Source organism: Mesorhizobium sp. FG116 (assembly GCF_057809835.1).
In genome coordinates, this window is sequence record NZ_JBMDKS010000023.1 from 1 (window position 1) to 84,414 (window position 84,414).

The 84,414-nt window shown below is 61.4% G+C and carries 91 protein-coding genes; 68 read left to right on the forward strand and 23 right to left on the reverse strand.

The annotated features are described in order from the left end of the window. Positions 1-120: 120 nt before the first annotated feature. From rpsJ to ACODTY_RS17385, 32 genes are all read left to right on the forward strand, one after another. Positions 121-429 (forward strand): 30S ribosomal protein S10, encoded by a 309-nt coding sequence (gene rpsJ, locus ACODTY_RS17230; protein WP_006205468.1) that lies wholly within the window; start codon positions 121-123, stop codon positions 427-429. A gap of 60 nt (positions 430-489) precedes the next feature. Next, entirely contained in the window at positions 490-1,215 is a 726-nt protein-coding gene (rplC, locus tag ACODTY_RS17235; RefSeq protein WP_488995447.1) for a 50S ribosomal protein L3, read from the forward strand. Then, complete coding sequence (gene rplD / locus ACODTY_RS17240; RefSeq protein ID WP_488995448.1) at positions 1,215-1,835, forward strand: 50S ribosomal protein L4; 621 nt, start codon at positions 1,215-1,217, stop codon at positions 1,833-1,835. The genes rplC and rplD overlap by 1 nt, the downstream gene beginning before the upstream one ends. Next, on the forward strand, positions 1,832-2,125 hold the full coding sequence (locus tag ACODTY_RS17245; protein WP_488995449.1) for a 50S ribosomal protein L23: 294 nt from the start codon (positions 1,832-1,834) through the stop codon (positions 2,123-2,125). Before rplD ends, ACODTY_RS17245 begins: the two co-directional genes overlap by 4 nt. A 22-nt stretch (positions 2,126-2,147) precedes the next feature. Next, on the forward strand, positions 2,148-2,981 hold the full coding sequence (rplB, locus tag ACODTY_RS17250) for a 50S ribosomal protein L2 (protein WP_488995450.1): 834 nt from the start codon (positions 2,148-2,150) through the stop codon (positions 2,979-2,981). 16 nt (positions 2,982-2,997) lie between these two features. Continuing rightward, positions 2,998-3,276, forward strand: a complete 279-nt coding sequence (gene rpsS, locus ACODTY_RS17255) for a 30S ribosomal protein S19 (protein ID WP_056101454.1) — start codon at positions 2,998-3,000, stop codon at positions 3,274-3,276. A gap of 3 nt (positions 3,277-3,279) precedes the next feature. Continuing rightward, the gene (gene rplV / locus ACODTY_RS17260; RefSeq protein ID WP_056244701.1) at positions 3,280-3,669 is read left to right on the forward strand and encodes a 50S ribosomal protein L22; all 390 of its coding nucleotides are present in this window, start codon (positions 3,280-3,282) and stop codon (positions 3,667-3,669) included. Beyond that, positions 3,669-4,385 carry a 30S ribosomal protein S3 gene (gene rpsC, locus ACODTY_RS17265; RefSeq protein ID WP_056244697.1) on the forward strand — a complete coding sequence of 239 codons (717 nt, stop codon included), beginning with the start codon at positions 3,669-3,671 and terminating at the stop codon, positions 4,383-4,385. Before rplV ends, rpsC begins: the two co-directional genes overlap by 1 nt. A 27-nt stretch (positions 4,386-4,412) precedes the next feature. Next, entirely contained in the window at positions 4,413-4,826 is a 414-nt protein-coding gene (rplP, locus tag ACODTY_RS17270; RefSeq protein WP_056244694.1) for a 50S ribosomal protein L16, read from the forward strand. A 12-nt stretch (positions 4,827-4,838) separates the two neighbouring features. Then, complete coding sequence (gene rpmC, locus ACODTY_RS17275) at positions 4,839-5,039, forward strand: 50S ribosomal protein L29 (protein WP_056244691.1); 201 nt, start codon at positions 4,839-4,841, stop codon at positions 5,037-5,039. A gap of 11 nt (positions 5,040-5,050) precedes the next feature. After that, positions 5,051-5,290: a 30S ribosomal protein S17 gene (gene rpsQ, locus ACODTY_RS17280; protein ID WP_056244688.1), complete on the forward strand. Its 240-nt coding sequence runs from the start codon at positions 5,051-5,053 to the stop codon at positions 5,288-5,290. 80 nt (positions 5,291-5,370) lie between these two features. After that, on the forward strand, positions 5,371-5,739 hold the full coding sequence (gene rplN, locus ACODTY_RS17285; protein WP_024924768.1) for a 50S ribosomal protein L14: 369 nt from the start codon (positions 5,371-5,373) through the stop codon (positions 5,737-5,739). Between the two features lie 12 nt (positions 5,740-5,751). Further along, a complete protein-coding gene (gene rplX, locus ACODTY_RS17290) occupies positions 5,752-6,066 on the forward strand; it encodes a 50S ribosomal protein L24 (protein ID WP_056244685.1) in 315 nt (104 codons plus the stop codon). Next, positions 6,059-6,631 carry a 50S ribosomal protein L5 gene (gene rplE, locus ACODTY_RS17295; protein ID WP_056244682.1) on the forward strand — a complete coding sequence of 191 codons (573 nt, stop codon included), beginning with the start codon at positions 6,059-6,061 and terminating at the stop codon, positions 6,629-6,631. The genes rplX and rplE overlap by 8 nt, the downstream gene beginning before the upstream one ends. 27 nt (positions 6,632-6,658) lie before the next feature. Next, positions 6,659-6,964 (forward strand): 30S ribosomal protein S14, encoded by a 306-nt coding sequence (rpsN, locus tag ACODTY_RS17300; protein ID WP_056244679.1) that lies wholly within the window; start codon positions 6,659-6,661, stop codon positions 6,962-6,964. 12 nt (positions 6,965-6,976) lie between these two features. After that, on the forward strand, positions 6,977-7,375 hold the full coding sequence (gene rpsH, locus ACODTY_RS17305) for a 30S ribosomal protein S8 (protein ID WP_488995451.1): 399 nt from the start codon (positions 6,977-6,979) through the stop codon (positions 7,373-7,375). A 40-nt stretch (positions 7,376-7,415) separates the two neighbouring features. Continuing rightward, positions 7,416-7,949 carry a 50S ribosomal protein L6 gene (rplF, locus tag ACODTY_RS17310; protein WP_488995452.1) on the forward strand — a complete coding sequence of 178 codons (534 nt, stop codon included), beginning with the start codon at positions 7,416-7,418 and terminating at the stop codon, positions 7,947-7,949. A 92-nt stretch (positions 7,950-8,041) separates the two neighbouring features. Next, the gene (rplR, locus tag ACODTY_RS17315; RefSeq protein WP_488995453.1) at positions 8,042-8,401 is read left to right on the forward strand and encodes a 50S ribosomal protein L18; all 360 of its coding nucleotides are present in this window, start codon (positions 8,042-8,044) and stop codon (positions 8,399-8,401) included. A gap of 80 nt (positions 8,402-8,481) precedes the next feature. After that, the gene (gene rpsE / locus ACODTY_RS17320; RefSeq protein ID WP_056244666.1) at positions 8,482-9,051 is read left to right on the forward strand and encodes a 30S ribosomal protein S5; all 570 of its coding nucleotides are present in this window, start codon (positions 8,482-8,484) and stop codon (positions 9,049-9,051) included. Between the two features lie 25 nt (positions 9,052-9,076). Beyond that, a complete protein-coding gene (gene rpmD, locus ACODTY_RS17325; protein WP_488995454.1) occupies positions 9,077-9,274 on the forward strand; it encodes a 50S ribosomal protein L30 in 198 nt (65 codons plus the stop codon). A gap of 22 nt (positions 9,275-9,296) precedes the next feature. Then, entirely contained in the window at positions 9,297-9,770 is a 474-nt protein-coding gene (gene rplO / locus ACODTY_RS17330; RefSeq protein WP_488995455.1) for a 50S ribosomal protein L15, read from the forward strand. 128 nt (positions 9,771-9,898) lie between these two features. Next, complete coding sequence (gene secY, locus ACODTY_RS17335) at positions 9,899-11,239, forward strand: preprotein translocase subunit SecY (protein ID WP_488995456.1); 1,341 nt, start codon at positions 9,899-9,901, stop codon at positions 11,237-11,239. Beyond that, positions 11,236-11,823: an adenylate kinase gene (locus ACODTY_RS17340; RefSeq protein ID WP_488995457.1), complete on the forward strand. Its 588-nt coding sequence runs from the start codon at positions 11,236-11,238 to the stop codon at positions 11,821-11,823. Before secY ends, ACODTY_RS17340 begins: the two co-directional genes overlap by 4 nt. Before the next feature lie 210 nt (positions 11,824-12,033). Then, positions 12,034-12,402 carry a 30S ribosomal protein S13 gene (gene rpsM / locus ACODTY_RS17345; protein WP_035032425.1) on the forward strand — a complete coding sequence of 123 codons (369 nt, stop codon included), beginning with the start codon at positions 12,034-12,036 and terminating at the stop codon, positions 12,400-12,402. Positions 12,403-12,561: 159 nt separating this feature from the next. Then, positions 12,562-12,951, forward strand: coding sequence for a 30S ribosomal protein S11 (gene rpsK / locus ACODTY_RS17350; RefSeq protein WP_024924781.1), 390 nt, complete (start codon positions 12,562-12,564; stop codon positions 12,949-12,951). A 100-nt stretch (positions 12,952-13,051) separates the two neighbouring features. Further along, on the forward strand, positions 13,052-14,062 hold the full coding sequence (locus ACODTY_RS17355; RefSeq protein WP_488995458.1) for a DNA-directed RNA polymerase subunit alpha: 1,011 nt from the start codon (positions 13,052-13,054) through the stop codon (positions 14,060-14,062). A gap of 104 nt (positions 14,063-14,166) precedes the next feature. Beyond that, on the forward strand, positions 14,167-14,595 hold the full coding sequence (gene rplQ, locus ACODTY_RS17360; RefSeq protein ID WP_488995459.1) for a 50S ribosomal protein L17: 429 nt from the start codon (positions 14,167-14,169) through the stop codon (positions 14,593-14,595). Positions 14,596-14,704: 109 nt separating this feature from the next. Further along, complete coding sequence (locus ACODTY_RS17365) at positions 14,705-15,379, forward strand: ankyrin repeat domain-containing protein (RefSeq protein ID WP_488995460.1); 675 nt, start codon at positions 14,705-14,707, stop codon at positions 15,377-15,379. Between the two features lie 93 nt (positions 15,380-15,472). Next, on the forward strand, positions 15,473-16,963 hold the full coding sequence (locus ACODTY_RS17370; RefSeq protein WP_488995461.1) for a DegQ family serine endoprotease: 1,491 nt from the start codon (positions 15,473-15,475) through the stop codon (positions 16,961-16,963). Between the two features lie 63 nt (positions 16,964-17,026). Further along, complete coding sequence (locus ACODTY_RS17375) at positions 17,027-18,337, forward strand: replication-associated recombination protein A (RefSeq protein ID WP_488995462.1); 1,311 nt, start codon at positions 17,027-17,029, stop codon at positions 18,335-18,337. Between the two features lie 167 nt (positions 18,338-18,504). Continuing rightward, positions 18,505-19,491, forward strand: a complete 987-nt coding sequence (locus ACODTY_RS17380; RefSeq protein ID WP_488995463.1) for an RluA family pseudouridine synthase — start codon at positions 18,505-18,507, stop codon at positions 19,489-19,491. 55 nt (positions 19,492-19,546) lie between these two features. After that, positions 19,547-20,347 (forward strand): ATP12 family chaperone protein, encoded by an 801-nt coding sequence (locus ACODTY_RS17385; RefSeq protein ID WP_488995464.1) that lies wholly within the window; start codon positions 19,547-19,549, stop codon positions 20,345-20,347. 113 nt (positions 20,348-20,460) lie between these two features. On the opposite strand, the gene ACODTY_RS17390 is transcribed toward ACODTY_RS17385, so the two are convergent. The 6 genes from ACODTY_RS17390 to ACODTY_RS17415 form a co-directional block, all read right to left on the reverse strand. Beyond that, positions 20,461-21,228 carry an ABC transporter ATP-binding protein gene (locus ACODTY_RS17390; protein WP_488995521.1) on the reverse strand — a complete coding sequence of 256 codons (768 nt, stop codon included), beginning with the start codon at positions 21,226-21,228 and terminating at the stop codon, positions 20,461-20,463. 2 nt (positions 21,229-21,230) lie between these two features. After that, positions 21,231-21,998, reverse strand: coding sequence for an ABC transporter ATP-binding protein (locus tag ACODTY_RS17395; protein ID WP_488995465.1), 768 nt, complete (start codon positions 21,996-21,998; stop codon positions 21,231-21,233). Positions 21,999-22,002: 4 nt separating this feature from the next. Then, positions 22,003-23,157 (reverse strand): branched-chain amino acid ABC transporter permease, encoded by a 1,155-nt coding sequence (locus ACODTY_RS17400; protein WP_488995466.1) that lies wholly within the window; start codon positions 23,155-23,157, stop codon positions 22,003-22,005. A 3-nt stretch (positions 23,158-23,160) separates the two neighbouring features. Further along, positions 23,161-24,186, reverse strand: a complete 1,026-nt coding sequence (locus ACODTY_RS17405; protein WP_056244636.1) for a branched-chain amino acid ABC transporter permease — start codon at positions 24,184-24,186, stop codon at positions 23,161-23,163. An 86-nt stretch (positions 24,187-24,272) separates the two neighbouring features. Further along, a complete protein-coding gene (locus ACODTY_RS17410; RefSeq protein WP_488995467.1) occupies positions 24,273-25,619 on the reverse strand; it encodes a substrate-binding protein in 1,347 nt (448 codons plus the stop codon). Between the two features lie 136 nt (positions 25,620-25,755). Next, positions 25,756-26,385: a MarC family protein gene (locus tag ACODTY_RS17415; RefSeq protein WP_488995468.1), complete on the reverse strand. Its 630-nt coding sequence runs from the start codon at positions 26,383-26,385 to the stop codon at positions 25,756-25,758. A gap of 253 nt (positions 26,386-26,638) precedes the next feature. Between ACODTY_RS17415 and gyrA the strand changes: the two genes are divergently transcribed. Further along, positions 26,639-29,434, forward strand: a complete 2,796-nt coding sequence (gene gyrA, locus ACODTY_RS17420; RefSeq protein ID WP_488995469.1) for a DNA gyrase subunit A — start codon at positions 26,639-26,641, stop codon at positions 29,432-29,434. Positions 29,435-29,491: 57 nt separating this feature from the next. Here the strand turns inward: gyrA and ACODTY_RS17425 are convergent, their stop codons facing one another. Continuing rightward, positions 29,492-29,644 (reverse strand): hypothetical protein, encoded by a 153-nt coding sequence (locus ACODTY_RS17425; RefSeq protein WP_488995470.1) that lies wholly within the window; start codon positions 29,642-29,644, stop codon positions 29,492-29,494. A gap of 190 nt (positions 29,645-29,834) precedes the next feature. Here ACODTY_RS17425 and coaD point away from each other — a divergent pair, with 190 nt between their 5' ends. Genes coaD through tgt form a run of 6 tightly spaced genes read left to right on the forward strand, consistent with a single transcriptional unit; the run spans position 29,835 to position 34,148 of the window. After that, the gene (gene coaD, locus ACODTY_RS17430; RefSeq protein WP_488995471.1) at positions 29,835-30,335 is read left to right on the forward strand and encodes a pantetheine-phosphate adenylyltransferase; all 501 of its coding nucleotides are present in this window, start codon (positions 29,835-29,837) and stop codon (positions 30,333-30,335) included. Positions 30,336-30,353: 18 nt separating this feature from the next. Continuing rightward, entirely contained in the window at positions 30,354-30,941 is a 588-nt protein-coding gene (locus ACODTY_RS17435) for a peptidylprolyl isomerase (protein ID WP_488995472.1), read from the forward strand. A 25-nt stretch (positions 30,942-30,966) separates the two neighbouring features. Further along, positions 30,967-31,482: a peptidylprolyl isomerase gene (locus ACODTY_RS17440; protein ID WP_488995473.1), complete on the forward strand. Its 516-nt coding sequence runs from the start codon at positions 30,967-30,969 to the stop codon at positions 31,480-31,482. A gap of 7 nt (positions 31,483-31,489) precedes the next feature. Beyond that, a complete protein-coding gene (locus ACODTY_RS17445) occupies positions 31,490-31,942 on the forward strand; it encodes a DMT family transporter (protein ID WP_488995474.1) in 453 nt (150 codons plus the stop codon). Between the two features lie 2 nt (positions 31,943-31,944). Then, positions 31,945-33,021 carry a tRNA preQ1(34) S-adenosylmethionine ribosyltransferase-isomerase QueA gene (queA, locus tag ACODTY_RS17450; protein WP_488995475.1) on the forward strand — a complete coding sequence of 359 codons (1,077 nt, stop codon included), beginning with the start codon at positions 31,945-31,947 and terminating at the stop codon, positions 33,019-33,021. Beyond that, positions 33,018-34,148 carry a tRNA guanosine(34) transglycosylase Tgt gene (tgt, locus tag ACODTY_RS17455; protein WP_488995476.1) on the forward strand — a complete coding sequence of 377 codons (1,131 nt, stop codon included), beginning with the start codon at positions 33,018-33,020 and terminating at the stop codon, positions 34,146-34,148. Before queA ends, tgt begins: the two co-directional genes overlap by 4 nt. Before the next feature lie 9 nt (positions 34,149-34,157). On the opposite strand, the gene ACODTY_RS17460 is transcribed toward tgt, so the two are convergent. Beyond that, positions 34,158-34,577 carry a DUF4864 domain-containing protein gene (locus ACODTY_RS17460; RefSeq protein ID WP_488995477.1) on the reverse strand — a complete coding sequence of 140 codons (420 nt, stop codon included), beginning with the start codon at positions 34,575-34,577 and terminating at the stop codon, positions 34,158-34,160. 158 nt (positions 34,578-34,735) lie between these two features. Between ACODTY_RS17460 and ACODTY_RS17465 the strand changes: the two genes are divergently transcribed. From ACODTY_RS17465 to glpK, 16 genes are all read left to right on the forward strand, one after another. Then, entirely contained in the window at positions 34,736-34,972 is a 237-nt protein-coding gene (locus ACODTY_RS17465; protein ID WP_488995478.1) for an Lrp/AsnC ligand binding domain-containing protein, read from the forward strand. Positions 34,973-35,140: 168 nt separating this feature from the next. Then, positions 35,141-36,553, forward strand: coding sequence for a circularly permuted type 2 ATP-grasp protein (locus tag ACODTY_RS17470; protein ID WP_488995479.1), 1,413 nt, complete (start codon positions 35,141-35,143; stop codon positions 36,551-36,553). A 21-nt stretch (positions 36,554-36,574) separates the two neighbouring features. Then, positions 36,575-37,516, forward strand: a complete 942-nt coding sequence (locus ACODTY_RS17475) for an alpha-E domain-containing protein (RefSeq protein WP_488995480.1) — start codon at positions 36,575-36,577, stop codon at positions 37,514-37,516. Between the two features lie 9 nt (positions 37,517-37,525). Beyond that, on the forward strand, positions 37,526-38,320 hold the full coding sequence (locus tag ACODTY_RS17480) for a transglutaminase family protein (protein ID WP_488995481.1): 795 nt from the start codon (positions 37,526-37,528) through the stop codon (positions 38,318-38,320). Positions 38,321-38,353: 33 nt separating this feature from the next. Beyond that, complete coding sequence (locus ACODTY_RS17485; RefSeq protein WP_488995482.1) at positions 38,354-39,085, forward strand: proteasome-type protease; 732 nt, start codon at positions 38,354-38,356, stop codon at positions 39,083-39,085. A gap of 36 nt (positions 39,086-39,121) precedes the next feature. Further along, positions 39,122-40,534, forward strand: a complete 1,413-nt coding sequence (locus tag ACODTY_RS17490; RefSeq protein WP_488995483.1) for a pyridoxal phosphate-dependent decarboxylase family protein — start codon at positions 39,122-39,124, stop codon at positions 40,532-40,534. Between the two features lie 116 nt (positions 40,535-40,650). Further along, positions 40,651-41,421, forward strand: a complete 771-nt coding sequence (locus ACODTY_RS17495; protein WP_488995484.1) for a DeoR/GlpR family DNA-binding transcription regulator — start codon at positions 40,651-40,653, stop codon at positions 41,419-41,421. Positions 41,422-41,540: 119 nt separating this feature from the next. After that, positions 41,541-43,061 (forward strand): glycerol-3-phosphate dehydrogenase, encoded by a 1,521-nt coding sequence (glpD, locus tag ACODTY_RS17500; protein ID WP_488995485.1) that lies wholly within the window; start codon positions 41,541-41,543, stop codon positions 43,059-43,061. 19 nt (positions 43,062-43,080) lie between these two features. Then, the gene (locus tag ACODTY_RS17505) at positions 43,081-44,160 is read left to right on the forward strand and encodes an ABC transporter ATP-binding protein (RefSeq protein WP_056244586.1); all 1,080 of its coding nucleotides are present in this window, start codon (positions 43,081-43,083) and stop codon (positions 44,158-44,160) included. 11 nt (positions 44,161-44,171) lie between these two features. Further along, a complete protein-coding gene (locus tag ACODTY_RS17510) occupies positions 44,172-45,239 on the forward strand; it encodes an ABC transporter ATP-binding protein (protein ID WP_488995486.1) in 1,068 nt (355 codons plus the stop codon). Position 45,240: 1 nt separating this feature from the next. Further along, positions 45,241-46,107: a carbohydrate ABC transporter permease gene (locus ACODTY_RS17515; protein WP_488995487.1), complete on the forward strand. Its 867-nt coding sequence runs from the start codon at positions 45,241-45,243 to the stop codon at positions 46,105-46,107. 1 nt (position 46,108) lies between these two features. Further along, positions 46,109-47,029 (forward strand): carbohydrate ABC transporter permease, encoded by a 921-nt coding sequence (locus ACODTY_RS17520; protein ID WP_488995488.1) that lies wholly within the window; start codon positions 46,109-46,111, stop codon positions 47,027-47,029. Beyond that, a complete protein-coding gene (locus tag ACODTY_RS17525) occupies positions 47,029-47,436 on the forward strand; it encodes a DUF2160 domain-containing protein (RefSeq protein WP_488995489.1) in 408 nt (135 codons plus the stop codon). Before ACODTY_RS17520 ends, ACODTY_RS17525 begins: the two co-directional genes overlap by 1 nt. Positions 47,437-47,512: 76 nt before the next feature. Continuing rightward, positions 47,513-49,237, forward strand: a complete 1,725-nt coding sequence (locus tag ACODTY_RS17530) for an ABC transporter substrate-binding protein (protein ID WP_488995490.1) — start codon at positions 47,513-47,515, stop codon at positions 49,235-49,237. A 79-nt stretch (positions 49,238-49,316) separates the two neighbouring features. Beyond that, the gene (locus tag ACODTY_RS17535) at positions 49,317-49,772 is read left to right on the forward strand and encodes a hypothetical protein (protein ID WP_488995491.1); all 456 of its coding nucleotides are present in this window, start codon (positions 49,317-49,319) and stop codon (positions 49,770-49,772) included. 27 nt (positions 49,773-49,799) lie between these two features. Further along, positions 49,800-51,290 carry a glycerol kinase GlpK gene (gene glpK, locus ACODTY_RS17540; protein ID WP_488995492.1) on the forward strand — a complete coding sequence of 497 codons (1,491 nt, stop codon included), beginning with the start codon at positions 49,800-49,802 and terminating at the stop codon, positions 51,288-51,290. Between the two features lie 3 nt (positions 51,291-51,293). Here glpK and mmsB read toward each other — a convergent pair whose 3' ends face one another. Further along, the gene (mmsB, locus tag ACODTY_RS17545) at positions 51,294-52,193 is read right to left on the reverse strand and encodes a 3-hydroxyisobutyrate dehydrogenase (protein WP_488995493.1); all 900 of its coding nucleotides are present in this window, start codon (positions 52,191-52,193) and stop codon (positions 51,294-51,296) included. A gap of 19 nt (positions 52,194-52,212) precedes the next feature. After that, positions 52,213-53,391, reverse strand: a complete 1,179-nt coding sequence (locus ACODTY_RS17550; RefSeq protein WP_488995494.1) for an isobutyryl-CoA dehydrogenase — start codon at positions 53,389-53,391, stop codon at positions 52,213-52,215. A gap of 123 nt (positions 53,392-53,514) precedes the next feature. On the opposite strand from ACODTY_RS17550, the gene ACODTY_RS17555 reads away from it, so the two are divergent. Together ACODTY_RS17555 and ACODTY_RS17560 are read left to right on the forward strand one after the other, a co-directional pair. Continuing rightward, on the forward strand, positions 53,515-54,120 hold the full coding sequence (locus ACODTY_RS17555; protein ID WP_488995495.1) for a dimethylsulfonioproprionate lyase family protein: 606 nt from the start codon (positions 53,515-53,517) through the stop codon (positions 54,118-54,120). A 2-nt stretch (positions 54,121-54,122) separates the two neighbouring features. Next, the gene (locus tag ACODTY_RS17560) at positions 54,123-55,592 is read left to right on the forward strand and encodes a cobyric acid synthase (RefSeq protein WP_488995496.1); all 1,470 of its coding nucleotides are present in this window, start codon (positions 54,123-54,125) and stop codon (positions 55,590-55,592) included. A gap of 12 nt (positions 55,593-55,604) precedes the next feature. Here the strand turns inward: ACODTY_RS17560 and ACODTY_RS17565 are convergent, their stop codons facing one another. Continuing rightward, a complete protein-coding gene (locus ACODTY_RS17565) occupies positions 55,605-56,390 on the reverse strand; it encodes a TSUP family transporter (protein WP_488995497.1) in 786 nt (261 codons plus the stop codon). A gap of 116 nt (positions 56,391-56,506) precedes the next feature. On the opposite strand from ACODTY_RS17565, the gene ACODTY_RS17570 reads away from it, so the two are divergent. Further along, entirely contained in the window at positions 56,507-56,938 is a 432-nt protein-coding gene (locus tag ACODTY_RS17570) for a tellurite resistance TerB family protein (RefSeq protein WP_488995498.1), read from the forward strand. A gap of 8 nt (positions 56,939-56,946) precedes the next feature. Here ACODTY_RS17570 and ACODTY_RS17575 read toward each other — a convergent pair whose 3' ends face one another. From ACODTY_RS17575 to ACODTY_RS17595, 5 genes are all read right to left on the reverse strand, one after another. After that, the gene (locus tag ACODTY_RS17575) at positions 56,947-58,593 is read right to left on the reverse strand and encodes an ABC transporter ATP-binding protein (protein ID WP_488995499.1); all 1,647 of its coding nucleotides are present in this window, start codon (positions 58,591-58,593) and stop codon (positions 56,947-56,949) included. Next, on the reverse strand, positions 58,590-59,459 hold the full coding sequence (locus ACODTY_RS17580) for an ABC transporter permease (RefSeq protein ID WP_488995500.1): 870 nt from the start codon (positions 59,457-59,459) through the stop codon (positions 58,590-58,592). Before ACODTY_RS17580 ends, ACODTY_RS17575 begins: the two co-directional genes overlap by 4 nt. Continuing rightward, positions 59,456-60,403, reverse strand: a complete 948-nt coding sequence (locus ACODTY_RS17585; protein WP_488995501.1) for an ABC transporter permease — start codon at positions 60,401-60,403, stop codon at positions 59,456-59,458. Before ACODTY_RS17585 ends, ACODTY_RS17580 begins: the two co-directional genes overlap by 4 nt. A gap of 34 nt (positions 60,404-60,437) precedes the next feature. Further along, positions 60,438-61,916 (reverse strand): ABC transporter substrate-binding protein, encoded by a 1,479-nt coding sequence (locus tag ACODTY_RS17590; protein WP_488995502.1) that lies wholly within the window; start codon positions 61,914-61,916, stop codon positions 60,438-60,440. Positions 61,917-62,031: 115 nt separating this feature from the next. Then, complete coding sequence (locus tag ACODTY_RS17595; RefSeq protein ID WP_488995503.1) at positions 62,032-63,309, reverse strand: acetylornithine deacetylase/succinyl-diaminopimelate desuccinylase family protein; 1,278 nt, start codon at positions 63,307-63,309, stop codon at positions 62,032-62,034. 200 nt (positions 63,310-63,509) lie between these two features. Here ACODTY_RS17595 and ACODTY_RS17600 point away from each other — a divergent pair, with 200 nt between their 5' ends. From ACODTY_RS17600 to ACODTY_RS17615, 4 genes are all read left to right on the forward strand, one after another. Next, positions 63,510-63,941 carry a L,D-transpeptidase gene (locus tag ACODTY_RS17600; protein ID WP_488995504.1) on the forward strand — a complete coding sequence of 144 codons (432 nt, stop codon included), beginning with the start codon at positions 63,510-63,512 and terminating at the stop codon, positions 63,939-63,941. A gap of 191 nt (positions 63,942-64,132) precedes the next feature. Next, complete coding sequence (locus ACODTY_RS17605; protein WP_488995505.1) at positions 64,133-66,979, forward strand: molybdopterin oxidoreductase family protein; 2,847 nt, start codon at positions 64,133-64,135, stop codon at positions 66,977-66,979. After that, positions 66,976-67,737, forward strand: coding sequence for a 4Fe-4S dicluster domain-containing protein (locus tag ACODTY_RS17610; RefSeq protein ID WP_488995506.1), 762 nt, complete (start codon positions 66,976-66,978; stop codon positions 67,735-67,737). Before ACODTY_RS17605 ends, ACODTY_RS17610 begins: the two co-directional genes overlap by 4 nt. Before the next feature lie 221 nt (positions 67,738-67,958). After that, positions 67,959-68,885 carry a dimethyl sulfoxide reductase anchor subunit family protein gene (locus ACODTY_RS17615; RefSeq protein WP_488995507.1) on the forward strand — a complete coding sequence of 309 codons (927 nt, stop codon included), beginning with the start codon at positions 67,959-67,961 and terminating at the stop codon, positions 68,883-68,885. Positions 68,886-69,233: 348 nt separating this feature from the next. Here ACODTY_RS17615 and ACODTY_RS17620 read toward each other — a convergent pair whose 3' ends face one another. From ACODTY_RS17620 to ACODTY_RS17640, 5 genes are all read right to left on the reverse strand, one after another. After that, positions 69,234-70,217, reverse strand: a complete 984-nt coding sequence (locus tag ACODTY_RS17620; RefSeq protein ID WP_488995508.1) for a lipid A biosynthesis lauroyl acyltransferase — start codon at positions 70,215-70,217, stop codon at positions 69,234-69,236. A 7-nt stretch (positions 70,218-70,224) separates the two neighbouring features. Next, a complete protein-coding gene (locus ACODTY_RS17625) occupies positions 70,225-71,253 on the reverse strand; it encodes a zinc-binding dehydrogenase (RefSeq protein WP_488995509.1) in 1,029 nt (342 codons plus the stop codon). Between the two features lie 58 nt (positions 71,254-71,311). Next, on the reverse strand, positions 71,312-72,583 hold the full coding sequence (locus tag ACODTY_RS17630; protein ID WP_488995510.1) for a beta-ketoacyl-ACP synthase: 1,272 nt from the start codon (positions 72,581-72,583) through the stop codon (positions 71,312-71,314). A gap of 31 nt (positions 72,584-72,614) precedes the next feature. Further along, positions 72,615-73,802 carry a beta-ketoacyl-ACP synthase gene (locus tag ACODTY_RS17635; RefSeq protein WP_488995511.1) on the reverse strand — a complete coding sequence of 396 codons (1,188 nt, stop codon included), beginning with the start codon at positions 73,800-73,802 and terminating at the stop codon, positions 72,615-72,617. A gap of 62 nt (positions 73,803-73,864) precedes the next feature. Beyond that, a complete protein-coding gene (locus ACODTY_RS17640; RefSeq protein ID WP_488995512.1) occupies positions 73,865-74,146 on the reverse strand; it encodes an acyl carrier protein in 282 nt (93 codons plus the stop codon). A 177-nt stretch (positions 74,147-74,323) separates the two neighbouring features. Between ACODTY_RS17640 and ACODTY_RS17645 the strand changes: the two genes are divergently transcribed. After that, complete coding sequence (locus tag ACODTY_RS17645; protein WP_488995513.1) at positions 74,324-74,758, forward strand: GFA family protein; 435 nt, start codon at positions 74,324-74,326, stop codon at positions 74,756-74,758. Positions 74,759-74,912: 154 nt separating this feature from the next. Here the strand turns inward: ACODTY_RS17645 and ACODTY_RS17650 are convergent, their stop codons facing one another. Continuing rightward, positions 74,913-75,461 carry a histidine phosphatase family protein gene (locus ACODTY_RS17650; protein WP_488995514.1) on the reverse strand — a complete coding sequence of 183 codons (549 nt, stop codon included), beginning with the start codon at positions 75,459-75,461 and terminating at the stop codon, positions 74,913-74,915. Between the two features lie 194 nt (positions 75,462-75,655). On the opposite strand from ACODTY_RS17650, the gene ACODTY_RS17655 reads away from it, so the two are divergent. The 4 genes from ACODTY_RS17655 (at position 75,656) to ACODTY_RS17670 (ending at position 80,055) form a co-directional block, all read left to right on the forward strand. Then, complete coding sequence (locus ACODTY_RS17655) at positions 75,656-76,606, forward strand: AEC family transporter (RefSeq protein ID WP_488995515.1); 951 nt, start codon at positions 75,656-75,658, stop codon at positions 76,604-76,606. 153 nt (positions 76,607-76,759) lie between these two features. Then, positions 76,760-78,217, forward strand: coding sequence for an NAD-dependent succinate-semialdehyde dehydrogenase (locus tag ACODTY_RS17660; protein ID WP_488995516.1), 1,458 nt, complete (start codon positions 76,760-76,762; stop codon positions 78,215-78,217). 190 nt (positions 78,218-78,407) lie between these two features. Beyond that, positions 78,408-78,845 carry a FixH family protein gene (locus ACODTY_RS17665; RefSeq protein WP_488995517.1) on the forward strand — a complete coding sequence of 146 codons (438 nt, stop codon included), beginning with the start codon at positions 78,408-78,410 and terminating at the stop codon, positions 78,843-78,845. Positions 78,846-78,852: 7 nt separating this feature from the next. Further along, on the forward strand, positions 78,853-80,055 hold the full coding sequence (locus ACODTY_RS17670; protein WP_488995518.1) for a cytochrome-c peroxidase: 1,203 nt from the start codon (positions 78,853-78,855) through the stop codon (positions 80,053-80,055). 2 nt (positions 80,056-80,057) lie between these two features. Here the strand turns inward: ACODTY_RS17670 and ACODTY_RS17675 are convergent, their stop codons facing one another. Continuing rightward, complete coding sequence (locus ACODTY_RS17675) at positions 80,058-80,537, reverse strand: Lrp/AsnC ligand binding domain-containing protein (RefSeq protein ID WP_488995519.1); 480 nt, start codon at positions 80,535-80,537, stop codon at positions 80,058-80,060. A 113-nt stretch (positions 80,538-80,650) separates the two neighbouring features. Here ACODTY_RS17675 and putA point away from each other — a divergent pair, with 113 nt between their 5' ends. Continuing rightward, positions 80,651-84,262: a bifunctional proline dehydrogenase/L-glutamate gamma-semialdehyde dehydrogenase PutA gene (putA, locus tag ACODTY_RS17680; protein WP_488995520.1), complete on the forward strand. Its 3,612-nt coding sequence runs from the start codon at positions 80,651-80,653 to the stop codon at positions 84,260-84,262. The last annotated feature ends 152 nt before the right edge of the window (positions 84,263-84,414 follow it).

Genomic DNA, 84,414 nt, shown 5'->3' on the forward strand with positions numbered 1-84,414 from the left:
CCGCGAAGGCGGCCGCACCGTCGGCGCCGGCATCGTTGCTTCGATCGTTGAGTAAGAAGAACAACAGATCTGTCGCGGGCGGGGTATCGCCCGCGCCGCGCCAGAACAAGGAATGACGAGATGAACGGTCAGAATATCCGCATCCGCCTGAAAGCGTTCGATCACCGCGTGCTCGATGCTTCGACGCGGGAAATCGTGTCGACGGCCAAGCGCACCGGCGCCAATGTCCGCGGCCCAATTCCGCTGCCGACCCGGATCGAAAAGTTCACGGTCAACCGCTCGCCCCACGTCGACAAGAAGAGCCGCGAGCAGTTCGAGATGCGCACCCACAAGCGCCTCCTCGACATTGTTGATCCGACTCCCCAGACGGTTGACGCGTTGATGAAGCTCGACCTGGCCGCCGGCGTGGATGTCGAAATCAAGCTCTAAGAGCTTAAACAAGAACTCGCAGGGGGAAACCCCGGAGCTCCTCTGAAGGAAAACGAACCGATGCGTTCAGGTGTAATTGCACAGAAGGTGGGAATGACCCGCATCTATAACGATGCAGGCGAGCATGTCCCCGTCACCGTTCTTCGCATGGAGAACTGCCAGGTCGTTGCGCAGCGCACGCAGGAAAAGAACGGCTACACCGCCGTTCAGCTCGGCGTTGGTCTTGCCAAGGTCAAGAATACGTCGAAGGCGATGCGCGGCCATTTCGCTGCCGCCTCCGTCGAGCCGAAGGCGAAGGTTGCCGAGTTCCGCGTCTCTGCCGACAATCTCATTGATGTCGGTGCCGAGTTGACGGTCGAGCATTTTGTGCCTGGCCAGAAGGTTGACGTGACCGGCACCACCACCGGTAAGGGTTTCCAGGGCGTCATCAAGCGCCACCACATGGGTGGCGGCCGTGCGACCCACGGTAACTCGCTGTCGCACCGCGTACACGGTTCGACCGGCCAGCGCCAGGACCCCGGCAAGGTGTTCAAGGGCAAGAAGATGGCTGGCCATCTGGGTGATGTTCGCGTCACCACGCAGAATGTCGAGGTCGTTTCGACCGATGCCGATCGCGGCCTCATCCTGATCCGTGGCGCCGTTCCCGGCACCAAGGGCGCATGGATCCTGGTTCGCGACGCCGCCAAGGTGGCGCTGCCGGCAAACGCACCGAAGCCTGCTGCGATCCGCGCCGCTGGCAAGGCTGCCGCGAAGAACGATGCTCCGGCCAATGAGGGAGCGGAATAATGGACATCAAGATCACAACGCTCGGCGGCAAAGACGCCGGCAAGGTCAAGCTCTCCGAGGAGATTTTCGGCCTTGATCCGCGCGAAGACATTCTGCAGCGCGTCGTGCGCTGGCAGCTTGCCAAGAAGCAGCAGGGTACGCATCAGGCCAAGGGCCGCGCCGATATCGCGCGCACCGGTGCCAAGATGTACAAGCAGAAGGGTACCGGCCGCGCCCGTCACCACTCGGCTCGTGCTCCGCAGTTCCGCGGCGGCGGCAAGGCACACGGTCCCGTCGCACGCAGCCACGAGCATGATCTGCCGAAGAAGATCCGCGCTCTGGGCCTGAAGCATGCGCTGTCGGCCAAGGCCAAGGCCTCGTCGATCATCATTATCGACGATCTGAAGCTCGCCGAAGCGAAGACCAAGGCGCTGGTGGCGAATTTCGCGACGCTCGGCCTGACCAACGCTTTGGTGATCGGCGGTGCCGAGCTCGACGCCAACTTCAAGCTGGCGGCGACCAACATTCCAAACATCGACGTGCTGCCGATCCAGGGCATCAACGTCTATGACATTCTGCGCCGCGGCACGCTGGTCCTTTCCAAGGCAGCGGTCGAGGCTCTCGAGGAGCGCTTTAAATGACCGACCTTCGTCACTACGACGTGATCGTCTCGCCCGCGATCACTGAAAAGTCGACCATGGCTTCCGAGCAGAACCAGGTGGTCTTCAACGTCGCCAAGAAGGCGTCGAAGCCTGAGATCAAGGCCGCTGTCGAGGCGCTGTTCGGCGTCAAGGTGCTGGCCGTCAACACGCTTGTCCGCAAGGGCAAGGTCAAGCGCTTCCGCGGCACAATCGGCCGTCAGGGCGATGTCAAGAAGGCAGTCGTGACTTTGGTCGACGGCCATTCGATCGACGTCGCGACGGGCCTCTGAGTAAGGCGGCGAGGACAAGAACATGGCTTTGAAACACTATAACCCGATTACGCCGAGCACCCGCCAGCTGGTCATCGTCGACCGCTCGGGCCTGCACAAAGGCAAGCCGGTCAAGGGCCTGACCGAAGGCTTGACTAAGTCCGGCGGCCGCAACAACTACGGACGCATCACCGCCCGTTTCATCGGTGGCGGCCACAAGCGCACCTACCGCATAATCGACTTCAAGCGCCGCAAGCTGGATGTCGTCGGTACGGTCGAGCGCCTGGAGTATGATCCGAACCGCACCGCCTTCATCGCGCTGATCAAGTACGAGGACGGCGAGCTCAACTACATCATCGCCCCGCAGCGCCTCGCGGCCGGCGACAAGGTCGTGGCTGGTGAATCGGTCGACGTGAAGCCGGGCAACGCGATGCCGTTGTCGTCGATGCCGGTCGGCACCATCGTCCACAACATCGAACTGAAGCCGGGCAAGGGCGGTCAGGTCGCGCGTTCGGCTGGCGCATACGCCCAGCTCGTCGGTCGTGACCAGGGCATGGCGATCCTGCGCCTTAACTCTGGCGAACAGCGCGTTGTCCACGGCTCGTGCTTTGCCACCGTGGGCGCAGTGTCCAACCCGGATCATGGCAACATCAACGACGGTAAGGCTGGCCGCAGCGTTTGGCGTGGCAAGCGCCCGCACAATCGCGGCGTTACCATGAACCCGGTCGACCACCCGCACGGCGGTGGTGAAGGCCGCACCTCCGGTGGCCGTCATCCGGTTACCCCGTGGGGCAAGCCGACCAAGGGCAAGAAGACGCGGTCCAATAAGGCGACCGACAAGTTCATCGTGCGTTCGCGTCACGAGCGCAAGAGCTAAGAAGAGGTAACGCCAAGTGACTCGTTCTATTTGGAAAGGCCCCTTCATCGACGGCTACCTTCTGAAGAAGGCAGACAAGGTTCGTGAAGGTGGTCGCAGTGAGGTGATCAAGATGTGGAGCCGCCGTTCCACGATCTTGCCGCAGTTCGTCGGTCTCACCTTCGGTGTTTACAACGGCCAGAAGCACGTCCCCGTTTCGGTGAACGAGGACATGGTTGGTCACAAGTTCGGTGAGTTCGCTCCGACCCGTACCTACTACGGTCACGGCGCGGACAAGAAGGCAAAGAGGAAGTAACAGATGGGCAAGGCCAAAGCTCCGCGCAGGCTTGCTGACAACGAGGCGCGTGCCGTTCTGCGCACGATCCGTGTCAGCCCGCAGAAGCTCAATCTGGTTGCCGCGCTTATCCGCGGCAAGAAGGTTGCCACAGCGCTGAACGATCTTGAATTTTCGCGCAAGCGTATTTCCGAGACCGTCAAGAAGACGTTGGAATCGGCGATCGCCAATGCGGAAAACAACCATGATCTGGATGTTGATGCGCTGATCGTGGCCGAAGCCTATGTCGGTAAGTCGATCGTCATGAAGCGTTTCCACGCTCGTGGCCGTGGTCGCGCCAGCCGTATCGAGAAGCCGTTTTCGCACCTCACGATCGTTGTTCGTGAAGTCGAGGAAAAAGGGGAGGCCGCTTAATGGGCCAGAAAATCAATCCTATCGGTCTCCGTCTCGGCATCAACCGCACCTGGGATTCCCGCTGGTACGCAAACACCGGCGAGTACGGCAAGCTGCTGCATGAAGACATCAAGATCCGCGAGTATCTTGAGAAGGAACTGAAGCAGGCCGCGATTTCCAAGGTCGTGATCGAGCGCCCCCACAAGAAGTGCCGCGTCACCATCCACGCAGCGCGTCCGGGCCTCATCATCGGCAAGAAGGGCGCCGACATCGAGAAGCTTCGCAAGAAGCTGACAGAGATGACGAATTCCGAAACGCACCTCAATATCGTTGAAGTGCGCAAGCCGGAAATCGACGCAACGCTGGTTGCCCAGTCGATCGCCCAGCAGCTCGAGCGTCGTATTGCCTTCCGCCGCGCCATGAAGCGCGCCGTGCAGTCGGCTATGCGTCTCGGCGCCGAAGGCATCCGCATCAACTGCGGTGGTCGTCTTGGCGGTGCTGAAATCGCGCGTATGGAATGGTATCGTGAAGGCCGCGTGCCTCTGCATACCCTTCGCGCCGACGTCGACTACGGCACGGCCGAAGCCCAGACCGCCTACGGCATCTGCGGCGTCAAGGTGTGGGTGTTCAAGGGTGAAATCCTCGAGCACGATCCGATGGCATCCGAGCGTCGCGCCACCGAAGGCGAAGCGCATCCTGGCGAACGTAGCGGCGCTCGCCGTCGCGAGAACGCCTGAGATAATTGAGAATTTGGAGCAAGTAAGATGCTGCAGCCAAAGCGCACTAAGTTCCGCAAGCAGTTCAAGGGCCGCATCCACGGCGCCGCCAAGGGCGGTACCAACCTGGATTTCGGTGGCTTCGGGCTGAAGGCGCTGGAACCCAACCGCGTCACAGCACGTGAGATCGAGGCGGCTCGCCGTGCGATCACACGCGAAATGAAGCGCGCCGGTCGCGTCTGGATCCGGATTTTCCCAGATCTGCCGGTCACCTCGAAGCCTACCGAAGTCCGCATGGGCAAGGGCAAGGGCGCGGTTGACTATTGGGCAGCACGCGTGAAGCCTGGCCGCATCATGTTCGAGATCGACGGTGTGTCGGAAGAAACGGCGCGCGAGGCCCTGCGTCTCGGCGCAGCCAAGCTTTCGGTCCGCACGCGCTTCGTGCAGCGCATCGCAGAATAAGGAAGAGCTGAGATGAAAGCCGAAGTAATTCGCTCGAAGACGCAGGACCAGCTCTCTGACGAGCTCGCCAGCTTGAAGAAGGAGCAGTTCAACCTGCGCTTCCAGAAGGCTACCGGCCAGCTTGAGAAGACCGCGCGCGTCAAGCAGGTCCGCAAGGACATCGCACGCATCAAGACCATCGCCGCTGAAAAAGCCGCGGCCAAGAAGGCATAAGGACGAAAACCATGCCAAAGCGCATTCTGCAGGGCACCGTCGTCAGCGACAAGAACGAGAAGACGGTTGTCGTGAAGGTCGAACGGCGCTTCACGCATCCCGTGATGAAGAAGACCGTGCGTATGTCGAAGAAGTACAAGGCGCACGACGAAAACAACGCCCACAAGGTTGGCGACACCGTGTTCATCCAGGAATCGGCCCCGATTTCGAAGGATAAGCGTTGGGTCGTCGTGTCTTCGGACCAGGCCTGAGCGATTGGCGTAGCAAGAACTTTGGACAGACCGGGGAGAGGTGACTCCTTTCCCAACAGAGAAGAAAAAGGCGGCCAGTCATGATTCAGATGCAAACAAACCTCGACGTCGCGGATAATTCCGGCGCTCGTCGTGTCATGTGCATCAAGGTGCTGGGCGGCTCGAAGCGGAAGTACGCATCCGTCGGCGACATCATCGTGGTGTCGATCAAGGAAGCCATTCCGCGCGGCCGCGTTAAGAAGGGCGATGTGATGAAGGCGGTCGTGGTTCGCACGGCCAAGGACATCCGCCGCCCGGACGGCAGCGTGATCCGTTTCGACAAGAACGCGGCCGTTCTCGTCGATAACAAGAAAGAGCCAGTCGGCACGCGTATCTTCGGGCCGGTTCCGCGCGAGCTTCGCGCCAAGAACCACATGAAGATCATCTCGCTTGCGCCTGAAGTGCTGTAAGGAGCCGCAACAATGCAAAAGATCCGTAAAGGCGACAAGGTTGTCGTTCTGGCCGGCAAGGACAAGGGTCGCTCCGGCGAGGTCCTCTCGGTTCAGCCGAAGGAAGACACCGCTGTCGTGCGTGGCGTGAACCTCATTCGCCGCCACCAGAAGCAGAGCCAGTCCCAGGAAGGCGGCATCATCACCAAGGAAGCGCCGCTCCATCTGTCGAACATTGCGCTGGCCGACCCCAAGGACGGCAAGCCGACCCGCGTCGGCTTCAAGTTCGAGAAGGACGGCAAGAAGGTGCGCTTTGCGAAGCGCTCGGGAGAAACGATCAATGGCTAAGGCTCAGCAAGCTACGGCTCAGAATACGCCGCGCCTGAAGAAGGTTTACAACGAAACCATTCGCAAGGCGCTTCAGGAGCAGTTCAAATACGACAACGAGATGCAGGTTCCGCGTCTCGACAAGATCGTGCTGAACATGGGTGTTGGCGAAGCGACGGCCGACTCCAAGAAGCCTTCTGTTGCCGCCGAGCATCTGGCGCTTATCGCTGGCCAGAAGCCCGTCATCACGCGTGCCCGCAAGTCGATCGCCGGCTTCAAGGTTCGCGAGAACATGCCGATCGGCACCAAGGTCACTCTGCGTCAGGAACGCATGTATGAGTTCCTTGACCGGCTGGTGAATATCGCACTGCCACGCGTCCGCGACTTTCGCGGGCTGAATCCGAAGAGCTTTGATGGTCGTGGCAACTATGCCATGGGCATCAAGGAACACATCGTGTTCCCGGAAATCAACTACGACAAGGTTGATCAGGTCTGGGGCATGGACATCATCGTTTGTACGACTGCGAAGACGGACGACGAAGCCAGGGCGCTGCTCAAGGCTTTCAACTTCCCCTTCCGCCAGTAACGGCAGCGAGCAAAGGAAAAATCTGAAATGGCAAAGACCAGCTCAGTTGAAAAGAACAATCGGCGCCGCAAGCTTGTGGACCAGTACGCTGCCAAGCGTAAGGCGCTGAAGGCCATCATCATGGATCAGTCCAAGCCGATGGAAGAGCGCTTCCGCGCCCAGCTCAAGCTGGCCGCGCTGCCGCGTAATTCGGCGCGTATCCGTATCCGCAACCGTTGCGAAATCACCGGTCGTCCGCGGGCTTTCTATCGTAAACTCAAGGTTTCCCGTATCGCCCTGCGCGATCTCGGCAACAACGGCCAGATTCCCGGCCTGGTCAAGTCGAGTTGGTAAGGAGGACATCACATGTCATTGAGCGATCCTCTCGGCGATATGCTGACCCGCATCCGCAACGCCTATGGCCGTAAGAAGTCGACCGTGTCGACCCCGGCCTCGCGTCTGCGTGCCCGCGTCCTGGATGTTCTGAAGGCCGAAGGCTACATCCGCGACTATAGCCAGACCGATTTCGACAACGGCAAGTCCGAGATCAACATCGAGCTGAAGTATTTCGACGGTTCGCCTGTGGTGCGCGAGATCTCGCGCGTTTCGAAGCCCGGCCGCCGCGTATACGTCTCGGCCAAGTCGATCCCGCAGGTTGCCAATGGTCTCGGCATTGCCATCTTGTCGACGCCGAAGGGCGTTATGGCTGACCACGATGCTCGCGAACAGAATGTCGGTGGCGAAGTTCTCTGCCAGATATTCTGATCCGGCTGACTTGAAACACGAAGAGTGACGAGGACAACAAATGTCTCGTATTGGAAAGAAGCCCGTATCCGTGCCGCAGGGCGTGACCGCGTCGGTCGACGGTCAGACCGTCACGGCCAAGGGTCCGAAAGGTGAGCTGAAGTTCGTCGTCAACGACGAGGTTCTGGTCAAGCTGGAGGACGGCGAAATCGCCGTGCAGCCGCGCGACACCTCGAAGGCGGCTCGCTCGAAGTGGGGCATGTCCCGCACGCAGATCGTCAACATCCTGACCGGCGTGAAGGATGGCTTTGAAAAGAAGCTTGAAATCACCGGCGTTGGCTATCGTGCCGCGATGCAGGGCAAGAACCTGCAGCTTGCACTTGGCTTTAGCCACGATGTCGTCTACCAGACGCCGGAAGGCATTACGATTGCTGTTCCGAAGCCCACCGAAATCAGCGTGACGGGCATCGACAAGCAGCAGGTCGGCCAGGTTGCGGCGGAAATCCGTGAGTATCGCGGTCCTGAGCCTTACAAGGGCAAGGGCGTGCGCTACGCCGGCGAGAAGATCCTCCGCAAGGAAGGCAAGAAGAAGTAAGTTCGTAACTACAACGCCACGGGGCGTTGCCGCGGGAGCATTCGTCTACCGCATGTGGCAACCCCCGTTTTACAAGGCAGGAACTAAAAGCCATGGCTTTGAAAGAATCTATCCAGCGCCGCTCTGCGCGTATCCGTCGTCACTTGAAGGCGGTTTCCAACGGCAGGCCGCGTCTTTCGGTGCATCGCACCTCGAAGAACATCTACGTCCAGATCATCGACGATGCTAAGGGTCACACCATTGCGGCAGCTTCGACGCTGGAGAAGGACTTCCGCGCGACCAAGAAGACCGGCGCAGACACCGCTGCTGCGGCTGCGGTTGGCAAGCTGATCGCGGAACGCGCAGGCAAGGCCGGCGTCAAGCAGGTCGTTTTCGATCGTGGCTCGTACATCTACCACGGCCGTATCAAGGCTTTGGCCGAGGCGGCGCGTGAGGGTGGCCTCGACTTCTGATTTTTCGCCGCCGGCGACCTGAAACGTGGCGCCGGCATTTCAGCAACCCGTGCTTCCGGAAAAGAACAAGGAACTAGGATATGGCACAGGAACGTAGGGAAGGCGGCCGCGAGCGTGGCCGTGACCGCGAAGAGCGCGACGACGGCATCGTCGACAAGCTCGTACACATCAACCGCGTAGCCAAGGTCGTCAAGGGCGGCCGGCGTTTCGGCTTTGCAGCACTCGTCGTCGTCGGCGACCAGAAGGGCCGCGTTGGCTTTGGCCACGGCAAGGCCCGTGAAGTGCCGGAAGCCATCCGCAAGGCGACTGAATCCGCCAAGCGTGACATGATCTTCGTGCCGCTGCGCTCGGGCCGTACGCTTCACCACGATGTTGAAGGCCGTTGGGGCGCTGGCCGCGTTCTTCTGCGTGCCGCCAAGCAGGGTACCGGCATCATCGCCGGCGGTCCGATGCGCGCCGTTTTCGAGACGCTCGGCATGCACGACGTCGTCGCCAAGTCGATGGGTTCGTCGAACCCTTACAACATGGTTCGCGCCACCTTTGACGCGCTGAAGAGCCAGATGCATCCGAAGGATGTGGCTGCTGCTCGCGGCATCAAGTACTCGACCCTTCAGGCCCGCCGCGGCAATGCCGTAGCGGCTGAAGAATAGTCGCGTTGACCAGGGGATTTTGACCATGGCCAAGAAAGCAACCAAGACCATCACCGTTGAGCAGATCGGTTCGCCGATCCGCCGCCCGAAGGAACAGCGCGCAACGCTGGTCGGCCTCGGCCTCAACAAGATGCATCGCAAGCGCACGCTGGAAGACACTCCTTCAGTGCGCGGCATGATCGCCGCCGTCTCGCACCTCGTCCGCGTCGTGGACGAGGCCTGAGCCAGAGCGCAGGAGAACGGAAATGAAACTCAACGATCTACGTGACAACGAAGGCGCGACCCATTCGAAGAAGCGTCTCGGTCGCGGCATCGGCTCCGGCTCCGGCAAGACCGGCGGCCGCGGCGTCAAGGGCCAGAAGTCCCGCTCGGGCGTGGCCATCAACGGCTTCGAGGGTGGCCAGATGCCGCTCTATCGTCGCTTGCCGAAGCGCGGCTTCAACAACATCTTCGCCAAGAGCTTTGCTGTTGTTTCGCTGGCCCGCATCCAGGCTGCGATCGATGCCAAGAAACTCGACGCCAAGGAAGCCGTGACCGCCGAGGCGCTCGTCAAGGCCGGCGTCATTCGCCGCGTCAAGGACGGCGTACGCGTCCTTTCCGATGGCGAACTGAAGGCAAAGCTTGCCTTTGACGTTGCCGGTGCCTCCAAGGCCGCGATCGAGAAGATCGAGAAGGCCGGCGGTTCGGTGAAGCTGCCCGAGCAGGCTGCTGCTGAATAACCACCCAATTGTGAGCGGTCGCGTCAAAGCGGCCGCTTGCATCTTGGTTGCGCCAAGCCTATTTCGGGGCTTCGGTGACACGCGCCGCCCGAAGCGGGCCTCCCGCGTCATCCTGCGGAGAAACATGCATGGCTTCGGCTGCTGAACAACTTGCTTCCAATCTGAATTTTGCGGCCTTCGCCAAGGCCGAGGACTTGAAGAAGCGCATCTGGTTTACGCTGGGTGCGCTGTTCGTCTATCGGCTCGGCACTTACATTCCGCTGCCTGGTATCAACCCCGAAGCTTTTGCGCAGGCCTTCCAGCAGCAGAGCGGCGGCGTGCTTGGCATGTTCAACATGTTTGCCGGCGGCGCGGTCGAGCGCATGGCGATCTTTGCGCTGGGCATCATGCCGTACATTTCGGCATCGATTATCATGCAGTTGATGACCTCGGTCATTCCTTCCCTTGAGGCGCTCAAGAAGGAAGGCGAACAGGGCCGCAAGATCATCAACCAGTATACCCGCTACGGAACGGTGCTTCTGGCGATCGTCCAGTCCTACGGCATCGCCGTGGGCCTATCCAGCGGCAACAATATCGTTACCAACCCCGGCCTGTTCTTCCAGATTTCGTCCGTCATCACGCTGACCGGCGGAACAATGTTCCTGATGTGGCTGGGTGAACAGATCACCGCACGCGGCATCGGCAACGGCATCTCGCTGATCATCTTCGCCGGTATCGTTGCAGGCATGCCTGCTGCAATCAGCGGCACGTTGGAATTGAGCCGTACCGGTGCCCTGTCTACGGGCCTGGTGCTGGCTATCATGGTGCTTGCTGTTATCGTTATCGCGCTGATCGTTTTCTTCGAGCGTGCCCAGCGCCGCCTGCTGATCCAGTATCCGAAGCGCCAGGTCGGCAACCGCATGTTCCAGGGCGACACGTCGCACCTGCCGCTCAAGCTCAACACCTCGGGCGTTATCCCGCCGATCTTTGCTTCGTCGTTGTTGCTGCTGCCGGCAACGCTTGCTGGTTTCTCCAACACGCAGAACATGCCGGCTTGGGCTGCGTCTGTCTTGTCCGCGCTTGGTCACGGTCAGCCGCTTTACATGCTCTTTTATGGCGGCATGATCGCGTTCTTCACCTTCTTCTATACGGCAATCGTGTTCAATCCTAAGGACACGGCCGATCAGTTGAAGAAGCATTCGGGCTTCATTCCGGGCTATCGTCCGGGCGAACGCACGGCTGAGTACATCGACTACGTCTTGACCCGCATAACGGTGGTGGGCGCGATCTACCTTGTCGCGGTCTGCCTCCTGCCTGAATACCTGATTGCCGCCACCGGCGTGCCGTTCTACCTTGGTGGTACTTCGCTTCTGATCGTTGTCAGTGTAACGCTGGATACGATCGCGCAGATCCAAGGCCACTTGATCGCGCATCAATATGAAGGGCTGATCAAGAAGTCGAAGCTGCGCGGGGGCAAGAGAGGAAAATGAGGCTGATACTGCTTGGACCGCCAGGCGCGGGCAAGGGGACGCAAGCACAGAGACTGGTAGAAAAGTACGGCATACCCCAGCTTTCCACGGGCGACATGCTGCGCGCTGCGGTGGCGGCAAAGACACCGGTCGGCCTCAAGGCCAAGGCCGTCATGGATGCCGGAGAGCTTGTCTCCGATGCCATCGTCAACGCCATCGTGGCTGAGCGTATCGACCAGCCCGATTGCGCCAAGGGCTTCATCCTGGATGGATACCCGCGCACGCTTGCGCAGGCCGACTCGGTCGAGGCCATGCTTGGCGAACGCGGTATCGCACTGGATGCGGTGATCGAACTGGTGGTTGACGACAAAGCGCTGGTGGGTCGCATCGTCAAGCGGGCGGAAGAAGCCAAAGCTGCCGGTCAGCCGGTCCGGAAAGACGACAATCCCGAGGTTTTCGAGGAACGGCTGCGCGAATATTACAAGAAGACCGCGCCGTTGATCGGCTACTACCATGCCAAGAAAATGCTCAAGGGCGTTGACGGAATGGCCAGTATCGATGCGGTCAGCGGGCAGATCGACGCGCTGCTGGGCAAGGGCCGTTAATAAATCTGACTGCTTGCCCTTGACGGGGTGGACTGGCTGGAGTATGGCGGCCCGTCTCCCTATCAGGCATGAGCTTAACCTGTCCGTGCGGACAAGTCGCTTGCTTTGTATAAGGAACACCCGCAAGGGCCGGCCTCCACCGGACGCGGGTCATTTAAACAGCGTCGGTCAGGCCGAAAGGTCGCCCGGCCCACATGGAGAAGAGAGAAGATGGCTCGTATAGCCGGCGTCAACATTCCGACCAACAAGCGCGTCGTCATCGCGCTTCAGTACATCCACGGCATTGGCAAGAAGTTTGCCCAGGAGATCGTCGACAAGGTCGGCATTCCCGCTGAGCGCCGCGTCAACCAGCTCACCGACGCCGAGGTTCTTGCGATCCGCGAAACCATCGACCGTGACTATCAGGTCGAAGGCGATCTGCGCCGCGAAGTTTCGATGAACATCAAGCGTCTGATGGACCTTGGCTGCTACCGCGGCCTGCGCCATCGCCGCAGCTTGCCGGTTCGTGGCCAGCGTACGCATACCAATGCGCGCACTCGCAAGGGTCCTGCCAAGGCAATCGCCGGCAAGAAGAAGTAATTTAGGGGAATAGGGGAGTAAGGCAGTAGGGGAATATGTGAGAGCGCTGTTGTCAGCCGCTACCGAGCATACTCCCTTACTGCCCTATTCCCTTGATCCCTTAGTTAAGGTGGAGCCGCTGGAATTACGGCGGTGTAGAGATCAACTGAAAGGAATACCATGGCCAAGGAAGCCGCTCGTGTTCGCCGTCGCGAACGCAAGAATATCTCGTCGGGCGTTGCCCACGTCAATTCGACCTTCAACAACACCATGATCACCATCTCGGACGCGCAGGGCAATGCTATTGCCTGGTCGTCGGCTGGTGCCCAGGGCTTCAAGGGTTCGCGCAAGTCGACCCCGTTCGCGGCGCAGATGGCTGCTGAAGACGTTGCCAAGAAGGCCCAGGAACACGGCATGCGCATGCTGGAAGTCGAAGTTTGCGGTCCGGGCTCCGGTCGTGAATCCGCCCTGCGCGCTCTGCAGGCTGCCGGCTTCACCATCACCTCGATCCGCGACGTGACGCCGATCCCGCACAATGGCTGCCGCCCGCGCAAGAAGCGCCGCGTCTGACCCACAAAAATTCGTTGCTTAAGCGCCGTCCGGCGCTTTTGCGATTTTCCAGATCGCCCACCACGATTGGATGGTGGTGGGGAAGCGGAAGGAAGGCAACATGATCCAGAAAAACTGGCAGGAACTGATCAAGCCGAACAAGGTCGAGTTCTCGTCGAAGAAAAAGACTTTGACCACTCTGGTCGCCGAGCCGCTCGAGCGTGGCTTTGGCCTCACCCTCGGCAATGCGCTGCGTCGCGTGCTTTTGTCGTCGCTGCGTGGCGCTGCCGTAACGGCCGTCCAGATCGACGGCGTTTTGCATGAGTTCTCCTCGATTGGCGGTGTCCGCGAGGACGTGACCGACATCGTGCTCAACATCAAGGAAATCGCCATCAAGATGGAAGGCGATGGTCCCAAGCGCATGGTTGTGCGCAAGCAGGGCCCAGGCGCCGTGCTCGCCGGCGACATCCAGACGGTTGGCGACGTCGAGATCCTCAATCCCGACCACGTCATCTGCACGCTGGACGAAGGCGCTGAAATCCGCATGGAATTCACCGTCGACACCGGCAAGGGCTACGTGCCGGCCGAGCGCAACCGCGCCGAAGACGCGCCGATCGGGCTCATCCCGGTCGACAGCCTCTACTCGCCGGTCAAGAAGGTTTCCTACAAGGTCGAGAACACCCGCGAGGGCCAGGTTCTTGACTACGACAAGCTGACCATGACCATCGAGACCGACGGTTCCGTCACCGGCGAGGACGCAGTGGCTTTCGCCGCCCGCATCCTGCAGGACCAGCTTGCGCTGTTCGTCAACTTCGACGAGCCGCAGAAGGAAGTCGCGACCGAGGCGGTCACCGAGCTTGCCTTCAACCCGGCCCTGCTCAAGAAGGTCGACGAACTGGAGCTTTCCGTCCGTTCGGCCAACTGCCTGAAGAACGACAACATCGTCTACATTGGCGACCTGATCCAGAAGACCGAAGCCGAGATGCTGCGCACCCCGAACTTCGGCCGCAAGTCGCTCAATGAGATCAAGGAAGTGCTGGCGGCCATGGGCTTGCACCTCGGCATGGAAGTGCCGGATTGGCCGCCGGAAAACATCGAAGACCTCGCGAAACGTTACGAAGACCAGTATTGAGCATGAATTCCGAGGATCGGCGGCGCGAGCCGTCCGGTTCGACGGTCATGCGGAAAACCATCAGGGGCCGTGGCCTCTTGAACAACTAAAGAAGGAAAAGAGCCATGCGCCACGGTTTTAAAGGCCGCCGCTTCGCCCGCAGCATCAGCCATCGCAAGTCGATGTTCGCCAACCTCGCCGTGTCTCTGATCGAGCACGAGCAGATCGTCACCACCTTGCCGAAGGCGAAGGACCTGCGTCCGATCGTCGAGAAGCTGGTTACGCTCGGCAAGCGCGGCGACCTGCACGCCCGCCGTCAGGTCATTGCCCAGATCGGCAATGAAGGCGTCGTCAAGCGCCTGTTCGAGACGCTTGCGCCTCGTTATGCCACCCGCAACGGCGGCTACCTGCGCATCATGAAGGCAGGCTTCCGCAAGGGCGACAACGCTGCAATGGCAGTCATCGAGTTCGTTGACCGCGACACCTCCGCCAAGGGCGCCGGCGATCGTGATCGCCTCGAGGCTGAAAGCGCCAACGAGACCGAAGCCGCATAAGCTTCGGTTTTTCTTGAAACAGTTCAAAGGGGCCTATGGGCCCCTTTTTTATTGGCCGTATGCCACTACATCGCTGGCAATGGATCGGTGACGAAAGTGGTGAACGTGGATGGTCATGCGCTCGGTGTTTTTGGTGCTTGCCGTTGTTGCTGCAACGGTTTTTCCGGGCATGGCTTCGGCGAATGCCGGAAAGGACAAGGCGATGCTGATTGAGGCCGTTGCCAATGGGGATTTGCCCAAGGTTCGCGAAATCATCTCGACCGGTGGTGATCTGGAGGCGCGCGATGCTCAAGGGCGAACCGCGCTGCTTCTTGCCACCCATGCCGATGCGGTCGAAATCGCAAAAGCGCTGATCGCCGCCGGCGCGGACGTCAACGCCAAGGATGCGATCAAGGACACGCCATTTCTTTACGCTGGTGCCGAGGGCCGTACCGAAATCCTGAAGGCAATCCTGGCGACCGGCAAGGCAAACCTCAAGGACACCAACCGCTATGGCGGCACGGCGCTGATTCCTGCATCGCATCACGGCCATCCCGATGCGGTGCGTGTCCTGCTTGGAACCGGCATCGATATCGATCACGTCAACAATCTCGGCTGGACGGCATTGATCGAAGCGGTGATCCTGGGAGACGGCGGCCCGATCTATCAGGAAATCGTCGGCCTCCTCGTGGATGCCGGCGCGCGCAATATTCCCGACAGGGAAGGGGTTTCGCCGCTAGACCATGCCCGCCGCAACGGCTTTTCCGAGATTGCTGCCCGCATCGAGGCCGGCCCAAGGCTGTAACATCAAAACAATAGCCAAAAATCGGTCCGGCAGCCTTTCATTTTGCACAATCGTCGCGACAATGGCGCGCGATTGTGCCCGGAGGATTCGCGAATGCGCGCCAAGCAGTTAACTGTTGCCATTGTCGGTTCGCTGATGCTGTTTCTGGCCGCGCCGCTTGGCTATCAGGCGGTGGCACAGGAGAAGAAGAGCGATGAGCCAGGCCTGTCTGATGTGCTCACCGATCTCCTGCATGGCGTCGAGGGCGACAAGGCGACCGCTGGCCCCGACCAGCGCGTGCCGTTCGGCCGTGAAGAGATGCAGCTTTCGTTCGCTCCGCTGGTCAAGCAAACCGCGCCGGCCGTCGTCAATGTCTACGCATCGCAGACGGCCAAGGTGAGATCGCCCTTCGATGGCGATCCTTTCTTCGAGGAATTCTTCGGCCGCTCGATACCGCGTGCCCAATCCTCTCTCGGCTCCGGCGTTCTTGTCGATCCGACCGGCATAATCGTGACCAATTTCCACGTCATCAAGGATGCGGACGAGGTCAAGGTCGCGATGTCTGACGGTCGCGAATTCAACAGCAAGGTTATGTTGAAGGACGAAACGCTCGACCTCGCAGTGCTGAAAATCGATTCCGACAAGCCGTTCCCGGTCATTGCCATCGGCGATTCCGATGCGCTTCAGGTTGGTGACCTGGTGCTGGCCATCGGCAACCCGTTCGGCGTCGGCCAGACTACGACCAGCGGCATCGTGTCAGCCTTGGCGCGAAGCCATATCGGCATTTCGGATTCGGGCTTTTTCATCCAGACGGATGCGGCCATCAACCCCGGCAATTCCGGCGGCGGCCTTATCAACATGGGCGGCCAACTGGTGGGCATCAACACCGCGATCTACAGCCGCAGCGGCGGTTCCATCGGCATCGGCTTTGCCATCCCGTCCAACATGGTGCGCGCCTTTGTCGAGGCCGCGAAGTCCGGTCAGGATTTCTTCGAGCGGCCGTACATAGGCGCTACCTTCGAGCCGGTAACGCCGCAGATCGCGGAATCGCTTGGCATGGAATCGCCCCACGGCGCGCTGGTCTCGGCGGTGGAGGCAGGCGGCCCCTCTGAAAAGGCCGGGCTGAAGCCGGGCGATGTGGTGCTCGCCTTCAATGGCGCCGTCATCGAAAACGTCGATGCGCTGGGCTACCGGTTGGCGACGCAGCCGATCGGGTCGAACGCCGAATTGGGCGTACTCTCCAAGGGCGAGGAAAAGACCTTGGAGATCGCGCTGGTCCGCGCGCCGGAGGGTGCAGCTTCCGCTGAAATCCTGCTGCGCGGCCGCAGTCCCTTTGCCGGAGCCAAGGTGGCGGAACTCTCGCCCCGTCTTGCCCAGCGGCTCGGTATGGCCTCTGACTTGAAGGGTGTGGCGGTGGTCGATATCGACCGCAACTCGCCTGCTGCCGATTTCGGCTTCCAACCGGGTGACATCGTGCGCGAGGTCAATGGCCAGACCATCGACAATGCCAGGAAGCTGGCCGACGCCGCCCAGCAGAGTACGCGTTGGTGGCGCTTTACCGTGGAACGCAATGGTCAGTTGCTTCGCCAGGTGTTGCGCTACTAGATCCCATCGCCGAAAGTGACCAAGCCGGACCGGATGGTCCGGCCTGCTTGACGGTTTGGAAAAATGGCCGATCTTTTCAGTCCTGATGAGCCGGAAAAAGCGCCGCTTGGCCGGCCGCTTGCCGATCGGCTGCGTCCACGCAATCTGAGCGAAGTCGTCGGCCAGGAACATCTGACCGGGCCGGATGGTGCGCTGACCCGCATGATCGCGTCGGGGTCGCTTGGATCGATGATCTTCTGGGGTCCTCCAGGTACCGGCAAGACGACCGTCGCGCGCTTGCTCGCCGGTGAAACCAGCCTCGGTTTCGAGCAGATCTCGGCCATCTTTTCCGGCGTAGCCGATTTGAAAAAGGTGTTCGAAGCCGCCCGTCTGCGCCGCGCCAATGGCCGCCAGACCTTGCTCTTCGTAGACGAGATCCATCGCTTCAACCGCGCCCAGCAGGATTCCTTTCTTCCGGTCATGGAAGACGGCACCGTCATTCTGGTTGGCGCGACAACGGAAAATCCCTCGTTCGAACTCAACGCCGCGCTTCTGTCGCGCTCGCGCGTTCTCGTGTTTCACTCGCTGGACGAGGACAGCATCGCCAAGCTCTTGCTACGCGCCGAGGAAACCGAGGGAAAGCCGCTGCCGCTTGATGAAGAGGCGCGGGGTGCCCTTGTGCGCATGGCGGACGGCGATGGCCGCGCCTCGCTCACGCTTTCGGAAGAGGTGTGGCGTGCCGCCAAGCCGGGAGAAGTCTTCGATACCGAAGGCCTCACGCGCATAGTCCAGCGCCGCGCGCCGATCTACGACAAGGGGCAGGACGGCCATTACAATCTGATTTCCGCCTTGCACAAATCGGTGCGCGGCTCGGATCCCGATGCGGCCCTCTACTATCTTTGCCGTATGTTCGATGCTGGTGAGGATCCGCTTTATCTCGGCCGACGGCTGGTCCGCATGGCTGTCGAAGACATTGGTCTCGCCGATCCGCAAGCGCTTGTCGTCGCCAATGCGGCGAAGGATGCCTACGACTATCTGGGTTCGCCCGAGGGTGAACTGGCGTTCGCGCAGGCCTGCGTCTATCTGGCGACCGCTCCCAAGTCGAATGCCGTCTACACCGCCTTCAAGGCCGCCACCCGCGCCGCCAAGGAGCACGGCTCGCTTCTGCCGCCGAAGCATATCCTCAATGCGCCGACCAAGCTGATGAAGGAAGAGAGCTACGGCGCCGGCTATCGTTATGACCACGATGAGCCGGACGCCTTCTCCGGCCAGGATTATTTTCCGGAGAAGATGGGCCGCCAGACCTTCTACGATCCGCCCGAACGCGGCTTCGAAAGGGAAGTGCGAAAGCGGCTGGAATACTGGGCCAAGCTGCGCAAGGAGCGCGGCGCTTAGCTGCGGCTGCAAGTCGGCTCGCAAATGCCGGCACTTGGTGCTATTGCCCGCATCCAGATGGAGCATCGGCCCGAACGCGAAGCCTTCGCATGTATCGGATGATCGAACCAAAAGACGGATCGTCATTTGTGCATCCTGAAATGCACGGCGACCAGACGGACAGGCATATGGCAGGCGTAGAACAGATCACGGTTGGGCCCGACGAGGCCGGCATGCGGCTCGACCGCTGGTTCAAAACTCATTTCCCGGGACTGGGTTTCGGTCACCTGCAAAAGCTGCTGCGCTCGGGCCAGGTCCGCATCAATGGCGGCCGCGCCAAGACGGACACTAGGGTCGAGCCGGGCCAGGTGATCCGGGTTCCACCTCTCGAAGTCGACAAGAAGGGCGATACCCAGCTCACCGGCCATTCCATCCGCAATCAGGATGACGGCGACGTTCTGGCCAAGATGCTGCTGCATGAAGACGCCAAGGTCTACGTCTTCAACAAGCCGGCGGGGCTGGCCGTGCAGGGTGGTTCAGGCGTCACGCGCAACGTTGATGACATGCTTGAAGCCTTGCGCAACAAGAAGGGCGAGAAGCCGCGCCTCGTCCACCGTCTCGACCGCGATACCTCCGGCGTGCTGGTCGTCGCCCGCACGCGTCTCGCCGCGATGAAGCTGTCGGAATCGTTTCGCGCCCGCGAGACGAAGAAGACGTATTGGGCCTTGGTGAAGGGCGTGCCGCCCAAGCGCGAGGACAAGATCTCGACCTGGCTGATCAAGGAGCCAACGCCGGACGGCGACCGCGTGCGCGTTGCCAAGCATGGCGAAAAGGGCGCGGATCATGCCGTGTCCTACTATCGCATCGTCGAACAGGCCGCGCAGACGCTAAGCTGGCTGGAAATGGAGCCCTATACCGGCCGCACCCATCAGTTGCGCGTTCACGCCGCATATCTCGGTTGCCCGATCATCGGCGATCCCAAATACTTCGAGGCAGACACCAACTGGGAATTCCCCGGCGGTGTCCAGAACCGTCTGCATCTGCATGCGCGCCGCATCGTCATCCCGCATCCCGACGGCGGCAAGATCGATGTCACCGCACCGATGCCGCACCACATGCGCCAGAGCTGGAACCTGATCGGCTTCGACATGCAAAGCGCCGAGGACGACGCTTGAACACCGCGATGCAAACCCTCGCACCCTGTGAGCCCGCACCCAGTGAGAGAGTCCGATGCGTGACGTTCTGAACGATCTCGAAGCCGGCAACCATCTGTCTGATCCGGACCCCACGCGCCGCGCGCAAATCCAGATGAAGACGCCTTTGCCCAAGCGCTTCTACAAGCACGCCTCTGTTTCCAGGGACGTGACTGGCTTTGCCGTGCTCCTCGATGGAAAATCCGTGCGCACGCCGGGAAAGGCGTTGCTGGCTCTGCCAACCGAACGGGCTGCCATGCTTGTTGCTGCGGAATTCGAGGCGCAGAAGGACGTCATAGATCCGGTATCGATGCCGGTCCTGCGGCTGGTCAATACGGCCATCGACGGTGTGGCGTCCGACCCGCAGGCGGTGCTGGAAGATATCCTGCGCTTTGCCGCCTCGGACATGCTCTGCTATCGCGCCGATGCACCGCAAGGCTTGGTGGAGCGCCAGAACAGCCATTGGGACCCGGTGCTGGATTGGGTCCAGTCCGCGTTAAGTGCCCGTTTCAATCTGGCCGAGGGCGTGGTCCATGTCGAACAGCCGCGTGAATCGATCGCCATTCTTGGTGCGCATCTTGCCAAAGATGCTGACCCGTTCCGTTTGGCATGCCTGCACGTCATGACGTCGCTGACGGGTTCGGCCTTGCTTGCCTTGGCGCTGGACGCTTCGGAACTGGACGTCGAAGGTGCCTGGCTTGCCGCGCACGTCGATGAAGACTGGCAGGTCGAACATTGGGGACAGGACGCCGAGGCGACCGCCCGCCGCACGCAACGAAAGCGAGATTTCGCGGCCGCCGCCGATCTGTTGCGGTCGATCAAGGGCGAGGGGATTTAGCCAGCAGCGTTGGTCCAAGTACGAGGCCATCGCCCCGCGGTTCCATCGATACCCCTGAAAAGCACGAAGACGCCGATGGCGGCGTCTTCGCTGGAGCGTCTTTCCTTACTGGCCTAGATCGCCAGATATTCGTGGCGAAGCTGGCTGTTTTCGAGGACTTCCTTGGCCGTGCCGCTGAACACGACGGTGCCCGTGTCCATGATGACGGCGCGGTCCGAAAGCCTAAGCGCTGCGACCGCGTTCTGCTCCACGATGATCGTGGTGATGCCGATGTCGCGGATCTGCTGAACAATCTTCTCGATCTCCTGCACGATGACCGGTGCAAGGCCTTCGTAGGGCTCGTCAAGGAAGAGGATCTTGATGTCACGGGCCAGCGCGCGCGCCACGGCAAGCATCTGCTGCTCGCCGCCGGAAAGCGTCGTCGCCTCTTGCTTGCGTCGTTCGGCCAGACGCGGAAAATGTTCGTAGATGCGCTGCAATTCCCAGCCCTTCGGCTCGGCAACCTGCGCCAGGATCAGGTTTTCTTCCACCGACAGGCCACCGATGATGCGCCGGTCCTCGGGAACCAGTTGCACGCCCGCCTTGGCCGCCTGGTGGGCCTTCAGCTTGTGGATGGGCTTGCCCTCAAGCCAGATTTCACCCGAGGCCAGTTGAGGGGACGCGACACGCGCCAAGGTGCGCAAGGTCGACGTCTTGCCTGCACCGTTGCGGCCAAGCAGCGACAGGATTTCGCCCTTGCGGATGTCGAATGATACGCCCTGGACGATATAGGATTCCCCGTAATAGGCGTGGATGTCCTTGACGCTGAAAAACGGCTCGACTTCGTTGTCCGACACTGTTGTCGCTCCCCCCGTGAAGTCTTTGTCGTGATGCGCGGCCATGTTCATGTCTGTGCCTCCCCAAGATAGGCTTCCTTGACCTTGGGGTTCGCTCGCACGGCTTCCGGCGTACCGTCTGCTATGATGCGACCTTGCGCAAGCACGCTGATCTTGTCCGCGAGTGAAAACACCACGTGCATATCGTGCTCGATGATCACCTTGGTCATGCCGCGGCTCTTGATGCGCTTGAGAAGATCGATCGTGCTGTTGGTGTCGTGGCGCGACATGCCGGCTGTCGGCTCATCGAGCAAAAGCAGGCGCGGGTTCTGCACAAGGCACATCGCCAGTTCCAGGCGGCGCTTGTCGCCGCGCGAAAGGCTTCCGGCCTCGACATTGCGCCTGTTCAAGAGACCGACATCTTCAAGTGCCGCCTCCGCCTTTTCGCGAATGTCCTTCTGTGTGCTGACGGGTGCAGAAGCGTTAAAGCGGAACGATCCGTCGCGCTTCGCAAAGGCGGGGATCATGACGTTTTCGAGCAGGGAGAGATCGGCGAAAATCTCCGGTGTCTGGAACACGCGGCTGACGCCCAACTGGTTGATCTCGTGCGGTTGGTGGTTGTTCAGCGCTTCGCCGGCAAAGACCACCTGTCCCTGGTCCGGCTTGATGCGGCCGACGCACACGTTGAGCAATGTGGACTTGCCAGCGCCGTTCGGACCGATGATTGCGTGCACGGTGCCTTCCTCGACCTGCAGGTCGACGTCGGCGAGTGCGTGAAGTCCGCCGAACCGCTTGTGAACATCGGCGACGTGCAGGACGATATTCTTCTCGCTCATCGGTCTACTCCGCCGGCTGGGGGTGAGGTGCGGCAGGGATGGCATCGCCCCCGCCGCGCTTCCGGGTGAAGATGACCCACAGGCGGCGCAGGCCTTCGATGATGCCACCCGGCATAAAGATGACGAGCAGGACGAAAATGACGCCGAGCGTCAGGTTCCAGCCTTCGCCGACGAACAGTGAGAGGAACGAAACCAGAGCATTCTCGATGGTGTCGGGCAGGAAGCTGAAGACGCTGTGAAGCGTGTCCGGGCCGAACGACGAGAAGATGTTTTCGAAGTACTTGATCACGGCAGCGCCCACGACCGGGCCCACCAGCGTGCCTACGCCACCCAGGATCGTCATCAGCACCACTTCGCCCGAAGCCGTCCATTGCATGCGCTCGGCACCTGCAAGCGGGTCGGTTGCGGCCATCAGGCTGCCGGCCAGCCCGGCATACATGCCAGAGATGACGAAGGCGGCCAGCAGATAGGGGCGGGTGTTGAAGCCCGTATAGCGCATGCGGTTCTGGTTGGACTTGATGGCGCGCAGCATCATGCCGAAAGGCGAGCGGAAGATGCGCATCGAGATGTAGAAGCAGATGATCAGGATCACCGCGCAAAGGTAGAAGCCGCCAAGTCCGCCACCGCTGGTGTCGAGGCCGAACAGCGTCGCACGGGGCAGGCCAGCGCCGGGCTCATGGAACATGGCATCGATCCAGCGCGGGTCCCTCAGGGTCAACTGCAGACCGGTCTCGCCATTGGTGAGCGGCGTCAGCACCGAGTAGGCGAGGTTGTAGCACATCTGCGCAAAGGCAAGCGTCAGGATCGAGAAGTAGATGCCGGACCGTCTCAGGCTTACATAGCCGATGACAACCGCGAAAATCGCGGCGAAGAACAGCGACAGAAAGATCGCCGGGATGATGTTCATGGTGAACAGCTTGAACGACCAGACCGCCGCATAGGAGCCGACTCCGAGGAAGGCGGCATGGCCGAACGAGAGGTAGCCGGTCAGGCCGAACAGGATGTTGAAGCCGATCGCGAAGATGCCGAAGATGCAGAACTTCTGCATCAGCGCCGGATAGGCGGCGCCGACTGGCTTCAGGATGATCGGCATCAGCAGCACGAAGGCTGTAAAGCCGATGAGCAGGATGAGGTCGTTGCGGGAGAGGCCTTTGAACATGGATCAGTCCTCCATCACGCCTTTGCGACCCATCAGGCCTCGCGGCAGCGTCAACAGGATGACGACGGCGACAAGGTAGATGATGATCTGATCGATACCGGGAATAATCGCCTTCACCTCGTTCATCGAGGCAAAGGATTGCAGGATGCCGAGCAGGAAGCCGGCTGCGACCGCACCGCCGAGCGATCCCATGCCGCCGACGACCACGACGACGAAGGACAGCACCAGGAACTCCATGCCCATGTGGTAGTCTGGAGGCAGGATCGGCGTGTACATCACGCCCGCCACGCCGGCGACGACGGCTGCCAGTCCGAACACAACGGTGAAACGCCGCTCGATGTCGATGCCAAGCAGTCCGACCGTCTCACGGTCGCGCATGCCGGCCCGAACCACCATGCCGTAGGTGGTGAATTGCAGGAAGGCGAAGACGGCGCCGATAATGCCGAGCGAGAACAGGAAGTAGATGATGCGCCACCACGGATAGGCGAGCGTCTGCCCCATGCCGAGGAATTCGCCGACATAGGCTGTGCCGCCGAAGGCCATGGGGGCCGGCTGCGGAATTGGGTTCGCGCCGAAGAAGTGCTTGATGATTTCCTGGATGACGATGGCCAGCCCGAAGGTCACCAGGATCTGGTCGGCATGCGGGCGCTTGTAGAAGTAGCGGATCAGGCCGCGTTCCATGACGATGCCGATGATCAGCATCACAGGTATGGCGAGCAGGATCGACGCGGGGACCGAATAGTCGTGCAGATATTTGCCGAAGTCGCCGAGCCACGCTTCGATGTAAGGCGTGCGGACTTCAAGCGGCGTGCCCCATGCGGTTTTCTGGGTGGGGTCGATCACCACGCTCTCGAGATTGAGCAGCTTGTTGAAGGTGACGGCACAGAATGCGCCCAGCATGAACAGCGCGCCGTGGGCGAAGTTCACGACGCCAAGCGTGCCGAAGACGAGGGTCAGGCCAAGCGCGATCAGCGCATAAGCGCCGCCCTTGTCGAGGCCGTTCAGAATTTGCAGCAGAATAGCGTCCATGCCCACCAGCCTGTGAACGAGGTTAATGTGCCCGATAGCGAACCCGGCCGCCGTGGAGCGGCCGGGTGTATTGAGGCGTTATGCGGTTAGCACTGCTTGGCGTCGGACGGGCCGAGCTCGCCGCCGAAGATCGCTGGATCGTAGGTGGTCGCCTCGCGCGGAATGACCTTGACGATCTCCATGAGGTCGTACTTGTCCTTCGGGTTTTCCTTGCCCTGCACGACCAGGCACGACTTCATGCACTGGTGGTCCTCGGCGCGGTAGAGCGTCGAACCATTGCCGAGACCGTCGAACTCGAAGCCCTCGAGCGCCTTGATCACGGCAGGAGCGAAGAAGGTGCCGGCGCGCTCGCAGGCGTCAGCGTAGAGCAGAGCCTGGACGTAGCAGGTGTGCGCGGCCTGCGAAGGCGGTGCACCATATTCCTGGCCGAACGACTTGGTGAATGCCTTGGTCGCATCGTCGTCCAGTTTCCAGTCCCAGTTGCTGGTGCCGTAGATGCCCTTGACCGCATCGCCGGCGCCCTGCGCCATCAATTCGGAGAACAGCGGCACCACGATTTCGAACTTCTTGCCGTTCACTTCCTTGTCGCGCAGGCCGAACTGAACCGCCTGCGTCAGCGAGTTCACCATGTCCTTGCCGTAGTGGTTCAGGATCAGCACGTCGGCGCCCGAATTCAGCACCGGCGTGATGTACTGCGAGAAGTCGGCCGAGCCGAGCGGCGTGCGAACGGCGGCAACCGTCTGCCAGCCGAGCGCCTCGGTGGCGGCCTTCATCGATTCTTCCTGCGTCCAGCCCCATGTGTAGTCGGCGGTCAGGTGGTAGGCCTTGCGGTCCTTGCCATAGGCTTCGCCGATGACCGGGCCGAGCGCCACGCCCGACTGGTAGGCGTTGAAGAAGTGGCGGAAGCCGTAGCGCTTCTTGTCCTTGCCGGTCGTGTCGTTGGAGTGGGTCAGGCCGGACATGTGGATGACGCCCATGTCCTGGCAAAGGCTCTGCACGGCAATGGCTTCGGCCGAGGACGATCCGCCGGAAATCATGATCGCGCCGTCGCGTTCGATCATGCGCTTGGAGTTGTCGCGTGCGGCGTCCGTCTTGGTCTGCGAATCGCCGTGGACCTGTGCGACCTTCTTGCCGAGGATGCCGTTGCCCTTCAGCGCGGCAGGCTTCATCGTCGGGATCATGCCGCCGTCGCCCTCGCCGTTGAGGTGCTTCACGGCAAGCTGGAACGCCTTCAGTTCGTCCGCGCCTTCATCTGCGTAGGGGCCGGTCAGCGGTACGCTCCAGCCGAAAGTAACGGTGTCGCCCTTGGGCATGTTGCACGAAATATCCTCGGCATATGCGCCGCGAATGAAGTGCATAGGTGCGGCGAGCGCTACGCCCGACGCCGCGCCAGCCCGCAACAGGCCACGACGCGTCATGATAAACTTGGACATCAAAATCCTCCCATAAGGTTGTGCGCCGGCGACTTCCTCCCGAGGCATCGCAGGTGGCCAGACGGTATCCGACGGCGCGGAATCCTCAATTGGGCTTTGGAATATGAGTCTTAAGTCATAATACTAAGGTATTACTTCAGCCCGCCATCAGCGCTTTTACGCCGTCGGCTACGAACTGCACGGCGAGCGCCGCCAGGATCACGCCGAGCAGGCGCGTCAGGATCGAGCGACCCGTATGACCGAGGATGCGGTCGATGCGCTCGGAAAGAACGAACACCAGGTAGGTGATTGCCAGGCAGATGAAGATGATGCCGACCAGGGCCGCCTGCGCCGCAAAGCCTTGGAACGAACCCGACAGCAGCACGGTGGCCGAGATCGCACCCGGCCCGGCAATCAGTGGGATCGCCAGCGGGAAGGCTGCGATGTTCTGGATGTGGTCGCGGGTGATCGCTACGTCGGAGATCTTCTCCTTGCGGTCCTGCCTGCGCTCGAAAACCATCTCGAAAGCGATGAAGAACAGCAAGAAGCCGCCGGCGACCCGGAAGGCGGGCAAGGTTATGCCGAACACGGACAGGATCGACGCTCCGGCAATGGCGAAAAGCGCCATGACCGCGAAGCCGATGATGCTGGCGCGGATCGACACTTGCTGGCGCTGCTGCCGGTTCATGCCGTGTGTGACTGCGAGAAAGAGCGGCGCGAGGCCCGGCGGGTCGATGGTCACGAGGATGGTAACGAAGGCGTTGAAAAGACTATCGAAACTCGGCATCGGTTGCTCCCCCTGCAACCTAAATTAGCGTGGTCTGCGGCTGGACGCCAGCGGGCGGTTCGCATCGATCTTCGTGAAGATTGCGGAACGTTTCGCAAGTCGGCCCGAATATTTCATCAGCATTTAGGACAATAAGGCATATCCAATTGAAATATTGGAGAAATTCAGCGTTGGAAAAGATCGCTGGCTGTTGGAGAATCCGGCGGCGTTCCTATATAAGAATAAAGTGATTCCCAAGACTGCGTGATCCGATTTGACCGACCAGAACACACCGCGCGACGCCGACGGCGGCCCTTCCGGCATCGAGCCGATATCCATCATCGAGGAGATGCAGCGCTCCTATCTCGACTACGCAATGAGCGTGATCGTGAGCCGTGCGTTGCCCGACGTTCGCGACGGCTTGAAGCCGGTGCACCGGCGCATCCTCTATGCCGCGCATGAGAGCGGTTACCACTGGAACCGCAAATATGTGAAGTCGGCCCGTCCCGTCGCCGACGTGATGGGTAAATACCACCCGCACGGCGACGCCTCGATCTATGACGCCTTGGTGCGCATGGCCCAGGACTGGTCGATGCGCGTCCCGCTTATCGACGGGCAGGGCAATTTCGGCTCTATCGACGGCGATCCGCCGGCGGCGATGCGCTACACCGAAGCGCGCCTCACCAAGGTCGCGCATGAACTTCTGGAAGACATCGACAAGGAAACCGTCGATTTCCAGGATACCTATGACGCGTCGGGGCAGGAGCCGCGCGTCCTGCCGGCGCGTTTCCCGAATCTTCTGGTCAACGGCTCGGGCGGCATTGCCGTAGGCATGGCCACCAACATTCCGCCGCACAATTTGATCGAAGTCTGTAACGGCGCGATTGCCATCATCGACAATCCGGCCATCGACCTGACCGACCTGATGGACATCATTCCGGGGCCGGATTTCCCCACCGGCGGTATCGTTCTTGGCCGCTCCGGCATTTACAGCGCCTATTCGACGGGTCGCGGCTCCATCATCATGCGCGGCAAGGTGCATGTCGAGGAGATGCGCGGCGACCGCGAAGCTATCGTCATCACCGAAGTTCCCTTCCAGGTGAACAAGTCGACGATGATCGAGAAGATGGCCGAATTGGTGCGCGACAAGCGCGTCGAAGGCATCTCCGACATCCGTGACGAAAGCGATCGGCAGGGCTACCGCGTCGTCATCGAGCTGAAGCGCGATGCCAATGCCGAGGTGATCCTCAACCAGCTCTACCGCTACACGCCGCTGCAAACCTCGTTCGGCGCGAATGTGGTTGCTCTGAATGGCGGCAAGCCGGAAGTGCTGACGCTGATCGACATGCTGAAGGCGTTCGTGTCCTTCCGCGAGGAAGTCATCAGCCGTCGTACCAAGTTCCTGCTGCGCAAGGCGCGAGACCGGGCCCACGTCCTCGTTGGCCTTGCCATCGCCGTTGCCAATATTGATGAAGTCATCAAGCTGATCCGTGTTGCGCCCGATCCCCAGACGGCGCGCGAACAGTTGATGGAGCGGCGCTGGCCGGCATCTGACGTCGAGGCGTTGATCCGCCTGATCGACGATCCGCGCCACCGCATCAACGACGACGGGACCTACAACCTTTCAGAAGAACAGGCCCGTGCCATCCTCGAACTGCGCCTGCAGCGCCTGACGGCGCTCGGACGTGACGAGATCGCCGACGAGTTGAACACCATCGGCGACGAGATCAAGGACTACCTCGACATCCTGTCGTCGCGCGCTCGCATCCAGCAGATCGTCAAGGAAGAACTGGCTGCCGTGCGTGACGAATTCGGCACGCCGCGCCGCACCGAGCTTGCCGATGGCGGCGCGGACATGGAGGACGAGGACCTCATCGCCCGCGAGGACATGGTCGTTACCGTGACCCATGAGGGCTACATCAAGCGCGTGCCGCTGGCGATCTATCGGGCGCAGGCGCGTGGCGGCAAGGGCCGTTCGGGTATGGCGACGAAGGACACGGATTTCGTCAATCGCCTGTTCGTGGCCAATACGCACACGCCGATCCTGTTCTTTTCCTCCCGCGGCATCGTCTACAAGGAAAAGGTCTGGCGCCTGCCCATCGGCACGCCCCAGTCAAAGGGCAAATTCCTGCGCAACATGCTGCCGATGGACGATGGCGATCGCATTACGGCGATCCTCTCCCTGCCGGACGAGAGCGAGTGGGACAAGCTCGACGTCATGTTTGCAACGACGCGCGGCACCGTGCGTCGCAACAAGCTGTCCGACTTTGCCGATGTGAAGCGCAACGGCAAGATTGCGATGAAGTTCGACGAGGAGGGCGATTCCATCCTCGCGGTGGAAACCTGCACCGACAATGACGACGTGTTGCTGACCGCCGACAGCGGCCAGTGCATCCGCTTCCGTGTCGACGACGTTCGCGTCTTCGCCAGCCGTTCGTCGCAAGGCGTGCGCGGCATGACGCTTGGCGATAGCGACCGCGCCATTTCCATGACGATTATCGAGCATGTCGAGGCGACGCCGGCGGAGCGCGCCGAATATCTGAAGCGCGCGACCAGCGAGCGCCGATTGGCGGGTGCGGACGAGGACGAGATCGCTCTGACGAATGAGGAGATTTCGGAGGAAGCCCAGCTTTCGGAAGAACGCTACCTCCACCTCAAGGAGCGCGAGCAATTTGTCCTTACCGTAACCGAATATGGCTACGGCAAGCGGTCGTCGTCCTATGATTTCCGCCTGACCAATCGCGGCGGCAAGGGCATTAGGGCAACCGACGTTGGCAAAGTGGACGAGATTGGCCGGCTGGTCGCGGCTTTCCCGGTAGGTGGAGACGACCAGATCATGCTGGTTTCCGACGGCGGGCAGGTCATCCGGGTGCCAGTCTCAGGTATTCGCTTTGCCAGCCGCGCAACCAAGGGCGTCACGATTTTCAACACCGCTGAAGGCGAGAAGGTCGTTTCGGTCGAACGGATTTCGGAACCTGGCTCTGACGAAGAAGAACCCAATGGCGATGCCGAGGGTGTCGAGGGCAATACCGAAGCCGGTCCGGCCGGCGAACAGCCCGATATCGGCTAGCGTCTCAGGGCTTGGTCCGCCAAGCCCTGATTTGGCCTAAACAAGTCCTGATCTTGCCTAAAAATGCCGGGGTTGGCGTGGGCGAGACGCAAATGCGTCGATGCGTTTCGTGCTCCTTGCGCGGGCACGTTCAGCTTCCTGATGCAGGCCGAAAGCGGTTGCGATCAGCATTGCTACGGTCATTGCGGTGGCGAGCATGTAGATCATCATCAGCGTATCTCCTGATATTGGAACGCATGAATCGCGCTTTGGTTTCAGCCATCCTTGCTCACACTGTGGTGATGGCGGCTTGAATGGGTGCTGAGCGGGGTATTCATCGGCCGTTCATGAAGGCTGAAAGCGCCGGAATACGTGCGAACGGGTTTGCCTTTGGGCGGGCGTATCTTTAGAAGCACTTGCCATGACTGAACGCATCGCCATCTACGCTGGCTCCTTCGACCCTTTGACCAACGGCCATCTGGACGTGCTCAAGGCTTCGTTGGCCGTTGCGGACCGGGTTTATGCGGCAATCGGCATCCACCCCGGCAAGAAGCCGCTGTTCTCGTTCGAGGAGCGGGTGGCGCTGATCGAAAAGGTGGCCAGGGACGAATTGGGCAAGGACGGCGACCGCATAAAGGTCGTTTCCTTCGATGGTCTGGTGGTCGATGCGGCGCGGCGCGAAGGCGCTTCGATCATGATCCGCGGCCTGCGTGACGGCACCGACCTCGACTACGAAATGCAGATGGCAGGCATGAACGAAACCATGGCGCCCGATCTCCAGACCGTTTTCCTGCCAGCCAGCCCGTCGGTGCGAACCATTACCGCCACACTCGTGCGCCAGATCGCTTCCATGGGCGGAGATATTCGCCCCTTCGTTCCGGCAGCGGTGGTCGCTCCGCTCGTCGCCAAATTCGCGAAATAGCCCTTCGGAGACCCATCCATGTATCGCAGGAAATTCCTGGCGCTGGCTGCCCTGTTTACCGGCCTTGCCACTTTCTCGCTCCCGGCTTTTGCCGCCGATCCTGAAAACACGATGATCATCACCTTGAAGGACGGTGACGTCACGATTGCGCTCAGGCCCGATCTTGCGCCCAAGCATGTCGAGCAGATCAAGAAGCTGGTCCGCGAAGGCGCTTACGACAACGTTGCTTTCCATCGCGTCATCAACGGCTTCATGGCCCAGACCGGCGATGTCCAGTATGGCGACATGAATGACGGCTACAATGCGGGTGCTGCCGGCACCGGCGGCTCGCAGCTTCCCGACCTGCCTGCCGAATTCTCCAACGAACCCTATGTGCGCGGCATCGTCGGCATGGCGCGCGCCCAGGACCCGAACTCCGCCAATTCGCAGTTCTTCATCATGTTTGCGCCGGCTGACTCGCTCAATGGCCAATACACCGTCGTCGGTCAGGTCGAGAGCGGCATGGAACTCGTAGACAACATCAAGAAGGGCGACGATGCGCAAAACGGGTCGGTGACCGACCCCGACCGCATGATCAAGGTGCGCATCGCTTCCGACAACAAGTAACCGGATTCAACAGGGATTATTGCACATGGCTGAAATCAAGGACCGCGAGAACGCGCTCATCATGGAGACGACCAAGGGTAAGGTCGTTATCGAACTGTTCCCCGATCTGGCTCCCGGCCACGTCGGCCGCATCAAGGAACTGGCCCGCGAAGGCGCTTATGACGGCGTTGTCTTCCATCGCGTCATCGACGGCTTCATGGCCCAGACCGGCGACGTCAAGTTCGGCAAGTCGGGCGGCAAGGACTTCAACCCAGGCCGTGCTGGCATGGGCGGTTCCGACAAGCCGGACCTGAAGGCCGAATTCTCCAACGCCAACCACGGCCGCGGCACCTGCTCCATGGCGCGTGCCCAGAACCCGAACTCGGCCAATTCGCAATTCTTCATCTGCTTCGATGATGCCTCCTTTCTCAATCGCCAGTACACGGTCTGGGGCCAGGTCATCGAAGGCATGGATAACGTCGACCAGATCAAGCGCGGCGAGCCGGTACAGGATCCCGACAAGATCGTGTCGCTCAAGGTTGCCGCCGACGTGGCGGCTTGACCGCCAAATGATCTGGAGCCTGCTTTGGGGAGCTTTGGGCGTGGCGGCAGGGGCTTTCCTTGCCATCCAGGCTCCCATCAATGCGGCTCTCAGCAAAGGCCTCGGCCTGCCGGTGGCAGCCGCGGCCTCTTCGTTTTTTGCCGGTGCGGTGGTTTTGGCCTTGGTTTCGGCGGTCGTTTCACAGGCCCAAGGCGTTTCCATTGGCTGGCGGGTTCCGCCGCTTTGGATGTTCTTTGCCGGCGGCTGCCTTGGCGCAGCCTATATCACCGCCGCTATCATCCTCACGCCACGGCTTGGCGCCGCCGCCACCATGGGTTTCGCGGTTGCGGGGCAGCTGTTGGCGGGCATATTGGTTGATCGCATTGGTTTCCTCGGCCTTGCAGTGCGTGAAATTTCATTCGGCCGCGTGGCCGGCGCCGTGCTGCTGCTTGCCGGAGTGGTGTTGATCCGGATCTACTGAAAATGCGCGTTGACCTGTTCGATTTCGATTTGCCCGAGGAACGCATTGCGCTCAGGCCGGCGGAGCCGCGCGATCATGCCCGCCTGCTGGAAGTTCAGCCTGGCAGCGGGCTTCGCGATCTTTCGGTTCAGGACTTGCCGGATCTGCTGAACCCCGGCGATGTGCTGGTATTCAACGACACCAAGGTCATTCCCGCCCAATTGAAGGGTATCCGCAGGCGCGGCGACGCGGTGGCGCAAGTCGATGCCACCCTGCACATGCGCACCGCGCCCGATCAATGGGCGGCCTTTGTACGCCCCGGCAAGCGTGTTGCTGCCGGCGACCGCATCCATTTCGGCCATGACGGCAATTCCTGCTTTCTCGGCCAGCTCGACGCCACCGTCATCGAAAAGCGCGAGGGCGGCGAAGTGCTGCTCGGTTTCGATGTTTCAGGCGCGTTTCTCGACGAGGCGCTACACGCAGTCGGGCACATTCCGCTGCCCCCTTACATCGCCTCCAAGCGCGACGACGACGAACGCGACCGCCGCGACTACCAGACCATCTATGCCCGCGAGGAAGGTGCGGTGGCGGCTCCAACGGCTGGTCTCCACTTCACGCCGGAGCTTTTCGCCGCTTTGGATGCCAAGGGCATCAAGCGCCACTTCGTAACACTCCATGTCGGTGCCGGCACCTTCCTGCCGGTCAAGGCCGACGATACGGCAGACCACAAGATGCACGCTGAAATCGGCGTCGTGTCTGCCGCCACCGCGTCCGCCTTGAACGCTGCACGAGCCTCCGGCGGACGTATCGTGGCCGTCGGCACCACTTCGCTCCGGCTGCTCGAAAGTGCTGCCCGCGAGGACGGAACGATAGAGGCATGGTCCGGCCCGACCGACATTTTCATCACGCCCGGTTACCGTTTCAAGGTGGTCGATATGTTGATGACCAATTTCCACCTGCCGCGATCGACCCTTTTCATGCTTGTGTCGGCATTCAGTGGCTTGGAAACGATGCGCGGCGCTTACACGCACGCCATTGAAAACCGCTACCGCTTCTATTCTTATGGTGACTCCAGTCTCCTGTTCAGGGAGCAGACATGACCACCGATTTCTCATTCACGCTCATCGCAACCGACGGCAAGGCCCGGCGCGGCGAAGTCTCGATGCCGCTGGGAACCGTCCGCACCCCGGCGTTCATGCCTGTCGGCACGGCTGGCACCGTCAAGGCCATGTACATGGATCAGGTGCGCGGCGTCGGTGCCGACATCATCCTGGGCAACACCTATCACCTTATGCTCAGGCCGGGCGCTGAGCGGGTGGCGCGCTTGGGCGGTCTGCATGAGTTTGCCCGTTGGCCGCGCCCGATCCTGACTGACAGCGGCGGCTTCCAGGTCATGTCGCTGTCGAAGCTGAGAAAATTGACTGAGCACGGTGTCACCTTCCGCTCTCATATCGACGGCGCTGCCTACGAAATGACGCCGGAGCGCTCCATCGAAATCCAGGGTCTGCTCAATTCCGACATCCAGATGCAGCTTGACGAGTGCACCGCGCTGCCCGCCGAGCTGAAGGAAATCGAGCGCGCGATGGAGCTTTCGCTGCGCTGGGCCGAGCGCTGCAAGACTGCCTTCGGTGACCAGCCTGGCAAGGCGATGTTCGGCATCGTGCAGGGTGGCGACAACGCCCCTTTGCGGGAAAGGTCCGCTGAAGCCCTCAAGGCGATGAACCTGAAAGGCTACGCAGTCGGCGGCCTGGCCGTCGGCGAGCCGCAGGCGATGATGCTGGAGATGCTGGACGTCACCTGTCCGATCCTGCCGTCGGACAAGCCGCGCTACCTGATGGGCGTCGGCACGCCGGACGATATCCTGAAGTCGGTGGCGCGTGGCATCGACATGTTCGATTGCGTCATGCCGACCAGGGCAGGGCGGCACGGCCTTGCCTACACGCGCCGCGGCAAGGTCAATCTTCGCAACGCCCGCCATGCCGACGACCACCGCCCGTTGGACGAGGAAAGCGATTGCCCGGCCAGCCGCGATTATTCGCGCGCCTATCTGCACCATCTGGTCCGGTCGCAAGAGGCGCTGGGCGCCATGCTGCTTACCTGGAACAATCTGGCCTACTACCAGAAGCTCATGCGCGATATCCGCGATGCCATCGAGGTGCAGGCATTCGAGGCTCGTGCTGCCGAGATATCGGAAGGCTGGGCGCGCGGCGACATCCCGCTGCTGTGATTGCCGCGGCTAGGTGCTCAGCGACTTGGACGCCCTCAGGCTGCATCCGGTGATGCGGTAAGTGCCATCCGGCTGTAGTTCGAGCGTATAGACAGCCTCATAGTCCTTGCCATCCGGCCCGGTCACCAGCACTTGCTGCACGATCGAAGTCGGTCCCATTTCCTGAACCTTGCCGAATGAATAGCCTTTCGGCTGCCGCACCGGCGCATAACCCTTGCCCACCATGTCCATGAAAACGTCGGCGGTCGGGAACAATCGTTTGATGTTTGGCGCGGCGAAGCTGTAGGCGCGCGCTCCGTCATTGGCGATGAAGGCCTTAAGCTGGCTGTCGATCACGTCCTGCGCTGCCTTCACCTCCGCTTCTCCCGCAAAGCACGGCGAGGCAAGCGCCAGAAAAGCCGCTGTGAGCGCAATGAGAATGCGGTGCATGTCTGGCCCTCCCACAGCCCGTCAATCGCAACATCATACAATACGAACGAGCGTCGCGGCAGGTTTCACCGCCGCACGAAAAGTTGTTGAGCTTGAAAGCCGCCGGACAGTCTGCGACAAGGGCCGAAACCAACCTGCGGTTTCGAACGGAACGAGCGATGAAGACGTTTTTTGTGCAGATCAAGTGCGACCTCGGCAAAGCCTATGAGGTTGCCAGCGAACTGGCCGACGCCGAAATCGCGTCCGAAATCTATTCCACCGCCGGACAGTTCGACCTGATGGCGAAATTCTATGTCGATGACGAGGAAGACGTCGGCCACTTCGTCAACCAGAAGGTACAGATCATTCCGGGCATCAAGGACACCTTCACGACCGTCACCTTCCGGGCATTCTGACCCCTGTCGCTGCTCGTTTGGGCGTCTTGCCCTGCCTGAAAATCTGTTTTGCCGCCTCAAATTCGGGCAATCGTGCGCTTCGTGCAGCTTCTGACGCGATAAACCTTCGATTGCGCTTGCTTTTCCGCTCCGACGCCATTTCAAATGGCGTTACAGGGGAGTACGCGCTTGGCAGCATTCGACGAGATGCTTCCGGAAACATCCGGGCTCAGGAAGCCTTACACGGCTTATGATCGTTGGCTCAAGGAGCAGGACCCCGCCCGACTTACCCAGAAGATGGAAGATGCCGAGCGGGTCTTTCGCAAGACCGGCATCACCTTCGCGGTTTATGGCGAGCAGGAAGCATCGGAACGCCTGATCCCGTTCGACATCGTTCCGCGCATCATTTCAGGCCAGGAGTGGCGTCGTCTCACCCAGGGCATCGAGCAGCGCGTACAGGCGCTGAACGCATTTCTGGACGACATTTATCATCGCCAGGAAATCCTGCGCGCCGGTCGTGTGCCGAAAGACCTGATCGCCCGCAACGAAGCATTCCTGCCCGAAATGATCGGCGTGCGGCCTCCGGCGGGCGTCTACACACACATCATCGGCATCGATATTGTCCGCACCAGCGAGAACGAATTCTACGTGCTGGAAGATAATGCGCGCACGCCGTCTGGCGTGTCCTACATGCTCGAGAACCGCGAGACGATGATGCAGCTCTTCCCGGAGCTGTTCCAGCAGATCAAGGTTCGCCCGGTCGAGAACTATGCCCAGTTGCTGCGCCAGTCGCTGGCCGCAGTCAGGCCTGAACGAACCACCGATGCTCCGACAATCGCGGTGCTGACGCCAGGAAGCTTCAATTCGGCCTATTTCGAACACGCCTTCCTTGCCGACCAGATGGGCGTGCAGCTAGTCGAGGGGCAGGATTTGCGTGTCGTCGATGGCCACGTCGCCATGCGCACCACCGAGGGCTACAAGCAGATCGACGTGCTTTATCGCCGCGTCGATGATGCCTTCCTCGATCCGCTGACCTTCAATCCCGATTCGGCACTGGGCGTCCCCGGCATCATGGACGTCTACCGCGCCGGCAACATCACCATTGCCAACGCTCCCGGCACCGGTATCGCCGACGATAAGGCGATCTATTCCTACATGCCCGAAATCGTGGAGTTCTACACCGGGCGCAAGGCAATCCTCGGCAACGTCCCGACTTGGCGCTGCTCGGAGCCGGACAGCTTGAAATACGTTCTCGAACACATACACGAGCTGGTCATCAAGGAAGTCCACGGTTCCGGCGGCTACGGCATGCTGGTTGGCCCCGCCGCCACGAAAAAGGAGTGCGCGGACTTCTCCGCCAAGCTGGCGTCGAACCCTTCCAACTACATCGCCCAGCCAACGCTTGCGCTTTCCACCGTACCTATCATGACGGAAAAGGGCCTCGCGCCGCGTCACGTCGATCTGCGCCCTTACGTGCTTGTGTCCGACCGCATCCAGCTTGTGCCCGGTGGCTTGACCCGGGTTGCACTCAAGGAAGGCTCGCTGGTCGTCAATTCATCTCAGGGCGGCGGCACCAAGGATACATGGGTGCTCGATGATTAAGCCGGGCGAGGGGACCATTTGATGCTGCTCGGGCGTACTGCCAACGGCCTTTATTGGATGAACCGCTACATCGAGCGCGCCGAAAACATGGCCCGCCTTGTCGATGCCGGGTTGCGCATGGCGCTGACGCGTACGCAGGATGCGTCCGAGGAGTGGACGTCCGTCATCATCAGTTCCGGCTCGGACGTCGCGTTCGCCAACAAATACAGCGAATACACCGCCGCCAATGTCACCGATTTCCTGTTGCGCGACGTCTCCAACCCGTCATCGGTGATGTCGTCCATCGAGACCGCTCGCACCAATGCCCGCATGGTCCGCACGGCGCTGACGCGCGAGACATGGGAAAGCATCAACGAAGCCTGGATGGCGTTGAAGCGCATGCTGGCCAAGCCCATCGACGAACGTGAACTGCCGGCGGTGCTCGATGCGATCAAGCGCGAAACGGCGCTGATCCGGGGCGCATTCTACGGCACCATGCTGCGCAACGAGATTTTCGACTTCTCGCAGCTCGGCACCTATGTCGAGCGCGCCGACAACACGGCGCGCATCCTCGACGTCAAATATTACGTTCTTCTGCCGTCGATTTCATGGGTCGGTTCGACCCTGGACAACTACCAGTGGGAATCGATCCTGCGCTCGGTTTCCGCGCACCGATCCTACCGCTGGAACTACGATGCGACCTACAAACCGTCCAACATCGCCGACTATCTGATCCTCAACGGCCGAATGCCGCGTTCGCTGGCCTTTTGCTACCGCTTCATATCCGAACACCTCAACCTGCTCGCCGACGACTACGGTGCGCGCCACGCCTGCCACGCAACGTCTACGAAAACGCGGTCCTTGCTCAAGGTCGGTTCGATCAAGGATATTTTCGATGCAGGCTTGCATGAATTCCTGAGCGATTTCATCCGGGACAACACGCGGCTCGGAAACGAGATTGCGCAAGACTACCGGTTCTATTGAGGCTTCGGAATGCGGCTGAAGATCACCCACAAGACCGAATACAATTACGACGTGCCGGTGTACTATGCCTTGCAGCGCTTGCGGCTCATGCCCGTCAACGGGCCGACGCAGCAGGTGCATTCGTGGAATTTGAACGTCGAAGGCGCGCGCGAAGAAGTCCGTTTCAAGGATCATTTCGACAACGACACCCGCCTCATCAGCGTCGAGGGAGAGCCTCACCGCATTGTCGTTGAGGTGGCCGGAGAAGTTGAAACCAAGGATACCGCCGGCGTCTACGGCACGCAGTACGGATTCGCGCCGTTGTGGTTGTTTTGCCATGAGACGCGCCTGACCAAGGCAGGGCAGGGAATAAAGGAACTCGTCGCTTCGATCGGTGACGGCAGCGATATCGAGAAACTCCATCGCCTCATGATGACGGTTCGAGACCGGGTTAAATACACCATCGGCAGCACGACAACCGAGACCTCGGCCGAAGACGCATTGGAACTTGGCACCGGTGTTTGCCAGGACCATAGCCACATCTTCGCCGCAGCCGCCCGCAACATGGGTTTCCCGGCGCGCTATATCAGCGGCTACCTGATGATGAATGCCGCTATCGAGCAGACCGCAAGCCACGCATGGGCGGAAGTGCATGTGCCGAAGCTCGGTTGGGTCGGTTTCGATGCTTCCAACGGCATCTCACCGGACGAGCGTTACGTACGCATCGCTGTCGGCCGCGACTACCACGATGCCATGCCCATATCTGGAATCCGTTTAGGACAGGCCGAAGAACGGCTTGCGGTTCAGATCACGGTAGAGCAGTAATTCCCGCGCCAAGATCATGTCAGAAGAGTGCCCATGACCTATTGCGTAGGATTGCAGATCGACCGCGGGCTCGTGTTCATGTCGGACACGCGCACCAATGCCGGAATGGATTCCATCTCCACCTATCGCAAGATGCACGTCTGGGAGCAGCCGGGCGAACGTGTCATCGTGTTGATGACGGCCGGCAATCTCGCTACCACGCAAGCCGTTGTCAGCCTGCTCGACGAACGCAGCAAGGCGGTTGCAGATCGCCATGCCACGGTTCTCGAAACGCCATCCATGTACCAGACCGCGCGACTGGTCGGCGATACGGTCAAAGAAGTGATCGCAAGTTCCGCGCCCGAAGGCGAACGGGCGGATGCCTACTTCAACGCCTCCTTCATTCTGGGCGGCCAGATACGCGGTTCGCTGCCGCGCCTGTTCATGATCTACCCGGAAGGCAATTTCATCGAGGCCACCGACGACACGCCGTTCTTCCAGATTGGCGAAACCAAATACGGCAAGCCGATCATCGTAAGGGCCTATGAGCGTACGATGAGCTTTGCCGAAACCGTCAAGCTCATGCTGGTGTCGTTCGATTCCACCCTCAAATCCAATCTTTCAGTCGGATTGCCGCTCGATCTGCTCTTCTACGAGAAGGACAGCTTCAAAGTCGGCGTCAAGAAGCGCATCGGCCAGGACGATCCCTACTACCGTACGATTTCGAGCGGCTGGTCGGATGCGCTGAAGGCGGCGTTCCAGCAATTGCCGGACTTTCCCGAATAGTCGCGGGCTTGAGGCAGAAACAGTTGGAGATCGGCGATGGACGGCAACGAGTTTCGTGATTGGTCTCTCCGTGCTGCCGAATGGGGCGCCGACTATCGCGAAACCTTGCGTGACCGGCCGGTAAGGCCCAGCACTGAGCCGGGTGAAATCTTTCGCGCCATCGAGGCATCGCCGCCTGAAGATGGCGAGCCTATGGAAAAGATCTTCGCGGATTTCGAGGCGACAATCGTGCCGGGCATGACCCACTGGCAACATCCGCGCTTCTTCGCCTATTTCCCCGCCAATGCGGCCCCCGTGTCTGTCGTCGCGGAATATCTGGTTTCCGCCATGGCTGCGCAATGCATGCTCTGGCAGACCTCGCCGGCAGCGACCGAACTTGAAATGCGCATCATCGACTGGATGCGCCAGGCGCTTGGCCTGCCTGAAGGATTTTCCGGCGTCATCCAGGATTCCGCGTCGTCAGCCACCTTGGCTGCCGTGCTCACCATGCGCGAGCGCGCGCTTGCCTGGGAGGGCAACAGGAAGGGGCTCGCCGGCCAGCCTGCCGTTCGCATCTATTCTTCGGATCAGGTCCATACCTCGATTGACCGCGCCATCTGGGTGTCCGGCGTAGGCGAGGAAAATCTGGTCCGTATCCCTGTCAAAGGCGCGCTGCGCTCGATGGATGCCGCGGCACTTGAGGCCGCCATCGTCGAAGACCGGGCCAATGGCTTCCTTCCCGCAGGCATCATCGCTTGCGTCGGCGGCACCAGCGTCGGCGCAACTGACGATATTGCCGCTGTTGCCGACATCGCGCGCCGTCACGGCCTCTACCTCCATGTCGATGCCGCCTGGGCGGGCTCGGCGATGATCTGTCCTGAATACCGGCATTTCTGGACCGGTGTCGAAGGCGCGGATTCCATCGTTTTCAATCCGCACAAATGGCTTGGCGCGCAATTCGATTGTTCGGTCCAGTTCATCCGCGATCCGGAAAGCCATGTGCGCACGCTGGCCATCAAGCCGGAGTATCTCAAAACCCACGGCCACGACGGCATCGTCAACTATTCCGAATGGTCGGTCCCGCTCGGCCGTCGCTTCCGCGCGCTGAAACTGTGGTTCCTGTTGCGTGCGCACGGGCTCGAAGCCTTGCGCCGGATGATCCGCAACCACGTTGCATGGAGCGAAAAGCTTGCCCGCCGGCTTGCCGCCGAGCCGGATTTCGAACTCGTAACCGAGCCGATGCTCTCGCTTTTTTCGTTTCGCCATCGCGCGCCAGCGGGCGTGGACGCGGACGAACACAATCAGCGTCTGCTCAACGCAATCAACAATGATGGCCGCATCTATCTGACACAAACGAAAGTGGAGGGCCGCTTTGCCATTCGTTTCCAGGCAGGCCAGTTCGATTCCACGGCTCGGGACGTCGAAATGGCGTTCGCAGTCATCAAGGAAATCGCCGGCAATTTGCGCTGATCTCCTCGGATCTTTCTTGCCTCTCGTCCATAGTGGTGAGGTTCTTTTGGGCCGCTGACGCCTGTTCATCGCTTTCGTTTTAGGCTATGGGTCCAAAAAACGAAAAAGGACGAGCCATGTACCTTCCGCCCCGCCATGCCGAAATCATCCAGATGGCCAAGGACAAGGGCAGGGTACTGGTCGATGATCTGGCCGCGCATTTCTCGGTTACGCCCCAGACCATCCGCAAGGATCTCAACGATCTGTGCGATCAACGCCTGCTGAGCCGCATCCACGGCGGTGCGCTGTTTCCTTCCGGCATCGAGAACATGGAATACGAGGCGCGGCGCAAGATTGCCGCCGATGAGAAGGAAGCGATCGGCAAGGCGGCTGCGCGCCTGATCCCGGACAGCGCCTCCCTGTTCATCAATATCGGCACCACGACCGAGGCGGTCAGCAACGCGCTTCTCGATCACTCCGGCCTGATGGTCATTACCAATAACATCAATGTTGCCAACAGGATGCGGGTTTATCCTTCGATAGAAGTTGTCATCGCCGGTGGCGTGGTTCGCGGCTCGGACGGTGGCGTCGTCGGTGAGGCGGCGGTCGACTTCATCAAGCAGTTCAAGGTCGATTACGCCGTGATCGGCGCGTCAGCCATCGACCATGATGGCGCGCTCCTCGACTTCGATTTTCGCGAGGTAAAGGTGGCCCAGGCCATCATCGCCAATGCCCGGCATGTGATCCTGGTTTCCGACAGCACCAAGTTCGAGCGGACCGCCCCGGTGCGCATCGGTCACCTGTCGCAGGTCAACACCTTCATCACCGATCGCTGCGATATTCCCGCCGTGCGCCGCATCTGTGAGGAAACCGAAGTTCAATTGATCGAGACCACCAACCGCACCTGAGTGTGGACGCTCAAAATTATCTCCGAAACGTCGTTTGACATTCGTTATTGTTTCGAAATAATCTCGATTTGATTTCGAAATGATGATTTGTACCGGGCGACGAAATCTCGGAGATTTTCGTGGGCGAAACCGCGATCCATGACATTGTCATCATCGGCGGCGGCATCAATGGATGCGGCATAGCCCGCGACGCTGTCGGGCGAGGCTTTTCCGTTCTTCTGGCCGAAATGAACGACCTTGCCAGCGGAACCTCGTCCGGTTCGACCAAGCTCATCCACGGCGGTCTGCGCTACCTCGAGTTCTACGAGTTCCGGCTGGTTCGCGAGGCGCTGATGGAGCGCGAGGTGTTGTGGCGCAATGCGCCGCACATCATCTGGCCGATGCGTTTCGTGCTGCCCTATGCCGAGGGACTGCGACCGGCATGGCTGCTCAGGCTCGGCCTGTTCCTCTACGATCACATTGGCGGCCGCAAGCTCTTGCCCGCCACGAAAACGCTCGACATGCATACCGACCCATCAGGCAAGCCGTTGAAGCGCTTGTTTTCAAAGGCGTTCGAGTATTCGGACGGCTGGGTCAACGATGCCCGGCTGGTTGCCTTGAACGCCCGTGATGCCGCCGACAAGGGTGCCGATATCCGCGTGCGGACCAAGGTCGTTTCCGCGCGCCGCGACGACAAGACCTGGACCGTGACCCTTGAGGATACCCACACCGGCGCTCGCGAGGAGGTCACGGCCCGCTTGCTGGTCAACGCAGCCGGACCTTGGGTCGATCACGTCCTTACCGAAGCGTTCGGCCGCAACGATGTCCACAACGTGCGCCTCGTTCGGGGCAGCCACATCGTCGTGCCGAAGAAGTTCGATGATCCACGCGCCTATTTCTTCCAGAACAAGGACGGCCGCATCATCTTCGCCATACCTTATGAGGAAGATTTCACGCTGATCGGCACCACGGACCAGGATTATCCCGGCGATCCGCACGACGTGAAGATAAGTGACGCCGAGATCGACTATCTGTGCGCCGCGGCAAGCGAGTATTTCGCCGAGCCGGTCAAGCGCGAAGACATTGTCTGGACCTATTCGGCGGTGCGTCCGCTCTATGATGACGGCGCGTCCAAGGCGCAGGAGGCGACCCGAGACTACGTTTTGAAGGCCGAGGAAGGCGGTGCGCCGCTTCTCAATGCGTTTGGCGGCAAGATCACCACCTATCGCCGGCTTTCAGAGGCGATGCTGGAAAAGATCGAAGGCTTTCTCGGCAAGCGCGGCAAGCCGTGGACGGCGGTCGCACCGCTACCGGGCGGCGATTTTCCGGCGACGAACTTCGATACCGAAGTCGCGAAGCTGAGCTACGCCTACCCATTCCTCACCCCGCACCATGCCAAGCGGTTGATGCGCCTTTATGGAACGCGGGCAGTCATCTTGCTCGGCCAGGCCAAATCCATCGCCGATCTCGGCCGCTATTTCGGTGCGGACCTCTACGAGGCTGAAGTCCGCTACCTTGTGGCCAACGAGTGGGCGATGACGGCGGAAGACGTGCTGTGGCGCAGAACCAAGCGTGGCCTGCATCTTACCCCTGAGCAGGTCGACGTGCTCGATACATTCATACAGGGCCTTACCAGGAGACATTCGGCGGCGGCGGAATAAGGGAGGCACGAGAGGGCATATGCTGGAACTGAGAAATGTCTCGAAGGTTGTGGGGGCAGACACCCACATTGCCGACATCTCGTTGACGCTCAATCATGGTTCGTTGAACGTCCTGCTCGGACCGACGCTGTCGGGCAAGACCAGCCTCATGCGCCTCATGGCCGGGCTCGATGTTCCCACTTCCGGTTCCATCTGGTTCGACGGCAAGGACGTGACCGGCGTTCGCGTCCAGAAGCGCAACGTCGCCATGGTCTACCAGCAGTTCATCAACTATCCGGCAATGACCGTATACGAGAACATCGCTTCGCCCTTGCGCGTTGCCGGCATCGACAAGGCCAGTATCGACCGCGAGGTCCGCAAGGCTGCCGACCTGCTCAAGCTCACGCCCTATCTCGACCGCACGCCGCTAAACCTTTCCGGCGGCCAGCAACAGCGCACTGCGCTGGCGCGCGCCATCGTCAAGAACGCCAGCCTCGTTCTGCTCGACGAACCGCTTGCCAATCTGGACTACAAGCTGCGCGAGGAATTGCGCGAAGAACTGCCGAAGATATTCGCGGAAGCGGGAACCATCTTCGTCTATGCGACGACCGAGCCGCATGAAGCGCTCCTGCTTGGCGGCAACACGGCAACGCTGTCGCAGGGTAGGGTGACCCAGTTCGGCCCAACCGTCGAAGTCTTCCGCAGGCCGGTCGATCTGGTCACGGCGAAGACCTTTGCCGATCCCCCGCTGAACACAATCGTGCTTGCCAAGAAGGGCAAGCATCTTCTCCTTGATGGTGGGGTTAACCTCCCAGTGCCAACCGACCTCGTTGGTATAGCCGACGGCAATTACACGATCGGCTTTCAACCCCACCATCTTTCTCTTGATCGCTCGAATGCGGGTTCGGTTCCGGTCCGCGCCAAGGTTTCCATCACCGAAATCACCGGCTCGGAAAGCTTCATCCATCTCGATTTCGCCGATGTTCGCTGGGTCATGCTCACCCACGGCATCCGCCATTACGAGACAGACGACGAGGTCGAGGTGTTCATCGACCCGCGCCACATCATGGTGTTCGATGGCAACGGCCGTGCGGTCTCCGCACCGAGCATGGCAGCGTAGGAGGGCTGGAGATGGCACGCATCGACGTCAACCACATCCGCCATTCCTACCTGGCCGATCCGCGCAAGGATTCCGACTTTGCGTTGAAGGAAGTGCATCACACCTTTGAAGACGGCGGCGCTTACGCCCTGCTTGGCCCTTCCGGTTGCGGCAAGACCACGCTGCTCAACATCATTTCCGGCCTGCTGCGGCCCTCGCACGGCCAGTTGCTGTTCAACGGCAAGGACGTGACCAACCTGTCCACGCAGGAACGCAACATTGCCCAGGTGTTCCAGTTCCCGGTCATCTACGACACCATGACGGTGTACGACAATCTGGCCTTTCCGCTGCGCAACCGCGGCGTTCCGGAAGCCGACGTCGATCGCAAGGTGCGCGAGACTTTGGAGATGACCGATCTGGCCAGTTGGGCCGGGCGCAAGGCGAGGGGCCTTACTGCAGACCAGAAGCAGAAGATATCGCTCGGCCGCGGTCTTGTTCGTTCCGACGTCAACGCCATTTTGTTCGATGAGCCGCTCACCGTCATTGACCCGCACATGAAGTGGGTTTTGCGCTCACAGTTGAAGCAACTTCACCGGCGCTTTGGCTACACCATGGTCTACGTCACCCACGACCAGACCGAGGCTCTGACTTTCGCAGAGCGCGTCGTCGTCATGTATGACGGCGAGATCGTGCAGATCGGCACGCCGGCCGAACTGTTCGAAAGGCCGCGCCACACTTTTGTCGGCTACTTCATCGGATCGCCGGGCATGAACGTCATGCCCGTGAAGGTGGAAGGCAAGGTCGCCAGGCTGGGTTCGCAGTCGATCCAGTTGCCGGGCGCCCTGAAGTCGGCGGAAGGCTCGATCGAGCTTGGCGTGCGCCCTGAATATGTTCGCATCGGCTCCAGTGGCATGCCTGTATCCATCACCAAGGTCGAGGATGTTGGCCGGCATAAAGTCATCCGTGCAAAGCTTGAGGGGCGCGATATCGCGGCCATTATCGGTGAGGATGACGAGATACCTGCCGACGCCAAGGTGAGTTTCGAGCCTGCGGGCATTAACGTCTATGCCGACTCCTGGCGTGTCGAGATGGGGGCCTGACATGGACAAGACCTGGAACAACAAAGCCTGGCTTCTCGTCCTGCCTGTGCTGGTGCTGGTCGCGTTCTCGGCCATCATCCCGTTGATGACCGTCGTGAACTATTCCATGCAGGATACCTTCGGTAACAACCAGTTCTTCTGGGCCGGCACCGAGTGGTTCGAGGAATTGCTTGCCTCGGACCGCTTCTGGCAGGCGATGGGCCGCAACCTGATCTTTTCCTTCATTATCCTCGCAATCGAAGTGCCGCTCGGCATCTTCATCGCGCTCAACATGCCCAAGAAGGGTTGGGGCGTGCCGGTCTGTCTGGTCCTGATGGCACTGCCCTTGCTCATTCCGTGGAACGTTGTCGGCACCATCTGGCAAGTGTTCGGGCGCAACGACATCGGCCTGCTCGGCTATGTCGTCAATGCGCTGGGGTTCGACTACAACTACGTCCAGGACCCGTTCGATGCCTGGGTGACGGTTATCATCATGGATGTCTGGCATTGGACAAGCCTCGTCGTCCTGCTCTGCTATGCTGGCTTGGTTTCGATCCCCGACGCCTTCTATCAGGCTGCCAAGATCGATGGCGCCTCGCGCTGGTCGGTGTTCCGCTACATCCAGTTGCCGAAGATGCAGCGTGTCCTGCTCATCGCCGTGCTGCTGCGCTTCATGGACAGCTTCATGATCTACACCGAGCCGTTCGTCGTCACCGGCGGTGGGCCGGGCAATTCGACCACCTTCCTGTCGATCGATCTCGTCAAGACGGCGCTCGGCCAGTTTGATCTCGGGCCTGCGGCGGCGATGTCGCTTGTCTACTTCCTCATCATCCTCCTGTTGTCGTGGGTGTTCTACACCGTCATGACCAACTACGACGCGGAGCGCTGACATGGCGGGCGCAAACGAAAGAACGGAACGGGGCGCAATGAGCGGGGCCGCTATCGGCAGCAAAGCCGCCAGCGAAGTTTCGCAGGAGGCGGTCGCCCGTCTCATGCGCAAGCGCGGCGTCGAGTCGAAATGGTGGTGGGTCGTGCCCACCCTTTATATCGTCTTCCTGATGCTGCCGATCTACTGGCTCATCAACATGAGCTTCAAGACCAACACCGAGATCGTATCGTCGCTGACGCTTTATCCGCATCAGCCGACGCTGCGCAATTATGTCGTGATTTTCACCGACGCGTCCTGGTACTCGGGTTACATCAACTCGATCACCTATGTGGTTATGAATACGGTGATTTCGGTCGCCGTGGCGCTGCCTGCAGCTTATGCGTTTTCACGCTATCGCTTCTTGGGCGACAAGCACCTGTTCTTCTGGCTGCTGACAAACCGCATGGCGCCGCCGGCGGTCTTTGCGCTGCCGTTCTTCCAGCTTTATTCGGCTTTCGGTCTCATTGATACGCACATCGCGGTCGCCTTGGCTCACTGCCTTTTCAACGTGCCTTTGGCGGTCTGGATTCTCGAAGGTTTCATGTCGGGCGTGCCTAAGGAGATCGACGAAACGGCCTATATCGACGGCTATTCGTTCCCGCGCTTCTTCGTAAAGATTTTCATGCCGCTCATCGCAAGCGGCATCGGCGTCGCCTGCTTCTTCTGCTTCATGTTCTCGTGGGTTGAACTGCTGATCGCCCGCACTTTGACGACGACCGATGCCAAGCCGATCGCCGCCGTCATGACCAGGACCGTTTCCGCTGCCGGTATGGACTGGGGCTTGCTGGCGGCAGCCGGCGTGCTCACCCTCATCCCCGGCGCGCTCGTGATCTGGTTTGTGCGCAACTACATTGCCAAGGGCTTTGCCCTGGGGAGGGTATGATGGCTGGATCGCACCGCTGGCGGACTGCGCTTGCCATTGTCGTGGTCGTGTTCCTGATTGCAGTGGGGCTGCTCGTGTCCGCCGTTCCGCTCAAGGATGGCGTGCGCGACTGGTTTGCGCCGCTTGTGGCAGGCGGATGGATGGCATGGACTTTCCCTACCGCCGCCTTCTTCTTGACCATTCTTGCATTGTTGTCGCTGATGGCCGTTTGGGAATACGCATCGCCCGGTGGCCATCCCCGCGTCGGAATATTGCGTTTCGAGACGACGCGCGGCGACCGCCTTTTTGTTTCGCTGCTCGGCAGCGCCTTTATCCATCTCGCTTGGCTTGGCCTTGTTGGGCCCGGCCTGTGGTGGGCTCTCGCTCTCTCCGTGGTCTACGCCATTGCGGTGTTTCGCTACGTATAGAGGGAGAAATTGTTGGAGCGGCCGCGTGCCGGCGACCGCTCCGATCGCAACTGCAACCTTATTGAGGAGGAAACTTATGCGACGGCAGCTTTTAACATCGACTACCGCCCTTGTCCTCTTGTTTGGCGTAGGCAATGCCTTCGCTGGCATGGATGAGGCAAAAGCCTTTCTGGACAAGGAGATAGGAGATCTTTCTACTCTGGATAGGGCGGCTCAGGAAGCTGAGATGCAGTGGTTCATCGACGCCGCCAAGCCGTTTGCCGGCATGGAGATCAAGGTCGTCTCCGAAACCATCGACACGCATAGCTATGAATCGAAGGTTCTGGCGCCAGCCTTCAGCGCCATTACGGGCATCAAGCTGACGCATGACCTGATCCAGGAAGGCGACGTCGTCGAGAAAATCCAGACCCAGATGCAAACCGGAGAAAATCTCTATGACGGCTGGGTCAACGACTCGGACCTGATCGGTACGCACTGGCGCTACCAGCAGGTGCGCAACCTGACCGACTGGATGGCCAACGAAGGTAAGGACGTCACCAATCCGAACCTCGACCTTGCCGATTTCATCGGGACATCCTTCACCACCGCACCGGACAAGAAGCTGTACCAGCTTCCCGACCAGCAGTTCGCGAACCTCTACTGGTTCCGTTATGATTGGTTCAACGACGAGAAGAACAAGGCCGATTTCAAGACGAAGTACGGCTACGATCTCGGCGTTCCGGTCAATTGGTCGGCCTATGAGGACATCGCCGAGTTCTTCACCGGCCGCGAGATCGACGGCAAGAAAGTCTATGGCCACATGGACTACGGCAAGAAGGATCCGTCGCTTGGCTGGCGGTTCACCGATGCCTGGCTGTCGATGGCAGGTAACGGGGACAAAGGCATTCCGAACGGCCTGCCGGTCGACGAATGGGGTATCAAGGTCGATGAAAACTCGCGCCCCGTCGGCTCCTGCGTTGCCCGCGGTGGCGATACCAACGGCCCGGCTGCGGTGTATTCCATCCAGAAATATCTCGACTGGCTGAAGGCCTACGCGCCGGCCGAAGCTCAGGGCATGACGTTCTCCGAATCCGGTCCTGTGCCGGCGCAAGGTAACATCGCTCAGCAGATGTTCACCTACACCGCCTTCACCGCCAGTTTCGTCAAGGATGGCCTACCGGTGGTCAACGCCGACGGCACGCCGAAGTGGCGCTTTGCCCCATCGCCGCATGGCGTCTACTGGAAGGACGGCATGAAGCTGGGCTATCAGGACGTGGGTTCCTGGACGCTGATGAAGTCCACCCCCGAAGACCGCGCCAAGGCCGCCTGGCTCTACGCGCAGTTCGTGACCTCGAAAACCGTCGACGTGAAGAAAAGCCATGTAGGCCTGACGCTCATTCGTCAGTCCACGATTGACCACAAGAGCTTCACCGAACGGGCACCGAAGCTCGGCGGTCTGGTCGAGTTCTATCGTTCGCCGGCTCGCATCCAGTGGTCGCCGACGGGCACGAATATCCCTGACTATCCGAAGCTGGCACAGCTTTGGTGGCAGGCAATCGGTGACGCTTCTTCCGGCGCCAAGACGGCGCAGGAGGCCATGGACTCGCTCTGCGCAGAGCAGGAAAAGGTCATGGAACGCCTCGAAAGGGCGGGCGTGCAGGGCGATATCGGCCCGAAAATGGCCGAAGAGCATGATCTCGCCTACTGGAACGCAGATGCGGTGGCCAAGGGCAACCTCGCTCCGCAGCTGAAGATCGAGAACGAGAAGGAAAAGCCGATTACCGTCAACTACGACGAGCTGGTGAAGAGCTGGCAGAAGTAAGCGGCATCTGAGAAAAGAGAGCCGGCGGGTTTCCGCCGGCTCTCATCTGTCTTGATTTGCCAGATCCTTGGGAGGCGGGATGCCGAGCGCGGCGATCCGAAAGGTTTTCCGTGGCGGCCCTTGGTCGATTGTTGCCTTCGTGGCTGCTGTCGGCTTCCTCGGTGCCGTCTGGCTGTTCGGATGGAACAAGCCGTCGCGTTCCGATCTCGAAGGCTTGCTGCACGTTTCCTTTGCGATGAACACGTCGCTCGACGCGTGGGGCGACGACGACAATCAAAAGCCGTTGACGCAAAATTCGGTCGCGCAGGTCGGCGAAATCAGTTGCCAAAGTCATTCAATGCGGCGGCAACCGACAATCCACTATGAATGCCTTTATGATCTGACAGGCATCGACGGCAGCAAATACAGGCTGATCCTCGGTCTTGACCACAACAGGGGCTTGCGGCGGCTTGGCATGGCGGATTTTGGCAATTACCGATTGGTCGATATACCGGTCGATCGGCAAAAAGCCATCCTGGCCGACCATGCCGTTTGAGAGCAGAGCGGTTTTCGCGGAGGAAGCATGAGCGGCCATATCCTTGCCATCGACCAGGGCACCACATCCAGCCGCGCCATCGTCTTCGATGCAGGCATGAAGGTTGCCGGTGTCGGCCAGAAGGAGTTCGCGCAGCACTATCCGGCTTCCGGCTGGGTCGAACATGATCCGGAAGAGATTTGGGCCAGCGTCGTGTCAACGGTGAAGGCCGCCTTGAAGAAGGCCGATTGCAGCGCCGCCGACATCGCCGCCATCGGCATCACCAACCAGCGCGAAACCGTGGTCATCTGGGACAAGGCGACCGGCAAGCCTATCCACAATGCCATCGTCTGGCAGGATCGTCGCACCGCGCCGCTATGCGCAAAGCTCAAGAAGCAAGGCCTTGAGCCGAAGTTCAGCAAGAAGACGGGCCTGCTGCTCGATCCCTATTTCTCCGGCACCAAGATCGCCTGGATGCTGGACAAGGTGAAGGGCGCCCGCAAGCGCGCCGAAAAGGGCGAGTTGCTGGCCGGCACCATCGATTGCTTCCTGATCTGGCGTCTTACCGGCGGCAAGGTCCATGCGACCGACGCCACCAACGCGTCGCGCACGCTCGTCTACAACATCGAAAAGAATGAATGGGACGCCGAGCTTCTCCGCATCCTGAACATTCCGGCCGCGATGCTGCCGCAGGTGAAGGATTGCGCCGATGATTTTGGCGTAACGGACGAGAAGCTTTTCGGGGCCGGCATAAGAATCTTTGGCGTTGCCGGCGACCAGCAGGCCGCGACCATTGGCCAGGCCTGTTTCCAGCCGGGCATGATGAAATCCACCTACGGCACCGGCTGCTTTGCGCTGCTCAACACCGGCAGCGACATGGTGCGTTCGAAGAACCGGCTGCTCACCACCATTGCCTACCGGCTGAACGGCAAGACGACCTACGCGCTCGAAGGATCGATCTTCATCGCCGGCGCTGCGGTGCAATGGCTGCGCGATGGTCTGAAGATCATCGGCAAGGCCAGCGAAACCGGCAAGATGGCGGCGGAGGCTGATCCGACCCAGTCGGTCTATCTCGTGCCGGCCTTTGTCGGCCTTGGCGCGCCGCACTGGGATGCCGAGGCACGCGGCGCGATCTATGGCCTCACGCGCAATTCCGGTCCGGCTGAGTTCGCCCGCGCCACATTGGAGTCCGTGGCGTTCCAGACACGCGACCTTCTGGATGCCATGCGCAAGGACTGGAAGAACGGCAACGGCAAGACGGTCCTGCGCGTGGACGGCGGCATGGTCGCGTCCGACTGGACCATGCAGCGGCTTGCCGACATTCTGGATGCACCGGTTGACCGGCCGACCATTCTGGAAACAACGGCGCTTGGCGCGGCATGGCTGGCCGGCTCGAAGGCAGGCGTGTGGCCGAAGGCGGCGCAATTCGCCAAATCCTGGGCACTCGACCACCGCTTCAAACCGGAAATGGATGCGGCGACGCGCGCCGGCAAGCTTAAAGGCTGGCGCGAGGCTGTCCGCCGCACGCTCAGCGCATAAGCATCACTTGCCGCGCAGGAAATTGATGATGCCGGAAAAGTCCGCGCCTGCACCGCCTTGCGCGTTGAACAGAGCGTAAAGCTGCGCCGCCTCGGCGCCCAGCGGCGTCACCGCGCCCGCGCCCTGTGCCGCTTCCTGCGAAAGCTTGAGGTCCTTCAGCATCAGCGCCGCGGCAAAGCCCGGCTTGTAGTCGCGGTTGGCGGGTGAGGCGGGTACCGGCCCGGGCACCGGGCAGTAGGAGGTCAGCGACCAGCATTGGCCGGATGAGGTCGAGGCGACGTCGAACAACGCCTGATGGGAAAGACCGAGCTTTTCGCCCAGCACGAAGGCTTCGGCGACGCCGATCATCGAGATGCCGAGGATCATGTTGTTACAGATCTTCGCGGCCTGGCCTGCGCCATCGCCGCCGCAATGCACGATGCGGCCGGCCATCGGCTTCAGGATCGGTTCGGCCTTTGCAAATGCTTCGTCGCTGCCGCCGGCCATGAAGGTCAGCGTGCCGGCCGCAGCCCCGCCCGTGCCGCCGGAAACCGGCGCATCGACCGAGGCAACGCCGCTCTTGGCGGCGATCGCGTGCGCCTTGCGCGCCGAGTCCACGTCGATGGTGGAGGAATCGATGAACAGCGCGCCTTGCTTGGCCTTGGGCGCGATATCCTCATAGACCGAAAGCACATGCTTGCCGGCCGGCAGCATGGTTATCACCACATCGGCGTCCTTCACTGCCGCAACCGCGCTGGCCATCACCGTCACGCCATGCTCGCGCGCCACGGTCAGGTTTTCCGGCATGAGGTCAAAACCCAGCACGGTATGGCCCGCCTTGACGAGGTTGGCGGCCATGGGATTGCCCATGTTGCCGAGGCCGATGAAGGCGATGGTGGTCATTGATGTCCTCCGTGTGGGCAATGAATGGAGTAGGGCGGCCCTACTGCTTTCCGATCAGATGTCTTGCGATGATGACGCGCATGATCTCGTTGGTGCCCTCGAGGATCTGGTGCACGCGCAGGTCGCGCACCAGTTTTTCGATGCCGTAGTCATGCAGATAGCCGTAGCCGCCAAGCAGTTGCAGCGCGTCGTTGGCGACGGCAAATCCGGTGTCGGTAACGAAGCGCTTGGCCATCGCCGACCATTTCGAGGCGTCATGCGCCTTGGCGTCCAGCTTGGAAGCGGCGGTGTAAAGGAAAATGCGGCCCGCCTGCAATTCCGTTTCCATGTCCGCCAGCCTGAATTGCAGCGCCTGGAACTGGTTGATGGTCTTGCCGAATGCGTTGCGTTCGGCAGTGTAGGCGATTGCCTTGTCGAGCGCCGATTGCGCACCGCCCAGCGAACACGCCGCAATGTTGAGCCGCCCGCCATCCAACCCTGCCATTGCAATGCCGAAACCGTCGCCTTCCTGTGAAAGCAGGTTCTCCGCCGGCACCTTGCAGTCTTCGAAGATCACCTGACGGGTGGATTGCATATGCCAGCCCATCTTGTTTTCGACCGCGCCGAAGGAAAGGCCGGGAGCATCTTTCGGCACCACGATGGTCGAAACACCCTTGGGGCCATCGGCTCCGGTGCGCACCATGGCGACGTAAACATCTGAGTCCCCGGCGCCGGAAATGAATTGCTTGGTGCCGTTCAAAACATAGTCGGAGCCGTTGCCGCCTGAACGCGAGGCTCGCGTCTTCAGCGCCGCCGCATCCGAGCCCGAACCCGGCTCCGTCAGGCAGTAGCTGGCCAGCCATTCCATCGAGGTCAGTTTCGGCAGCAGGCGCTGGCGCTGCTCTTCGTTGCCGAAGCGGTCGATCATCGAAGACGCCATGTTGTGGATCGATATGAACGAGGAAAACGCCGGGCAGGCCTTTGCCAGCGCCTCGAAAATCAGCACCGCGTCGAGCCGTCCAAGCGCGGACCCGCCGACATCGTCCCGCACATAGATACCGCCGAGGCCAAGCGGCCCGGTCTCGCGGATCACATCGGATGGAAAATGCCGGTTCTTGTCCCAGTCCAGCGCATTCGGCGCAACGCGGTCGTTGGCAAAGGCTTCCGCCATTTCCTGAATGGCGCGCTGGTCGTCGTTAAGCTCGAACTGGCCGCCCGTCGTTGAAGCAACGCTATCCATGGCGCCCTCCCGGCAAATGTCGTTTTTGGCTATGCGTGGCGAGCAATCTAGACCAATGATGCCAGCGCGCAAACCCGACCTTAAGCGGAGCGGTTGTGCGAAAATTCAAGTACGAGAAAACACGTGCCGACAAAAATCGATAGTCTGATGGGTGTGTTGCGCAACTATCTTTCAAACGTTGCCACTTCTGGCCCCGCCGACGATTTTCTCGCCGGTTTCGATTGGCAAATGCCGTCGCGACCTCTCGCGCCGAACACTTTGCCCTGCGTTGCCTGTCTTGAGCGGCTGGCCGATATTGCCGAAGCGCGTGAACAGGAACTCATCGCTGAACTGTCTGCGGCTGCACCTGAATTGCGGTGGGGTCAAACCTACACCGCGGCGGATTTCGGCCAGCACTTTCTCGACAATTATGGCTGGGTGGAATTGTTCGGCACGCGTGGCCACTTTGTGCATGACAGCATGGCAGGCGGTTTCCTGATACTTGGACCCGGCATCGTCTATCCCGACCATCACCACATCGCAGAAGAAGTCTACATTCCGCTCACCGGAACGGCCGAATGGCGTATGGGCGAAGCGCCGTTCCGTTTGCGCAAAGGCGGCGAACTTATCCATCACGCGTCTAACGTCACCCATGCCATGCGCACGGCAACCGAGCCTCTGCTCGCATTCTACTTGTGGCGCGGCGGACCGCTCGCCCAGCGCTCGACCATAACCGGCGGGGCGCGCTGAGCATGGCAAAGGCGATCATGCTTCAGGGCACCGGCTCCGATGTCGGCAAGACGGTGCTGGTCGCCGGCCTCTGCCGTGCGGCAAGGAACCGTGGCTTGAAGGTCAGGCCGTTCAAGCCGCAGAACATGTCGAACAACGCCGCCGTGGCCGATCTGCCGGGAGAACCCGGAGGTGGCGAGATCGGTCGCGCCCAATGGCTGCAGGCAATCGCTTGCGGAGCCGAGCCGACCGTTCACATGAACCCGGTTCTGCTCAAGCCGCAGACCGATGTCGGCGCGCAGGTCGTCGTGCAGGGCAAGGTGTTCGGCCAGGCCCGCGCCCGCGACTACCAGACCCTCAAGGGGCACTTGATGGCCGCCGTTCTGGATTCCTGGGCCAAGGTCGGCGAGGGCGCCGATCTGGTCATTGTCGAAGGTGCCGGCTCGCCCGCAGAGATCAATTTGCGCGACCGCGACATCGCCAATATGGGCTTTGCCACCCGTGCCGATGTTCCGGTCGTTCTGGTTGGAGACATCGACAGGGGCGGGGTGATCGCCTCGGTCGCGGGCACGCATCTCATCTTGCCGGAAGAAGACCGGCGCATGATCGTCGGCTATCTCATCAACAAGTTCCGTGGTGACGTCACTCTGTTCGAAGATGGCATCGCCGCCATCGACCGCTTTACCGGCTGGCCCTGTTTCGGCGTCGTTCCATGGTTGAAGGCAGCAGCACGCTTGCCTTCGGAAGATTCGGTGGTGCTGGAGAGGCTGGCATCCGGCGAGAAGCGCGCGCTCAAGGTCGCGGTGCCGATGCTCTCGCGCATCGCCAATTTCGACGACCTCGATCCGCTGAAAGCCGAGCCGCAGGTGGAAGTCGTCTTCGTGCCGCCGGGCCAGAATCTACCATCCGATGCCGGGCTGGTGGTTATTCCCGGCTCGAAATCCACCATCGGCGATCTTCTGCGCTTCCGTGAAAATGGCTGGGACCGCGACCTTGCCGCCCATCGCCGGCGCGGCGGTCATGTCGTTGGCATCTGCGGTGGCTTCCAGATGCTGGGACGCATCGTACGCGATCCGGACGGCATTGAGGGCAGCGTCATGGAGGCCGAAGGACTGGGCCTGCTCGACGTCGAAACAGTGATGGAACCGGAAAAGACCGTGCGCAACGTCGCCGCGCGCTCGGCGGTCTTCGACCTTCCCTTGCAAGGCTACGAAATCCATCTCGGCCGCACCTTCGGCCCCGATGGCCAGCGCCCAGCGGTAACCATCGACGGGATAGCGGACGGCGCGACGTCGGCCGACGGCAAGGTCTTCGGTACCTACCTGCACGGACTGTTTGGCGCTGACCAGTTTCGGGCCAAGTTTCTCGAAAGCCTGGGCGTCAGGGGCGCAGGCATCGACTACCGCGCGCAGGTGGAAAACGCCCTCGACGAGATCGCGATCGAACTTGAAACCCATCTCGATTGCGACGCCATCTTCGCGCTGGCGCGTTGAGAGCCCGGGCTGTTACCAGCCGAGCGCCACACGCAGCGGATTGGTTGGGTCCGACAACAGCTTGATCGCCAGGGCCACGCAGATGAGGACGAGCAGTGGCTTGATCAGCTTGGCTCCGATCCTGATCGCCAGCGATGCACCAAGCCTAGCGCCGACGAACTGGGCAGCACCCATCATCAACCCGATTTTCCAGTAGACTGCGCCTGCAAGCGCAAAGACGATAAGCGCGCCGATATTGGTCGCAAAATTGAGCATCTTGGTGTGCGCCGTCGCCTTCAACACGCCGTAGCCGGCAAGGGCCACGAAAGCCAGCATGTAGAAAGAGCCCGTGCCCGGTCCGAAAATGCCGTCGTAGAAGCCAAGGATCGGAACAACTGTCAGTCCAAATAAAAACGGTGTCATGCGCCGGGTGCGGTCGATATCGTTCATTCTCGGCTTGAGGGCGAAGAACAACGCAATTGCTATCAGCACCACAGGAAGCGCCGCTTCAAGAATATCGGCCGGCACGACCGTTGCGGCTAGCGCGCCTATTGCGCTGCCGATCGCGGCCACAATTGCCGAAGGCAGTTGTTCGCGCACGTTGACGTGACCTTTGGCAGCGTAGGCGAGCGTTGCAGATCCCGAGCCGAAAAGCGCCTGCAATTTGTTCGTGCCGAGCGCATGGACTGGCGACATTCCCGTCAAAAGCAAAGCCGGTATCGCAATCAGCCCGCCGCCGCCGGCAATGGAGTCGATAAATCCGGCCACGAAAGCAGCCAACATCAGCAACGCGATGGTTTCGGAAGCAATTTCGAACATGAGGGAAAGGGCAGTCCAGGGGGAGGGAAAAGATAATCTGTTCGATCACAGCAAGGCGGATTGCGCAACGCCGATTGTGCGCTAACTATTGAGCCACCTTCAGGAAGGGAGCGCCGATGGCATTTGCATTGCTGGACCAGATACGTTCGATCTTCGATGGCGATCAGGGCGTGCGCAAGGTCGCCGACGATCCGGTTTTGTCGGCCGAACTCCTGATGCTGTTTCGCATGATCTTGGCCGACGGCTCGGTCAGTGAAAGCGAGATGGAAACCTTTCGTCGTATCTGCCGGGAATCTTTCAATATTCCAGATGCAAGCATGGACAAGGTTATCGATTACCTGAACGACGCCGGCTACGAAACCTCCGGTTCGCAGGCGATGGCTCTGTTTCAGGAACTCGACGTGGAAAGGCGCAAGCTGCTCGCCCGTCACATGGCCGAGATCGCCAAGGCCGACAGGCATTTGGCCGAAAACGAGGTCAAGCTGCTGCGCCGCACGCTCGATATCCTCGGCATCAGCCCGGTCGATGCGGTGAAGCCGGAAGGCTGAACTAGTCCTCAGCCCTGTTCCTGCATGCGCCGCGCAATCGCCCGGTGCAGGTCGGGCGCAGCCGCGACAAGCGCTTGAGCCGCCTCAGATTGCGGATGGTCGAGCACTTCGCCGGTCTTGCCGCGCTCGACGATTCGCCCCTCATGCATCACCATCACCTCGTCGGTAATGGCGCGCGCTACGGTGAGATCGTGGGTGATGAACAGGTAGGCCACGCCAAGCTTGCCATTCAGCTCGGCAAACAGGTCGAGGATCTGCGCCCGGATCGACACGTCCAGCGCCGAAACCGGCTCGTCCGCCACCACCAGCTTCGGCCGCGTGATGATGGCGCGCGCAATCGACAGCCTTTGCCGCTGCCCGCCGGAGAATTCGTGCGGGTACTTGTCCATGTCCGTCTCCGCGAGGCCGACTTCATGCAGCGCATGCGCCACCATTTCGCGCCGTTCCGCGCGCGTCGGCGTCCTGTCGAGCACATGCAGCGGCTCCGCCACCAGCCGTTCCACTTTCTGGCGCGGATCGAACGAACCGTAAGGGTCCTGGAACACCACCTGCATGTTGCGCCGCGCCGGCTTCAGGTCCGCCTCGCTCTTGCCGGTCAGCTCCTCGCCGCGGAAACGGATCTCGCCGGATGTCGGCTTGTCCAGAGCCAGCACCATGCGCGCCAGTGTGGACTTGCCGCAGCCCGAACGACCGACCAGCGCCACCGATTGCCCCGGCATCATCGAAAACGAAACGTCGTCCACCGCTCGTGTCGGCTCACCACGCCGCAGAAGTGACAACCGTCGGCCCGGATAGAGCCTGCTCAGCCGCTCGACCTCCAACAGCGCGCCTTGCTTGTCCGAATCCGCGCTCGATACGTGGCTCGCGGCGACGTTAGCCCGACGTTCCGGCACATGCATCGAAGCTTGCGTCAGCTGGCGCGTGTAGGGGTGCACCTGTTCCGACAGCACTTTTACCGTACCGCCCGCTTCCATCACTTCGCCATGGCGCAGGATCGTTATACGGTCGGCCATCTCGGTCACCACGGCAAGGTCGTGTGAAATCAGCAGCAGCCCCATGTGGTTTTCCGCCACGAGATCTCGCAACAGGTCCAGCACCTGCGCCTGCAACACCACGTCCAACGCGGTCGTCGGTTCATCCGCAATCAACAGCTTCGGCTTCAGCGCGCAGGCAATGGCGATCACCACGCGTTGGCGCTGCCCGCCGGACAATTCGTGCGGATAGCGCGACAGCGGGAATTTGCTCTCCGGCAGTCCGACGCGGTCCAGTATCTTGCGCGCCCGTTCCTCCGCCTCGGCGCGGCTTGCGCGCGTGTGCCAGCGAATACCCTCGGCCACCTGCTCGCCGATGGTCTTGACCGGATTGAGCGCCGTCATCGGCTCCTGGAAAACCATGCCGATGTCGTCGCCGCGCAGCGCGCACATCTGGTCCTCGGTCGCGGAAAGGATATCGATGCCGTCGAACGTCACCCGTCCGGACATGCGCGAAAGATGCGGCAAAAGCCGCATCACCGTCAGCGCCGTCATCGATTTGCCTGAACCGGATTCGCCCACCAGTCCCATCACTTCACCGGGCGCGACCGACAACTCGACGCCTTTCAGGATCGGCGTTTCACCGATCGACAGCGACAGGTTCTCGATTTCCAGCAGGCTCATCGCCGCCGCCTCGATTTCGGATCGAGAATGTCGGCAATCCCGTCGCCCAGAAGGTTCAGACCCAAAACGGTTATGACGATGGCCATCCCCGGAAACAGCGCCATCCACGGCGCCACCACCATGCGCGTCTGCGCGTCGAACAGCATGCGGCCCCAGCTTGGCATCGGCGGTTGCGCGCCAAGCCCGAGATAGGACAGGCCCGCCTCGGCCAATATGCCCAGCGCGAACTGGATCGTGCCTTGCACCAGCAACTGGTTGGCGATGTTGGGCACTATGTGCTCGACCGTGATCTGCGTCTTGCTTTTGCCGGCCGCGCGCGCGGCCAGGATATACTCGCGCGGCCAGATCGACAGCGCACCGGCGCGCCCCACACGCGCAAACACCGGAATGTTGAAAATGCCGATGGCGATGATGGCGTTGATCGCACCGGGTCCGAAAATGGCGGTGATCATGATCGCCGAAAGCAGGGCAGGGAAGGCGAAGACGAGATCGTTCAGCCGCATCAGCGCTTCGTCCACCAAGCCGCCGCGTGCCGCCGCGAACATGCCGAGCGGAACGCCGATGCCCATGCCGATACCGACAGCCACCAGCGCAACCGCAATCGAATTGCGCGCGCCGACCATGATCATCGACAGGATGTCGCGCCCGAAATGGTCGGTGCCGAACCAGTGCGCCATCGAGGGCGCCTGCGTCTTGTCGGCAATGATCAGCTTGGTCACGTCGTAGGGCGTCCACACGAACGAAGCGAGCGCCACCACCGCCACCAGAAGTGTGATGAGGAAGCCGGTCAGGAACGAACGATTGGCAAAAGCCTTGCCGATCCAACTCGCCACGCCGTCGTCCGGCATCTGCGCCCGCACGCTCATGACCGGCTCCGCAGGCGCGGATCAACGATCGCATAGGTGAGATCGACGACAAGATTGACGGCAATCACTGTGGCTACCAGAAGCATCACCACGCTTTCCACCACGATCAGGTCGCGCTGTGTAATGGCCTGGAAAACCAGACGTCCAAGGCCCGGCAGGTAGAACACGTTTTCAATGATGATGGTGCCGGCAAGCAGGAAGGCGAACTGCAGGCCCATGATCGTCACGACCGGGATCAGCGCATTGCGCAGCGCATGTCGCCACAACACCGCGCGGTAAGGCATGCCCTTGGCGCGCGCCGTGCGGATATAGTCCTCGTTCAGCACCTCGATCAGCGCCGAGCGGGTCACCCGCGCAAGGATCGCCGCTTGCGGCAGCGCCAGCGCGATTGCCGGCAACAGCAGCGATTTCAGCGCCGGCCACACGCCGGCTCCCCAACCGGGAAAACCGCCAGCCGGCACCCAGCGCAGCCACACTGCAAACAGGTACACCAGCATCAGCGCGAACCAGAAATTGGGGATAGCCACGCCAAGCTGGGCAGCGCCCATCGCCACCGCGTCTCCTGCCGCGCCGCGCCGGCTTGCCGAGTAGAGCCCGACCGGAATGGCGATGGCGGTCGAGAGCGCCAGCGCGATCAACGCCAGCGGCAGCGATACCACGATGCGTTCCAGCACGAGGTCGATCACCGGAACCGAGTAGGTGTAGGAGCGTCCGAAATCGAGCGACAGCAGCCCGCCTACCCAGTGCAGATAGCGTTCGATCAGCGGCGCATTCAGACCCATCTGGTCGCGCAACTGCTCCACCTGCGCATCACTGGCGTTCATGCCCAGCATCAGGCGGGCAGGGTCACCCGGCACGATCTCCAGCACCGCAAACACCACCAGGGATGCCAGCACCAGCGTGACGGCAGCAATGCCAAGACGCTTGGCGAGATAGGTGATCATGGGCGGCGCAATGGGGAGGTTCGCGCGGAGTTGTCTACTCCGCCCACTTCACCTTGGTCAGATCGTTGGCCTGAATGGGTGCGTTGTCCCACATGCCTTCCAGCTTGGCGTCCCACACGCCCACCTTGGGCAGTTCGAACAGGAAGCCCACCACTGCATCGTTGGCCAGTATCTTCTGCGCCTCGCCCAAAAGCTCGTTGCGCTTGGCTTCGTCGGAAGTGAGGTTCAAATCCGCGATCACCTTGTCGAAGGCCGGATTGTCGTAGTTGAAGTAGTAGTCCTTGCGCGAATAGATATCGATGTCATTCGGCTCGGTGTGCGAGACGATGGTGAGATCGTAGTCCTTCTGCTTGAACACCTGGTCGAGCCACTGCGCCCATTCCACCGGAATGATCTCGAGGTTGATGCCAACCTCGCGCAATTGCGACGCAATGATTTCACCGCCCAGGCGGGCATAGGAGGGCGGCGGCAGTTTCAGCGTTGCCTTGAAGCCGTTTTCGAGGCCCGCTTCCTTCAGCAGTTCCTTGGCCTTCGCGACATCGTGCGGATAAACGCCCGTCAGGTCGATATAGGCTTTTGAGGCAGGTGACTGGTGCGAGCCAATTGGCGTGCCAAGCCCTGCCGAAGCGCCGTCGATGATGGCCTTGCGGTCGAGCGCGTAGGAGATCGCCTGCCTCACTTTCAACTGGTCGAAAGGCGGCTTCTTGTTGTTGATGGAAAGCAGTGTTTCACCTTCCGTCGAGCCAACCACGACCTTGAAGCGCGGATCGCCTTCGATCTGGGAAACACCGTCCGGCTGGAAGAAGGGGAATGCCTGCACATCGCCCGAAAGCAGGGCCGGCACCGCCGCCGCGGCATCCGGGACAATGCGGAATTCGGCCTTGTCGAGGAAAATGGGATCGCCCCAATACCCGTCAGCCTTGACGAGCTTGATCGATGAGCCCTTGGCCCAGCTATCGAATTTGAACGGGCCGGTGCCGATCGGCTTTTCCTTGTTGGTCTCGGCCGTCTCCGGGGCCACGATCACCGCATCGCCCCAGCCCATATTGTAGAGGAACGAGCCTTGCGGGTTCTTCAGCGTCACCTTCACGGTGGCCGGATCAACGGCCTCGACGGTGTCGATGGCCGCGAACAGGCCCTTTTGCGCATTGACGGAATCGTCGGCACGCGCACGGTCGAGCGAGAACTTCACGTCGTCGGCGTTGAAGTCGCTGCCGTCATGGAATTTGACGCCGGTGTGCAGCTTGAACGTATAGACCTTGCCGTCGTCGGAAATGGTCCAGCTCTCGGCGAGATCGGGCAGCACCTCGCCATTCGGCCCGATTCTCGTCAGCCCTTCGAACACATTGGCATAGAGCACTTCATCGATCGCCGCGGCGGCACCCGCGGTCGGGTCGAGATGCGGCGGTTCAAGCGGGATGCCGATGACAAGGTCGGTGCGCGCCGCAAACGCGGCCGTGCCGAAGGCCAGTGTCAGGACGCTGGCGGCGAGGAATGATTTGAATGACTTCATCGGTCGACTCCCAAGTTCCCGAAGTGATCGGATCAAAGCGCGGAACGGCGGCAGAGTAAATCTCGTTTCGCGTATTCGCGTTGGTTTGCAAATGGATAGGGCGACGCGGCTCGCTTCATTGCACCCCACCACGCAAAAGGATGTTTAGCCCCACCGCCATGACCTTGGCCGATTCCACCATGTCATCGATGCCGACCCATTCGTCAGGACGGTGCGCAAGGTCGAGGATACCCGGCCCGTAGGCGATGCAGTCATAGAGATGGCCGAGGCGCGCGACGTGCTTCTGATCGTAGGTGCCGGGCGAAATCACATAGTCCGGCTCCCGGTCGAACACATCCATGATGCCTTGCGCGACTGCCTTGACCACGGGCGCATCGCGCTCGGTCATGTTCGGCTGCACTTCCATGATGTCGCGGATTTCATAGTCGAATTTCGGCCGCTCGCGCTTCAGTCGTTCGAGGATCGAGGTCACTTCTTGCTTGACCGTCCCGATCTCCTCTTCCAGCAGGAAGCGGCGGTCTATGGTCAGCCGGCAGGAGTCTGGCACGTTGGGCGAGGGCAGGCCGGGGCGGAAATCCTCCGTCTGGCCGCCGTGGATCGAATTGATGTTCATCGTCGAGCGCCGCGCCCCTTCCGGCACCACCGGCATCCTGGTCGTCTTGCGGTCCAGCGCCGGAAAAAGCTCGTCTTCGAACGCCTGCAGCACGGCTCCCATATGGCGCACTGCATTGTCGCCGAGAAACGGCATCGAACCATGCGCAATCACGCCCTTGGTGGCGATCTCGGCCCACCACACGCCGCGATGGCCAAGGCAGATGCGATCCTTGTTCAACGGCTCTGGAATGATGACATGGTCCACCTTGGGCTTGGAGAAATAGCCGAGCTTGGCCAGATGCGCGACGCCGCCGAAGCCGCCGGATTCCTCGTCCACCGTTCCCGAAATCTCGATTGCGCCCGGAAAGTCGGGATAGACTTGCATGAACGCCTGCGCCGCGATGATCGATGCGGCGAGGCCACCCTTCATGTCGCAGGCGCCGCGCCCATAGACCTTGCCATCCTTCACGATGCCCGCAAACGGATCGACGCTCCAGCCTTCGCCGGCTTCGACCACGTCGATATGAGAGTTGAAGTGCACGCACGGACCCGGCACGCGACCGTCGAAACGCGCCACCACATTGGTGCGCGGATAGCGGTCGGTATCTCCCGGCGCGCCTTCGCCACGGATGAATTCGGTTTCGAACCCCAATTTCCGCAGGTAGGCCCCGACATATTCGGCGCATGGCGTGTAGGCCTCGCCAGGCGGATTGACGGTCGGAAAGCGGATCAGTTCGGAGGTCAGCGCAACGACTTCGTCGCGGCGGGCCTCGACGGCTTTGAAAAGTGCATCGGTCATATTCTGAATTGAGCAGTTATCGCCCGCCGTTTGCAAGACGCTAAAGCGCCGGCATCCTCAACTGCAGCGCGCAGTCGTTCAAATTTTCAATCTTCATGTCAGCAATTTCGCAACGTATCGCGACTAGCATTGCCTTGCTTGAAGACCACAGGAGCAAAAGACCGTTTGCAGGCAACACGACCGGAAGGGGGCATGACCTGATGAACAAGATCATACTCATGGCAGCCGCATGCGCGGCGATGATGTTTGCAGTGCCTGTTTCGTCCTGGGCTGGAAACGTCGAAGCCCGCGTCAGCATCTCCAAGCAGACGATGACGGTTACCCGGCAAGGGCGCGTTCTTTATAAGTGGAAGGTATCGACAGCCCGCAAGGGCTACGTCACCCCGCGCGGCGCGTGGCAGCCCAAGCGCATGCACAAGATGTGGTATTCGCGCAAATACGAGATGTCGCCGATGCCGTATTCCGTCTTCTACCATGGCGGCTACGCCGTCCATGGCACAGGCGCGGTCAAGCAGTTGGGCCGGCCTGCATCGCATGGCTGCGTGCGCCTGCAGACGGCCAACGCCGCCACCTTCTATTCGCTGGTGCGCGAAGTCGGCATGGGCAATACGCGAATCGTCGTCACCAACTGAAGTGGCGTGCCGCTTCGTTTCAGCCGCGCGGTCGCCGCCAACGGCGTCCGCCATCTGGCTGTCGCTGCTTGAAGATCACTGCAAACCCCGGCGAATCCGGGCGTTGCAACTGTCATGATGAAAGTTTGCTGTCTGTAGGCTTCCCCTTGCGGTTGCTCGTCGCTACGACTTGCCCCTGAGGAGCATTGCCGATGACACCCAGGGAGCGGGTTGCGCTTTCAAGGCCGGTTGCCGACGAAGTTCGCAAGACCACATGCTACATGTGCGCCTGCCGCTGCGGCATCAACGTCCACATCAAGGACGGCAAGATCCGCTACATCGAAGGCAACCGCGACCACCCCGTCAACAAGGGCGTGCTGTGCGCCAAGGGGTCCGCCGGCATCATGCAGCACTATGCGCCGGCCCGCCTGCGCGCACCGTTGAAGCGTGTCGGTCCGCGCGGCTCCGGCAAATTCCAGGAAATCTCGTGGGACGAGGCGCTCGCCATCGCCTCCGGCTGGCTGGGCGACGTGCGCAACGCCGATCCGAAGAAGCTTGCCTTCTTCACCGGGCGCGACCAGTCGCAGTCGCTGACCGGTTTCTGGGCGCAGCAATACGGCACCCCGAACTACGCTGCCCACGGCGGCTTCTGCTCGGTCAACATGGCCGCCGCCGGTATCATGACAATCGGCGGCGCATTCTGGGAATTCGGCGCGCCGGACTGGGACCGAACCAAGCTGTTCGTCATGTTCGGCGTAGCCGAAGACCATGATTCCAACCCGATCAAGATGGGCATCGCCAAGCTGAAGAAGAACGGCGCGCGCTTTGTCTCCGTCAATCCCGTGCGCACCGGCTATTCGGCAGTGGCCGACAACTGGATCGGCATCCGTCCCGGCACCGACGGCCTGCTGATCCTGTCCGTCGTCCATGAATTGCTGAAAGCTCGCAAGATCGACGTCGACTACCTGGTCCGCTACTCCAACGCCACCTGGCTGGTCATCGACGCACCCGGAACCGCCGACCACGGCCTGTTCGCCCGCGACGGCGAGGGCAAGCCGCTCATCTATGAATCGGTCACCGAACGCGCCGTGCCTTTCGGCAGCAAGGGCGCGCGCGCCGCGCTTTCCGGCCGTGTGCAGCTTGAAGATGGCCGCTTTGCCGTGCCGTCATTCCAGTTGCTGGCCGAGAAGTATCTGGACCAGCAATACGCCCCGGAAAACGTCGCCGCTGAAACCGGAGTCTCGGCGGAAACCATCCGTGGATTGGCCTCGGAAATCGCCCGAGTCGCCTTCGACGAGGCGATCAGCATCGACCAGCCATGGACCGACACCAATGGCGAGCGCCACCAGTCCTACATCGGCCGCCCGGTTTCATTCCATGCCATGCGCGGGCTTTCCGCCCATTCCAACGGCTTCCAGACGACGCGCGCGCTGCACATGCTGCAGGTGCTGATCGGCGCCATCGATTGCCCCGGCGGCTTTCGCTTCGAGCCGCCTTACCCGAAGCCGATCGAGGCGCATCCCACCCCGCACGGACGCGCCGAGCATTTCGGCTCCAATAAGCCGATGTCCGGCCCGCACCTCGGTTTCCCGCGCGGGCCGGAAGACCTCTTGATCGATGCCGACGGCAAGCCGACGCGCATCGACAAGGCGTTTTCGTGGGACGCACCGCTTGCCGTCCACGGCGCCATGCACATGGTCATCGCCAATGCCCATGCCGGAGATCCCTATCCGGTCGATGTGCTGTTCCTCTACATGGCCAACATGGCGTGGAACTCGTCCATGAACACCGCCGGCGTCATCAGGATGCTGGAGGACAAGGACGAGAAAACCGGCGAATACCGCATCCCCAAGATCATCTATTCCGATGCCTACGCCTCGGAAATGGTCGCCTATGCCGACCTCGTTCTGCCGGACACGACTTACCTCGAGCGCTATGACTGCATCTCGCTGCTCGACCGGCCGATCTCCGAGCCCGACGCCGTGCAGGACGCCATCCGCTGGCCGGTGCTCCAGCCCGATCGCGACGTGCGCCCGTTCCAGAGCGTGCTCATCGATCTCGGCGCGCGCCTGAAACTGCCCGGCTTCGTCGATAATCGCGGCAAGCCCATCTACGCCGACTATCCGGACTACATCGTGCGCCACGAGCGCCGTCCCGGCATCGGCCCATTGGCTGGCTTCCGTGGCTCGAACGGCGACCGGGCAGGGCGCGGCGCGATCAATCGCAACCAGATCAAGCGCTACATCGAAAACGGCTCGTTCTTCTCCGCGCACATTCCCATGGAAGCGCAGTTCTTCAAGCACGCCAATCAGGCCTATCAGGAGTTTGGCGTGCGCATGGGCTTCTTCGATGCACCCAAGCCGGTCATCTTCCAGCTTTATCACGAAACGCTGCAGAAGTTCCGCCTGTCTGCCGAAGGCGTGCGTGAGCCGCATGCGCCGCAAACTCACCGCCAGCGCATCCTCGATGCATTCGACCCGTTGCCGCATTGGTATCGTCCGTTGGGCGAAGCACTGCTCGACCGAACCGAATTTCCCCTTCACGCGATCACCCAGCGTCCGGCGGCCATGTATCATTCATGGGGCTCGATGAATGCGTGGCTGCGCCAGATTCATACCCGCAACCCGCTCTATGTGCCGGGCTCTCTCTGTGACGAACTCGACCTCGTTGACGGCGACTGGGCCTGGGTCGTCTCCAATCACGGCCGCATCAAGGTCGAGGTCGCGCGCATGGAGGCGGTCAATTCCTCGACGCTTTGGACATGGAACGCCATTGGTAAGCGGGAAGGGGCGTGGGGCCTCGATCAAGACGCACCAGAGTCGAGAAAAGGTTTCCTTCTCAATCACTTGATCAATGAACTTCTTCCACGGAGGGAAGATGGAATGCGTTGGTCGAATTCCGATCCCGTCACTGGGCAGGCCGCTTGGTACGATCTGCGCGTGCGCATCGAAAAGGCCGAGCCTGCCGAACGCAGCGAGCCGCGTTTCCCGGCTCTTGCGCGACCCAGCCCCGAGCCGCGCCCCGCGGAACTTCGCTACGGACAGGAGTGGGCGGAATGACCGGCCTTCCCGCCCTTCCGACACCGAAGAAGCTTGGCCTCGTCATCGATCTCGATGTCTGCGTCGGCTGCCACGCCTGCGTCGTCAACTGCAAGGAATGGAATACCGGCGGCTATGGCGCCGCCCTGTCGGATCAGGACCCCTATGGTGCCGATGTTTCTGGCGCGTGGCTGAACCGCATCCACACCTTCGAGGTCGTGCCTCAAGGCGGTGAAGTGGTGGGCGAGGCGGGAGACGCGCGCATCGTGCATTTCCCCAAATCCTGCCTGCATTGCGAGGACGCGCCTTGCGTCACCGTCTGCCCGACGGGTGCATCCTATAAGCGCTCCGAAGACGGCATCGTTCTGGTGGACGAAAACATGTGCATCGGCTGCGGCCTGTGCGCATGGGCTTGCCCCTATGGCGCACGCGAGATGGATCTCGCCGCCGGCGTGATGAAGAAGTGCACGCTTTGCATCGACCGTATCTACAACGAGACAATCGCCGAGATCGATCGCCAGCCGGCTTGCGTGCGGACCTGTCCCGCCAACGCCCGACATTTTGGCGACTTTGCCGATCCGTCGTCGGCCGTGTCGATCATGTCGGCCGAGCGTGGCGGCATCGACCTCATGCCGGAGCAGGGCACTCGGCCGGTCAACAAATATCTGCCGCCGCGCGCCCGCAAGCCGCTTGCTTCATCCGTGCCGCTGCCGAAGGAAGACACCGCCGGCGCCACCGGCTTTTTTGCCTGGCTCGACGACATGCTGGACAGGATATGAGTGTATTTTCTGCTTTGAGCTGTTTACCCCCCTCTGGCCTGCCGGCCATCTCCCCCTCAAGGGGGGAGATTGGCAGTTTGGATGCCGTCTCCTGCCCACAGGCGTCAAAACCAGCACTCTGGGTTGATGAAGGCGTGATCTCCCCCCTTGAGGGGGAGATGGCCGGCAGGCCAGAGGGGGGTGTCGCCATCCGCAGTTTTTGGCCGGGTGCTGAACATTAAATGCACCCCGCGCCTTCCATCATCATCTTCACCACGCTTTCCGGTCTCGGCTACGGGCTGGCGATGGTGCTTGGCCTTGGGTTGCTGGACCCCTCCGCTCTTGCAACGAAAATCGCCCATGTCCTTGCCATTGCCATGATCGGTGCGGGGCTGTTGTCCTCCACCCTTCACCTCGGCAACCCCCAGCGCGCATGGCGGGCATTGTCGCAATGGCGTTCCAGCTGGCTGTCGCGGGAAGGAGTGATGTCGATCGTCACCTTCGTCCCGCTCCTGTGGTCGGCTTGGGCATGCGTGATCGAAGGCCGCTATCTGGCGCTCCCCGGCCTTGCGGGCTCGGTGCTCAGCCTCGTCACCGTCTTCTGTACGGCGATGATCTATACGTCGCTTAAGTCGGTACAGGCGTGGCACACGCCTTTGACACCGGCCTGCTACCTGCTTTTCGCTGTGGCCGGTGGCCTTGTCCTGGCAAGCCTGTTTGCCTTTGCCGGAGGTGGAAACGCTTCTCTTCTGGCCGTTCTGGCCGCCATTGCACTTATGGCAGCGTGGATTGTCAAAGCATCGTGGCGGCGCAACATGCTGACGCTCACGCCCATTTCAACGCCCGAAACCGCGACCGGTCTGGGGGCAATTGGCAAGGTAGGGCTGTTCGAACGGCCGCACGTCATGGAAAATTACCTGACCCACGAAATGGGCTTCAGGATTGCCCGCAAGCATGCGGCCAAGCTGTGGAACATCGCCGTGGTTCTGGGAGGGGCAATACCCGCATTGGCCCTGCTTCTCTTGGCAATCCTTGCTCAGGTGCCGGGGACCATCGCAGCGATGATTGCCAGCGTTGCCGTGCTTTCGCACGTCATTGGCATGCTTGCCGAGCGCTGGCTGTTCTTTGCCGAAGCGCGTCACGCCGTCATGAATTATTACAACGGATAACCGGTCAAATCCGGCATTGGCTCGCGCGAAGGGCGCTTCTGAAGGTCTGCTCAGTTCGCCGGAAGTTTGCGCAATATCTTAGGGTTGCGCCCGGTCCGCAATCTCTTTGCAATGATGCGCAAAGCCGCAAATTTCTCGCCCGGCTGCAAAATTCTTTGCCCACCCCAAGGCGTCCAAAGCATCGTCGGCTGCGGCTTTTCAATTCCGGTCGTCATTGCCTGTCCTCCACAAGCATAATTACCCTACGTCATATAGCGTAGTACGCGCGAAATTTCACTTTAGTGCAACAGTTTTTCAACAGTCCCATTTCAGAAATCCGTGAAATAAAGCAGAACGTCCCGAAATGGCTCAGTCGCGGCCGCGCAAAGTCCGTCGGCGACCGCTCAATTGCCACCTTTTGTGAAACCACATCCACTGGCCGGGATCTTCGCGCACCCAGCGCTCGACCACATCGGTGAACAACTGGGTGGTCGCCTGCACGTCGATGGCGCCCTTTGCGTTGCGCGGCAGGTCGAGCCTGTCCTCGATCTCCAGCCGGAAACGGTTGTTGGGCAGCCTCACGCAACGTGCGGGGTAGACGTCGCATTCATAGTGGCGGGCCAGCATCCCCAGCATCGGATTGGTCTGGCAAACACGGCCGAAGAACGTCGTCTCAAGTCCGCTGGTGAATTTCTGGTCGACCAGCACGCCGATGTTGCCGCCGCGCTCGAGGATCGCCGCCAGCGCAAAGGAAGCGCCTGTCGAAGACGGCAACAGCGCACCCATGTTCGTGCGTCGCATCGACTGGATGTATTCGGCCATGTACGGATTGTTGGGTGGCCGAAACAGCGCCGTTATCTTCATGCCGAAGGTCGCTGCCGCGACCGGCAACAATTCGAAATTGCCAAGATGGCCGGTGAAGATGATGTGCGGCTTCTCAGTCCGCGCAATCGCCTCGAAATGTTCCATGCTGGCGGCTGAAACCTCGACCCGACCCGCCGTCGTTGCCTTCGGATCGAAGTCGAACAGCTTGTCCAGAAACACATATTCAGCCCCGAGGCGGGCCATGTTGCCCCACATTTCGAGGGCGATCTGCTCAATCTCGGCCTCGCTCTTTTCGGGATAGGCCTGTCGCAGATTGTCGAGTGCTACCCGGTGACGTCCGACCAGCGGTCCGATGCGCCGCGCCGCGCTATCGGCGAAGTTAAGTGCGCTGTCCGCAGGCAATATGCGCAGCGCCCCGATCACCGCAATCGCCAGCCGCGCGGTCAGCCAGTGCCTTGCGTTGCGAACGCGCAGACCGAGGCCGAATTTGAGGTCTCGGCGCAGTTTGGCGAGAGGGCCGGGGGCCACCTTGGCCTCAGCCGACCGTCAGGATGATCTTGCCGAACACGTCGCGGCCTTCCATGCGCTTCAGCGCCGCATCGATCCCGTCGAAATCGACCTGCGTATCGATGACGGGATGCACCAGCCCCGCCGCCATCTTCTGCATGGCATTTGCCATGTTCTCCATGCGGCAGCCGAAGGAGCCGAGCAGCTTCAACTGCTGCTGGAAAAGCTGCATCAGGTTCATCTGCGTCGAGACGCCGGAAGTCGAGCCGCAGGTGACGAGCCGTCCGCCACGCTTCAGCGACAGCATCGAACCTGCCCAGGTGTCCGCGCCGACATGCTCGAACACCACGTCCACGCCGCGCTTCTTCGTCAGCTTGCGCACGACACCCTCGAAGCGGTCCTCGCGGTAGTTGATGACGTGGTCGGCACCCAGCGCCTTGGCCTTCTCGATCTTGTCGTTGGAACCTACGGTGGTGATCACCGTGCAGCCCATCTTCTTGGCAAGCTGGATCGCCGCCGAGCCGATGCCCGACCCGCCGGCATGGACAAGGATGGTTTCGCCAGGTTCCAGCTTGGCGTTGTCGAACAGCATGTGCTCGACCGTGCCGAACGTCACCGGCGCGACCGCCGCGCCGATTGCATCGACGCCGGGCGGTGCCGGCACCAGAAGCCGCGCCGGCAGGTTGATCTTCTCCTGCGCAAAGCCGTCGAGGTGAAAGCCATGCACTCCGGAAACGTGTTCGCAAAGATTGTCGCGGCGTTCACGGCAGGCGCGGCAGAGGCCGCAGGTGCGTGCGCCGTAGATCGACATCAGTTGGCCGGGAACAAGGTTGGAGACGCCGGGGCCGACAGACTCGACTTCGCCGGAAGCCTCCGCGCCGACGGTCAGCGGCAGCTTGCGCTTGGCGAACGCCATACCGCGCCAGCCCCAAACGTCGATATGGTTGAGCGCCACCGCCTTGATCCGCAGCGTAACTTCGCCCAGCGCTGGCTGAGGCGGCTCAGGGACCTCGACGGCCTCCAGCCGGCGGTCGGCGATGAGTTGCAATGCGCGCATCGGGCAATCCTTCGATCTGCAAAGGGCCGCAATCCGGCGGCCAACAGGTTGCCCGCGCTTAAACGGGTTCCCGCGCCATGACAAGGCAGGTGTTCTGGCCACCGAAGCCGAACGAGTTGGACAAAACCGTGCGTACGCTGGCTTCCCGCTTCACGTTCGGTACCACGTCCAGCGCAATCGCCGGATCGGGATGGTCGTAGTTGATGGTCGGCGGAATGACACCCTCGCGCATGGTCATCAGCGAGAACGCCGCCTCGATCGCACCGGCGGCGGACAGCGTATGGCCGATCATCGACTTGTTCGACGAAACCGGAATGCTGCTGATGCGCTCGCCGAACACCGTCGAAAGCGACAGGTGTTCCATCTTGTCGTTTTCCGGCGTCGAGGTGCCGTGCGCATTGATGTAGTCGATCTCCGTATCGCTCAGGCCCGCATCGGCCAGCGCCGCGCGCACCGCAGCGATTGCCGGCGAGGCGTCGGGCTTGGAGCGGGTGCGGTGGAAGTCGTCGGCCTTTTCACCGCAGCCGCGCAGGATGCCGAGAATGGTCGCACCGCGCGCAGTCGCAGCTTCGAGCGATTCCAGCACCAGCGCTGCAGAACCTTCCGCCAGCACGAACCCGTCGCGATCTTTCGAAAACGGCTTTGACGCTTTCTGCGGCACATCGTTGCTGGTCGAAAGGGCGGAGAGCAGCGAGAAGCGAATCAGCGCTTCCGCCGTCGCCGAGCCGTCCGCGCCGATGGACAGCGCCCGCTCGCATTCGCCGCGCCGGATTGCCTCGACTCCGAGCTGGATCGCGGTCGCGCCGGATGCGCATGCGGTGGAGAGCGTTATCGGCAGGCCGGTGGTGCCGAAGCGGTCGGCCAGCCGGTCGGCAATCGAACCGAATTGTGAGGTCTCGAACATGTCGAGCGAGTTCAGCCCGCGCGCCACTTCAAGCAGGCGCTCCGGCGCGGGCTTGTCCTTGCCGCTGTTGTAGATCGCGAAGCGGTCGTGCCAGTCGAGTTCCATCGGCGGCGAGGCGAGGAAAAGCGGTCCGCCGAACTCCTGCACGTCGATCCCGGCTTCGGCTACGGCTTCTTCCGCCGCCGTTTCGGCAAGGTCATAGGTCAGCGCGCTCGCGCCCTTCGTGCTCGAAGGCAGGAAATCGACCATGCCCGAGATACGCGTGCTGAGATGGTCCACCGGAAAGCGCGTGATCGGATGAATGCCGGACTTGCCTGCGCTCAGCGCTGCCCAGTTTTCGGCCTTGCCCTTGCCGAGCGAGGTGACGACGCCGATGCCGGTGACGGCAACGACCGGCCTGCCGAGATGATCCTTGAACTTCGTCATATCAGGCTCCAGACCCCAACGGTCCCCATGGCTAGCCGGCTTTGCCGACCAGCGCCATGCCCTCGAAATGGTGATAGCCGACCGCCGTTGCCAGTACGGTTTCCGGCGCGCCGGCAAAATCGCGCTCGCCGGCTGCGAACGGCGGATAGCCGGCGTTGTGGTGAATGGCGAGTGCCGCCAGCGCCACGGCAAACGGAAACTGCGCTTCCTTCATGTGGCCGGTCAGCGTCGAGAACCCGCGCGCCGCAACGCCGCTTGCCGCGTCAAGCACGGCCTTCTCGGCGGCGGTCGCCTTGTGGCTGCCGGATGCGCCCGAAATCGCCAGAACCTCGCCGCCCTGCAGTTGCGCCTGGGAAAGCAGCGCCTCGATCCCGGCCTGCAATTCGCCGCGTGCGCGCCGCGCGCGGCTTGAAAGCACCGGTCCCAGCGTAGCGTAGATGCGGTGGCCGCGCTTCTCGGCATGTTCGCGGCTTTCCAGAACCAGGAACGCCCCGCCTGAGCCTGTCACCACGCCGCCACCTTCCGCGCCTTGCCGCTGCCACACTGGCTTCCAGTCGCCGCGATGCAGGTAGCCGGCAAGCTCGTAGCCCAAAAGCATGTCGGCATGCTCGGTCTGGAACGCGCCGCCCACCAGCATATGCGTGGACTGGCCGGAGCGTATCCGCGCCGCCGCCGTTTCGATTGCCGAGACGCCTGCGCCTTCCTCGCCCATGAATGTGCGCGAAGACCCCGTCACTTTGTGGACGATCGAGATGTTGCCCGCGAGCAGGTTGGAAAGCTGCGCCAAAAACAGCGTCGGGCGAAGCTCCGTCGTCAGCTTCTCGTTCAGCAGCACGTCGCGGTCGTTTCGCGTCTCCGAAGCGGCCAGAATGTCGGAATCGACCGCCATGTCGCGCTCGCCGCCGCCGGCCGCCACCACCATGTCCATGGTGGCGCAAAGCTCTTCATTGTCCTTGATGCCGGCATCGTCCAGCGCAAGGCCGGCCGCATAGGTACCCAGCCGCTGCCACGTTTCCATCTGGCGCTGGTCGCCGCGCTTGGCGATCTGCAGGTTCCAGTCGATCTCGGGCAGGGGATGCACCGTGTAGGGCGCAAACCGTTCCGCATCCAGCACCGGCTGCACACCCGGTGTGGTCAGCTTTTGCCAATGGGCGTCGGGGCCTTCTCCCAGGGATGAGACAAGGCCGATGCCGGTGATGACGACGTCGTGGGCGTTCATGTGGCTCTTGGTGGATCAGGCGGCGTGAGGCGTCAAGGGGTTGCCGCCTGCGAAGCGATGGATCAGGCGCCCTTGGCGGCCACCAGTCCGTCGATCTTGGCGCACAGATTCTTCATGACGAAATACTCGTCGGTCGAAGCCTTGCCGTCGTTCACTTCCTGCGTCCACTTTTCCAGCGGAACCTTGATGCCGAATTCCTTGTCGATGGCGAAAACGATGTCGAGGAAGTCGAGGCTGTCGATGCCAAGGTCATCGATGGTGTGGCTCTCGGGGGTGATCGTGTCGATGTCGATCTCGCTGGTGTCGGCAATGATCTTGGCGACTTTTTCGAACGTGGTGGACAAGGGCTGTTCCTTCGGTTTGCTTGCGAAACCTGCTTTCAGGCGTTGGGCGCTGTCTAATCGGTTTTTCCGGGCAGGAAAAGGCCGAATGTGGCGTAACTATAGCCAAGCGCCGCCTCAAACGCTGGCAGTTGGCTTTGCCATGTTATGGTGACGCAAGGTTAAGAACGGGAGAACGTGATGCTCGACAGGGATGCGACGGAGTTCGATGGCGCCTGCCATTGCGGTGCGGTGCGCTTCCATGTCCGGCTGTCGGAAGGGTTGCATTCGGCCCGCCGCTGCACCTGTTCGCTTTGCCGCATGCGTGGCGCGGTCGCAGTCAGTGCCGACATTGCCGATCTCGAAGTCACGCGGGGCAAGGACGCGCTCACGCTCTACCAGTTCAACACGGGCACGGCGAAGCACTATTTCTGCTCCCGGTGCGGCATCTACACCCACCACCAGCGCCGCTCGGATCCCAGCCAGTACGGCGTCAACGTCGCATGTCTTGAAGGCGTCAGTCCTTTCGACTTCGAGGAAGTCCCTGTCACCGATGGGGTGAATCATCCCTCCGATGGCGAGAACCAGCAAGGCGATGGGATCGTGGGCGTGCTCAGGTTTCGGAGTGTGGGGTAGTTCGTCAGGCTCAGGGGGTGCGTGGATCTGGATCAGGGTGAGCCGAAAACGGCAGCGTTCGAGAACCGAAGCGCAGTGTACTTGAGGCTACATGAGCATCGGAAGCGCAGAAAGCTGCCGTTTGCAGGCCACCATCATCCAGATCCACACACCCTTAGAAAACGACCCGCCCCAGCACCCTTAACCCTTCGCCCTGCGGCTCCACGATCACGGCTTCGCCTTCGCGGGGCGATACGCCGGTCAGCTCCTGGATATTTTCCGCATGCGTCACCATCACCAACAGGTCTGAGCCGGAATAGGCGCGGATTTCGTCCATGATCGCCGCCTTCTGTTTGCTTTTCGCAGCCTCGTCTCCGGTCATCGGGTCGAGCGCGGCAAACGCCTCCGGCTCGGCCTCGAACGCGATGCGCGCGGTGTCGAGGCAGCGGCAATATTGGCTGGATTGCACGCGCTCGATTGGTGCCGCGCGTGCGCCGAACAGCGCGCCGATCTTGCGCGCCTGCTGTTTGCCGCGTTCCGAAAGATTGCGCTGCGTGTTGCATTTTTCGATGTCGAAATTGGCCGGTTCGCTGGTCCCGCTGGTCATTGCGTGGCGCAGCAGCACCACATGGCCGCCGTCGCGCAAGGCGGCCCACCCGGCATCGGTGGCATGTGCGGAAAAGGGCAGAATGAAAAGCAGCAAGGCTAGGAAAAGACGCGGCATCAGCAGTCCTGTTTACGGCAGCATTGCCGGTTCATCTCATATAGGGACCGCAAAGCTGGTTGAAAGACAAGCAGCACTGCCGCTCTCCTTGCGTCAAATGTCCGTTGGATGGGTGTCATCCACGGTTGCACCCGGTGCGATTCCTTGGGATTGGTGAACTTTCTCGCGCTGCAAGATTTTATTCCGGGAAGTTCATGTCTCCGCTCACTGAAACGGTCTTTTTCGTCTTTGGCCTTGTGGCGCTGGGATACGTCGCGGCGTTGAGCGGCTACCTCAAGGCGGGCAGCGGCGAAGTGCTTGCCCAGTTTGCAGTCGGCATTGCCATGCCGGTGCTGCTTTTCCGCACCATGGCCAAGGTCGATTTTCATGGCGCAGCACCTTGGGCTCTGTGGGGAGCCTATTTCTGCACCATTGCCATAGCCTGGACCGTCGGCCATCTCGTCACCACGCGCCTGTTCGGGCGCGATGCCCGGGCAGGGGTGGTGGGCGGCGTGTCTTCCTCCTTCTCGAACCTTGTCCTGCTCGGTATTCCGTTCATGTCCGGCATATTCGGCCAGCCCGGCGTGGATATCCTGTCGCTGCTGGTCTCGGTTCACTTGCCCGTCATGATGATGGCGTCGGTGATCCTGTTTGAGAGCTTCAGCCGCGTCGAAGGCCAGTCCATGGATCTGGTGAAGGTGCTGCGCGCCTTCTTGAGCAAGGTTTTCGTCAATCCGCTCATTATCGGCATTCTGGCGGGGCTCGCCTGGCGCATGACGGGACTGGAATTGCCGGGGCTCGGCACGAGGCTGGTGGATGTGCTGGCCAATATTGCCGGCCCGGTAGCGCTTTTCGCGATGGGGGCGGAACTGAGCGGCTTCGGCATTTCCGGGAATCTGCGCGCTTCGCTGGCGCTTTCCATAGCCAAGCTGGTGCTCATGCCCGCCGTGGTGCTCCTGTTTGCACTGGCATTCGGCTTGCCGCCGCTCACCGCAAAGGTTGCCGTGATCGCGGCCTCGATGCCGGCCGGCGTCAATTCCTATCTGATCGCCACGCAGTTCGGCACCGGACAGGCGCTGGCCTCCAGCCAGATGACCCTGTCCACGGTTCTGGCTGCTTTCACCACCAGCGTGTGGTTGATGATCGCCACGTCCGTCTTTGGTTAGATTCGCGCTGGCCTATAGCTTATATTAGGTCCAGAGATTGATCGGCGCGCTTGCCTTGGGGTATGAGCGCTGATCGGACGCGCGCTCGATCATGATGCGTCCTAACGCGAAATCACAATTTCGGCGCCACGAGCGCCAAACGGAGGCAATATCATGCTCCAGAAGACCAGCCATTTTATGCGGCAGGCCAATCTCATCAATGGCGAGTGGGTTCAGGCCGATTCCGGCCAGACCATCGACGTCATCAACCCGGCCACCGGCCTCAAGATCGGAACGGTTCCGAAGGCGGGTGGTGCCGAAACCCGTCGCGCCATCGAAGCCGCGGAGGAAGCTTTCAAGTCCTTCCGCAAGACGTCGGCCCTTGAGCGTTCCAAGCTGCTGCGCAAGCTGCACGACGCCATCATGGACAATCAGGACGTTCTGGCCGAACTGCTCACCTTGGAGCAGGGCAAGTCGCTGACCGAATCCAGGGGTGAGGTTGGTTCTTCGGCAGCCTACGTCCTGTGGTTCGCCGAAGAGGCGCGCCGCACCTATGGCGATGTCGTGCCTTCTCCATGGGCGGATCGCCGCATCCTCGTCACCAAGGAGCCGGTCGGCGTCGTCGCCGCCATCACGCCGTGGAATTTCCCGTCCTCCATGCTGTCGCGCAAGCTCGGCCCGGCGCTCGCCGCCGGTTGCACGGCTGTGGTCAAGCCGGCGTCGCAGACGCCTTACTCCGGCCTTGCCTGGGGTGCGCTCTGCGAGGAAGTCGGCTTCCCCAAGGGCGTCGTCAACATCGTCACCGGTTCGGCTGGCGAGATCGGCGACGAGCTTTGCACCAATCCTGTGGTCAAGAAGATCACCTTCACCGGCTCGACCGAGATCGGCAAGATGCTGATCCAGAAGTCCGCAACCACCGTCAAGAAGGTATCGATGGAACTGGGCGGCAATGCGCCGTTCCTGGTGTTTGACGACGCTGATCTTGATCGTGCGGTGCAGGGCGCCATCGCCGCCAAGTATCGCAATTCCGGCCAGACCTGCGTCTGCACCAACCGCTTCTTCGTTCAGGAAGGCATCCACGACAAGTTCGTCGAGAAGCTGGCCGAAGCCTCCAAGAAGCTCAAGGTCGGCTCTGGTCTGGACGATGGCGTGCAGCAGGGTCCGCTGATCGACGTCAAGGCGGTCGAGAAGGTTGAAGAGTTCATCGAGGACGCTGTCGCCAAGGGTGGCAAGATCGTCTCCGGCGGCAAGCGTCATGCGCTTGGCGGTTCCTTCTTCGAGCCGACCGTCATTTCCGGCGCCAAGTCCAACATGAAGTTCATGAAGGACGAGATCTTCGGGCCGATCGCACCTGTCTTCAAGTTCAAGACCGAGGCAGAGGCTATCGAGCAGGCCAACGACACCGAATTCGGCCTTGCCTGCTACTTCTATACTGGCGACCTCGGCCGCGCATTCCGTGTCATGGAAGGCCTGAAATATGGCATGGTTGGCGTCAATGAAGGTATCATCACCACGCCCGAAGCGCCGTTCGGCGGCGTCAAGGAGTCCGGCCTTGGCAGCGAAGGCGGCTATCAGGGTATGACTGACTATCTTGACACCAAATATGTCTGCATCGGCGGCCTCGGCCTCTGATCGCAGCCGATCGATTTTGACAAACGGGCGCGCTTCAAACCGCGCCCGTTTTCATTTTGCACAGGCCCCTCTGGTGGCTTTTTAAGTTCAATGCCTCCATGCTTTCGCAGCGCTTGCCTTTTTCCTGATGAGGCGGGATTAGGTCGGCCTCCGCCGGCGTTCTATTGCAAAGGGAGCGGTTTTGGCATCGTTGGGGCGTTATCTTCTGGCCGCTTGTGGATTGGCAGCGGTGCTGCTCGGCGTCCTCGCTGCCGTCTATGTCAGCGGGTTCGGCCGCCACGACGCCGCCTCGGATGTTTCCCGCTCCCGCAAGACGGCGAACGGACTTTTCATGGTAAGTATCGAGCCGGAAAAAGGAGCCGTGCGGCAAGGCGAGCTTCATGCGTGGCTGGTCACCGTCACCACGGCTGCCGGCCAGCCGGTTGAATATGCCGCAATCGACGTGTCCGGCGGCATGCCGGAACACAATCACGGTCTGCCGACCAGCCCGCAGGTGACCGACTATCTCGGCAATGGCCATTACCGCATCGAAGGCATGAAATTCACCATGCGCGGCTGGTGGCAGTTGCGCCTGTCGATATCGGCGGCGGCCGGCTCCGATACCGTGGTCTTCAACCTGGCGCTGTGAGCGGATCATGAGGCGCGTCGCTGCGGTTTGCCTTGCCTTCGCCTTGACGGCGATGCTGGCCGGTTGCGACAGGCCGCAATTCTCCGACGCCGAGAAGGCGACGATTGCTTCGCTGGCGCTTTCGGCCTTGCCGCCGCTTCAGCCCGACACCACCAACCGTTTCGCTGACGATCCCGGCGCTGCCGCACTCGGCTCGACCTTGTTCTTCGACCAAAAGCTCAGCCGAGACGGCACTGTTTCCTGTTCCACCTGCCACAAGATCGAGCGTCAGTTTCAGGACGATCTGCCGCTTGCCGTTGGCGTTGGCCGCACCAACCGGCGCACGATGCCGCTCGCCGGCGTTGCCCATAACGCCTGGTTCTTCTGGGATGGCAGGCGCGACAGCCTGTGGTCGCAGGCGCTGACGCCTCTGGAAAATCCGCTTGAACATGCCGGCAACCGCGCCGCCTATGCACACTACATCAAGGCGCGTTTCGGTGAACGCTATGAGCGCATCTTTGGACCGTTGCCCGATCTCTCGACCGTTCCCGCCAACGCGACCCCGCTCGGCACCGAGGCGGAGCAGGCGGCATGGGCTGCCATGACCGATAGCCAGCGCGACGGCGTCAACCGCGTTTTCGTCAACATCGGCAAGGCCATTGCAGCTTTCGAGCGCTCGCTGATGCCGCCGCAGACGCGCTTCGACCGCTTTGCCGAAGCGCTCGCCTCCGGTGCCGAACCGCAAGGCGACGCGATCTTGTCGGACGAAGAAGTGCAGGGTCTCAAGCTCTTCATCGGCCGCGCGACTTGCGTCACCTGCCACAACGGCCCGCTGTTCACCGATGGCAGCTTCCACAATGTCGGCGTGCCGCCTGCGCCAAATCTGCCGCCCGACCGTGGCCGCATCGATGCGGTCGCGCAAGTCGAGGCCGATCCGTTCAACTGCCTCGGCCCGTACCGAGACGGCGTCGCGGAAGCCTGCGGCGAACTTCGCTTCATGCGCAAGACCGGCGTAGAGTTGATCCGCGCCTTCAAGACGCCGTCGCTGCGCGGTGCCGCCACCCGTCCGCCCTACATTCATGCCGGCCAGTTCGCCACGCTGGAACAGGTCGTGGCCAACTACCTCGACGCCCCGGCCAGCGTCGAAGGCACCACGGAGCAGCATCCTGTCCAGCTATCCGAACGCGAACGAGCCGCGCTCGTCGCCTTCCTGAAGACGCTCGGCGAATAGTCCTAGCGGTCCTTGACCGTCTCCATCGCCACGAAGGTAGACGTCTGCGCCACATGCGGCAGCGCCGAGATGCGCTCGCCCAGCACGCGGCGATAGGCGGCGATGTCGCGCGTGCGCACCTTGAGCAGATAGTCAAAGCTCGAAGCCATCATGTGGCACTGTTCGATCTCCGCCACGGCCTGCACCGCGCGGTTGAACGCATCCAGCGCCGCCGAACGCGTATCCGACAGCTTCACCTGCACGAAGGCGACATGACCTTCGCCCATCCGCTCTCGGTCGATGATCGCCGCATAGCCGCGAATGTAGCCGTCCTTCTCCAGCCGCTTCACCCGCGCCTGCACCGGCGTCTTCGATAGCCCGACCTTCGTTGCCAGTTCCGCCATCGAAAGCCGTCCGTCGGCGGCCAGCGCCGTCAGGATGTTCCGGTCGATGCGGTCCAAATGGTCTTCTGATGCGGGTTTTGCAGGCGTCTGAACTGTCATGGTGATACAAGATAGTTCAATCTCACTATGAAGTCGATTTCTTTGGACCGCCGAAAAACCCGGTCCCGTGCTAGCTTTCGCGCCACCGTTGCACTCGTTCCGACAGGACCATCATGGCCACGCTCGACGCCATCCGCCAGCAGATCCGCGCCAACTACCTCCCCGACGAAGACGCTGCCGTGAAGCGGCTCATCGAAACTGCGAACCTCTCGGATGCCGCGCGCAAGGCAGTCTCGAAGCGCGCTGCCGATCTGGTGCGCGCCGTGCGCGGCTCCTCCGATCCCCGGCTGATGGAAGTGTTCCTCTCCGCCTACGGCCTCTCCACCAAGGAGGGCGTCGCGCTGATGTGCCTGGCCGAAGCGCTTCTGCGCGTCCCCGATGCCGAGACCATGGATGACCTCATCGCCGACAAGATCGCCCCGCACGACTGGTCGGCGCATTCGGGCGGCTCGTCCTCCATCTTCGTCAACGCCTCCACCTGGGCGCTCATGCTCACCGGGCGCGTGCTCGACGAAGACGAGGGCGGCATCGAAGGCATGCTGCGCTCCATGGTGCGCCGCCTTGGCGAGCCCGTCATACGCAAGGCTGTCGCCGCCGCCATGCGTGAAATGGGCGAGCAGTTCGTGCTTGGCCGCACCATCGCCGAGGCCATCAAGCGCGGCCGCCCGATGACCGCCAAGGGCTACCTCTATTCCTTCGACATGCTGGGCGAGGCCGCCCGCACCGAGGCCGATGCGCTGCGCTATCACCGCGCCTATGCCGACGCCATTTCCTCGCTCAACTCTGGCACCAACGGCCCCGACATCCGCAAGAACCACGGCATTTCCGTCAAGCTTTCGGCGCTGCACCCGCGCTACGAAATCGCCCAGAAGGAAACCATGCTGCCGGTCATGGCCGAGCGGCTCCTGTCGCTTGCGCTCGCCGCCCGCAATGCCCGCATGGGCCTCAACATCGACGCCGAGGAAGCCGACCGCCTCGACCTTTCCCTCGATGTCATCGAGCGCGTGCTGGCCGATAGCCGGCTGTCCGACTGGAACGGTTTCGGCGTCGTCGTCCAGGCCTACGGTCCGCGCTGCGCTTTTGCCATCGACTGGCTCTATGCGCTGGCGAAGAAGTACAACCGCAACATCATGGTGCGACTGGTCAAGGGCGCTTACTGGGACACCGAGATCAAGCGCGCCCAAACCATGGGCCTGTCCGGCTATCCCGTTTTCACCCGCAAGGTGAACACAGACGTGTCCTACATCGCCTGCGCCCGCAAGCTGCTCTCGATGACCGACCGCATCTACCCGCAATTCGCCACTCACAATGCGCACACCGTCGCCGCCATCCTGTCGATGGCTTCGGACCGCGACAGCTTCGAATTCCAGCGCCTGCACGGCATGGGCGAGCAGTTGCACGAGGCCGTGCGCAAGGCCGAAGGCACGCGCTGCCGCATCTATGCCCCGGTCGGCGCGCATTCCGACCTGCTCGCCTATCTGGTTCGCCGTCTGCTGGAAAACGGCGCCAACTCTTCCTTCGTCCACCAGTTGACCGACGAGGACGTGCCGCCGGAGGAAATCGCCCGCGATCCGCTCGAAGCGGTCGAACATCAGGGACCAGCCGCCAATCCCAACATTGCCCGCCCGCTCGACATTTTCGGCAAGGACCGCCCCAATTCGAAGGGCTGGGACATCACGGATATCAACACGCTGGCCGAGATCGAAAAGGGCAGGGCGCCCTTCATGTCGTCGAACCGCTGGCAGGCCAAGCCGCTCACCCGCGCTGCCGGCGCTGGCAAGGCGCACCCGGTCGCCAACCCGGCCAATCCCGCCGATACCGTCGGCACGGTGGCCGAAGCGAGCCCGAAACAGGTAACGGCTGCGGTCAAGATCGCCGTCGAGGCGCAGCCGGCATGGGCTAAGCGTCCGGTTGCCGAGCGCGCGGCCATTTTGCGCCGCGCCGCCGATCTTTATGAAAAGAACGCAATCGAGTTCTTCGCGCTGGCCACCCGCGAAGCCGGCAAGACGCTGGCTGATGGCGTTGCCGAAGTGCGCGAAGCGGTCGATTTCCTGCGCTACTACGCGGCCGAAGCCGCCAATGCCGAGCTTGGCACTGAGGCGCGCGGTGCCGTCGTCTGCATCTCGCCGTGGAACTTTCCGCTCGCCATCTTCACCGGCCAGGTCGCGGCTGCGCTGGCCACCGGCAATGCCGTTCTCGCCAAGCCGGCCGAGCAGACCCCGCTGATCGCCTTCCGCGCCGTTGAACTGCTGCGCGAAGCCGGCGTGCCGGAAGACGTGCTCCAGCTCCTGCCGGGCGATGGTCCGGGCGTCGGCGCGCCGCTGACCGCAGATTCGCGCATTGCCGGCGTCTGCTTCACCGGCTCCACCGAAGTCGCCAAGCTGATCGAGAAGCAGTTGGCGAAAACCGCCGCGCCCGACGCCATGCTCATTGCCGAGACCGGCGGTTTGAACGCCATGATTGTCGATTCCACCGCGCTGCCGGAACAGGCGGTGCGCGACATCCTCGCTTCGTCGTTCCAGAGCGCCGGCCAGCGCTGCTCGGCGCTGCGGGTTCTCTATGTCCAGAAGGACGTGGAAAAGAAGGTCATGGAAATGCTGACCGGTGCGATGAAGTCGCTGACCGTTGGCGATCCGTGGCAGCTTTCAACCGATGTCGGCCCGGTCATCGACGATGAGGCAAAGGGCTCCATCGCCGCCTACTGCAAGGACATGGAAGACAAGGGCAAGCTCATCGCCAAGCTCGACGTGCCTCATGGTGGCCGCTTCGTCGCCCCGCTCGTCCTCTCGGTCAAGGGCATCGAGGACATGCAGCGCGAGGTCTTCGGCCCTGTCCTGCACGTTGCCACCTTCGATGCCGAAAAGATCGACAGCGTCATCGCCGCCATCAACCGCAAGGGCTACGGCCTCACTTTCGGCCTGCACACCCGCATCGAAGGCCGCGCCCAGCATTTTGTCGATGGCATCCATGCCGGCAATATCTACGTCAACCGCAACCAGATCGGCGCGGTCGTCGGCTCGCAGCCGTTCGGCGGTGAGGGCCTGTCGGGCACCGGTCCGAAGGCGGGTGGTCCGCACTATCTGCGCCGGTTCCGCAGGGGGCCGGAAGCCGGTTCGGCCCAGGCCGAGGGTCGCGCTGTCCCCGCGAACGAGTTGAAAGACAATTTGCCTGATCCGTCGCTTGGCGAATGGGCAACGCGGGCGGATCGCGTCGGCATCCTGCGCAAGCATCTGCGCGGCAAGGGTGCTGCGGCCATCGCTGCTGCCGCGTCGCTCGATTTCGGACAGGTCGATCTGCCGGGTCCGACCGGCGAGGCCAATTCGCTGTCTTTGGTGCCGCGCGGGCGCGTTCTGGCGCTCGGCCCGGATGCCGAGACTTTGCTTGCGCAAGTCATTCAGGCGCTTGCTGCGGGCAATGCGGTGCTCGCTGTTGTGCCTGGCGCACCGTCGGCGCTTTCGCCGCTCACCGGCAAGGGCCTGCCGCTGGCTGCTCTCGATGGCCGGCTCGACCCTGCCGAAATCGCCGCGCTGAACATCGACGTGGTTGCGTTCTCCGGCACCGCTGACGACATCAAGGCCGTCCGCGCCGCCGTCGCCCATCGTGAAGGGCCGATCGTCCCATTGGTCAGCGAGGTGCTTTATCCGGCTGCCTATGCGCATGAGCGCGCCGTTTGCGTCGACACCACCGCCGCCGGCGGCAACGCCAGCCTGCTCGCGGCAGCTTAAGCGAGACGCCTCACCGCTGTGACCAGCCCTGCCATCCCGGCAGGACGCGCAAACCTACGCTTCTTTGTCTCTGCCAAGGGAGCGCAAACCTCTCAGATTCGTCATCCCGGAATTCACTTTCGAGCGGAGCGAGAAAGGAATGTCCGGGATCC

What these genes read in the sequence shown, in the direction of transcription:
- rpsJ (WP_006205468.1), top strand. Translation starts at nt 121, where the DNA reads ATGAACGGTCAGAATATCCGCATCCGCCTGAAAGCGTTCGATCACCGC.
- rplC (WP_488995447.1), top strand. Translation starts at nt 490, where the DNA reads ATGCGTTCAGGTGTAATTGCACAGAAGGTGGGAATGACCCGCATCTAT.
- rplD (WP_488995448.1), top strand. Translation starts at nt 1,215, where the DNA reads ATGGACATCAAGATCACAACGCTCGGCGGCAAAGACGCCGGCAAGGTC.
- ACODTY_RS17245 (WP_488995449.1), top strand. Translation starts at nt 1,832, where the DNA reads ATGACCGACCTTCGTCACTACGACGTGATCGTCTCGCCCGCGATCACT.
- rplB (WP_488995450.1), top strand. Translation starts at nt 2,148, where the DNA reads ATGGCTTTGAAACACTATAACCCGATTACGCCGAGCACCCGCCAGCTG.
- rplV (WP_056244701.1), top strand. Translation starts at nt 3,280, where the DNA reads ATGGGCAAGGCCAAAGCTCCGCGCAGGCTTGCTGACAACGAGGCGCGT.
- rpsC (WP_056244697.1), top strand. Translation starts at nt 3,669, where the DNA reads ATGGGCCAGAAAATCAATCCTATCGGTCTCCGTCTCGGCATCAACCGC.
- rplP (WP_056244694.1), top strand. Translation starts at nt 4,413, where the DNA reads ATGCTGCAGCCAAAGCGCACTAAGTTCCGCAAGCAGTTCAAGGGCCGC.
- rpmC (WP_056244691.1), top strand. Translation starts at nt 4,839, where the DNA reads ATGAAAGCCGAAGTAATTCGCTCGAAGACGCAGGACCAGCTCTCTGAC.
- rpsQ (WP_056244688.1), top strand. Translation starts at nt 5,051, where the DNA reads ATGCCAAAGCGCATTCTGCAGGGCACCGTCGTCAGCGACAAGAACGAG.
- rplN (WP_024924768.1), top strand. Translation starts at nt 5,371, where the DNA reads ATGATTCAGATGCAAACAAACCTCGACGTCGCGGATAATTCCGGCGCT.
- rplX (WP_056244685.1), top strand. Translation starts at nt 5,752, where the DNA reads ATGCAAAAGATCCGTAAAGGCGACAAGGTTGTCGTTCTGGCCGGCAAG.
- rplE (WP_056244682.1), top strand. Translation starts at nt 6,059, where the DNA reads ATGGCTAAGGCTCAGCAAGCTACGGCTCAGAATACGCCGCGCCTGAAG.
- rpsN (WP_056244679.1), top strand. Translation starts at nt 6,659, where the DNA reads ATGGCAAAGACCAGCTCAGTTGAAAAGAACAATCGGCGCCGCAAGCTT.
- rpsH (WP_488995451.1), top strand. Translation starts at nt 6,977, where the DNA reads ATGTCATTGAGCGATCCTCTCGGCGATATGCTGACCCGCATCCGCAAC.
- rplF (WP_488995452.1), top strand. Translation starts at nt 7,416, where the DNA reads ATGTCTCGTATTGGAAAGAAGCCCGTATCCGTGCCGCAGGGCGTGACC.
- rplR (WP_488995453.1), top strand. Translation starts at nt 8,042, where the DNA reads ATGGCTTTGAAAGAATCTATCCAGCGCCGCTCTGCGCGTATCCGTCGT.
- rpsE (WP_056244666.1), top strand. Translation starts at nt 8,482, where the DNA reads ATGGCACAGGAACGTAGGGAAGGCGGCCGCGAGCGTGGCCGTGACCGC.
- rpmD (WP_488995454.1), top strand. Translation starts at nt 9,077, where the DNA reads ATGGCCAAGAAAGCAACCAAGACCATCACCGTTGAGCAGATCGGTTCG.
- rplO (WP_488995455.1), top strand. Translation starts at nt 9,297, where the DNA reads ATGAAACTCAACGATCTACGTGACAACGAAGGCGCGACCCATTCGAAG.
- secY (WP_488995456.1), top strand. Translation starts at nt 9,899, where the DNA reads ATGGCTTCGGCTGCTGAACAACTTGCTTCCAATCTGAATTTTGCGGCC.
- ACODTY_RS17340 (WP_488995457.1), top strand. Translation starts at nt 11,236, where the DNA reads ATGAGGCTGATACTGCTTGGACCGCCAGGCGCGGGCAAGGGGACGCAA.
- rpsM (WP_035032425.1), top strand. Translation starts at nt 12,034, where the DNA reads ATGGCTCGTATAGCCGGCGTCAACATTCCGACCAACAAGCGCGTCGTC.
- rpsK (WP_024924781.1), top strand. Translation starts at nt 12,562, where the DNA reads ATGGCCAAGGAAGCCGCTCGTGTTCGCCGTCGCGAACGCAAGAATATC.
- ACODTY_RS17355 (WP_488995458.1), top strand. Translation starts at nt 13,052, where the DNA reads ATGATCCAGAAAAACTGGCAGGAACTGATCAAGCCGAACAAGGTCGAG.
- rplQ (WP_488995459.1), top strand. Translation starts at nt 14,167, where the DNA reads ATGCGCCACGGTTTTAAAGGCCGCCGCTTCGCCCGCAGCATCAGCCAT.
- ACODTY_RS17365 (WP_488995460.1), top strand. Translation starts at nt 14,705, where the DNA reads ATGGTCATGCGCTCGGTGTTTTTGGTGCTTGCCGTTGTTGCTGCAACG.
- ACODTY_RS17370 (WP_488995461.1), top strand. Translation starts at nt 15,473, where the DNA reads ATGCGCGCCAAGCAGTTAACTGTTGCCATTGTCGGTTCGCTGATGCTG.
- ACODTY_RS17375 (WP_488995462.1), top strand. Translation starts at nt 17,027, where the DNA reads ATGGCCGATCTTTTCAGTCCTGATGAGCCGGAAAAAGCGCCGCTTGGC.
- ACODTY_RS17380 (WP_488995463.1), top strand. Translation starts at nt 18,505, where the DNA reads ATGGCAGGCGTAGAACAGATCACGGTTGGGCCCGACGAGGCCGGCATG.
- ACODTY_RS17385 (WP_488995464.1), top strand. Translation starts at nt 19,547, where the DNA reads ATGCGTGACGTTCTGAACGATCTCGAAGCCGGCAACCATCTGTCTGAT.
- ACODTY_RS17390 (WP_488995521.1), bottom strand. Translation starts at nt 21,228, where the DNA reads ATGGCCGCGCATCACGACAAAGACTTCACGGGGGGAGCGACAACAGTG.
- ACODTY_RS17395 (WP_488995465.1), bottom strand. Translation starts at nt 21,998, where the DNA reads ATGAGCGAGAAGAATATCGTCCTGCACGTCGCCGATGTTCACAAGCGG.
- ACODTY_RS17400 (WP_488995466.1), bottom strand. Translation starts at nt 23,157, where the DNA reads ATGTTCAAAGGCCTCTCCCGCAACGACCTCATCCTGCTCATCGGCTTT.
- ACODTY_RS17405 (WP_056244636.1), bottom strand. Translation starts at nt 24,186, where the DNA reads ATGGACGCTATTCTGCTGCAAATTCTGAACGGCCTCGACAAGGGCGGC.
- ACODTY_RS17410 (WP_488995467.1), bottom strand. Translation starts at nt 25,619, where the DNA reads ATGTCCAAGTTTATCATGACGCGTCGTGGCCTGTTGCGGGCTGGCGCG.
- ACODTY_RS17415 (WP_488995468.1), bottom strand. Translation starts at nt 26,385, where the DNA reads ATGCCGAGTTTCGATAGTCTTTTCAACGCCTTCGTTACCATCCTCGTG.
- ACODTY_RS17425 (WP_488995470.1), bottom strand. Translation starts at nt 29,644, where the DNA reads ATGATGATCTACATGCTCGCCACCGCAATGACCGTAGCAATGCTGATC.
- coaD (WP_488995471.1), top strand. Translation starts at nt 29,835, where the DNA reads ATGACTGAACGCATCGCCATCTACGCTGGCTCCTTCGACCCTTTGACC.
- ACODTY_RS17435 (WP_488995472.1), top strand. Translation starts at nt 30,354, where the DNA reads ATGTATCGCAGGAAATTCCTGGCGCTGGCTGCCCTGTTTACCGGCCTT.
- ACODTY_RS17440 (WP_488995473.1), top strand. Translation starts at nt 30,967, where the DNA reads ATGGCTGAAATCAAGGACCGCGAGAACGCGCTCATCATGGAGACGACC.
- ACODTY_RS17445 (WP_488995474.1), top strand. Translation starts at nt 31,490, where the DNA reads ATGATCTGGAGCCTGCTTTGGGGAGCTTTGGGCGTGGCGGCAGGGGCT.
- queA (WP_488995475.1), top strand. Translation starts at nt 31,945, where the DNA reads ATGCGCGTTGACCTGTTCGATTTCGATTTGCCCGAGGAACGCATTGCG.
- tgt (WP_488995476.1), top strand. Translation starts at nt 33,018, where the DNA reads ATGACCACCGATTTCTCATTCACGCTCATCGCAACCGACGGCAAGGCC.
- ACODTY_RS17460 (WP_488995477.1), bottom strand. Translation starts at nt 34,577, where the DNA reads ATGCACCGCATTCTCATTGCGCTCACAGCGGCTTTTCTGGCGCTTGCC.
- ACODTY_RS17465 (WP_488995478.1), top strand. Translation starts at nt 34,736, where the DNA reads ATGAAGACGTTTTTTGTGCAGATCAAGTGCGACCTCGGCAAAGCCTAT.
- ACODTY_RS17475 (WP_488995480.1), top strand. Translation starts at nt 36,575, where the DNA reads ATGCTGCTCGGGCGTACTGCCAACGGCCTTTATTGGATGAACCGCTAC.
- ACODTY_RS17480 (WP_488995481.1), top strand. Translation starts at nt 37,526, where the DNA reads ATGCGGCTGAAGATCACCCACAAGACCGAATACAATTACGACGTGCCG.
- ACODTY_RS17485 (WP_488995482.1), top strand. Translation starts at nt 38,354, where the DNA reads ATGACCTATTGCGTAGGATTGCAGATCGACCGCGGGCTCGTGTTCATG.
- ACODTY_RS17490 (WP_488995483.1), top strand. Translation starts at nt 39,122, where the DNA reads ATGGACGGCAACGAGTTTCGTGATTGGTCTCTCCGTGCTGCCGAATGG.
- ACODTY_RS17495 (WP_488995484.1), top strand. Translation starts at nt 40,651, where the DNA reads ATGTACCTTCCGCCCCGCCATGCCGAAATCATCCAGATGGCCAAGGAC.
- ACODTY_RS17505 (WP_056244586.1), top strand. Translation starts at nt 43,081, where the DNA reads ATGCTGGAACTGAGAAATGTCTCGAAGGTTGTGGGGGCAGACACCCAC.
- ACODTY_RS17510 (WP_488995486.1), top strand. Translation starts at nt 44,172, where the DNA reads ATGGCACGCATCGACGTCAACCACATCCGCCATTCCTACCTGGCCGAT.
- ACODTY_RS17515 (WP_488995487.1), top strand. Translation starts at nt 45,241, where the DNA reads ATGGACAAGACCTGGAACAACAAAGCCTGGCTTCTCGTCCTGCCTGTG.
- ACODTY_RS17520 (WP_488995488.1), top strand. Translation starts at nt 46,109, where the DNA reads ATGGCGGGCGCAAACGAAAGAACGGAACGGGGCGCAATGAGCGGGGCC.
- ACODTY_RS17525 (WP_488995489.1), top strand. Translation starts at nt 47,029, where the DNA reads ATGGCTGGATCGCACCGCTGGCGGACTGCGCTTGCCATTGTCGTGGTC.
- ACODTY_RS17530 (WP_488995490.1), top strand. Translation starts at nt 47,513, where the DNA reads ATGCGACGGCAGCTTTTAACATCGACTACCGCCCTTGTCCTCTTGTTT.
- ACODTY_RS17535 (WP_488995491.1), top strand. Translation starts at nt 49,317, where the DNA reads ATGCCGAGCGCGGCGATCCGAAAGGTTTTCCGTGGCGGCCCTTGGTCG.
- glpK (WP_488995492.1), top strand. Translation starts at nt 49,800, where the DNA reads ATGAGCGGCCATATCCTTGCCATCGACCAGGGCACCACATCCAGCCGC.
- ACODTY_RS17550 (WP_488995494.1), bottom strand. Translation starts at nt 53,391, where the DNA reads ATGGATAGCGTTGCTTCAACGACGGGCGGCCAGTTCGAGCTTAACGAC.
- ACODTY_RS17560 (WP_488995496.1), top strand. Translation starts at nt 54,123, where the DNA reads ATGGCAAAGGCGATCATGCTTCAGGGCACCGGCTCCGATGTCGGCAAG.
- ACODTY_RS17565 (WP_488995497.1), bottom strand. Translation starts at nt 56,390, where the DNA reads ATGTTCGAAATTGCTTCCGAAACCATCGCGTTGCTGATGTTGGCTGCT.
- ACODTY_RS17570 (WP_488995498.1), top strand. Translation starts at nt 56,507, where the DNA reads ATGGCATTTGCATTGCTGGACCAGATACGTTCGATCTTCGATGGCGAT.
- ACODTY_RS17575 (WP_488995499.1), bottom strand. Translation starts at nt 58,593, where the DNA reads ATGAGCCTGCTGGAAATCGAGAACCTGTCGCTGTCGATCGGTGAAACG.
- ACODTY_RS17580 (WP_488995500.1), bottom strand. Translation starts at nt 59,459, where the DNA reads ATGAGCGTGCGGGCGCAGATGCCGGACGACGGCGTGGCGAGTTGGATC.
- ACODTY_RS17585 (WP_488995501.1), bottom strand. Translation starts at nt 60,403, where the DNA reads ATGATCACCTATCTCGCCAAGCGTCTTGGCATTGCTGCCGTCACGCTG.
- ACODTY_RS17590 (WP_488995502.1), bottom strand. Translation starts at nt 61,916, where the DNA reads ATGAAGTCATTCAAATCATTCCTCGCCGCCAGCGTCCTGACACTGGCC.
- ACODTY_RS17595 (WP_488995503.1), bottom strand. Translation starts at nt 63,309, where the DNA reads ATGACCGATGCACTTTTCAAAGCCGTCGAGGCCCGCCGCGACGAAGTC.
- ACODTY_RS17600 (WP_488995504.1), top strand. Translation starts at nt 63,510, where the DNA reads ATGAACAAGATCATACTCATGGCAGCCGCATGCGCGGCGATGATGTTT.
- ACODTY_RS17605 (WP_488995505.1), top strand. Translation starts at nt 64,133, where the DNA reads ATGACACCCAGGGAGCGGGTTGCGCTTTCAAGGCCGGTTGCCGACGAA.
- ACODTY_RS17610 (WP_488995506.1), top strand. Translation starts at nt 66,976, where the DNA reads ATGACCGGCCTTCCCGCCCTTCCGACACCGAAGAAGCTTGGCCTCGTC.
- ACODTY_RS17615 (WP_488995507.1), top strand. Translation starts at nt 67,959, where the DNA reads ATGCACCCCGCGCCTTCCATCATCATCTTCACCACGCTTTCCGGTCTC.
- ACODTY_RS17625 (WP_488995509.1), bottom strand. Translation starts at nt 71,253, where the DNA reads ATGCGCGCATTGCAACTCATCGCCGACCGCCGGCTGGAGGCCGTCGAG.
- ACODTY_RS17630 (WP_488995510.1), bottom strand. Translation starts at nt 72,583, where the DNA reads ATGACGAAGTTCAAGGATCATCTCGGCAGGCCGGTCGTTGCCGTCACC.
- ACODTY_RS17635 (WP_488995511.1), bottom strand. Translation starts at nt 73,802, where the DNA reads ATGAACGCCCACGACGTCGTCATCACCGGCATCGGCCTTGTCTCATCC.
- ACODTY_RS17645 (WP_488995513.1), top strand. Translation starts at nt 74,324, where the DNA reads ATGCTCGACAGGGATGCGACGGAGTTCGATGGCGCCTGCCATTGCGGT.
- ACODTY_RS17650 (WP_488995514.1), bottom strand. Translation starts at nt 75,461, where the DNA reads ATGCCGCGTCTTTTCCTAGCCTTGCTGCTTTTCATTCTGCCCTTTTCC.
- ACODTY_RS17655 (WP_488995515.1), top strand. Translation starts at nt 75,656, where the DNA reads ATGTCTCCGCTCACTGAAACGGTCTTTTTCGTCTTTGGCCTTGTGGCG.
- ACODTY_RS17660 (WP_488995516.1), top strand. Translation starts at nt 76,760, where the DNA reads ATGCTCCAGAAGACCAGCCATTTTATGCGGCAGGCCAATCTCATCAAT.
- ACODTY_RS17670 (WP_488995518.1), top strand. Translation starts at nt 78,853, where the DNA reads ATGAGGCGCGTCGCTGCGGTTTGCCTTGCCTTCGCCTTGACGGCGATG.
- ACODTY_RS17675 (WP_488995519.1), bottom strand. Translation starts at nt 80,537, where the DNA reads ATGACAGTTCAGACGCCTGCAAAACCCGCATCAGAAGACCATTTGGAC.
- putA (WP_488995520.1), top strand. Translation starts at nt 80,651, where the DNA reads ATGGCCACGCTCGACGCCATCCGCCAGCAGATCCGCGCCAACTACCTC.